Source organism: Marinomonas sp. TI.3.20 (assembly GCF_038155025.1).
GTDB classification, from domain to species: Bacteria; Pseudomonadota; Gammaproteobacteria; order Pseudomonadales; family Marinomonadaceae; genus Marinomonas; species Marinomonas flavescens.
Window position 1 is genome coordinate 1 of the sequence record NZ_JBAKAS010000016.1, and the last position, 111,387, is coordinate 111,387.

Consider the following 111,387-nt stretch of genomic DNA (forward strand, 5'->3'; position numbering starts at 1 on the left):
AGTCGTCGCGTTCATGGCTCTCGTGTTTGGTTGTTTTTGGCGAAATTATTGATCACCAAGGGCCATGAACGTTCCTTTCTTGCGTTAACTAATTGTTATTTTTATCAAATTTGTGGGGATACCTCAGGCTCAGACCCCTTAAACAGTCGCATAGTGCTCAAAACTCTAAACAAATTCAAGTAGCGGTCGTTCACGTCGTGCCTTTTTATGCGGTGAAGATCCATTTACAGGCGTCAGTTACGAGCATCGAATAAGTCGCTTGTTGTTTCTGTCGAGTGTCTTTTCGATAGATATTTGTGCCTATGCGGTGATGAGTAACCGCCTTCATGTGGTGCTTCATGACAGAACTCAACGAGCCGATTGCCCGATGAGCTAATCTAGAAGATGCATGCTCTAGTCATTTCTGGGAAGGGCGTTTCAAGTCTCAGGCTTTGCTCGATGAGGCCGCACTTATAGCTTGTCGATTTAAATCCCGTAAGATCAGGTATCAGCGATACTCCTGAATACTCAGATATTACTAGCATTAAGAAGCGAGTAGTCGCCGTTAAAGGAAAGTATCAAGCCAAAACGCTGTATCCTTTTGTAGGGAGCTCTTTTGTCAGTAACCCGCGAAAAGATACGCCAAATGGTGACAGAAGATAAAAAAGGCTCTGTTGATGCGTCGTTACTTCCTATCTTGCAGAGACTTAATATCTCATCTGAAAATTGGCTGTATATTGTTACTGAACTTGAGATTCGAGCGGGAAGTATTGTCAGGCAAGAGTTATCGGTTGATTATTACTGTGAATTGCACGACCGGCAGTGCAATAGGAAAAGTATTCAACGACTCGCCTGTACCTAATATTCGTTTAATCACCGAATATCAATATTGTTGTTGAGGGGCTTTTACGGCTAAAAAAGATCAAATACTCTCTTTATTGCACATAGTAAATAATTTGATATCGATTGATTTCTATTATCTTGTGTATTTTTATTGATGAGTAAAAATATTTTCGATAGATCCCAATACATTGTTTTGTTTACAGGCTTTTTAAAATGCCTGTCTTGATATGAGGTTTTTTGATTGGCTGTCGGAAAGATGAATTTATGTAGCATGGTGAGGTTGAAGGTTAAAAATGAATTATCACACGAGCGTGATTTACTCACATTATTTCTAGTTTAGAGCTAATGAATTAACGGAGATAGGGAGAAATTTAACTAACAATAGAGTGGTTTACGAGATGAAATTTAGTCTTTCGTTTATGTATTAAGCAGGGTAGCGAAAGCTTGTACGCACCCTGCTTAATTAGCCTATTATTTAGCAGGTATCGCATCAACTAGTCGGCAAATGGCGACCATACCTGGGTCTTCAAGACCGATCGATTTTTCCGCATAAACGCGAGCACGGCCAATTTTGTTTGGTTTGTTAATAAACTCAGCTAATGCTTCTTTTGCTGCATTTGAAGCGGCTTTTTGCATTTCTTCAGGGTCATTAATTCCAGTTGTTGCTTTAATGACTGCATCTAATGAATCAAGTAGGGTTTTATCGCCAAGGCTTGCACCACCACGAGAAATCATAGCATCTTGAGCTAATTGTAATAGTTCAGGCACTTCAGACCATTCTGCAGCCTCACGTCCTTTTGTTGCTTTCCCTGCTGCCATTAGAGCTGTAGCCATAAGTGTTCCAAAGCTCGAGCCAGAAACGGCTGTCATTGCTTTTGCAGCTGAAAATAATGCTTGGCCAAGGTCTTCTGGCATGTCATCAATAATACTTTTCATATTATTGAAGCCATTGATCATTGTAACACCTAGATCGCCATCACCAAGGCGACCATCAAGCTCATTCAGTTCAGCACCAATAGGATCAACTACTTGTTGAATTTCAGAAATAGTGTTTTGGATAGATTTTGTTGTAAAGGACATTCTAGTTCTCCCAGAAAGGACAGACAGCGTCTGCAGTCAAAAGTGTTTCCAGCTCATCATCAAGCTGCATTAATGTAATTGATGCACCAGCCATTTCCATTGAAGTGGCATAGTTACCTACACGTATGTGTTCAAGCTTTACACCAACGTCTTCTAACTGTGCTTTCGCACGACGTAAAATAAGATAGAGCTCTTCAATGGGAGTTCCACCTAAGCCATTCACAAGAATCGCCATACGGTCACCAGCCCTAGCTGGTCTGTCTGCTAATAAATGCGATAGCATTTTATCAACGGTTTCATCAACTGTACCAATTTTGCTACGGCCGACACCAGGTTCACCGTGAATACCCATACCGATTTCTATTTCATCTTCGGCAATCACAAATGTAGGTTTTCCAGCTTGTGGTACTGTGCATGAAGACAAAGCAACGCCAATAGATCTGCAATTATCAGACGCTTTCTGAGCGACATCAGCTACTTGCGACAAAGAGTAGCCTTTAGCAGCAGCGGCTCCCGCTATTTTTGACACATAAACGAATCCTGCAACACCACGACGCTTTTTCGCTTCTTCTTTACTCGCACTGGCAACATCATCAGCAACAATGACTTTAATCGCTTCAATATCATCCATTTCGGCCATTTCACAAGCCATGTCAAAGTTCATTCTATCGCCGCCATAGTTAGCCACGATACATAAAACGCCCTTACCTTTATCAGCGAATTTGATAGACTCTAGCATTGGGTTCATGTCAGGGGATGCAAACACATCACCTACAGCGCATGCATCTAGAAAGCCTTCTCCAATATAACCAGCAAAAACTGGAATATGACCAAATCCACCTCCAGATACAACACCAACTTTGTCTTGAGCTGGTGTTACTCTATGAAGCATACGGCCTGTAGCCCCACCGATAGCATAAATATCGGGGTATGTTAGGGCCATTCCTTCAAGCACTTCATCTACATATTTATCTGGATTATTTATTAGTTTTTTCACTATGTATTGCCTCTTTTACTCTATTCAGAAAATAGTTTTCGCATCACAGAAAATGATCAAATCATGAACTGAAACATATGGACACGCTAAGTCTAATTTTCCTATAGATGTCTAAAATCTATGTTGTAATACTATATTTTTACTAAATATTTCTATGTTTCTTACCGAGTAAGTTAGTCGATATTGGACAACATAAAACTCATCATTTCCGAGCATTTAATTAAATATCATATGTACATTGAAGCAATAGAATATACCGTTGATCAATATAGCGACCTTACGCCAATTTGTACTAAGTAGCGTAAAGCGTATGCAAGTCAACTGAATGGCAAACAGTGAGCTAATAGAATTCTGTTGTTGCTAACTCTTTATGGTTAGCATTTAAGATTAAATGGAGTGCTTAACACTATGTTTTTATTATCTTTAAGAAGTGCTTATCTTGGGTGTTTATCTGAGCCTAGTAATACTCATAAATAATAGCATCAGCCTTCACAATAGCCTGTTCACTGCTGTGATCAAATGTTGCTTGATTACTTTCTAAAGTAATCATTTTTATCGCGCATACGAAACTTAACACCAGACACACGTAAACGCTTTAGCCAATGACTTAACAAAGGTGCCGCTTTCATATCTTTAGGAAATACACGACTAGAAGAGTCAATAAAATTTTCGATACCCTAAGTCATGAGTCTAATCACACAAAACGTTTGAATCGAATCTAGAAATAGCTAAATCAAGAAAATCACCTTTATCATAATAGCGCTGAATAAACTCCGGGTAGGTCTCAGAATGAGTAATACTTATAGCCCTCACATAGGCTAATAAAAATGTACGGCAAGCTGTGTGGCTTAGCGTCATAAACATGTACTGATGACCTGCAGCAAAAATACCCTCCAACGCCATTAAATCTGATGGACCTGCATTAACAATGATTACTGTTTTCTATATTTCCTCGTCTTTCATTAATAAAATCATTTATCGATAGAATAGAAACGCACGACAAAGAATATTACGTCATACACCAGCGACTTCTAATAAACAATTCTCTTGAGATTCTTTTTTTAAATAAAGCAAACAGTAAGGATAAATAAAAATATAGGAACTCATTGCAGAGTCATCAGTCTCATTTTGCCAATTAACCTCTTCAATTAATACTTTTGCAGGAACGCTTGCAATCCTATCCAAGACAACCCTATCCAAGACAGGCATGTATAAAACCAAGTAAAAACAGTCGCTTAAGGCTTTTCGGTTTAGTCTTGAAAATCGCCATTGTCTTTAAGGAGAGCCTTTCGGTACTTTAAAGTGCGATACTAGACCAGCCTCTATGAGACTTTGGTTACTAGGAGTTGCTCAACTCGAATGCCGTCTAGATCTAATACTTCAAACTTGAAGCCTTGGTAGACGAATGCATCGGTTCGTTTGGGAACACGCTTTAACTGGTGAATGACAAATCCTGCTATCGTTTCGTATTGATTGCGGTCTGGGAAAGTTTCGATCTCTAGGCTGCGCATGACGTCACTAACAGGTGTGAGTCCTTCAATGAGCCAAGAGTTGCTGTCACGTTTGACTATTTGCTCTTCAGCTTGCGGAGTGATTAGGTCGCTCATGAAGCTGCTGAGTAAGTCTTTCACTGTTACTAAGCCTACGACTGTGCCGTATTCGTTTACGATCACGGCGAAGGGTTGAGGGGCGACTTTAAAGGCATTCAATGCTTCGGAAAGAGTTAATGTTTCCGGTAAGTAGAAAATGTCTTTATCAATTGATGTGGGCGATATGCTTGCAGGTTCGCCTTTAAGCACCATCCGCAGTATTTCTTTCGATTCAATCACGCCTAAAATTTTATCTAAGTTGCCGTCGCAGACTAAAAAGTCATTATGCGGGTGTTCGATGATTTTTTGACTGATGTCTCGGCTGCTTTCTTGTGCGTCAAAATAAATAATTTGCTCACGAGGCGTCATAGCGCTGCCAATAGTCAGGCTATCTAATTCGAATACGTTACCAATGAGTTGATATTCTTGCTTTTGTAAGCTGCCGTCTTCTGCTCCAGCGTCCATCATGGCGACGATGTCCTCTGTTGTGACTAACTCTTCGCGTTTCGTTGGAAGATTTAGAAGGCGGAGCATTGCATTGGTCAAGCCATTAAATAAAAACACCAGAGGAGTCAGGGTGAGCGTGATCCAGCGCATCGGCGTGACCAGCTTAATAGCAACGGTTTCTGGCATGATGATGGCTAAGCGCTTAGGTAGTAAGTCAGCAAACAAGATAAATAAGGAAGTTAAGCACAAGAAGGACAGCGTGAAACTGATCTGCTCTAATAAGTGCCCTTGATAAACTAGACTGATCAACTGCTTCATATATGGAGTGAGTGCTTGCTCACCGATAATGCCGCCCATTATTGATATGCCATTCAGTGCAATTTGTATCATCGCAAAAAAAGCACCAGGGTTCTGCTGTAACGACAACACCGCATCCGCTTTACTATTGCCGTCTTCCGCCATCATTCGCAGCTTAATTTTTCTAGCGGCTGCCACGCCAATTTCTGCCATAGCAAATAAGGCGCTGATCATAATCAACAGGCCAATTCCCAACAAATCGCTCATAACCACCTCATGTATGAAGAACATCTGAAGCCGTGTTTTGGCACAGTGGAACAGCGCTGTGAGAATATCCATTGACGACATTTTCTAAATAGAAAACACGCGCATTATAGAAGTAAATACACGCTGAGCAAGTACTAAAAAAATATTTAAGACAAGCATAGAGAAAACCCTATAAACAGAGGTTTTCTAGGTTTTTAGATTTGTTTTCTAGCTCTTTTTTAGCGTAAGTTTTGCTTTCTCACGGCAGAGGGTTAGCTGTTTAGGCGAGTGTGTTTAGCGAGCTCGCTTCGTTGAGAATCCATTGTTTGAGTGCTTTGATTGCGGTTTCATTTCTTCTGGATGTTTTGTATGAAAAGAAGAAGTGGTCATTGGTGTAGATGCGATGGCTTGGCAGCCGCACTAAGGCGGAATGAGTGTCTTTGTCGCTAAACATGTAGTCATTTACTAAAGCGATACCGAGGGAGTATTTGGCGGCTTCATAAGCTAATATTAAATGACTGAATTTATGAAACTTAATGTTGTTAGAGAGTGGAATGCCACGCTCTAAAAACCAGCTTCGCCAATCTTCGGTGTATTCGTTATAAATACCGTTAGAGGTAATCAGGGGGAAGTTTTCTAATAATTCTGGCTCGTCCTTAAGTCGTTTGCTAAGTTCATCTGATGTGACGTTGAGAGTGTTTTTTATCTGTTCATAAAAAGCATGGCTGCACACAGGAAATAACGTTTCTTTATATAACAGCTGATATTCAAAGCCTCTTTTTTCAGTATCTGTGGTGATGAAGCAGTCGGCCGTTTTGTCGGACAACTCAGGTGAGCCGTGTGTCATGGTAATGGTGATGTCTAAGTTAGGGTGTTTGTGCTGTAGATCTGACAAGCGCGGCATTAGCCAGCAAACAGCAAAAGAGCTGTAGACGGCGATTCGTATCTTGGTGTCTTCTTCACCTCGTATCTGGTTGCTGGCGCGGGCGATGTGAGACAGCGAGCTGCTGACAACATCGAGATAATTTTTGCCTTCTTGTGTCAGCGCCAAATAGCGACCTTGTCGCTGAAACAAACTTTCGCCAAGGTAATCTTCAAGTACTCTAATTTGGTGGGATATCGCACTTTGGCTGACGTTCAGTTCTGTCGCCGCGCGCGAGAAGCTGTTGAGTCGGGCAACCGCTTCAAAAACAGGCAAAGCTTTTAATGGAGGAAGCATTTTTCATTATCCAAAAAACTAATAGTTAGTTAGGATATATCATTTTATTGATGTGAGTATCAAGACTACACTGCCGCCATCAGTAATTTTGTTTATACGGTGAGTGGTTATGTCAGGACGTACTATTGGAAGTGCTATTCTCATTTTGGTATTAGGGAATTTATTTGCGACCTTTTGTGATGTATTTATCAAGCTTGCAGGAAGCAATGTGCCGATATTTCAATTTACTTTCATGCGACTGCTGATGATTTGTATCGTGCTGGTTCCGCTGGCCGTAAAACACGCTTCATCTGATTATTTTGCCGGTTTTAAGTTGCATTTTATCAGAGGGAATTTGTGGGTTTTAGCGAGTATCTTATTGATAATTTCGTTGTCTGAATTGCCGCTAGCGACGGCGAATGCTGTCTTTTACATTGCGCCAATCTTAATCATTTTATTTGCTGGGCTGTTTTTTAAAGAGAAAATTACCTTAAGTATTGTGTGTGCTGCGCTGTCTGGCTTTATGGGCGTGCTGATTATATTGCGGCCAACGGAAATTAGCTGGGGAATGATTAGTGCTGTTTTGTTTGCGGTGGTATTAGCGACGAACAGTTTGCTGATTCGTAAGTTGCCAAAAGAGCAAAATTTGTTCTTTGGTTTATTTGTTATGCATTTGTGCGCTTTGCCACTTTCAGTTGGCTTGATGTTGTGGGAGGCGGAGCCGTTAAACTTCGATGGTGTTAGTTATGCGATTGGTTCGGCACTGTGTTCTCTTCTATACAGCTTGGCGTGTCTGAAAGGCTATCGTTATGTGGCGTCAAGCCAGGTGAGCAGCGCTGAATATTCAGGCTTAGTGTTTGCTGCGATACTCGGCTGGCTGGTGTTTGGTGAGTCTATTGATGCGTTTCTAGTGATTGGCGCTTTGTTTATTATTATTCCATTGGTTTTCTTGAGTCATAGAGATATGCGAAAACGGAAGGCAGAAGAGCGTTTGTCTGTGGTTCGTGCTCAGCTAGATGCGGGCTGAGTTCGGACGAGCGTTTGGATCATTTGCTCTGTCATGGCTTGAATGTCATTTCTATCTAAATAAATACCATCGATCAATAATCGGCTTAATCCGTGCAAGCTAGCCCAGCTGGCTTGCCCGACTCGTAAAGCGGAATTGTTGTCGGGTAATACCTTATCTTCTTGAAGCTGCTCCACCCAGTCTAACCAGCGTTTAAAGGTCTGCTTCGATGCATCTTTTAACGCGCTTGTTGGTGTTCCTGTTTTCCAGATCAAACGCCCATACATAAGGTCATATACTTCACGTTGGGTGTCGGCAAATTCAATGTACTGGTACACGTACTGATGAAAGCGTTTCTCGGACTCTTCATGGCTCGACAGTAGTGTCTGTAGTCTGGCTTCTTGGGCTTTAAAACCTGCCGCTGCAATGGCGCATAATAGTTCATTTTTATCTTTAAAATGGTGATAGGGCGCGGTTCTTGATACGCCAACTTTGTCCGCTAATTTACGCATTGATAATCCCTCGACGCCTTCTTCTTGAAGGATCTCGGAAGCGGCTTTAATGAGTGAGCTAATGAGGTCGCCGTGATGATAGGTTTTCTTCTGATTTGTCATGCTGAGATTAAAGCGTCTAATCTTGACAGTGTCAAAATAAAAATCTATCTTGACGTTGTCTAGATTTGGTTTTACACCATTTCCAAATGAACAATAACAATATAAAAGCTGGGCAGCCTATATGAGTCATTCACAGTATCCACATCTCTTTACCCCTTTAGATCTGGGGTTCACACAGTTAAAAAATCGCATCATCATGGGGTCAATGCACCTTGGGTTGGAGGAAATGAAAGGCGGTTTTGATCGCATGGCGGCGTTTTACGCTGAGCGGGCAAAAGGCGGAGTCGCACTGATTGTGACTGGGGGGATTGGGCCTAATTCAGAAGGGGCTGTTCATGCTAGTGCCGCCTTGATGGCATCAGAACAAGATGCAGAAAACCATCGGGTGATTACTCAAGCCGTGCATGATGAAGGCGGTAAAATCTGCATGCAGATCTTGCACACAGGTCGCTATGCCTACAATCCTAAACTGGTTGCGCCTTCTGCACTGCAAGCGCCAATTAATCCATTTCCACCGCATGCGTTGAGCGACGAAGAGATTCACAAGCAGATTGACGATTTTGTAAATGCGGCCGTGCTTGCTCAAAAAGCGGGTTATGACGGCGTTGAAGTAATGGGTTCTGAGGGGTATTTACTTAATCAGTTTATTGTCTCAAGAACCAACCATAGAGACGATGATTGGGGTGGCGAGTACGAGCACCGGATTCGTCTTCCAGTGGAAATTGTACGTCGAATTCGTCAAGCCGTTGGTGATGAGTTTATTGTCATTTACCGATTGTCGATGCTCGATTTAGTTGATCAAGGCAGCAACCTTGAGGAGATTATTCAACTTGGTTTGGCGATTGAACAGGCTGGTGCTTCGATTATTAATACGGGCATTGGTTGGCATGAAGCAAGAATCCCGACCATTGCCACTAAGGTGCCTAGAGCGGCGTTTACTTGGGTGACTGCTAAGTTAAAAGCGTCGCTCAACGTGCCTCTTATTACCTCAAATCGAATCAATATGCCGGATGTAGCAGAGGAAGTCTTAGCCCGTGGCGATGCGGATCTAATTTCTATGGCGCGACCTTTTCTTGCAGACCCTGAATTCGTTGAAAAAGCAGAGCAACATCGAGCGGATGAGATCAACACCTGTATCGGTTGTAATCAAGCTTGTCTTGATCATGTGTTCGCGAATAAGTTGACGTCTTGTTTGGTGAACCCAAGAGCCTGTCATGAAACCGAATTAGTGATCACACCGACAGAGGTAAAAAAACACATCGCCGTGGTTGGTGCTGGCCCAGCAGGGTTAGCGTTTGCGACGACGGCCGCGAAGCGCGGGCACAAGGTAACCTTGTTTGATGCGGCCAATGAGATTGGTGGGCAGTTTAACATTGCCAAGCGTATTCCTGGGAAAGGCGAGTTCTATGAAACCTTGCGTTATTACCAGCGCCAGTTAGAGCTCACAGGGGTAAATGTTCATTTAAACACCCGAGTGGATAGCGCCGTACTCAGTCAGTATGACGTTGATGAAGTAGTCTTGGCGACGGGCATTTTGCCACGAGATCTAGAGATTGAAGGGATAGATCATCCTAAAGTATTGAGCTACTTGGATGTGATGAAGGGGCAACCTGTTGGTAAGCGTGTGGCGGTGATTGGCGCTGGTGGTATCGGCTTTGATATTAGTGAGTATTTGATCCACGAAGAGGCCAAACCACAATTAACCATTCCGGCGTTCATGAAACAATGGGGTGTTGACATGACATTCAGCGCGCGCGGTGGCGTCGAGGGTGTAAAACCTCAATTCTCGCCCGCGGTCCGAGAAGTATTTTTGCTACAACGCAAAAAATCCAAAGTAGGCGCCAAGTTAGGCAAAACCACCGGTTGGATTCATCGCGCAGAGTTATTGAAAAAAGGCGTCACCATGATCCCTAGTTGTGAGTATCAAAAAATCGATGACGAAGGATTGCATTTGTTAGTGGCGGGTGAGGCGCAGTGTTTGGCGGTTGATAATGTGGTGATTTGTGCGGGTCAATTGCCCAATCAAGCTTTAGCGAATGAGTTGAATCGACCGGTTCACCTTGTCGGTGGCGCGGACGTTGCCTCTGAGTTAGATGCTAAACGTGCGATCAAACAAGGCACCTTGTTGGCGTGTTCTTTGTAATCGTAGCGCGGATCTGAAGGCGCCTGATCTGAAGACATGAAATCAACATCAATCGCCGCTGTTAAGTAACGTATTTAAGTGCTTTAAGCGACGGTTGATTTTTTCCCTATCCAAGTCGATGAGGCTTTGCTGTTTTAACCCATGTTCGATCATGTGTTTTTGATGACGGACAAAGGTCCAGTGAGACGCCTCATTAGCTTGTTCTGCGATACAAGCTAATCCTTCTAATTGGCGTAAACTCACCGCTAAGCAGTTTTGAGAATATTGGCGTATTTGGTCATACGCAGTATTCGCTAACCCTTCAAAGGACGTTACCTTGTAGTTTAAGCGTTGGTTTCCTTGATTATCAAAAGCGATACCTTGCGGGAACTTGTCTTGTGTCAGGTCGCAGATCATTGCGGTGAGTTTATCAACACAGGCAATGGCGGAATAAGGGTCATTGATGCCAGGAGAGAGTGCTCTTAGGGCGATTTCGACCAATTGATCGACGGCAAATTCGGGGTCTTGTATAGGGGTTCGTTTAGAGCCGAGCGTGAAGCAGTTATGTAGGTTTGTTTCGTCGGTCGTTGAGAGTGTTTTGACATTGCATAGCATGGTGGTTTTACGGCTTACCACAAAATCCCCAGGAGCAACGATCACGTCAATGTGGCCATCTAATTTGCTCATCCATTCGGTTAATTGGTCATAATTTATCGCTTGTATGTATCCACAATATGGGCTTTTTAATGACACAGGTAGCGTGCCTGCTGTCGGTTCGTTGATGTCTTGTGATTCGCAACTTTCCTTTGCTTTTTGTTGATCAAAAATTTTACGGATGCTGCTCTGCAACTCAGAGTAAACATTGTCGATAATGTGATCCGATTGAAGGCTTTGTGCTACGTGATGAATAAAATAGATGAGTAAAAGAATACCGAATAGCGTCATGAGTGCGGCGCCAGCGATGGTTAAGCCGGGTAAAAAAGATTGATTGGCGAAGTGGTCCGTCATTCGCGTCAAAATCAGACAATAAACAAATAATGAGATAAATACGCCCAATACGATTTGAGTACTGACGTCTTCCATGAAGTTTCGGATGAGTCTTGGGCCGAACTGAGATGAGGCGTTAGTAAGGGCGACAATGGTAATGGAGAAGGTAATGCTGACCACTGTCATTACGCTACCAGCGATGGTAGTAAGTAGGGTGCGGATAATGTCAGCATCTGAGTGGTATAAAAAGTGTAGCCAACTAACGCGATAAAAATCGCTGTATAAATCAATGCACAGAAACAGAGCGCAGGCGCATAGCGTGCTCACTAAAATCAAACAAGGGGTAAACCAAAAACTGGTTTTGATAGTGTCATAGATTTTCAGCAGCTGAGTATTTTTAATAATCGACAACAGCAAAGAATACACCCTTAATAGTATTTTAGATGTGAGCCAATTTTTCTGTCACTGTATGTTTAGTGTGACTACTTATCGTTAGGCTCGCCGGTTTTTAATAGCTTCAACAAGTCTTCTCTTTCTAGGCTGCCTTTAAGCGCTAAATCCAACTGATACTGGTATTTACTGTTCCAGTCACGAGTGCCTGAGGTTAGCTTTGTTAGGTCTTCCATCGCTGCTTTCATGACTTTTAGGTAGGCTTGAATATTGTTCTCTTGGTCTATTAAAATGTTTTTCAGCGCCGTAGAGCTGCTATGTCTTAGGTATAGTTTTAATGTGTTGTTCTCAGTTTGTATTTCTTTAATGGTTTTGTCTTGAGCTGCAATAGCCTCTTTCATAGCGATGAGTTGTTTGGCTTGTCCATCATCCTCGTTAGTTACAATTGGTTTGATTTCTTTTGGCATGATGAAGTAAGTGCCACCAATTGAGGCAGCGACACTGATGATAAAGCACAACAAAAAAGCGATAACTATTTTCCAGTTTTTTTTGGATGGAGAAGGAGCCACTACTGATTCAGGTGCCGCCTTTGACGTATCATTTTTAGTTGCCATATGTTTCCCGCTTCTTGCCTTTGTATTTGGATACTATATATCACTTTATTAGCACCTTGCACTGAGATTTAAGTGGCGTCAACTTTCGTCATGGTCTACTCGTTTTATGCAAGATCATTTCGTCAGTTATTGAAATGTTGACAATTCAAGTCATTGTTCGCCTCAATGGTTTAGTTTTTGCCTTACTCCACGTAAAATGACCGCATACAAAATAGAGAGAGCTAATAACCTACTAAAATACTCAGGTAAATACTTGATCAAAACAGTAGGTTTTGTGTATTATTTGTTCTGAATAAATACTCTTAATTGGATAGCTTATGCGCCTGACAACAAAAGGTCGTTATGCCGTAACCGCCATGCTTGATTTGGCGTTACATTCAGATCACGGCCCTGTGTCGTTATCCGATATCTCTAATCGACAAGCAATCTCTTTATCTTACTTAGAGCAACTTTTTGCAAAATTGCGCAAACAGTCATTAGTGACTAGCGTGCGCGGTCCTGGTGGAGGATATCGTTTAAGTCGATCCCGCGATGAGATCTTTGTGGCGCAGATTGTAGATGCGGTTAATGAATCTGTGGACGCCACTGGCTGCAAAGGGAAAAGCGATTGCCAAGGCGGCAACACTTGCCTTACACATCATTTATGGTGTGATTTAAGCGACCAAATACATGATTTCTTAAATCAAATTAGTTTAGAACAATTAGTGCGACGAAATGACGTTCGACAGGTTGCTGAACGGCAGAATTCAGAGGGCCGCCAGATGGCGCGTTCGAATGAAGACAAAATCAGCGCAGCTATTGTTGGCTAGATCGACGTACAAAATTGGTGTGTTTATACCGGCACACCTGTTCCGATAAAAAGTGAGTTTTAATATGACTGAGCAGATAGATAAAGCGCTGGCGCGAGAATATGAAGCCGGTTTTGTGTCTGATGTGGAATCAGAGACGTTTTTGCCAGGACTGGATGAAGATGTCATTCGCCGTATTTCAGGCATGAAGAACGAACCTGAATGGATGCTTGAGTGGCGCCTGAGTGCATTTCGTGAATGGTTAGAAATGGAAGAGCCTGAGTGGGCTCATGTGGATTATCCTAAAATCGACTTCCAAGCCATCTCTTATTATTCCGCACCAAAAAGTATGAAGGACAAACCACAGTCATTAGACGAGGTTGACCCTGAATTACTGCGTACCTACGAGAAATTAGGCATTCCTCTTATTGAGCAGCAAATGCTAGCAGGTATTGCTGTCGATGCGGTCTTTGACTCAGTGTCAGTGGTAACCACTTTTCGCGATAAGCTAGAAGAAGCGGGCGTTATTTTCTGTCCGATTTCAGAAGCCATTAAAAAATACCCAGAGCTAGTGAAAAAATATATTGGCAGTGTGGTACCGAAAAAAGACAACTACTATGCCGCATTAAACTGCGCAGTTTTTACTGATGGCTCTTTTGTCTACATTCCTAAAGGCACTCGCTGCCCAATGGAGCTGTCGACGTATTTCCGCATCAATGAGCAAAACACTGGCCAATTTGAACGCACCTTGATTATCGCCGACGAAGGCAGTCATGTGAGTTATTTGGAAGGTTGTACTGCTCCACAACGTGATGAAAACCAATTGCATGCCGCGGTCGTTGAGTTGGTCGCGTTAGACGATGCTGAAATCAAATACTCGACTGTACAGAACTGGTACCCAGGTGATGAAGAAGGCAAAGGTGGTATTTTTAACTTTGTGACCAAGCGAGGTATTTGCCATACCAATGCAAAAATCTCTTGGACACAAGTTGAAACCGGCTCTTCTGTTACTTGGAAATACCCAAGCTGTATATTGAAAGGTGATAACAGCGTAGGCGAGTTCTACTCTGTTGCCTTGACCCGTGGACGCCAACAGGCGGATACCGGTACTAAGATGATTCACCTTGGCAAAAACACTCGCTCTACCATTATTTCTAAAGGTATTTCTGCCGGTAAAAGTAACAATAGCTACCGCGGCCTAGTTCGTATGAACCCAGGTGCTAAAGGAGCGCGAAACTTTACCCAATGTGACTCCTTATTGATCGGTGATCAGTGTGGTGCTCATACCTTTCCTTATATCGAAAGCCGTAATCCATCAGCCATTATTGAGCACGAAGCGACGACGTCGAAAGTCAGTGATGAGCAGATGTTCTTATGTCGCCAGCGTGGCTTAGACCCAGAAAAAGCGGTCTCCATGATAGTGAATGGCTTCTGTAAGGAAGTGTTCAAAGAATTACCAATGGAATTTGCCGTTGAAGCGGGCAAGTTACTAGAAATAAGCCTTGAAGGCTCAGTAGGTTAAGGAATTATTGAAGATGTCGAACACGAACAGTTTGTTGACGATCAAAGACTTGTACGCCAGCGTTGAAGATAAGCAAATCATCAAAGGGCTTAATCTAGATATTAAACCAGGCGAAGTACATGCGATTATGGGCCCAAATGGTGCCGGTAAAAGTACTATGGGTTATGTGTTATCAGGACGTGAAGGTTATACGGTTGAAAGTGGCAGTGTAACGCTTGGTGGACAAGATTTATTGGACATGGAAACGGAAGATCGCGCTCGAGCGGGCCTTTTCTTAGCGTTCCAGTACCCAGTAGAAATCCCTGGTGTGAGTAACCTTGAGTTTCTTAAAGCCTCTGTCGATGCTCAGCGTGAAGCGCGTGGCGAAGAAGCCATTACGTCTGCGGAGTTCTTGAAAGAAGCTAAAATCGCTTGTAAGCAAGTTGATTTGCCGGTGTCTTTCTTGAAACGTGGGGTCAATGAAGGCTTCTCTGGTGGTGAGAAAAAACGTAACGAATTAATGCAAATGTTACTGCTTAAACCAAAACTGTGCATCCTAGATGAAACTGATTCTGGTTTGGACATTGATGCTTTGCAAGTGGTTGCTGAGGGCGTTAATAGCCAGCGTTCTGCTGATCGCAGCTTTATTGTTGTGACGCATTACCAGCGCCTTTTGGATTACATTAAGCCGGATTTTGTACACGTATTGTCTGGTGGCAAAATTGTCAAAAGTGGCGACGCTTCCTTGGCACTTGAGTTAGAAGCTCAAGGTTACGCTTGGTTGCAGAATGCACCCGCCGAAGACGAACTAGAGGGGTAATGCATGAGTGAATGGTTAGAAAGCGCCATTACTCGAGCGCAAAATCTTAATGATTGGCTTGCCCCTAAACGTGCACATGCTATTGAATTATTAACGCAAACGAAATGGCCAACACGTAAGACAGAAGCGTGGCGTTATACGCCGCTGCGCCCTGTTGAACGAACTAAAGCTGGTGTTGTGTCTGGTGATGTTAACTTGTCTCCAGAGAGTATCACTGGTCTAGAAGCGATTGAATTGGTGTTTGTAAATGGCCGATTTGATGCGACTCAATCAGCTAAAGAGTTACCAACAGGCTTGCTTGTTTCTTTAGGTCAAGATGTGGATTCTGCACAACAAACGGTTGCTCTGAATGCATTCTCGACTATTAAGCCTGAACGTCATTTGTTTGGTTTGGTGAACGATGTACTAGCTGAAGACGTGATACTAGTGTCGGTTGCTGAAGGTGTTGAAATTACTCAACCTATTCGCATTAGCTCTTTATTGAGCCAAGGTGCTGAGTCTCATACTCGCGTTCAAGTGATGCTTGCTAAAGGCGCTCGTTTGACTGTGATAGAAGACATTCAGGCACAAGGTGACACCTTAAGTACGGCGTTTGTTGAATACGATATCGCGGCCAATGCGTACTTGGAGCATTACCGTTTTGCACTGCAAACCGGCACCAATGTGTCCATTGGTGGTAGTCACTTTAATTTGCACGATAAATCAAAAATGCACAGCAGCATTGTTGGTTTTGGCAGCGACTTATCTCGTTTAGACACGGATATTATCCATGCGGGTGAGTTTGCAGACGCAAAATTGAACGCGATTTACCTGCTTGATGGCAAAGAGCTGTTTGACCTTCATGCGACGGTTGAGCACGCTATGCCAAACGGCACCACAGAAGAAAACGTGCGTTGTATCGTTGCCGATCGTGCGCGAGCTGTGTTTAACGGTCGAATCCATATCCACCGTGATGCGCAGAAAACCTTAGCGTCGTTAAATAACCGTAACTTGTTGATGTCAGACAAGGCGGAAATTAACACTAAGCCTGAGCTAGAGATCTACGCAGACGATGTGCGTTGTGCCCATGGCGCGACTGTGGCTGAGATTGATAAGCAAGCGCTGTATTACTTGCAAACACGTGGTGTAAGTCGTTCAAAAGCACAAGTGATGCTCAACTTTGGATTTATTAACGAGTTGATTGATTTAATGCCAAATGCGGCGTTAGCGGAATGGGTTCGTCCTATTATTCGTGAACGTTTTGCGCAAATGGAAGTGAAGTAAGCGAGAAACGAATGAGTCTTGATGTAGCAGCTATCCGTGAACAGTTTCCGATTTTAAAGCGTGAAATTGATGGTAACCCTCTTGTTTATCTCGACAATGCGGCCACGACCCAGAAGCCGCAATGTGTGATTGATGCTTTGGTTAATTACTATACGACCTGTAATTCCAATGTGCATCGTGGGGCCCATCGTCTTGCGGATGAAGCGACGCGTCATTTCGAAGCGGCTCGTGATATCGTCAAAGACTTCATTAATGCGCCGAAACGCGAAGAAGTTATTTGGACATCTGGCACCACAGAAGGCATCAATATTGTGGCCAATGGCTTGGGGCAGTTATTGTCTCCAGGTGATGAAGTTATCGCCACCGGCATGGACCACCATGCCAATTTGGTGACCTGGCAGCAAGCGTGTAAGGCGTCCGGCGCCACATTAAAAACAGTGCCTGTGTTGGATTCTGGTGAGTTAGATCAGGACGCTTATGATGCCCTGCTTAATGAGCGCACTAAGTTCGTTGCTTTCCCGCATGTCTCTAATGCGCTGGGTACCGTGAATCCAATCAAAGAAATGACCGCGAAAGCGAAACAGTTTGGTGCTTGGGTGCTGGTGGACGGCGCTCAAGGCGCGGCTCACGGTCGTGTTGATGTGCAAGATATTGGCTGTGATTTTTATGCTTTTTCTGGGCATAAGATATATGGCCCGATGGGCGTTGGTGCGCTTTGGGGTAAAGAGTCCGTATTGGCTGATTGGCCCGTGTGGCGCACCGGTGGTGAAATGATTTCTACGGTGACCTTACAGGATGCCACGTGGAATGTTTTGCCTTACCGTTTTGAAGCTGGCACACCAAACGTGGGTGATGCGATTGCGATGGGTGAGGCGATTCGCTGGTTTAGCGCTCTTGATCAAGACGCGGTAGCGGCTCATGAAAAAGCCTTGCTTGATCATGCCACCAAGCTGGCAGAAGAATTTGAAGGCTTGACCATTATTGGTCAGGCGAAAGAGAAAATCGGCGTGTTGAGCTTTGTGCTAGATCATGGGCACCCAGCGGACATCGGTTTTCTGCTGGACCGTCAAGGGATCGCCGTGAGAACTGGTGATCACTGCGCTCAGCCGTTAATGGCGCGTTTTAATGTGCCAGGCACAGCGCGAGCGTCCTTCTCGGTTTATAATACATTAGAAGAAGTTGATGCCTTATTTGTTGCGCTGAAAAAAGTGCGCACCATGTTGGCTTAGGAGAATTTGATGACAGCAACAACATTTGATCCTGTCTCTAGCGTGTCGTTAACCGCTTCCGCACAGAAATACTTTGCTTCTAAATTGGCAAAACAACCGAACAAATTAATTCGTCTAAGCACCAAGGAAAGCGGCTGTACTGGCTTTTCTTATGTGTTGGATATTGTCGATGGCGCCTCTGAGCAAGACACAGTGTTGTCGTTTGGGGATGTGACCTTCGCGGTAGATTTCGCCTCCGCAAAAATGCTTAAAGGAACCGAAATTGATTTGGTTCGTGAAGGTGTTAACGAAGTGGTTAAGTTTAATAATCCTAACGTTGTAGCGGAATGCGGCTGTGGCGAAAGCTTTAGTGTGAGCTGATTAATGCAAAAAATGGTAGTAACACAGCGCGCTTGTCCTGCGCGAAGAGTGCCAAGTGGTGAGCCAACCAGCATACCAGAAGGCCAGTTCATTACGATCAATCAAAGTTTGGGTGGTAATTACACCGTTACGTGGCAGGGCAATATGCTGCGCATTGACGGTACCGATGCTGAAGCGATTGGTCAGCAGCCAGAAGTGCTTGATTTCGAAAATCTAGGCTCCGATGAGATTAACGAAGAGCAGGTTTGGCAAGCACTGAATACCATCTATGATCCAGAAATTCCGATCAGCTTGGTGTCGCTTGGTTTGGTTTATAAAGTGGCGTTAAATCAAGCAACGAAAACGGTTCAAATTGATATGACCTTGACCGCACCGGGTTGTGGTATGGGGCCAGTATTGGTTGGCGATGTAAAATATCGTGTCGCCAAGGTGCCTAATGTAGAATCGGTTGCCGTAGAGTTGGTGTTTGATCCACCTTGGTCTCGTGAAATGATGAGCGAAGAAGCGCAATTAGAAGCCGGTCTTTTCTTCTAACGCCTTCGGTCACTGAATGACATCGAATACAATAAGAAACGGCCTTGGCACTTGCTAAGTGCCGTTTTGTTTTTATGGACGTTTGCTCAATTAAACGTCATTTATTATTTTATAGCGCTTAAGTAAAAGAGGGGAGTCATGTCCTTACCAAGCACAGAAGAGATTGTGGACGATCTGTTGTTTTTTGACGATTGGGAAGATAAATACAAGTACATCATTGATCTGGGTAAGTCGTTACCTGTGTTTGATGAGGCTTGGCGCACGCCAGAGCGTTTAGTAAAAGGTTGTCAGAGTAGCGTGTGGATTCAACCGGGCAGTGAGCAAGATGCGGCGAAAGGTGAAGTGCTGACGTTTGCGGTAGACAGTGATGCGATTATTGTTCGAGGTTTATTGGGATTGGTGCTCGCAGCACTTAATCATAAAACACCAGAAGAAATTTTAGCGTTTGACGTGACCGGTTATTTTGAAGAGCTGGATCTTGAGCGTCATCTAAGCCCAACGCGTGGCAATGGTTTGCGCTCTATCGTTGGTCGCATTCAAAATATTGCTAAATCTGCTGCTTAATTAGGTTAAGTCGTGCTGTTTTCTCGGAGAAAGATATGAATACCCCCGTTTATTTAGATTATTCTGCAACCACGCCAGTTGACCCTAGAGTGGCTGAAAAAATGATGGCGTGCCTGACGCCGGATGGCAATTTTGGTAATCCAGCTTCACGTTCCCATTTGTTCGGTTGGCGAGCAGAAGAAGCGGTGGAAGAAGCGAGAATGCAGGTAGCGGCTTTGATTAATGCTGAGTCACGTGAAATTGTCTGGACCTCAGGTGCAACCGAAGCCAATAACTTGGCGCTGAAAGGTGTCGCGCATGCTTACCGTCAAAAAGGCCGTCATATCATCACCTCGATGATAGAGCATAAAGCTGTATTGGACCCTTGTAAGCAGCTTGAAAAAGATGGTTTTGAGGTGACGTACCTAAAGCCAGATAGCCATGGTGTTATCTCAGTGGCTCAGGTTCAAGAAGCGCTTCGCGAAGACACTATTTTGGTTTCTTTGATGCACGGTAATAATGAGTTAGGTGTATTGACCGAGATTGCAGCAATCGGTGAGCTGACGCGAGCGAATGGCGTATTTCTGCATGTGGATGCCGCTCAAACCACGGGCAAAGTAGCGATTGACGTGAATGCTATGAAGGTCGACTTGATGTCACTGACCGCCCATAAAACCTATGGGCCAAAAGGCATAGGTGCGTTATTTGTTCGCCGTACACCAAAAGTGAAGCTGGAAGCGCAGATTCATGGTGGCGGTCATGAGCGTGGCATGCGCTCCGGTACCTTGGCGACACATCAGATCGTTGGTATGGGAGAAGCTTTTCGTTTGGCCGGTGAAGAGATGGCTCAGGACTGCGCTCGTATTGAAGCCTTGCGCGATCGTTTATGGAATAACTTAAATTCCTTGCCTGGCATTCATCTAAACGGCGATGCAAAGGCGCGAGTTGCTGGCGTTCTGAATGTAGGTTTTGCGGATGTAGATGGCGAGATTTTATTAATGTCATTAACGGACATTGCCGTGTCGTCTGGTTCTGCTTGTACTTCTGCAAGCTTGGAGCCTTCTTATGTGTTGCGCGCCATTGGTTTGCCTGATGCCTTGGCTCACAGCTCATTGCGTTTATCAGTTGGGCGTTTTACCACTGAGGAAGATGTAGACTTTGCAGCAACCACGATAAAAAATGCGGTTAGCAAGCTGAGATAAAGCGGAATAAGTCGAAAAGCGTCTTTTAAACACGATATAGCAAAAGAAAACGCGATTCGGCATACAATTTTAATCAAGAGGTGCGTATAATCCACGCGCTGAACTTTTATGTCTTGGGTCATGTAGAGCATCACCCTTTTAAATTTAATTTGGAGTTATATCATGGCGTTGGAACGTACTCTTTCTATCATCAAACCAGATGCTGTTGCAAAAAATGTAATTGGCGAAATCTACACTCGTTTTGAGCGTGCTGGTCTTAAAATTGTTGAAGCTAAAATGGTTCAACTAGACGACGAATTGGCTGGCGGTTTTTACGCTGAGCACAAAGAGCGTCCTTTCTACAAAGACTTGGTTGGCTTCATGACGTCTGGTCCTGTTGTTGTTTCTGTTCTTGAAGGTGAAGGCGCTGTTCTTCGTCACCGTGAACTAATGGGCGCTACTAACCCTAAAGAAGCCGCTGCCGGTACTTTGCGCGCAGATTACGCAACATCTATCGATGCTAACGCTGTACACGGTTCTGATTCTGTTGAATCTGCAACTCGTGAAATTGCTTACTTCTTCGGTAAGTAATTGACAGCTAGGACCTTTATGTCCGAACTGATTTGTAAAAGCGGGCGCTAGTCCGCTTTTTTACAGAGGCTTCTGAAAAGACTTTTCTTTTCAGAGGCTTTTTTCGTTTACACTTAATGCTACACACAGCAAGCGATTTTTATTATGACTGACATCAAAAAAATAAACTTATTGGGTTTATCTCCTGAAAAACTGATTGAGTACTTTGAATCCATCGGTGAGAAAAAATTCCGCGCCACGCAAGTGATTAAATGGATTCATCAAAAGGGCGCTGAAAGTTTCGAAGAAATGACGGATGTCAGTAAGGTGTTGCGCGCGAAACTGGAAAAAACATGCGAAATTCGTGCGCCTGAAGTGGTTTCTCAAAATATATCATCAGATGGAACACGAAAGTGGATCATTCGAACGGAAGGTGGCAAGAATGATTGTGTCGAGACTGTCTTAATTCCTGACGGTGATCGCGCGACCTTGTGTGTGTCTTCTCAGGTTGGTTGTTCTTTGGATTGTAGTTTTTGCTCTACTGGTAAACAGGGTTTTAACCGTAACTTAACGCCGGCTGAGATTATTGGGCAGGTATGGATTGCGATAAAATCCTTTGGCCCTATGGACCCTAACGGTCCGCGTCGTGTGACCAATGTTGTTATGATGGGCATGGGCGAGCCGCTGATGAACTTCGAGCCAGTTGTTGATGCGATGATTTTAATGATGCACGATCATGCATACGGTTTATCTAAGCGTCGCGTTACCTTAAGTACGTCTGGTGTAGTGCCGAAAATTTATGAATTAGTGAAGCGTACTGATGTTTCATTGGCGATTTCTTTGCATGCGCCAAATGATGAGCTACGCAGTCAGCTTGTGCCAATCAACAAAAAATACCCAATTGCAGAATTGATTGAAGCATGTCAGTTTTATTTGGCGAACTTGCCTGACAAGCGTCATATCACCATTGAGTACACATTGATGTCTGGTGTGAACGACAATGAACAGCAGGCTCATGAACTTGCTAAATTGCTTCAGGTGTTAGAATGTAAAATCAATTTGATTCCATTCAATCCTTTTCCTAATTCAGGTTATGAAAAGCCATCTAACAACCGTACTCGCCGTTTTCAGAAAATTTTGGCGGATGCCGGCTATACTGTCACTGTGCGTACTACCCGTGGTGATGATATTGATGCTGCATGTGGACAGTTAGTAGGGGATTTTCAGGATAAAACTCGTCGCAGTCAAAAATACATTGAATTACATGAAGTAAAAAGCGAATAAATTAGTACGGATATTTATTTACTCAAAGACAAGGATGTCTTTATGAAAAAATACAGCGTTATAGTGATATTTATCGCCTCATTGCTAATGTCTGCTTGTGCTTACCAGCCTGTCAGCCAGAACACTCGACATTACTCAAATCAAAAAAGATTATCTCTCGCACAAACTCATCTTCTACTTGGCCAGTTAAACTTAACAAAGTCTCAGCTAGATCAGATTGAAGATAAAGATCGCAATCGAGAGTATTGGCGATTGCTTAGCTTATACTGGTTGAGTGTTGAAAATGAGGATGAAGCGCTAGAGATCCACCTTCAAGCTTTAAAGCGATACCCTAAAGATGATTTTCTACTGAACAATTTAGGGGTTCTTTTAGGGCAAAGAAAACAGTGGGTTGAGGCGTGTGACGTTTTTCAGAAGGCTTCGATGGAGGGTCTCTCAGCAAGGCAATCAGTATGGATTAATCTATCTCGATGTAGGATGCGTCAAGATGACGTAAAAAACGCTTCAAAGGATCTAAATCGAGCAAAAGAAATTGCTGATTTACCTCTTATTGGTTTGATGACAGAGCTTAATCTTGTTTTAATACAGGGTAACCTTAGTAGGGCTCGCCTCATTTTAAATAATATCCAGGCTGAAACTAAAAATACGCAAAATATGTCGTATTTTGATGAATATAACTGTCTGTCGCGGCAGGTTATCGCACGCGAGACTGACCTTACAATATATTCATCCGCGAGCACTTCAATATGTCTGGATAGCTCAAGGTATTGACATGACAACTGAATTTCAAACGGATGTTTCTTTCAACGACAGTGATCCAGAAAAAATTGATATTGGCAAAACGTTACAAGCCGCTCGAATTAAGCGAAACCTAGATGAAAGGCAGGTCGCTAGTGAATTAAAAATACCAATTGATCAAGTTATGGCGCTTGAAGACAATCGTTTTAATTACTTTAGGTCTGCTACATTTGCTAGGGGTTACCTGAAGGGTTATTGCCGTCTGCTTGAAATAAATGCAAACGACGTGTTGAAAAAATTCGATGCATTAGCCGCAACATTGAGTACGGAATCAAACATCAAACCTGTTGATAAAGTGGTCAATAAACAAGCAGGCTTTGGCGATCCGTTCGTGATTCTTATTTCTGTGGTAATTATTGCCGTACTGATATTTTTAGCATTCTGGTGGCCAACGTTTTCAAGTAATAACTCTGCGGTTATCGATAAGCAATCATCAGCGAATCAAGCGAAATCAAATGATGCAGTGTCGACAGATCAAACACCGATTCTGAGCACTGCTCCTGCTCAGCCTAGTGATTCAACTAATACTGTTGTTGCAAATCAGGCCGCCGATACAATCACTCCAGCCGATGCAATCACTCCAGCCGATGCAATCACGTCAGCTGATGATAAGCCAACGAAAGAAGATGGGGTGACCACAGGGCTTTCAGCTGAGACAATCGCCATTTTAGAAAAAGCGGGTGTTAACCCTAAAAAAGTTGAAGAAGCGACAAAAGAAATCCCTGAAGATAGCGCAACGATCACACCCAAAACACCTCTTTATAGCAATGACATCGATGTAACGTTCGATGCGGACTGTTGGACTGAAGTTCGCGACGGCAGCGGTAAAATTCTGTATTCAGGGGTGAAAACAGCGGGTAGTAAACTAGAATTAACTGGCACGGCACCTTACCGTGTTGTTCTTGGTTATGCTCGCGGTGTCTCCTCGTTTAAATTTAAAGGTGAAGTCTACGACTTTTCTTCATATACCCATAAAGATCTGGCTCGCTTCGAGCTCAAGTAGAGAGAATTATGCATTTTGAATCGCCAATAAAACGTCGTCAATCACGTCAAATTATGGTGGGGAATGTGCCTGTTGGTGGCGGCGCTCCCATTAGTGTGCAAAGCATGACGAATACTGAAACGTGTGATGTGGACGCCACTGTCGCCCAAATAAGAGCCATTGCTGATGCTGGTGGCGATATTGTTCGAGTCTCGATTCCTTCCATGGATGCTGCTGAAGCATTTAAGGAGATTCGCAAACAAGTTTCTGTACCACTCGTTGCTGATATCCATTTTGATTATAAAATTGCGCTTAAAGTGGCAGAGTACGGGGTAGATTGCTTACGAATTAACCCGGGTAATATCGGTAATAAAGACCGAGTTCGAGCGGTAGTTGATTGCGCGAGAGATAAAAATATCCCAATTCGAATCGGCGTGAATGCCGGCTCGTTAGAAAAAGATCTACAGAAAAAATACGGTGAACCAACATCAGACGCTTTGGTTGAATCCGCGTTTCGTCAGATTCAGTACTTTGATGAATTGGACTTTCATGAATATAAGTTAAGCCTTAAGGCCTCTGACATTTTTATGACGGTTGAAGCGTATCGAAAAATTGCCAATCAAATTGATAACCCTTTGCATCTAGGTATTACTGAAGCAGGTGGTTTGCGCTCTGGCACTGTTAAGTCTTCTATTGGTCTCGGCCTTTTGTTGATGGATGGTATTGGTGATACATTGCGTGTTTCACTTGCTGCTGATCCTGTGCAGGAAATAAAAGTAGGTTGGGATATGTTACGCAGTCTTAAATTGCGTAATCGAGGCATTAACTTTATTGCTTGCCCAAGCTGCTCTCGTCAAAATTTTGATGTGATCAAAACCATGAATCAACTAGAAGAGCGATTAGAAGATATCGTTGTTCCAATGGATGTTGCTGTGATTGGTTGTGTGGTAAATGGACCGGGTGAAGCGAAAGAAGCGGACATTGGTCTTGCGGGTGGTTCGCCAAATAACCTAGTGTATTTGGATGGCAAACCACACAGCAAATTTAAAAATGAAACATTGGTTGACGGTCTTGAAAAAATGATCCGTCAGAAAGCCGAAATTAAAGATCGTGAGATGGCGAACATCATCGCTAAAATTTAAGGAATTGTAGTGGCTCGTAAAATTCAAGCTATCCGAGGAATGAATGACATTCTTCCAGGCCAGTCTTCTATTTGGCAATATTTAGAAAGTACAGTGGCTGATGTTGTGAAGTCTTATGGCTATCAACAGATTCGCTTTCCGATTGTTGAAAACACCGATCTATTTAAACGTGGTGTGGGTGAAACGACAGACATCGTTGAAAAAGAAATGTACACCTTTGAAGATCGCAATGGCGAATCATTAACCTTGCGTCCAGAAGGGACCGCAAGTTGTGTGCGTGCCGCGGATCAAGCCGGTTTATTGTTTAACCAAGTGCAGCGTTTGTGGTACACAGGTCCAATGTTTCGCTATGAGCGTCCGCAAAAAGGGCGCTACCGTCAGTTTCACCAAATTGGTGTTGAAGCTTTTGGTATGGCGAGTGCCGATGTAGACGCTGAGCTGATTGTTTTAACCGCGCGTTTGTGGAAAAAACTGGGTTTGTTAGAGCATGTTGAGTTACAGCTGAATACGATTGGTTTAGCGTCTGAACGCGAAACGTATAAAGCCGCCTTAGTAGATTATTTAACAGGGTTTAAAGACCAATTAGACGAAGACAGTCAGCGCCGTTTAGGAACTAACCCACTGCGTATTTTGGATTCTAAAGACGAAGCGACACAAACTGTACTAGATAATGCACCAAGCCTAGAAGAATTTATTGGTGAAGAGTCACAAGCACACTTTGATCGCGTGCAAGCAATTTTGACGGCTAATGACGTGCCATTTGTAATTAATCATCGCCTTGTGCGTGGTCTTGATTATTATGGTAAAACCGTCTTTGAATGGGTTACCTCTCATCTTGGTTCTCAAGCTACGATTTGTGCGGGTGGACGTTATGATGGTTTGGTTGAGCAATTAGGTGGTAAGTCCACGCCAGGTGTTGGCTTTGCGATGGGGATCGAGCGTCTTGTATTACTGTTAGAAACGCTTGAACTTATTCCTGAGGAAGCGAAAGCCTCTACCGATGTATTTGTTGTAAGCTTGGGCGATGAAGCTGAACTGGCTTCTACTGTACTGGCTGAAAAACTACGATCTGAAATGAAAGGTGTTACTATTTTACGCCACTGTGGTGGTGGTAATTTCAAAAGTCAGATGAAAAAAGCAAATAACTCTGGCGCTCGCTTGACGTTGATTCTTGGTCAAGAGGAAGTGGATGGCGGTGTTTGTCAGGTGAAAGATATGCAAACGGGTGATCAAGAATCTTGCGAGATTTCTGAAATCGCTAACTGTGTTAGTGCTAAATTACAATTGAATTAAGTGTTGCGCCACTAAAGGCATCTTGAGCGAGGAATAATAAGTGTCTGAATTAAAGACTGAAGAAGAACAAATCGAAGCGTTTAAAGAGTGGTGGAAAAAAAACGGCACTATTCTAGTGATTATTATTGCCATTTCTGTAGGTGGTTATTTTGGTTGGCAAGCATGGCAAAGAAGCCAAGCCAATCATCTTAGTCAAGCGTCTGCCCTTTATCAAAATATGATTGAAGCGGCGGCGGATTTATCAAAAGAAAATAATCAAAAAACCGTTTCTTTTATCGCTAAACAGCTGACAGATGATTACGACGATACTGGATATGCGATGTTTGGTAAGTTGTTTTTAGCTCGTCTTGATGCGCAGAAAGGCAATTACGATACTGCGATAACGGATCTTGATGAGGCGATTAAGCAAACCAAAGATCAGTCATTTATTGCCATTGCAAATTTGCGCATCACAAAGTTATTAATTCAAAAACAAGACTACAAAGCTGCTCTAGCTCGATTAGATAAAGTAAAGTCAGCTGAGTTTCTTGCACAACGTCAAGAGCTTGCTGGAGACATTTATCTTCAACAAGGTAAGCGCGATGAAGCGCGAGTAGCCTATCAAAAGGCCAGTGAAGCGTTGGGCGCTAACGTTAAGCATCCTTTGCTAGATATTAAACTTAAGGACTTGGTTAAAGGTTGATTATGAATAAGTCGCTTCTTACCGGTGTTTTGCTAGCTGTTTTAATGCTCCAAGGGTGCTCTAGTTCTCGTCCCGCACTACCTGATCCATCTCCTATCAAAAGTGAAGTGGATTTAGGGAAGGCATGGCGTACGGGAGTTGATGGTAATTTTGGTGAGACGAGTGAACGTTATAACTTGGTGGCACAAGATGGTTCTTTATTCTTTGTTACTCGAGTTGGTTCGGTTTATCAGTTATCGCAAAAAAATGGTGATGAAGTTATTCATATCGAAACCAAATATAAACCTAGTGCGGGGGTTACTCGTAGTGGTGATAATGTTTATTTTGGCACCTATGACGGACAACTTGTCGCTGTTTCATTAAAGAAAAAGGCAGTGGAATGGACTCAGGCGCTTAGCTCTGAAGTGCTATCTGAACCTGCTTATTTTGATGGAAAGTTAGCCGTGCAAACTGCTGATGGATGGTTGAATGTTTTAGACGCAAAAGACGGTCATATATTGTGGCGAGCAAAAGAGGATTTGCCAGCATTAACTGTGCGTGGTACAAGTGCGCCTATTATTGTTGATGGTAAAGTTCTGGCTGGTTTTGCGGATGGCAAAGTTAATGCTTATAATTTGCAAACCGGAAAACAGATTTGGTCATATGCCGTTGGTAAACCAGAAGGCCGCTATGAGATTGAGCGACTAAGTGATGTCGATGGTCGACTCGTAGTAAAAGATGGTGTGGTTTATGCTGCTGCTTATAATGGCACAGTGGTCGCATTGTCCTTACAAAAAGGCAACCCTATTTGGCAGCGCAGTATCCCAAGTGATGTGGGTGTTGCAATAAGGAATGATTTACTTGTTATTGTTGATTTGAATAGCAATGTTATTGCTTTAAATGCCAAAAATGGCTCAGAAGTATGGGAAAACAAAACACTAGTGAATCGTGATTTGATTACCCCCGAGTTTTTTAGAGATTATGTTGCGGTGATGGATCGTGGTGGTTATGTCCATCTACTTGACCTAAAAACGGGTATAGTAGAAGGCCGTGATATCGCGAACGATGATGTTGCTCCAGGGAGTCGTATGGTAGCGGATGGTAAAAAGCTATTTATATTGACACCGGACTCAGATGTCACCGCATTGAGCTATTGAAATCGAAACGATTTCTCTTTTAGCGATTTTAAAGAGGCTGCCATTCCCGAAAGGGGTGGTGGCCGCTTTGTATTTTTATAGGTAAAAAAATGATCCCAGTTATTGCATTGGTAGGTAGACCCAATGTTGGAAAGTCGACCCTTTTTAATCGTCTTACACGAACACGAGATGCCTTGGTTGCTGATTATCCAGGTTTGACTCGCGACCGTAAATACGGCGATGGTAAAGCAGGTGAACATGAATTTATTGTTATTGATACTGGTGGTATTAGTGGCGATGAAGAAGGCATTGACGAAAAAATGGCGCGCCAGTCTCTTTTAGCAATAGAAGAAGCGGATGCTGTGCTGTTTTTAGTGGATGGTCGACATGGCCTTAACCCTGCCGATGAAATGATTGCGAATCATTTACGTCGTGCGAATAAGCCTATTTATCTTGTTGTAAACAAGACAGATGGTATCAATGAAGATATTGCTTTATCTGATTTTTATTCATTGGGACTTGGAGAGTTACTGCCTATAGCAGCGGCTCATGGTAAAGGTGTACATATCTTAATTGATAAGGTTATGTTGCCTTTCGCGGAACAAGTCGCAGAGGCAAAAAGCCAGATTCAGCTAGGTTCGCGTGGTATTCGTATTGGGGTTGTTGGACGTCCCAATGTGGGCAAGTCGACTCTAGTTAACCGTATGCTTGGTGAAGATCGAGTCGTGGTTTATGACATGCCTGGTACAACGCGTGATAGTGTTTATATTCCTTACATTCGTAATGAAAAAGAATACACCCTGATTGATACTGCCGGTGTACGACGTCGTAAACATGTAAAAGAAGTCGTCGAAAAATTCTCTATTGTTAAAACACTGCAAGCGATTCAAGACGCGAATGTTGTGATTGTTGTGATTGACTCCCATGAGGATTTAGTTGAGCAAGATCTTCATATGATAGGCTATGTGTTAGATGCCGGTCGTGGTGTCGTCATTGCTGTGAATAAGTGGGACGGTTTGGCGAAAGATGAGCGAGAGCACATCAAGAGCGAAATCGAGCGCCGTTTGGGTTTTGTGCCTTATGCTAAAGTTCATTACATTTCAGCGTTGCATGGAACGGATGTTGGTAATCTATACGATACGATAGAAGCAACGTACGAATCTTGCTATGCGAAATGGTCAACGAATCGCTTAACCCGAATTCTTGAAGATGCCGTTAATGAGCATCAGCCGCCGATGGTTAATAGTCGTCGCATTAAACTTCGTTATGCTCACCAAGGTGGTTCAAATCCACCAAGAATAGTGGTGCATGGTAACCAAACAGATTCGATTCCTGGTAGTTATAAAAAGTATCTAGAGAACAAGTTCCGTACGATATTAAATATCACGGGAACACCGATTTCGTTTGAATTTAAGTCCTCTGATAACCCATATGCTCCTAAGAAATAGGCGCAAATAGTTAACAGGGTTAACAAAAAACCTCATCACTCGAGTGGTGGGGTTTTTTTGTCTTGAAAATTCACTATTGTGGAATAAATAGAGTGATTTACTCAGTTGATAATTCTACTTTTGTCTTATATGACAATTGAGATATTGCTTGCGAATAAACCTTAGCGTAATTTTCATAAAGCATATAAAAATAAAAAGGAGAGTTTTGTGGCTAGCCATATTGAATATGAAATCTGTCCATTTGCGGAAAACTATAAGTTAGGCGTTATTCGACTGAATCAACCCTCAGCCTTAAATGCACTCAGTCTTGATATGGTTGAGGCAATGCTTAGTCAGCTTGAAGTCTGGCGAATGGATCAGTCTGTTGTGGCTATTTGGCTGGAGGGAGCGGGAGATAAAGCATTTTGTGCTGGCGGCAATGTCATTGATGTCTATAACAGCTTAGAAGCCCCTATCAATACTGACTTTGCGCAACGTTACTTTGAGGAAGAGTACGCTCTAGACTATGCCTTGCACCGTTTTCCTAAGCCTGTTATTTGCTGGGGGGATGGTTATGTTATGGGGGGTGGTATGGGATTAATGATGGCATCACGCTATCGAATAGTCACGCCATCGAGCAAGCTTGCCATGCCAGAAATTAGTATTGGTCTCTATCCTGATGTGGGCGCAAGCTATTTCTTAAATCAGTTAGAAGATACGGCCATTGCGCGTTTTATTGCGCTGACTGGGTATCAGGTTACGGCGACAGACGCTTGTGAGATTGGGTTGGCGACTCACTATGTTATGGCACAAGATAGAAATAATATTATTGATTTTTTTGCGCGAGCCCATATGCCTGAATTAGACCCTAAAAAGGTTGGGTCTATTATTGAACAAGCCCTGTTTACGTTCTCTCAATCTGATGAATTGCCACTTTTGAAACCAGAGCTTACAGCATTGCAATCAACGGTATCTGCATTAATGTCAGGCAGTATTGATAATATTTATGCCGCGATGTTGTCTTATCTGCCTGAGTGCTCAGCAATGGATAAAGCAAAGAATACCTTCTTAGCAGGAAGTCCTTTGTCTGCACATTTAATTTTGGAGCAGCTGGATTGGGCGAAAGGCAAAACGCTTGAATCTGTTTTTATGCATGAATTACAGTTATCGGTGCAGTGCTGTTTACAGGGGGATTTTAGAGAAGGGGTTCGTGCTTTACTTGTGGATAAAGACAGGTTGCCAAAATGGCAGTACGCGCGTATTTCTGACGTTCCTAAAGATCGAATCACCACTTTTTTTAATACGACAACAAGCTCTGTGTCGCAGGATAGTTAGGTTTTTTCTTGACTCATTTTTGCTTGGAAATCATGTAACGCCAGTGTTAATGCGTCAATTGCGACCTGATTATCAATTTTGTTATCTTCAAGGAGTGCAATTAGATCAATTGCTAGCTTGACGTGCTCTGGAGCGTTTTCTAAAGACATAATTTTTCCGTATAAAAAGTGTCGTATTTAAGGTGTAAAAGTAGAAGCCTAGATCAATGTTATTTGTTAGGTTTAAGCTAACGTATCTGCTAGAACCTATTGTCGAGGATATAATGATTGGCGACAAGTTCTAATATTCGCCTAGGATAGAGAGAAAATGATGCTTAATGAGGTCGGTGTGATTACAAACGAATTTTGGTTAGATCGTTGGAAAACGGGTCGAATAGGTTTTCATAAAGAAGGAATTAATCCTCGCCTTATTGATTATTGGCCAGACTTACCGAAAGGTAGTCATGTGTTAGTTCCTTTGTGTGGCAAATCAAACGATATGATTTGGTTAGCTGAACAAGGTTACCAAGTTACCGGTGTTGAATTATCTTCATTGGCTGTGATTCAGTTTCTTGGTGATAATGATCTTGTTTATAGCACTCATGAGGAAGGTGATCTCAAAATCCATACCGTTGAAGGTTTGTCGTTAAGGATTGTTGAGGGGGATTTCTTTATGTTTTCAAAGAAAGGGTTTGATGCTTGCTATGATCGTGCCGCTATGGTGGCTATGCCATCAGAAAAACGTGAAGAGTATGTGTCTCATACGCTTTCTCTGCTCTCGCCATCGGCTTTTGTATTGTTAGTTTCATTGCGTTATGACGGCGACAAACAAGGTCCACCATTTTCAGTGGCACATGAAGATATTACCGGCTTGTGGGGACCTCGTATTCAAAAAATTGCTTCGGAAGACCTCGTACAAACGAATGCGTATTATAAAGACATGGATTATGTTTTTTTCGAGGAAAGTATTTGGCATATTCCTTCTGTTTAAAGTGACAGCAAAGAGGCTTTACATATTGGCTCTGTATACCTGAGTGATTTTCTGGGATAATGCCGAAAAATTCACCCGATAACCAATGTATCTTCGTAACGCACATTTCGAGATGTCACCGTGGTTACGTCGATACCAAGAGCTGCCAATGACCAAACGACATAAAACCGCCATTAACCTTTTCTCATACCCAGATTATTGGGCTGAGTGTTATGGTGTTTCTCCTTTTTTACCGACTACTCGTGAAGAGATGGATCTACTTGGCTGGGATAGCTGTGATGTTATCATTGTCACAGGAGATGCCTATGTGGATCATCCAAGTTTTGGTATGGCGGTCTTAGGGCGTTTACTGGAAGCAAAAGGTTATCGCGTTGGTATTATTGACCAGCCAGATTGGCGTAATACTGATGATTTCATGCGCTTAGGTCGACCTAATTTATATTTTGGGGTGACAGCAGGGAACATGGATTCCTTGATTAACCGTTACACCGCGGATCTTAAGGTCCGAAACGACGATGCCTACACGCCTTATGGTGTGGGTGGAAAACGACCAGACCGCGCTGTTATTGTGTATTCCCAGCGTTGTAAAGAAGCTTTCCATGATGTGCCTGTGATGATCGGTGGTATTGAAGCGAGCTTGCGTCGTATCGCTCAATATGACTACTGGAGCGATGAAGTTAGACGTTCGGTTCTTATAGATTCTACCGCTGATATCTTGCTTTATGGCAACGCCGAACGTGCCATGTTAGAAGTCACTCATCAGGTGGCAATGGGTAAAAGTATAAAAGAGCTAACTGGCATTCGTGGAACGACTATTGTTCGTGATACACCGCCTGGCGGCTATACAGAAATTGATTCTACGCGGGTTGATTGGCCGGGTAAGGTCGATCAAATCTACAGTCCTTACGAATACATTCCAGAAGGTAAATGCCAGACAAAAGAGAGTCAAGAAGACCCTGATGTGATGCCGATCCGAGTGATTCCTGCGCCGTTACGTCGTGGTGAAAAGCTTGATCCAGAAAAAACCTATGTACGCTTACCTTCTTTTGAAAAGGTATCCAAAGACCCTGTTCTATATGCTCACACATCACGTATTTTGCACCTTGAATCCAACCCGCATAATGCGCGCGCTTTGATTCAAAAGCATGGTAAAAAAGAAATTTGGGTTAACCCACCGCCAATTCCATTGGAAACACCAGAAATGGACGGCGTGTTTGATTTACCTTATGCGCGAGTGCCACACCCAAAATACAAAAAAGCACGAATTCCAGCTTATGACATGATTAAAACCTCGATCAATATTATGCGAGGTTGTTTTGGTGGTTGTACATTTTGTTCGATTACCGAACATGAAGGTCGAGTTATCCAGAGTCGCTCCCATGAATCTATCCTAAACGAGATAGAAGATATTAAAGCGAAAGTACCGGGCTTTACTGGGCATATTTCCGATTTAGGTGGCCCAACATCGAATATGTACACGCTAAACTGCAACGACGATGAGGTTCAAGCTTCTTGCCGTAAGCTCTCTTGTGTATACCCAACGATTTGTTCTAACTTGAACACGGATCACAGTCCTACGACGCAGCTATACCGTAAAACACGAGCAGTAGAAGGTATTCATACCGTTTCTATTGCTTCTGGCCTACGTTATGACTTGGCGGTAGAAGACCCTGAGTATGTCCGTGAGTTGGTCACCCATCATGTTGGTGGATTATTGAAAATTGCTCCTGAGCATTCTGAGAAAGACACTCTTTCTAAGATGATGAAGCCGGGGATGGGAAGCTACGAACGTTTCAAGCGAATGTTTGATAAGTACTCTAAAGAAGCGGGTAAAAAGCAGCATTTGATTCCTTACTTTATTGCCGCTCACCCAGGTAGTTCAGACGAAGATATGATGAATTTGGCGCTTTGGTTAAAAACCAATGACTTCAAACCTGATCAGGTTCAGACTTTCTATCCGTCACCAATGTCTTTAGCAACGGCTATGTATCATTCAGGTAAGAACCCGCTAAAACCAGTCACTTATAAAAGTGAAGATGTTTATACGCCGAAAGACTATAAACAGCGCACGGTTCAAAAAGGTTTCTTGCGTTACCATGATCAAAATAATTGGCAAGATTTACGAAATACGTTAACAAAAATGGGGCGAACGGATCTTATTGGAGAGGGGGAGAACAAGTTAGTGCCATCAGAAGATAAAGATAAGCAGATGCATCGTCGCCCAATAAAACCGAAACCAGGCCAGCAAACAGGCGCTTCGCATACGTCAAACCGTCCAACGTTGGAAAAGAATGTTGCTTTGGATAAAGCTCGTCGTAAATCTAGCAAGCCTTCGAAAAAAAGTGGTAGTGCGCCATCCCGAGCAGGGTCATCACCCACAAATACCACTCCAGCGAAACGTGGTAAATCGAAGGTGAAATCTCGCTAACGAATCTATAAAACAGTGTTTATAAACCCGTAATAGCTAGGTTATTACGGGTTTTTTATTGGGCTCGGGTTTAGCGTGTAAGTGCACTGAAGTGGCACGATAAAGGGCGAACGCTTTTTGATGAAGCAAATAGAGTGATAAATAGTGCGTTTTATGGATAATACGGCCATCAATTTTGGTATGTGTTATGCATACGTTTTGTTTAAACGTTAAGTTATGATCTAGCTTACGTTAAGCGCTTTCATAAGAAGCGAACGATAGATATTCCGTAGTTAATCAAAAGTTAATGCGGCACCGAGGACTTATCATGAACGTAACACACCGTTGGCTTTCTATTATTGAAGGTTGCTTGCTGGTTGCTTTGGGCATCCATATTCTTAATTCTTCAGGGTTACTTATTAGTGGCACTGCTGGAATTGGCATGATTTTAAGGCAATTTACAGATCTCTCTTTTGGGCAATTATTCTTTTTGCTCAATACCCCTTTCTATATTCTTGCTTGGCGTACGTTAGGTCGAGATTTCACCATTAACACATTTATTAGTATTAGCTTATTGTCGATTTTTTCAGAATTAATGAGACATTATGTGTCGATTAATATGAACCCTATTTTATCTGGTACTTTGGGCGGCTTGTTGGTGGGTTTTGGCTTAATTATTCTTTTTCGACACAATGCGTCTTTAGGAGGGCTAAATATCTTATCGGTTTATCTAGAGCGTCATTACGGTATCCATGCAAGCAAGACAACCCTGGTGGCGGATTTGTTGGTTTTTTTAGTGGCGATATTTACTTTAAATGCAGAGAGTATTGGTTATTCATTATTAGCCTTCGCTTTCTTGAGTTCCGTTGTTGGCCGATACCACCGTCCTCCAAAATGGGCACAAGCCAAAGAAATTAAAGTGGCTTAATGTTCTTTAGTTATAAAAGCCAATAAGCGTACAGATGTGCTTATTGGCTTAGCCTAAATTCAGAAGTAACTAAAAGTTTAATGGTTATGCTGGTGAGAGTGCTTGTTACTTAACTTGGCAGTAAGTTGCTTCGTAATTGAAACAACAATTAACAGAGCAAGTAAAACACCGGTAGACAAAGAAACCCAGCTTGGTAAAAGAGTAAGATCAGGGCCTATTTGTGGCACTACAGAGATATGAAATTTGGTAACTAAGAAATCAACCAAGAAACCAAAAAATAACGCTCCGCCTAGCACTCCCGTTAAATAGCCAATTAATGCTTTTTTCCCTAACTCTTTTGCAACCACACCTAAGGTGGCTATGTTGGTAGCAGGGCCTGCCATCATGAAAACAAGTACTGCGCCTGGAGCAACGCCAGCCAGCAGCAAGCCGGCGGCAATTGGAGTAGAGGCAGTAGCACAAATGTACATAGGGATAGAAATAACCACCATAACAAGCATTGCTAGCAAGCCATTTCCCCAAGAGGCAAGAAAGCCATCAGGAATATAGGTTTGCACTAGCGCAGCAAAGGCCAAACCAACTAATAGCCATAAAGCGGTGTCCTCGACTAATTCTGTCCCGGCGTATACTAATCCAGAGCGAATTTTACTCACTACCGATGTTGTCTTTGTTGGTGCTTGGCTGCTTCCACAACAAGATGTTTCTGACGATTTAATTGCTGAGCCACAGCATGAAGTTGCTTCTGGCGCTTTACTCGCTGAGCCACAGCAAGAAGATGTTTCAGGGGCATAAGATGTCGTTGTTTTTATCTCCTTTTCATCTTTACCAACAAGCAGGCCCGCAAAAATAGCGCTGCCTATCGCTGCAATCGGTCGGACAATGGCCATAAAAGGGCCTAGCAGTACATATGAGACAGTAATGGAATCTATGCCGGTTTCTGGTGTGGACACCAAGAACGAGGTGGTCGCTGCTTTTGATGCGCCAGCTCGACGCAGACCAACTGCGGCGGGAATAACGCCACAAGAGCACAAAGGTAGCGGAGCGCCAAAAATAGCGGCTTTTACTACCGACTTAAGGCCGTGACCTCCGAGTTGCTTATTCATCCAGCCCATCGGAACAAAGACTTTAAGCATGCCTGCTAAAATAAAACCCAGTAGTAACCAAGGGGCGGACTCTAAAAACAAGGTGGAAAAATGCTGTAAAAAATCCATTAGAATCGCTCCTTGTTAAGATGATGGTGTTGCTCTGGGTGGATGTTATTAACATCAGATGCCAATGCTTCAAGAATGGTACAGTCCGCGGCACTTTCCGAGCCTCCGCAGCAAGCATTAGATAACCGTTTTAACGATTTCTGGAAGTGATTAAGCTCTGCCATTTTAGTTTCTACTTCTGCTAATTTTGCATCAACAACGACTTTGACGTCTGCACAAGCGCTGTTCGCTTTATCAACTTCAATAGAAAGAAGCTCATGGATATCCGCTAAACTAAAGCCAACGGTTTTGGCGCGTAGAATAAAAGACAATATTTGTTTGTCTTCTTCAGAATACATTCTATAGCCAGAGTCAGAGCGACTTGATGGTGTTAGCAGTCCATGTTTTTCATAGAATCTTAACGTATCATTTTTTACATCGAAGGCTTTAGCGAGTTCCCCAATACGATACATTTTGTGTCCCTCTGTTTTGAATAAGATTTAACGCCAGTATAAACCTTGGATGTTGGTCTAAGGTCAAGATATAACGCTAGTATTGTTTTAATTTGTATATTGAGCCAATAGTAGGATAGAAAGTTGTAGTTAAAGCGAGGTAGACTCTAGAAAGGTGTTTAGAAATTGTTCATTGATGAGCGAGTTACTAGCGAAATAGATTATCTGAATAGATAAAAGGAAGGCATAGCTGAGTATGAAAAAAATACCCACCGTTTTGATTGTCGATGATGTACCAGAGAATCTACGAGTCTTAAATAATGTCATTGCTGCATTAAATTGCACTGTGGTTGTTGCGAACTCCGGAGAGCGCGCATTAGCCTTGCTAGATAGAACCGAACCTTGTTTGGTGCTTTTAGACGTCATGATGGGGGGGATAGATGGTTTTGAAACATGTCAAAAAATCAGAGCGAATCCTAAATTTAAAGACCTTCCTGTTGTTTTTGTCACCGCATTAGTCGATGACATTAGTCGAGGTTTTGAAGTGGGTGGTAATGATTACATTAGTAAGCCTATTCGAGTGGAAGAAGTTCGTTCGCGTGTTGCCCATCAATTGGAACGATTCAACTTGATGAATGAGCTAAAAGACCTAAACCTTGAGTTAGAAGAAAAAGTTCGAGAGCGTACTGCAGATCTTAACCTTGTGAATCGTAACCTGCGCAAAGAGGTGAACGAGCGGCGCTATATGCAAGACCGCTTAAACTATCTTGCTCAGCATGATTTTGTTACTCAACTTTACAATCGTGATGCGTTAGACGAACACATTACTCATATAATCTCTGGCGTTCAAAGCAAATCTAATGCGCACACTCCTTATTTTATTCTGATCGATATTAATGAATTTCGTCTGATCAATGATGCTTGTGGCTGTATTGCAGGGGATGAGCTACTTCATCAGTTCGCGTCATTAATTAATGAACTTTGCTCGCCGCAGCGAGATTTTTGTACGCGATTAAGCGGCGATAAGTTTGCTATTGCTGTCGGACGCGGTGGTGTAGAAGCGGTAGAGTCTTTATTTCGAATTATGACTCAACGTATTGAAGACTTTGCGTTTGTATGGGATGGACGTCAATTTCGCACTTCTGTAACAACGGTCGCTATTCCTATTACGTTAGAAATGGTCTCTTTTGAACAAGTGATTATGCTGGCAGATGAAGTAAGTTATTCCAGTAAAAAATCGGGGGTTCGTTCACGAATTGTTAAAAATGCAAGCGACCTTGGTTATGAGGAACGAAGAGGCAATTTGAACTGGGGACTGCGTATTGTCGATGGTCTTGCAAAGAACTTATTCGAGGTGCATTTTCAGCAAGTACTTCCTTTAACTAAGGTTGAAGACATAGGAAAGAAAATTGAAATTTTAGTTCGCTTAAAAGACGAAAAAAGTGGCGAGCTTATTTACCCTAATGATTTTATTCGAGCTGCAGAGCGCTTTGGTATTATCTCAAAAATAGATCGCTGGGTAATTAGTCACACCATGCGGCAGTTTTCAGAAAGGCCTCATCTATGGGAAGAGGTTAGCCAAGTAGCACTTAACGTCTCTGCGCTATCTGTTCGTGAAACTGACTTTGCCCACTTTATTATCGAACAGTTAGATATTTACCAGTTAGATGGTCGTAAGTTTTGCTTTGAAATCACTGAAACGGAAGCATTAAATAATTTTGTCGATACGCGACGCTTTATGTCCTTATTGCATGAACGAGGGTGCAGTGTTGCTTTGGATGATTTTGGTACGGGCTTTTCTTCGTTCGCCTATTTGATGGATTTACCTTTTGATCTGATCAAAATTGACGGTATTTTTGTAAAAGATATGCATCTAAACGCCATTCATCATGGCATGGTAGATTCGATCGTAAAACTGGCCAAAATGCTGGATAAACCCGTGGTGGCAGAGTTTGTTGAAAACCAAGATATTGTCTTGCAGCTGCAGGAACTAGGGGTGGAATGGGGGCAGGGCTACCACTTCCATAAACCCGAAAAGCTGTAAGGTTTTCATCTGTCCCTTAGTATAGAGCCTGAGGGGCGACGAACAGGAAGAGGCGCGTTGCGTACGACCTCGCTTGACCCTCTAAGGAATCTGCACATGCTGTCTGGAACATCGACCATTTTTAGTCTATTAATATTTTTGTTCATCGCCACAGCCACGGTTCTGATTGTCTTCCAATTGATTTTTCTGATTCGTTTTAAACATCTGCAACGACGTTATTCTAAAGCCATTTTGGCCACCAAAGCGGGCGTCTGGGAATGGTTTCCACAAAGTAAAAAGTTTTATATCTCTTCTGAATTTTTTACCCAGCTTGGCTTTGGGGAAGAAGATACCCCCAATAGTATTCAGGGCTGGTTAGCCTGCCTTAAAAAAGAAGATCGACTGGCTTTTAATGAATGGACCGTGACCATTTTAACGCAGCAAGAGAGTCAAATAACGCCACAGTTTCTGCGTTTTCGTATCGATGATATACACGGAGAAAGTCAGTGGCTTGAAATGCGTGGCAGTGTGACTCGTTGGGATGGTCACCGACGTGTGCAATGTATTGTCGGTACCTTGGAGCAGGTCAATCATCTCGTCGACGCAGAAAACGAGCTGATTTCTGCGCGTGAAACCGCCCGTCGCCGTGAGCTGATTCTATCCTCTTTGCTGAATAATATTCCGGACCCTGTGTGGTCTAAAGATCAACAGGGTCGCTACCTAGATTGCAACGATGCCTTCTCACAGTTTAATAATTTGCCGCGTGATGAAATAAAAGGGAAAACAGACCAAGAGCTGAATCTCGATGACAATGGTCAATATTACCAAGATAGAGACAATCAAGCTTTGCAGGGGGGAGAAACCTTGCACGAACACTGCTGGGGCACGGCGGCAGATGGCAGTGGCCAACGATTGTTTGAAGTGTATCGGGTGCCAATCGAAGAGCCGTCATTGAATTTTAAAGGCGTCTTGGGCATCGCCAAAGACATCACCGAGCGCAACGAACTGATTCGTGAATTAAAATTGTTTAAAAGCTTTGCCGATAACTCCGCTCAAGGGTTTGGTATGGCCACACTTAATGGGGACATGTCTTATCTGAATAAAAAAATGCGAGATTTACTTTGTATTGGCGATGATGTGCCGGTAACAGATTTGAATTATCTTGATTTTCATTCGTCTAATAGTCGACAGTTTCTAGCCAATACCGTGATTCCTTATGTTAAAGAGCATGGCGTTTGGGAAGGTGAATTGCAGGCGAAAAGTATGGATGGGCGAATTTTCGAAACCTATGAAACCTATTTCATTTTGCGCAACGACGAGGGGGCTGCAATATCCTTTGGCGATATCATGAGTGACATTAGCGAGCAAAAAAATGTCTCTGCTCAGCTGGAAAATGCGAAGCAGGTAGCCGAACAGGCAAGCCAAGCCAAAAGTAATTTTTTGGCGAATATGAGTCATGAAATCCGCACTCCGCTGAATGCCATTATTGGTTACGCACAATTGATTCGAGAAGACATGTCACTGAATGGTGTTGCTAAAACACGTTTTCAAGCCATTGAAGGTGCAGGCGGACGCTTGTTGGCATTGATTAATGATATTTTAGACATCGCGCGAATCGAATCGGGCCGTATGATATTACACAGTCAAAAAGTCAGTTTACGAAAAGAAATACAACAGGTTATTAGACTATTGCAGGGGCAGGCGCAAAAGAAAGGGTTACAGCTTATCGCCGACCTCGATATGCCAGCTGAGCTGTGGGTGTGGATTGACCCAGTTAAATTTCATCAAGTGCTGACCAATTTAGTCGGTAACGCGGTGAAGTTTACCACCACAGGATCCGTGACTGTAACCGGGCGGTATCAGGATGATTTACTTGAGTTGGTAGTCTCAGACACCGGACCGGGTATTGATAATACGCAGATGGACAGTCTATTTGCGCCATTTGTCCAAGGAGAGGCAGGGCAGCGAGAAGGTGGTACTGGGCTTGGCTTGGCTTTGTCACACACCTTGGTGAAATTGATGGGCGGGTCATTGTCTATTCAAAGCCTACCTGAGGCAGGGACTCATGTTACCGTGATGATGCCAATCTCAGTGATGACAGAAGACGTTACCCTTGAATCCCCTGTCTTTGAAGCGGGTTCTCACAGTCGATTAAGTCACCCTATTAGCGTGCTGGTGGCGGAAGACGATGACTGGTCTCGGGATATTTTGGTGTCTCTACTGGAGAAGGCGGGTTGTCAAATTATCGAAGCAGAAGATGGTGAAATTGCCATCGAACGCTTTAAAACATATCGTCCTGATATGGTAATGACTGATATCCGAATGCCAAACAAAAGCGGCCAAGATTTGTTGAAAGCGATTCAAACGTTGGACCCTGATGGTAAGGTCCCCGTTATTGCGGTAACTGCTTCTACCATGACCCATGAATTAGCCGAGTTGAAAAAAGACGGCTTTTGGCAGGTGATCGCTAAACCTTATAAAGTGGAAGAGGTCTATGAGGCTCTGGTGTCTCATATGAATGTGCGGTTTGAGCCTATTTTCGATGATAAAAAAGAAGCGGCGTTAGCCTCTTCTAAACCAAGAAAAGTAGCATCGTCAACGAGTGTGATGACGGACTTGGATTGGCAGGCAATTTATTGGGCAGCCAAGAGTGGCGATATCAATAAAGCCAGTGAGCAGCTGGATTTGTTCAGTGAAAAGCTATCCTCTGAGCAACGACACGATATCGCGCAAGCCATCGATGTTTTTGATTTAGAATTGGTCGAGCAATTAATTGTGAGTTTCTATCCGGATGTGCTGTTGACGGGAGACGATCCATCTCGCTTGTAAGCTGTTTTTTATTCATCTTCAGTGCCGAGTTTTGAGTTTGACATAACTTAAGGCCACGGATAAGGTTCAAACGAGACAACACATAGTAAAACCGCCTACAATAGGCGGTTTTCTACTTTCCCTTTGACCCCAACCGATGATAGGTAACACCATGAGCAGCCTAGCCCATTGCAACTTTCCTTTTACCGCAGTAGCAGGGCAAGAGTCTTTAAAGCTGGCGCTTATTTTATCGGCGATTAATCCGAGAATTGGCGGGGTCCTGATTAGCGGACCGCGCGGTTCAGCAAAATCAACGTTAGCTCGTGGTTTGTCCGGTGTGATGCCTGCGTTGCAAGGTGATGATCTTGCGCCTTTTGCGACATTGCCTCTTGGTGCCAGTGAAGATCGATTACTGGGGGCTTTGGATTTGCAGCAGGTACTGCAAGAGAAAGAGGTCGCCTTCAAACCAGGTTTATTAAGCCGTGCCCACGGCGGTGTTTTGTATGTTGATGAGGTGAATTTACTCAGCGATCATTTGGTGGATCAACTGCTTGATGTGTCGGCCAGCGGCGTCAATCGTATTGAACGTGATGGTGTCAGCCACGAACATGAAGCGCGCTTTTTATTAGTCGGCACCATGAACCCAGACGAAGGGGAATTACGGCCACAGTTGCAAGATCGTTTTGGCCTTATGGTCACTCTAGACAACCACTACAGTTTGGAAGAACGAGTGCAAATTGTGCGCTTACGCGATGAGTATGACCAAGACCCTAAAGCCTTTTGTGACGCCTTCAAATACAAGCAACGTAACTTAAAAAACAGCATACAGATAGCGCGTAATAGCTTATCCAAAGTTCGCTGTGCCGACGTTCTGCGCATGGACATTGCCAGCCGTTGCCAAGACGCTCAGGTGGACGGTGTACGAGCGGACATTGTCTGGGTAAGAGCGGCGATGGCGCATGCGGCATGGCGAGGCGCAACCACAGTGTCTATCGATGATATTCAAGTGGTAGAAACCTTGGTGTTAGCGCATCGTCGACATAACAATCCTCCTCAATCACCAAGCGCTAAGCCTTCCTCTCCACCCCCTTCAACACCGCCATCAAGACGGCCACCGCATTCCTTGCCTGATGATGCACAAGGCGCCGCAAAAGAATCCAATTCGCAAGGTGACTGGGGCAGTATGCAACCAGAACAGCAAGCGACGAGTGAGCGAATCAGTGTACCAATAGCGCACACGGCGGAGGCATTGACGACACCATCGGCTAATTTCAGTGAGGTGACGCCGGGAAAGCAACGAGGTAAGACGCAGGGCGGATATCGTCCTGATGCGTCCGTTATGGGAGAAGGGGTTGATTGGTTTAGAAGTATTATTCGTCATCCACAGAGCTGGCCACCGCGTCAGTTATTGCCTAAAAAACGCCATACAGGTTTGCCTGTGTTGCATCTGGTATTGCTCGACACCTCGGCGTCTACGCTAGCGCAAGGGGTGTTTGCAAACGCCAAAGGGGTGATTTTAGACATTGCCCAACGGGCTTATTTAGCGCGCGAACAAATGGCGATCTTAGGCTTTGGCCAAGAGTCGGTGTCAGCGGTATTGCCCAAAGTGCGCGCGCCCAAGGAAATTTTAGCAAGACTGGATGAGTTAGCGGCGGGTGGTGGCACGCCTTTTCGTCTTGCGATTGAAAAAGTCAGTCAATATTTGATGCAACAACATAAGGCGACCACCGGCTTAGTGAGCCAAACCTATATTTTAACGGATGGCCGTACGCAAGCGGATGTGACGGATTTTTCACCTACCAGTAACAAAGCATTATTAGGTCAGTGTGTCTTGATCGACACCGAAAACACACCGGTTAAACGAGGCCGAGGGGCAGAAATCGCGCAACAGCTTGGCGCAGATTACCTATTATTAAATTCGCTTTTAGAGACCACATCATGAGTCAAGAAATCATCTATTGCCCGGCTATTTTTCTTACTGCACCGGCATCGAACCAAGGTAAAACAACCATTACAGCGGCGTTGGCACGGTATTTCACCAAACAAGGTAAAGTGGTTCGAGTGTTTAAAACAGGGCCGGACTATTTAGACCCGCAAATTCTTGCCCAAGCTTCAAAGCAGCCGGTTGAGCAACTCGATATCTGGATGGCAGGTGATGATTACTGCCAAGACCGTTTGTACCAAGCGGCACAAATAGCCGATCTGATCCTTATTGAAGGGGCGATGGGGATGTTCGATGGTGATCCATCTAGTGCTGACCTTGCCGCGCGTTTTGGTATCCCGATGGCGATCGTGATGGACGTAAAAGGCATGGCACAAACCGCGGCGGCATTAGCCACAGGATTGGCCAATTTTCGCGATGACGTCCGCGTTGTAGGTTTGATTGCTAACCGTTGCGGCAGCGAACGACACGCAGAGTTAATTCGCGATGCATTGCCTCCTTCATTACCATTATTGGCCGCGTTAAAACGCGATGAAGAAGTCACTTTGCCTGAGCGTCATTTGGGCTTGGTGCAAGCCGAAGAAGTCGCCGATGAGCTTGAGCTTCGCTTTGAAGCCGCCGTTGATTGGTTACAGGAGTCAAACGATGCAGTGTTATTAACACTGCCAGAGCCAGTGGTATTTTTACCCGCTGAACAAGATTATGCTGAGGCGCCAGCCAAGCGTCATTTGCAAGGTAGAACCATCGCGGTGGCGAGAGATGCCGCTTTTAGTTTTATTTACGATGCCAATTTAAACGCATTAAAAAGCTTGGGCGCGGAGATCGCTTTCTTTTCCCCATTGAATGACGCCACAGTACCCGATGCGGATGCCGTTTGGTTGCCCGGCGGTTACCCAGAGTTGCACACCAAAGCGCTGTCTGAAAACACCAGCATGCATTCATCTCTTCAGGCCTTCTTTGCCAGTGGAAAACCCTTGCTCGCTGAGTGTGGTGGTATGTTGTACAGCCTAGAAGAACTGACGGATTTAGAAGGCCAGTGCTATCCTATGTTGGGTATTTTATCAGGCCAAGGCGCGATGCGCGGTAAGCGAGGTTGCCAAGGAATGCAAACCGCGGTGATACCGCAGGGTGAGATTCGTGGACACGCCCACCATAGGTCACGCAGTGCGAACACGCCAGAACCCGTTGGCCACGGACGTCGCCAGCGACATCCCGCGCCAGGGGAAGCAATCTATCAACAGCAAGGCTTAACCGCCAGCTATCTGCATTTGTTTTTTCCATCGAATTTAGACGCCACAGCGGCACTCTTTTTAGGCGTAAACAGCTTGGCTGAGAGCGCATAATATGTGGCCAGAAAGCGCAGAAAAGCCAGCGCCATTACGCACCGGATTGACCACAGGTACCTGTGCGACCGCGTGTTGTGTGGCGGCGGCTCAGGCGCTTTTTGCTCAACGACAAGACCGCACCGTGAATGTCACCTTGCCAAAAGGTAAGCAGGTTGATCTGACGATTGAAGATTATGCGCTGAGCGAATCCAGTGTGCGTACCTCGACCATAAAAGACGCGGGAGATGATCCAGACGCAACTCACGGTGCGACGATTTTTGTTGAACTGACGTTGTGTGCCGAACAAGGGGTGCATTTTTCTGCGGCAGAAGGGGTTGGAACAGTGACTCGAACCGGTTTGCTGTTAGACGTGGGTGAGCCTGCCATCAACCCAGTTCCGCGAAAAATGATGACCGAGCACCTAGCAGGCTTCGCCGAAACGTATCATTACCAGGGCGGCTTTGTCGTGTCTGTCGGCGTGATTAATGGGGCTCAGATTGCAGAAAAAACCATGAACCCTCGTCTTGGTATTCTTGGCGGAATTTCGATTTTAGGTACCACAGGCATTGTGCGACCGTTTTCTTGCGCGGCTTATATTGCTTCTATCCATCAAGGCGTCGATGTGGCACGGGCAAATGGCATCACTCATATCGCGGCCACCACGGGCAATGCGAGCGAAGACGCGATTAAAGCGCATTATCAGCTTGATGACATGGCGTTGATCGAAATGGGAGATTTCGTCGGTGCTGTGCTCAAGCATGTGCGAAAAGTAGAACAGAACGGTGCGACCAAATTGACCAAACTAAGCCTGTGTGGCGGTTTTGGTAAAATCAGCAAGTTGGCGCAACGGCATATGGATCTAAACAGCCGAGTGTCGAGTATCGACTTACCTGCATTGGCTGACTTAGCGGTAAGTTTAGGAGCGAATGCTGAGCTAGAAAACAGTATGACTCAGGCAAACACCAGTGTGGAAGCCCTCAAATTTGCCCAACAAGCGGGACTGCCTCTTGCGGACGCGATTTGCGCGCAGGCATTGGCTTTTGCTCGCACTTATATACCGTCTCATATCGCATTAGAAGTATGGGCGATTGATCGTCGCGGTCATTTTGTCGGCCATGCAGCGGATGCTCCGGCATTAGGAAACGCACAATGAAAATCTTATTATTAGGTGGTACCGCCGATGGCCGTCGGTTAGCAGATACCCTTCATCAAGCAGGCATTCGTGTGGTGTACAGCTTGGCTGGATTGGTGCGAGTACCCAAAGTGGATTGTGAGCTGGTGGTGGGTGGTTTTACTCAATTTGGTGGTTTAGCCGCTTATATACGAGCCAATCAGATCGGCATGATTTTGGATGTGACGCACCCCTATGCTCAAACCATGAGTCGTAAAGCCGTCTTGGCAGCGCGTGAAGTTGGCATTCCTTGTTGGCGCTTTCATCGCCCAGCTTGGCAACCCAAAGAGGGCGATCGCTGGTGTTATTACCAAGATGATGCCGCACTACTTTCATTGCTCCAAACATTTCGCACTCCCTTACTGAGTGCAGGGCAAATGACTGATGCTTTATTGAGAGCGATTCTCAAAAATGATAGTGTAACGTCTGTTATTTGGCGTACTGCTGTCGCGGCTAAATTTTCTTTGCCAGAGGGTGTTCAGTGGATTAAAGCCATTGGACCTTTTGGCTTAAAAGAAGAGCGACACTTGCTGCTTGATCATCAAATCGATGTCATTGTGAGTAAAAACAGCGGAGGCGATGCCACTTACGCAAAGCTAGTCGCGGCTCGGGAATTAGGCATCACAGTGCTGCTTCAGGAACGTCCTGAATTACCTGCAGCGGACAAAGAATTTAACACGACAGATGCGTGTCTAGAGGCTTGCTTAAAAGCCTGTAGCACCTTTACTCATGATCGAAAAGACAGCCAACAGTGACCAATCCTACAAACGAAGTAACCAGCCATAAGAGCCATTCCATGTTAGAGCCGCCACGCTACGAACAAAACCCTCAAGCGATTGAACAAGACAGCTTTCGTCAAATTCGTGAGCTCACTGAGCTTGCTGGACTGACGCTGGATCAACAGCAAGTTGCCATGCGAATTGTCCACAGTTTGGGACTGCCTGATGTAGCACAAAATGTACGATTTAGTGCCAATGCGACACAAGCAGGTCGAGAGGCATTGGCGAGTAACGGCGCTATTTTATGTGACGTGGAAATGGTTAAGCAAGGGGTGACTAAACGCATGATTGAGCGTGATCCCTTGTGTTTTTTAAATGATCCTACGGTGGCCATGCTGGCGAAAAGTCGTGGTGAAACACGTTCTATGGCGGCGTTAAGTCTCTGGACTGACTCGTTAGCTGGCAGCGTGGTATTGATCGGCAATGCGCCGACGGCGTTGTTTCGTTTGTTGGAAATGATTAAGCAAGGGGCGCCAAAGCCAGCCTTGATTATTGGTATGCCGGTGGGGTTTGTAGGGGCAGCAGAGTCGAAACAAGCGCTTTGGGATGCACACGAAGCGCTAGATGTTGAATGCATTACCTTGCTGGGTCGTATGGGCGGTAGCGCAGTAACATCCGCCAGCTGTAACGCTTTATTACGCTGTAACTTAGGCGAGTATTACTAATGCAGATTCACGTCATTGGGCTGGGGGTTGCGGAGCGCGCCACGCTAGATCGTCAAGCGCAAGTGGTGTTATCCAGTTTGGCAGAGTACGACATTGTGCTGGGTTCGCCTCGACAACACGACACGCTAGTGGATTATCCGCATCAGGCTCAGGTTGAACGGCTGCCAAAACTGTCCCAATTGGCCACTAGCTTTGAGCAATGGCAACAACAAGGCTGCGCGAAAGTGGTCGTGCTGGCTTCAGGAGACCCATTATTTTATGGGATAGGGGCTTGGCTAAAGCGTCATTTTGGTGGCGAAGCTTCTCAGCATGAATTGTTTTTTTACCCGAATGTGTCCAGTATTCAAGTGGTTTGTCATCGTCTAGGGTTATCACTACAAGACGTTGCTGTGGTCAGTTTGCATGGTCGTCCATTGTCGAACTTACGCCGCTTATTGCATGCGAATAAAACCTTAGTGCTACTGACGGATCAGCATAGCCAGCCAGCGCAGATTGCCGCAGAATGCTTAGCAGCAGGGCTTGATCACAGTGACATTATTGTTTGTGAAGCATTAGGTTATCAAAACGAACAAGTGCGCCACTTTTCAGTCGCGGACTTGCTCGCTCAAAAGGTACCGTCTTTTGACTCTTTGAATGTGATTGTCGTGAAAACGAGCGCTTCAAATACCTATCATGGAAGCTTTTATCCTACTTCCCCTGGCATCCCTGATCACGCTTTTGTCACGGACAAAGGGGATGGCAAAGGCATGATTACCAAGCGTGAAGTCAGGTTGATTATCTTGTCTTACTTGAATATTCAAGAGGGCGACACCGTGTGGGATATTGGTGCGGGTTGCGGCGGTGTGAGCGTGGAATTAGCGTACTGGCACCCGCGTAGCAAGGTCGTTGCCATTGAACATCACCCTGAGCGTTTAGCGTGTTTAGAGGCCAACCAAGAGCGTTTTGGCGTAATGCAAAATCTATCTATTGTGGCTGGGCGTGCCCCCGCAGCGCTAGCGGATTTGCCCTTGCCAGATAAAGTGTTTATTGGCGGTAGCGACGGCACCTTAAATGATTTGCTAACACAAGCATGGTCCTGTTTGCCTCTTGGTGGGCATTTAATGGTGAGCGCGGTGACAGAAGACAGCAAGTATCAAGTCATGCAATTTGCTACACAGCGAACGCAGGACGAAGACTGCGAAGAGCAAAGTGTGCAATTGGCCGTGGCAAAACAAGACCGCTTAGCCGGACAGCGGCTTTATCGCCCTAATTTACCAGTGACATTGTCTTTATTTATCAAGACGTCAATGGCGACTACTACACAAAAGGACACTGAGTAATGACCGCGGTCGAGATGACAACAAACGAACAAGTAAAAGGGCGCTTTATTGGTGTCGGTGTGGGTCCAGGGGACCCTGAATTGATTACGTTAAAAGCGTTGCGTTTAATTCAAAATGCCAGCGTGGTGAGCTATCTCGCCAATGGTGAAGGCAATTCACAAGCCAAAAATATTGCTAGCGAAGCCTTTGCAGGAGTGACTCATCCGCAAAATGAAATCGCCATTGGTATGCCAATGTCGACTGATCGTGAAGAAGCGAATAAGGCTTATGACGCAGGTGCTGAAGCGATTGCAGCTGAACTAGAAAGTGGCCGCAACGTGGTGTTCTTGTGTGAGGGTGATCCGCTCTTTTTCGGCTCTTTTGCGTATTTATTAGAGCGCCTAGAAGGTCAATTCTCTTGCCAAGTGGTGCCTGGCGTGTCTTCTATTAATGCCGCTTCATCGGCGTTAAACCATCCGTTAACGGTATTGAAAGAATCGTTTGCCGTGGTAAGTGGTCGTCATTCTGCGTTGCAAATCGATACCGCTTTAGAGCAGCATGACAGTGTCGTTATCATGAAAGCAGGCCGAGCACGCCCGCGAATCCTGACCGCATTACGTAAGACGAATCGCCTGCAAGACGCAAAATATCTAGAGTACATCGGCCGTGACAATGAGCGCATAGTACAAGATGTCTCTACATTGGAAGACAAAGCAGGGCCGTATTTTTCTTTGTTTGTGGTCACTAAGAGTGAGCGAGGCACACGTTGATTCGCATTGTCGCTCTGACGCCTGCGGGTGAACAACTTGGTAGGCGTTTGTTGCGACATTGGCCTGAGGCGGTGTTGGATTATAAGCCAAAGCCGTTTGCAAAGGTGGTGCAAACCGCTTTCCAGCAAGGCGAGCATCTGGTGTTTATTTGTGCCACTGGCATTGTTATGCGCAGCTTGGCACCGGTAATGCAAGACAAGCACCAAGACCCGCCGGTATTGGTGTTGGACGAGCTGGGTAAATTTGTGATTCCTCTGTTATCTGGTCACGAAGGTGGTGCGAATGATTGGGGCGCACAGGTGGCAGATAGCCTTGGCGCTCAGCTGGTGATGACCACTGCTAAGGCGTATTTGAACCCTATTTATACTCTTGGCATGGGGTGTGAGCGAGGCTGTCCACTTGAGTATTTGGAAGAGCTCATGTTGGAAGGCTTGTCCCAAAAAGGATTAACGCCGAGTGATATTCATTCCCTTAACAGTATTGATATCAAGGCTGATGAAGAGAGCTTAATTGCGCTTGCAGAGAAATATGGCTGGCAATTTCAGACTTTTAGCGCAGCACAATTAACCCCAATGGCGGATCTATTAAGCACAAAGTCAGACTATATATTTAATACGGTCGGCGTGTATGGTGTGGCAGAATCAGCGGCATTACTGGCGGCTAAGCTGGCGACTAATTCACAGCCAGAATTGGTGCTAAATAAGATTAAAAATGGTAAAGCAACGGTCTCTATTGCGAGAAGCTTTAAAAGATAATATGTTTAATCCATCGGCTTTTAGTAAATGTATTTTCAGCTTTTTTTAGTCCATAGAATACTCATGAATTCGCTGTTTCAAATACTATTTGCTCATCATCTTAATTCCTAAGAGGCAAGAAAACGGCAACTATGGTGATCTTTTCTCTAGGTAATTGAATTCCCTTCTTTATTCTCCAATACTTTATATATAGGCAGAGAATAAAGACATTGCGGAGGTATTTATGTCATTAAAAGCACTCTCTCAAGAAGAAATTGAATGGTCACTTAAAGAGCTTAATAAGTCTACTGACGGACGTTGGGTTGTTAAGGATGGCAAGCTGTCTCGCAGTTATACTTTTCGAAACTTTCAGCAAGCTTTTGGATTTATGACGCAGTGTGCCTTGGTTTCAGAACGAATGGACCATCACCCAGAATGGTCTAATTCCTATAATGAAGTTCATATTCAGTTGACCACTGAGGATGTGGAAGGCTTGTCTGAAAAAGACTTTCTATTGGCTGAGCAAATGGAGGTTCATGCATCGACGATAGATTAAGGTAAATGCGCCTAATCATGTCGTCTTGTTGTTTCTTAGCTACTTTAGGATGTTAGACCGCATCGAGTTTAAACAGTACCGACTTAGGGTTTACAGAGTTGGTACTGTTTGAAATGTCATGATCAAAATCCCATGATTCATACTTCTACAATGAGTTTATAGACCACCTAAGCTATTTATAGAATAGGATGTGGTTACTTTGTTAGTAATTAGGTTGTTGTTTTTTTGTAATGAATGGAGAACAGGTGATGGAAGATACACTAGCACCGATAAAAAGAGACCAGTCTTTAGGGGAAGAAATAGCCAATAGTATTAGTCACGGTATAGGCTTGCTAGCCGCCGTAATAGGTACACCATTTCTGATTGTGAGCGCCGTCGAAAACGCAGACGCTGGATTTGTTGTTGGTGTCAGTATTTTTTCGGCAACAATGATCTTATTGTATCTGGCATCGACACTTTATCATGCAGCACCTGCTGGCTCAGCTAAGAATTTTTTCCGTATCATTGACCATTCCGCGGTGTACTTTTTGATCGCCGGTACTTATACGCCTTTTATGCTTGGGGTTCTGCGTGGCGCTTGGGGGTGGTCTATCTTAGGTACAGTTTGGGGGCTTGCTGCTATTGGCGTATTGCTAAAAGCATTTGGTAAAGCGAAGCATCCTCTTGTTTCAACCGCTCTGTATGTTTTGCTTGGCTGGCTCATTATTATTGCGATCAAACCTTTGGTTGAATTGATGGCGCCACAAGGGTTATTACTGCTAGTACTTGGTGGCGTATTCTATACTTTAGGTGTGTTGTTTTATGCGTTTGACGAGCGTGTACGCTATGGGCATTTAATTTGGCATTTGTTTGTCTTATCGGGAACCGCGTGCCACTTTTTTTCTATTCTTTGGTATGGCGCTTATGCCGCAGTATAAAATGTTGGGAGGCAAGTATGAAAGCAAGTGCAATTGGATTTAACGCTGAGTATGCAGAATATGCACCCACGTATGAGGATATTTGCCAATTAACTGACGATATTATTCTAGAGTTTGGTGCGCCTTGGTGTGGTCATTGTCAGGCTGCTCGTTCAGGGATTGAAGCGGAATTAGATGGCCGATCCATTACCCATATCAAAGTGTCTGATGGGAAAGGGAAAAAGCTAGGTCGGAAGTTTGGCGTTAAGCTCTGGCCAACGTTAATCTTGCTACGAAATGGGATAGAGGTGCGTCGTATTGTACGACCATTGCTTAAACAAGAAATAAATGACTTTTTAACAAGATAGAAACGCTGTCTATACTCGAATATCAATAAGTGAGCCGATTGTTTTGTCTGTGCTATCTACTACACGGGCATTAGCTTTTGCGCTAAGTGCACTTTCCTTTGCTTGTATTACCCCATCCTGAATTTGCGAGCCATACTGGCTCATCTGACGACTGTATGATGCAGTATTAGAAGCATTTGCCACTTTCTGAGTCGCTTCATCCAATCCGGTTTGGCTATTTTTAAGCCCCGTTTGACCGTAATTGAATGGTGAATTGGTGATCTGCATTATGTCGCCCTTAGTCCAAGATGAAGCTTAACGCGCAATTCAGCGGTGAATTAAGCTTGCTTGATCTTAACCAATCCATAGGCTGTTGTCAGCAACTGAGCACAAAGAAGCTCTATCTAGTTAGTTGGACATGACTTAGGTTGTAGGTGATGTTTCGTCTTAAATGGTTTAATGCCCTTTTTTCTTCTTCTGTTGATTGGAAGTATTGGGACGAACGTTTCTTCAGTAATAATCTGGTAAATAAAGGGATGGCTTCATTTTATTGAATATAGCTAACAATGAAGAGGAAGGAGCGTTGGTAGGTTTACACTCTAATAATGTGTTTTTTGAAGTAATGAAATATTTAGCGCATTCGGCTTGTTTTTATTAAAGAGCCTAGAGTAATATCAAGTTAACTTTGTCATCTTAAACTTGAATTAAAATGATATTTATCATTGCGGAATGGTTTTTATAGCTTCTATAAAAAAGACTGTTTGCATATTCAAGCGTGTTTTGCGCTTGTTTTTAAAGTTTTCATATGTATTTTTTATGCGCCAACAGCGTTGGGAAAATTAGTGTTGTCTGTTAATTTTATAGCGATAATTTAGGTTATAATTAATAGTCAATTTAATACCTTGTGTTTGCTAAAACCTTTTTAGTAATAGTGTCATTCCAATTTATTATAAGAGAGAAATAAATGAAAAAGCTATTTACCGTCGTCTTTATGCTGTTCTATGTAGGGATTGCCTCTGCGTCTGATAATGCCTTGTGGCAGAAATCAACATTAAATGAAATTGTTTCTCGTGGTTCATTACAGATCTGTTTAGATGCTGGTTATATGCCTTTTGAAATGCGTGATAAACAAGGTCGTATTGTAGGTTTTGATGTAGATATCGGTAAATCGATGGCTAATGCCATGGGTGTTAAACTAGATATTCGTAACACCGCTTGGGACGGTATTATTCCAGCATTGTTGACCTCTAAATGTGATGTCATCATGGGTGGCATGACGGTAACAGCAAAGCGTAACCTTAAAGTGAACTTTGCAAACCCTTATATTGTTATTGGTCAATCTATTCTGCTTAATCCAAAGCTAAAAGATAAAGTGAAATCTTATAAAGATCTAAACAACGCTAAGTATACAATCGTAAGTAAGCTGGGCGTTACTGGAGAACTTGCTACCAAAAAATATATGAGTAAAGCTAAGCTGAATTTGTTTGAAACACAATCAGAAGCAGTGCTTGAAGTGGTTAATGGTAAAGCAGATGCGTTTGTTTACGATATGCCATTCAATGCTATTTATGCCTCTCAAAACAAAGGTAAAATAGTTCATCTAAGTAAAGTATTTACTTACGAGCCTCTTGCTTGGGCAATCCGTAAAGGCGACCCAGACTTTATGAATTTTTTGAATAACTACCTTGCTCAAATCAAAGGCGACGGTACGTATCAAAAAATCTACCACAAGTGGTTTGAAACGAATAGCTGGATCAGCTCAGTTCAATAAGACAAAGTTACTACACCTATATGCAGCATAAGGATGTGTTGCGTATAGCTGTAACGTGTACGAGCCACTCTTTTCCTGTATTATCTCGAGCTTTACGCTCGTGTCTTTGTCCTTCAGTTAATTGATTAACTGGTCTCAACTATACAAAAAACCAAAAAATTATAATGCGGGGAATTTCTTACCGATGAAAGAGCAACACAATTTGCTTTTATGGAAAGCTGTCTTTGTCCTAGTCATAATAGGCCTAGGATTCGGCATTTACGCTTCCAGTAAAAGTATTGACTACACATGGCGATGGGAAAGAATCCCACAGTATATTATCAGTGTAGAGCCTAAGGATATCCGCTCTCCATTTGACGGCACAGTGCAAAGTGTTGATATTAAAAATCACAGTATGGTTGTTCTGCCAGATCAAGGTGGGAACCCTTTTGTTATTAAAAAATTCGATAAAGCCAATGTTATGTCCGGTGACATTGTTTTTGAAGGGGACCCATTAGCACAAGTTAATGGCTGGCGAGTCGGGCCCATTTTATGGGGACTGATTACCACCTTAAAACTGTCCTTTGTTGCGCTTATCTTTGCGATGATTATCGGTTTATTTACAGGGCTTGCGCGTATTTCTGACAACCCTGCCTTACGATATTTTGCCATTACCTATGTAGAAATAATTCGCGGCACACCGTTACTGGTGCAAATATTTATTTTCTATTTTTTCATAGGCACCATTTTAAATCTTGACCGATTTACCGCGGGTGTTGCTGCGTTGTCTGTCTTTACCGGTGCTTATATTGCTGAAATTATCCGCTCAGGAATTCAGTCTATTCACCCTGGTCAGATGGAAGCGGCTCGTAGTGTGGGAATGAATTACTTTCAGGCAATGGTTTATGTTATTTTGCCACAAGCCTTTAAAAGAACATTGCCACCATTAGCTGGACAGCTGATCAACTTAATTAAAGACTCCTCATTGGTATCGGTTATATCGATTACCGATTTGACCAAATCAGGACGTGAAGTGGTTAGTTCGACCTTTGCTCCGTTTGAAGTGTGGTTCACCGTTGCGCTTATGTATTTAGTGCTTACCGGGAGTTTGTCTTGGATTATTCAAAAGTTAGAAAAGAGGTTATCTGCCAGTGACTAAAGTATCGAGTAACAGCATTATCGTCGCTGAAAATATAGAAAAAATTTACCCGAATAATTGCCATGCGCTGAAAAATGTCTCGCTTGAAGTTAAGCGAGGAGAGGTCGTTGTGATTATTGGTCCCAGTGGGTCAGGTAAGTCGACTTTTCTGCGAACACTTAATCAGCTAGAAACCATTTCTGACGGAACGATTCATATTGATGATATTGATCTGACTGCAAAAAGTACCAATATCAATAAGATGCGTGAAGAAGTTGGGATGGTTTTTCAATCTTTTAACTTGTTTCCTCATAAAACAGCGCTTGGTAATGTGATGTTGTCGCCATTAAAAGTGCTGAAAAAGTCAAAAGCTGATGCGGAGAAAGAAGCTCATGAGCTACTAATTAAAGTGGGTTTAGCGAATCGCATGAACAGTTATCCTTCGCACTTATCTGGAGGGCAACAGCAGCGTGTCGCCATTGCCAGAGCGTTGGCGATGAAACCTAAGATCATGTTATTCGATGAACCGACGAGTGCGCTTGACCCTGAAATGGTGGGTGAAGTATTAGATGTAATGAAAAGCCTCGCTAGTGATGGCATGACGATGGTTGTGGTGACTCACGAAATGGGGTTTGCGCGGGAAGTGGCCGACCGTGTCGTATTTATGGAAGATGGTGAGTTAGTTTTTGAAGAGCAACCAGATCGCTTTTTTGATTCTCCAAACCCTAGGCTGCAACGCTTTCTAGGCCAAGTTTTATAATTCCCCAAACACCCTTACAATCGATTAGTAAGGGTGTTTTATTCATCGTACTCTCTTTTTCCCATTGCCTATTTAGGCAACGCCAGTCATTTAGTAAGTCTGCTGAACCGAGTTAACATTTTTTTCGCATGTCTTATTTTACTATGCATTCTGATGATTTTTAATTGGATGGCTTAACAATAAGCCGCCAAACATAGCCAAACTACAATGCCTCGTTAGTCATTAGCGTACTTATTAGGTGTTAAAAGTGAAGGATTGTTATGTCTACATCAGGTATTTTTAAAACGAATAAATTAGACAATCTAGATTCAGTAAAAGACGTTGGTTTTTTAATTTCTATGGTGAAATCAGCGATAGTATCGTCGATTGACACAGAGTTAGCGCCATTAGAGTTAACCGCCGCTCAATACCGTGTTGTTATGATTTTGTCATACAATGGGCGAAGTACACTGGCGAATCTATGTGAAGAAATGGACTATGACAGAGGTGCTATGAGTCGCCTGCTTTGTCGACTTGAAAGCAAAGGATTATTAGACAAAAAACCTTGCCCTGAAGATAAGCGTTCAATGTATTTGACGTTGAGTGATAAAGGGGCTGCTTTTATTCCTGATATTCTACCCAAGGTGAATGCGGTATTTCATAAAGGGTTCAATGGCTTTGCTGAACAAGAAAAAGAACAATTAAATTCACTTTTGCTGAGATTTTTGAACAATTTGAAAGAAGTTCGTAACAAAGAGTGAGACTGTCGCCGCTCTCTATTTCGTAATCTAGAGGTTTGCTAAAGTAGTTGTCTAGGCAATTACTTATGCAGATTTTACATTATGAACGAGCAGAAATTGATTTCACAGCTAGCTGAACGTTTCCCGCAAAGAGATTTTCATGTAGATAATTTAAGCGTTCTTCATAAAGGACGTTTCGCTAATGCAATCGTATATCGTTATAAAGACGATCATTTTGATTTCGTTATTAAGGACTTTCAACACAGTCCTTGGTTTGTCCGCAAGACCCTCGCTCGCTTGTTTATTAATCAAGAATACAAAGCGCTAAAACGTCTCAATGGAATGGATGGCGTAAGTGATGAATATCACCGATTGTCTTCTATAGGAATCGCGTACGCTTTTATTGAGGGCGTTCCTTTACGAACGTTAAGCAAGCAAGGTGAAAAAATACCTAAAGCTTTTTTTAATCAACTAGAGCATATGGTGTCTGAAATGCATCGGCGAGGTCTTGTGCACCTAGATTTACGCAACCTAGGGAATGTTATTTTAGGCAAAGACGGTAAACCGTATTTTATTGATTTTCAATCTGCCATGACCTTTGATCGCTTTCCTGTTTGGTTACAACGTTATATGCGTGGCGCGGATCTTTCTGGCGTGTATAAAGGTTGGTCTGCGGTTTGTGAACTGCCTGTTACAGGCTACAAAAAGATATTTTTCACTAACTTTAATCAGTTTAGAAAACGTTGGATCTTTCGTGGCTATCCAATACACAGAGCGAGTTTATGGCTGATTGGGCTTGCTAGCCAATTACCCGGCGCAGGCTTATTGCGTAGTATTACTGATCGGTTTTAAGTTTTTTGAGGACGAGTCATGTTCCGACACTCGTTCTGTCTCCAATCTTTGGCTATTTGACTTTCTTTACGCTCTTTCCTTACTGCAGACTATTTACCAAAACACTTCTTCCGTAGAATTAAAAACGCAATAATAAATTGTTATTCAATCAGAGAAGGGTAATCAATGTATGTATACGGATGAAGACTTAAATTATGCGGTGAAGAAAGGCGTGTTTACCGACACGGCGGTGAATGAATTTCGTTCTTTGCTAGCAACAGAAAAACATACGTCGTCTGTAGATGAAGAAAACTTCCGATTGATAGGTGGTTTTAACGATATTTTTGTCGTTATAGCCTGCATGTTACTTTTATTTTCGTCCATTTGGGTTCTTCGACCCATTAGCGACACGCTTGCCATGTTGGTGTTTGCAATCTTGTCTTGGTGGTTAGCAGAGTTCTTTGTTCTAAAACGTAAAATGGCCTTACCGGCAATCACTTTATTATTGTCCTTTGTTGGTGGCGTGTTCTGGTGTGTGTTTTCTATTACCTCATCAGTGCCGTATTTTTCCCTACAAGCTGCCTCACTCATCGCTGCTGCTGTAGCAACGTTGTCCGCTTACGGTCATTGGCGGCGTTTTAAAGTACCGATCACTGTTGCAGTGGGTATGGGGGCACTTTTTGTATTTTTACTTTCCCTCCTATTGGTTGTTTTTCCTACGGCTAAAGAAAGCTTACTGATTATTCTATTCTTGTGCGGAATTGCGGCATTCTCTTTAGCTATGTATTGGGATGCATCAGACACGCAAAGAATGACTCGTCGTTCAGATGTCGCATTTTGGCTGCATTTATTATCAGCGCCATTGATCATTCATCCTATTTTTTCCAACCTTGGTATTTTAAACGGTAACGACAGCCTGATCAGTATGTTGGTGGTTGTTGTGCTGTACTTATTGATGACCTCAATTTCCATTGCCGTTGATCGTCGAGCGTTTATGGTGTCTTCGTTGATGTATGTTATGTACGCGGTCTCCGCGATTATTGAAAATTATGGTGGTATTGGTTATAGCTTTGCGCTTACGGGTGTGTTGATTGGTGGAGGCTTGCTGTTGTTATCGGCGAAATGGCACTTTATTCGCGCTCAATTATTGAGCGTGTTGCCAATATCAATAAGAAGTTATCTTCCTAAAGTGAAGTGATGTGTGTCGCTTTGTAAAATGCAAAGGAGTTATTTTGGATGAGCCAAACAAGAATCGAAGAGGTTAACTCATTACTTGGATGCAAATACCCCATTATTCAAGCGCCAATGGCTGGCGCCCAAGACAGTAAGATGGCGATTGCTGTGTCTAAAGCGGGTGGGTTGGGCTCTTTGCCCTGTGCGATGCTTAATATTGATGAAATAATCAATGAAATTAAGGCGGTTAAAGCGGAAACGGATAAGCCTTTCAATCTTAACTTTTTTTGCCATAAGCCTGAAGCGTACGACGAAGCACGGCATAGTGCTTGGCAAGAAACGCTTGAGCCTTATTTTTCTGATATTGGCGAAACATGCAAAAGCCTACCAAACAGTAAAAATCGCGCTCCTTTTAGCCATGCTATTGCTGACGCTATTGAACCCTTTTCACCGAAAGTTATTAGTTTTCATTTTGGCCTACCTGAGCCAGATTTGGTGCGGCGAGTTAAGCGTTGGGGGACTAAAATATTGTCTTCCGCGACAACAGTCGAAGAGGCTTTATGGTTAGAATCACAAGGCGTAGATGCGATTATTGCTCAAGGTATTGAAGCTGGTGGACATCGGGGAATGTTCTTATCGGAGGACGTTACGACACAGGTAGGGATGTTCTCTCTTGTGTCAAACATCGTTGCCAAGGTTAAGATACCAGTGATTGCCGCTGGAGGTATCAGTAATCATCGGGAAGTTCAGGCGATATTAGCTCTTGGCGCAACAGCCGTTCAGGTTGGAACCGCTTACTTATTGTGCGACGAAGCGAAAATATCAAAACTGCATCGAACAGCGATTGGTCGTGATTCTTCACCGCATACCGCGCTGACAAATGTATTTACCGGACGGCCCGCACGTTCTGTTGTTAATCGTGTCATGCGAGATTTGCATTACATGTCTCCTTTAGCGCCTGCATTCCCCCATGCATCAATTGAAATAGCGCAGTTAAAAGCGTTTTATGAGCAGCAAGGGGACAGTGATTTTTCTTCACTTTGGTGTGGCCAAAATTCGTCTGGTTGCAGAGAAAACTCCGCGTTTGAACAAACCAAGTTATTGGCGCTTGGAGAAAATAAATAAAGGTCAATTTACTGTTATTCGACATTAAATATGATTTTTTATGGTTATAAGCCATTTAACAAACATTAAATGTGCATAAAAGAAGCCAATAGGTTTCGAGTGCTTTCCCAAATAGGCAGGGTCACTTACACTTTAATAAAATTGACTATTATCAGGAAGAAACCTAATGATTAAGAAACTGATCGCTATAAGCATATTGCTTACAGGGAGCTTTGCCGCTATGGCTGCAACACCACCAAATGCTTTGGTGGTTGCCCAGTCTCTTGATGATGTAACGAGTTTGGACCCTGCCCAAGGGTTTGAATTGACATCAGTACAAACCTTCACGAATATTTATCAGCGCCTTGTGCAATCTGATCCACAGAACCCAACACAATTGAAGCCGACATTGGCGACCAGTTGGAAATCGACAGCACACAGTTTGACGCTAACATTATTAGACAAGGCTCAGTTTGCTAGTGGTAATCCAATTCGTCCAGAAGACGTTATCTTCTCATTAGGTCGCGTTGTAAAATTGAATTTGGCCCCTTCTTTTATTTTGACTCAGCTAGGGTGGAATAAAGACAATGTGGATAGCCATTTGCAGAAAATTGATGCGAACACAATAAAAATCACTTGGGATGTTAATGTTGGGCCTTCATTTGTATTGAGTTTGTTATCGGCTCCAGCGTCCTCTATTGTTGATGAAAAAGTGGTTGAAGCGCATGAAAAAAATGGTGATTTAGGTCATTCTTGGTTAAACAACCATTCTGCAGGCAGCGGCCCATTTAAAATTTTGAAATACACGCCGCATGAAGCGCTGGTACTTGCAGCTAATAAAACGTCTCCTGCAGGCGCACCTAAAATGCAGATGATCTTAATGAAAAATGTACCTGATGCAGCCACTCGCCAGTTATTGATTGAACAAGGCGATGCGGATATTGCTCGCAACTTGGGTTCAGACCAATTTCAATCTTTGCAAGGTAAACCCGGTGTGAAAACACTGGCGTTGCCTTATGCGTCACTCTATTACTTGATGTTCAACACGCAAGCCAAAAATAACCCTGTTTTAGGCAATCCTAAGTTTTGGGAAGCCGCACGTTGGGCGTTTGATTATAAAGGCATTGCTGTCGATCTAATGCGTGGCCAATTTCAAGTTCAACAATCCTTCCTTCCACAAGGTTTTAAAGGCGCGTTGACGGATCAGCCTTATCGTTATAATCCAGAAAAAGCGAAGCAGATTTTAAAAGACGCAGGAATTAAAAACCCTCACTTTAAATTGATTGTGTCAAACCAACCACCATACTTAGATGTCGCACAGGCACTTCAAGCCAGTTTTGCAAAAGCGGGTATTACGGTTGAATTGATTCCAGGCATTAGTAGCCAAGTGTCTAACGAAGTGAAAGAGCATGACTATGAAGCGACTGTTTCTGCTTGGGGGCCTGACTATTTTGATCCGAACACCAACGCATCAACGTTTGCTTACAATCCTGGAAATGGCTCTAAAACGTTAGCATGGCGCGCAAATTGGCAGATTCCAGCATTAAGTAAAATGACCATTGCAGCACGAGCTGAAACCAATGAGGCAAAACGAACTGAAATGTACCAAGTGCTGCAACGCCGAGTACGTGAAAGCTCTCCTTTTGTGATCGGTTTGCAGAACAAAAAATTAGTTGCCATTCGAGATAACCTAAAAGGTTATGTCCAAGGTATTACGCCAGATATGGTTTACTATCAAAACGTTTCTAAATAATGAATGATCAACATAAATCAGTCGGCGCGATGCGCCGACTTTGGATAGGCCGCAGTCGAAACTTGATAAGCGGCCTTATTTCATTGGCTCTAACGTTATTTGGTTTATTGATTTTTACCTTTGTTTTGTCTCGGGCGGCACCAATCGATCCGGCATTACAATTGGTCGGAGATCACGCAAGTGAAGCAACCTATCAACAGGCACGACATGAACTAGGGCTAGACGAATCGTTACCGATGCAGTTTGCGCACTATTTAGGTCGTCTGAGTCACGGTGATTTAGGTGTTTCTCAGTTAAGTCAGCAACCTGTTGCGAGTGATTTATTACGTACGTTTCCTGCCACCATTGAGCTGGCAACTTGTGCTATGTTTTTTGGTGCTTTTTTCGGTATTTTACTGGCCACACTGGCGGTGTATAAACCGGGTAGTTGGTTAGATCATCTCGCACGCTTTATTTCTTTGTTAGGATATTCTGTGCCTGTCTTTTGGCTAGGTTTACTTGGCTTGCTGCTGTTCTATGCCACACTTCATTGGTCTGCAGGTCCAGGTCGTCTCGATGATATCTACACCTATACCATGACGCAAAATAGTGGCTTTGTACTGATAGATGCATTTCGCAGTGGCGATATGGCTATTGTAAAAAATGCCATTGCTCATCTATGGTTGCCAGTTTCAGTATTGGCTTTATTGTCGATGGCATCGATCACGCGCTTATTGCGAGCGGTCATGCTAGAAGAAAGTAATAAAGAATACGTTGTGTTAGCTCAAGCCAAAGGCGCCAGCCGTTTACGAATATTGCTTGTGCATGTCTTTCCGAATGTTTTGGGAACACTCATTACAATATTGGCATTGTCTTATACCAGTTTGTTGGAAGGGGCTGTGTTAACGGAAACTGTGTTTGCTTGGCCGGGTCTTGGACGTTACTTAACCAGTGCTTTATTTGCATCGGATACGGCCGCGGTTTTAGGATCAACGCTACTTATTGGCACATGTTTTGTCCTTTTAAATGCCTTAGCGGACACATTGACTAAATGGGTGGATCCAAGAACACGATGATTATTTCAAAGAAGGGCGTTTCTTTTCGATGGTTACGCCCGTTTAATACATTGAATATTGGTTTGATTTTGGTGGTTATTCTTGTGGGGCTGGCGTTATTAGCACCCTTGCTTTCCCCTTTCGATCCTAATGTTCAGAATATTCAAGAGCGCTTGCTCGCGCCAGACTCACAACATTGGTTTGGCACCGATCGCTTTGGTCGAGATCTTTTTTCTCGTGTGCTTTATGGCGCACGACCAACGCTGATTTTAGTCAGTTTGGTTATTCTGCTAACCGTTCCTATTGGTTTGGCGATTGGGATTTTTGCCGGTTATTTTGGTGGTTGGGTTGAGCGTATTTTAATGCGCTTAACCGATATTGTTATGTCCTTACCCAGTTTGGTCATTGCTTTGGCCTTGGTGTCTATTTTAGGTCCGGGTTTAATGAATGGAGCCTTGGCATTGGCTTTTACCAGTTGGCCATCTTTTGCGCGTCAAGCGAGAACAGAGACGCTTGCTATCCGTAATAGTGATTACCTTTCTGCTGCAAAAATGCAGGGCATTACGGGCTTTCGATTGATCTTCGGTCATATTCTTCCGTTGATTCTGCCTAGTGCGATTGTCCGAGCGGCGTTAAATTTAGGCGGTATTATCTTAGCAGCGGCCGGATTAGGGTTCTTAGGAATGGGGATTCAACCTCCAGCAGCTGAATGGGGATCAATGGTGGCCAGTGGTAGTCGCGTAATTTTCGATCAGTGGTGGGTAGCAGCAGTGCCCGGTGTGGCTATTTTATTAGCCAGCCTTGCTTTTAATCTGCTCGGAGATGGGCTGAGAGATAAAATGGACCCTCGTCATGACAAATAAATCTTCATTGGTAGATGTTCGAGGCCTGCAGATTGGGCTTGCCGACGGCACCGAATTGGTTAAAGGCATTGATTTTTCAATGGGCCGCGAGCGTGTTGCTCTAGTTGGAGAGTCTGGTTCTGGTAAGTCACTCACGGCACGCTCTTTAATGGGCTTGCTACCGGATTCTTTGTACGTCGAAGCCGATCATTTTCAGCTACTTGATCACCCTGTGTTAACGTATGGCCAACGGCAATGGAATACACTACGGGGGCATCAAGTTTCCATGGTGCTACAAGATCCTAAATACGCACTAAATCCGACGCAAAATATCGGCCGACAAGTTGCCGAGCCGCTGGTATTGCATCAGTCTATGTCGAGTAAGGCAAGGGTAGAAAAAGTCGAGTATATGCTGGATGCAGTAGGGCTTCCTAATCCTGCCAAATTGAGGAAAATGTACCCTCATCAACTGTCAGGCGGTATGGGGCAGCGAGTGATGTTAGCCATGGCACTGATTAATGATCCACAGTTATTAATTGCCGATGAGCCTACCTCAGCCTTAGATCATGCGGTCCGAGATCAAGTGCTCGCTTTAATTCATTCTTTAGTAGAAGAACGTAATATGGGGCTATTGTTGATCAGTCATGATTTACAACAAGTAGCCGATTATTGCGAGCGGGTGATGGTTATGTATCAAGGTAAATTGATCGACCATTTGGCCGCAGAAGCCTTGCCAAATGCGACTCATCCTTACACGCAAACTTTGTGGTCGTGTCGCCCTAATATCGCTAAGCGAGGTCAGCCCTTGCCCACGTTAGACCGAGAGCATTTGGAGACCTTAAATTGAATCAGCTTGAGCTTAAAAAAGTCAGTGTAAGTCATGTTCAGGGCTTACAGAGTAATACCGTGGTGCACGATATAGACTTAACGGTCAAAGCTGGTGAATGCTTTGGCTTAGTAGGTCCTTCTGGTTGTGGTAAATCGTCTCTTTTATGGGTCTTAGCAGGCCTAAATCCACATTGGGAAGGTGATATTACGCTATTTGGACAACCGTTAGAGTCGGGCAAAATATTTACTGGCGATCGTCGCCGTCGAGTCCAAATGGTGTTTCAAGACCCTTATGCTTCCTTACATCCGAAGCATAGATTGCGCCGCACACTAGCAGAACCATTAAAGCTACTGGGGCTGAGTGATATTAACGATCGTATTAGCGAAGGCTTTAAACAAGTTGGCCTAACGGAAAATATGATTGATCGTTATCCTCATCAATTGTCCGGTGGGCAACGCCAACGGGTAGCGATTATCCGAGCCTTATTGCTTGAGCCAAAATTATTACTGCTTGATGAACCAACTTCCGCTTTAGATATGTCGGTTCAGGCTGAAATATTAAATCTATTAAACGAGTTAAAAGCCAATCATGACTTGACCATGATTATGGTGAGTCACGACCCTGATGTCATAGATTATATGTGTGATCATGCGGTCACCATGAAGGCAGGGCGGATTGATCAGGAAAAGCGTTACGTCTAAGGTATCGGGCTTTGTTTAGTATTAGCTAGTCGATGTCATTTGTCTAAAGGAGAGAAGTTATGAAGTTTTTGATCTTCCTTGGGTCGGTAAGAACCAGTACACCGCCACGTCCTGCTCGACTAGGAGAAAGAGTCAGTAAAGCATGTCAGTCTTTTTTTGAGCTATCTTATCCTGACCATGAAATCGAACTCATTGACCCTTTAGAGTATGAATTAGGGGCGGTTTTCAAGCCTCATTTTGCCTATCCAAAAAGTACTGTGCCACAGGATTTAGAATTGCTTGCGGATAAGATTCGAACCGCAGATGGCTATATTATGCAAAGTCCAGAATATAACCATAGTATCAGTCCAGCGTTAGCCAATTTATTGAATCATTTTGGCAGTTCATTATTTTCTTACAAACCCAGTGCTATTGTGACTTATTCTTCTGGCCAATGGGGCGGCATGCGAGCCGCTGTTGGTATGCGTGTATTTTTAAGTGAACTTGGCTGTTTACCTGTTTCTGCTATGGTTCATATTCCTCATGCTCAAGATGTTTTTGAGGAAAATGGACATACAAGCTTAACGCAAGACACTAACCATTGGGAAAGCTACTTTCATCGAACCTTTAGTCAATTAATTTGGTGGGCTGAGGCGTGTAAAGCACAGACTGAGAAAACAGACCCTCATAGTTTGATAGCGTCTTTTACTCGTACGCCAATTGAACGCGATGCCCCTTAGCGCTGAACAGGGAATAGGTAAAATATGAATCATCTTGTTTTTGTTTTTGGCACTCTAAAAGAAGGTTTTCCTAATTTCGAACGCAACAAAGGAAAACGCGTCCTAGGTACCTTTAGAACCGTGCATGCTTATCCATTATTATTAGTTGGCAAGCGCTATTCACCTTGGTTGGTATTAAAGCAAGGCGAGGGGAGTCCTGTTGTCGGACAAGTATTTAGCCTTGATGATGCTGGTTTAGCTGAAATGGATGAGCTAGAGCGTATAACACAAAGTGATGGTTATCAGCGCCTTGAGATGAATGTTGTGAATCTCGAGAACGGCTTGGAGAAAACGGTCTTTGCATACGGTAAGCCTGTTGAAAGCACTAGCAATGCCGATATTCAAATGACGTTAAACGGTGAGTATTTGCTAGAGCACGCGGCGCTTTATGCTCGCCGCCGCTGATCTCTTCTGTTATTTCTAAAACCTTAACCCTATTAAGGTTTTTTTATCTCTTTTAGAACTTCTTCAAAACGTAATAGTCGGCCAGTATTGACTAATACCAGCAAAGTACTGAGATTATGCAATACCGCCGCGATTAACGCCCCAGCGACACCCAGTGCGCCAAAGGCTGCCGCTGCCATAATGGCGATAGTCCAGCTTAGTCCAATAATTACATTCATGTGCAACGTACGACGACAGCGACGACTGAGTCGAACACAGGTTCCTAAACGTCTTAAATCGCTGCCGATTAAAACAATATCAGCGGATGCCAACGCGATATCAGCCCCCCCCGCGCCCATAGCAACGCCCACCACCCCAGCTTTTAAAGCCAAAGAATCGTTAATACCATCACCTACCACTAAGGGTTTAAAGCCGGACTCAATTTCATGACTCACCCAGCGCAATTTATCTTCAGGTAGGGCTTGGGCTACGACGTCGGTAATACCTACTTCTTTTGCGAGTTTATCAGCGACGGATTGTCGATCTCCCGTAAGAAGTAATTGTCGACCTATGCCTAATTCTCTCAAATCCGCGAGAGCTTGAGCGGTTTCTGGGCGGACTTTATCAGCCAATAAAAACCAACTTAAAAATACGCCATTTAAAGACAATCCCGCGATAGGGCCATCGTGCTCGGGTATATTAGGAAACGGGATAGCCAATTGAGTGAATAGTTCAGGTCGACCTAGAGCGGCTTCCCCCTTTGTTGTCTCAGCGACGACTCCCAACCCTTGGTGTTCTTTAACACTTTGTAACGGCTGATAGTTTTCATGAGCAATAAGGCTACTTAAAGCTCGACTCACGGGGTGGCTACTAGAAGCGCCTAAGCTCGCCGCTAATGTTAGTAACTCAGATTCAGGAATCGGAGAATCGGGAATGGGCTGCAATGATTGCAGACTTAAAGAGCCAAAGGTCAGAGTGCCTGTTTTGTCGACTACTAAGGAGCTCAGTTCGGTGAACTCTTCTAAGAAGGCTGAGCTGCGAATCAAAATACCATGACGGGCTGCGACAGCAATCCCAGCAATGGCCGCGGCGGGAGCAGACAACACGAGCGCGCATGGGCATGCGGCGACCAACACAGCGAGCATCGCTTGAGCATCGTAAGTGACAAACCAAGTAATGGCCGCCACCATTAACACTAGCACCATGTATTGGCCAGCATAGCGCTCTAATAGACGAGTAATTGGGGGCTTGGCTTGTTCCGCCTTTTGCATGAGGGCAATAACTTTCCCAAGCGTCGATTCTTCACCAGTCCGCGTGACTTGGACGCGTAATAAGCCATCTAGGTTGATGGCGCCACCAAAGACTTCATCGCCAGTTTTAGCGTCTTGAGGCACGGATTCACCGGTAATGGGAGCGGTGTCTAAGCTCGCCATACCTTCTATAACAAGGCCATCTGCAGGGATGCGATCACCAGCGCGCACTTCGATCAAATCACCCGTTTGTAGGCGTTGGTTATTTACCTCACTAATGCTGCCATCTTGGTTGATTTTACGAGCATTACTTTGTGTTAGTTGGCCTAATGCTTCAATGGCTTCTTGAGAGCCTATGACACTTCGTTCTTCTAAAATGTGGCCAAAGATCATAATAATGGGCAATAACGCAGCGGTCATTAAATCGCCCGTTGCCCATGCGCCTAACATGGCGAGTGCAATTAATTGATCCGTAATGCCATGTAGACTTGGGTGTTTGAGGCTATGCCAGCCAGAACGTAAGACAGGAAAAGCCACCAGTACAGAAGCTAAGCCAAGCAATAATTGGCTGACGCTTTGCTGAGAAGGGAACAGCCAATGCCAGATAAGGCCTAGCGTTAATAAACCGAGGGCGATCATGGCTAGCGTCAGCTGCTTGGCTGCGGCTTTTTGCTCGCTGCGACTTAATGAACCGCTGCCAAAATGAATATGTCCGTGATCATGTCCGTGATCATGTTCGTGGTGTGAATGGGACGACTGGGTCATGGTTGTTTGCCTTGTAGAATGAGTTTGCCATCGTCACTTGGATCAATTGTGGTGACGGAGCCTGCTTGTGATAGCAAGGTGTTAACGCGTTGACGATACAGTCGCCACAGCAAACCTGGGTCAGTATTATTTTGCTGTAGTTGGGCGAGGCGACTTATGGTGGCGGTATTCGTTTGTGCTTTTGCTACACGCTCATTGGCATTCGCATTGGCCTGCTGAATAATGCGATCAGCTTCTTGGTTGGCTTTTTGTAATGTGGCGGCCGCTTTGTTATTGGCTTCGGCGACGGTTTGCTTTGCCAACTGGCTAGCAGTCAGCACAGCATTAAAGGCATCAACGGTTTCAACGGGTAAGCTTGGTTGTAAGTCTACTCGGGCCACTTTAATGCCAAGGCTGGCGCCAGATTTCGTTAATGCCGCTAAACTTTTATTAATACTTTGAACGAGGTCGGCTCGTAATTTTTCTCGTTTAATCGCCGCTTCGGTGCTTGACCCTACTAACTCAGGTCGTGCTACCAATATGGTGTCTAGGTCGCGAGAGGCCGACACGATTACAGCGCTGCGTTCGACTAATCTATCCAATGCGTAGGTGACGTGTTTACCCTGGAGCACATAAGCGAAAGGGTCTGTCACTCTGTAATACAAGTGAACCCCTAGCTGCACGACACCCGCATCCCCAGTTAATAGGTAGCCGACTCCAGCGGTGGCATCATTGGCCATCCCTGAATTTAGCCCGGCATAGTTGGCTGTCTCAGGGCGAATTAATGCTTTTATAGTGCGGTCAATAACGCGATCCGCAGATGGTAAAAGAATTACTTTTTCAAAGGGTTGTGGCCAAGCCAGTAATAAACCTGAGTTTTGCACTCTATCAATGGCACCAAAGCGCAGTACAACCGCTCGATAATCTGGTCCAATTTCACGGACATTGGCAACTAACCAAGTAACAGCCGTTACCAATGTGAGTAAGTAGAGTGCGATAAAAGCCAATCGGCCAGCCTGAAACCAGTGACTATTTGGCTTGTTTGTCGACGTATTTTGCTCGACTTTTTTTCCAAATATCATGGTTTTTTCGCCTCTTCATTTTTATCTAACGTCGGCGAGCTAAATATTTTAGGTCCATCAATAAGCGCTTTGAATGGCGCCGCATCGGTTCTGAGAACTAGATGCGTATTTTTATTAATAATGCTGCTTAACGTGTCTAGTGAGCGAAGCATATCGTAGAGTTGAGGGGCTTGTGCGTGGGCCTTACCGTAAATATTAGCGGCGTCGACTAAAGATTTAGCCTCAATGTTCGCAGCTTTTACTGTCGCATCGGCGGTAATAATGCGTGACTCTTTTTGTGCGGTCGACGTGATCTGTGCCGCTTGTCGTTTACCTTCAGCCGTGCGTTGTGTCGCAATCGTTTCTCGTTCAGCTCGCATACGGTCTACCGTGGCCGACAAGGTTACTACCGGTAGAGTTAAGCGTTCGATGCCCACTTGAACTACGCGAACACCATATGTGTCTAACAGCGATTGATTAATCTGCTGGCGTAACCTTTCTTCAAAGTGGTTGATTTGTACTTTGCTTGCATCGGTATTGACTAAACTGGAGAGGTTATAGCTGCTGGCGGTCGCTTCTAAAGCGGAACCGACAAAAGTGCGTAGTTGGCGCGCCGCCTCATCCGGTTTATTTTGGACTGCCCGCATGAAGCGTTGCACATCGTCTTTGTCTGATTTTACCTGCCAAACCACATAAGCTTGAACAATAATACGTAAGCCGTCTTTGGTCCCAACATCTTGTAAACCACTAGACGTCGTGCGTAATCGTAAATCCACGGGAGTGGAAAGCTCGAAAGGCGCTGGCAGATGCCATGCTAAGCCGGGCTTTAATAGCACCCTGACTGGATTGCCAAAGCGAGTAATGACTTCGGCTTCACCCGAGCGAACCTGAACTAAACACGCTGCGGCAATAGCAAAAGCAACCAGCAGCAGAGCGAAGCTAATACGGCGCCATGTACCTTTAGGCGAATTAGACGGCGCAGGGCTGTGGCTATCATTCTGTGTATTCTCATGGCTATGAGAGGCGTGATTGGATTCGTCATGCGCATGATGGGGGTGGTTATGCTGCGTGCTCATTGGCGCTTTCCTAGTGAGTTGTGTTGGTGTTGTTAGAAGAAGGATCTACGGGTGGCACAAAACTTCTAAAATCCAAAGTAGGTGATTTTTCACCATGGATTCGACTATCAATAATAAGGCTATTTGCGTGGCTCATACCCTGAATTAGTTGCTGGTAATATTGTTCACGCAGGAAGGTTTTACCCGCGATGTTTGAGGCGGCATGATCGGCGTCAAAAATAATACCATCGGCTTTGGCTTTACTTAAATTTTGGTGAGCATTTGCGTCCGCGCCGTCCTCTATTAAACTGGCTTGTTGACGTGCTTTATCGATTTCTGCTGCTGCCTTTCCTTTCTCTCTGGCAATCAAAGCTTGTACTTCAATTTGGGCCGATTGCACTTTATGGTAAGCATTAGCGGCCTTTGCGGGTGGATGTATTGCTTCTATTGCCGTGGCTAATAATTCGACACCGCTATTGAGCTGATCTAGATCTTTTTGGACCGCATTACCAACATCTTTTGATAATTCGTTACGCTGTTCACTTAATAGATCATCAAGCGTTCTACCTGCGAAGTCGTGGACGAGAATACGACTAGCAGTACGGCGAATCAGCGTCGGTAAATTAGCCGTATTGTAGGTGGCATCCAATGCATCTTGATCAGTTAAGCCAATGCGATAGATAAAGCGGACATCCATATCGACAATTTGAAAGTTCTGTTTGCCATTGTTGCGACTGGCAATAATTTGCGATTTTTCACTGCGATGAGTGGCATCCCATAAACGGTTAGCGGTTTCGGGTGCAGGACCTTCTGCTGGTGTCAGAGGCGCTAGGCTGTTTTCATCGCTGCTTGCTGTTAGTTCGTGTACGACACCATTCTCTACATTGATAACGCGGCCAAAAGGCCATGGTAATGTCGTGTGTAAACCGGGCTTGAAAATGACGACAGGCTTGCCAAACTTCTCATAAATCCCTCGGCCATTAATGGGGATTTCATGAACGCCAGACAATAACCAACCACAAAAAATCATGAGTGTAACAACCGGAAGAAAGGCGCGCTTGATGAAACCAAAGGCCCATACTTGACGTAAATCTACCCCAAAGCGTTGAAACAAGCCATCTTGCATCAGTTGCATGGGTTTTGGTGGCCAACGTAATAGTTCTGCCATAAAGCTTGTTGCGAAAAGCTTAGGTTCAAGGCTGACTCGTTGCGGCGTGAAAGCAGAAAGAATGGCTCGAATGGCCAATTCTAACGCAACAATAGTAGGTAAAAGTCCTGATAAAACCACAATACGAAGAGGCCAAGTTCGCTCAGAAGACGCATAGCTTAAGCAAATTGCCGACACCACAAGAGTGACAATGGCAACGCGTACTAACATGGCTAAGCTAATGGCTTCAGGCCATTCGTTTTGGTTTGTTGCCAAGTAGCGTTCGAGGACCAGTAAGGCAAATGCCGCTAATAGCGCGAGTCCTGCAAATAAATAGGCTGAATCGGCTACGGCACGGCTTGGCAGGGTTAAATTCCAGCCAGTTGCTACCAACATGAGAGCCAACAAGGTTAAGGCAATAATCCAGATAGCATCAATACTAATTGCTGTGGTTATTGGCTTTAGCCATCGTTCAAAGAATTCTTGAAATAGTGTTTGAAGCGCATTGGACTGTTTGGTGTCAGCTTGTTGCTCTACCTCCTTGTGCTCCTCCGTTGTCTCTTCTTGTTGTTGCTCAGTTAATGTCTGTTCTCTCCAGCGAGAAATACGCCATGCTGATTGAAATGAAGCAATAAGGACAATCATCATAGCGGTAATATTAAGTTGCAGTGGGACCCAAATGGATTGCGGGGCAAAAATGGCAACCACTAACCAGATGAAGATAAGCAGAGAGGCTAATAAGGTAAAACCGATATTACAGAACTGCAGTTGGCGTTTATGTGCAGAAGCTAATTGAAACCGAGGGGTGGCTTCTAATTCTGCATGGTTCGTCTCAAGATCAACTCTCATTAATGCTCCAAATAGCGCTTGGATAATGCTGGCATTATAAATACTGGCTTATTCGTTATTGTGGGTGTTTTCCGAGAAAAGTAATTGAAAATATCATCGAAAAATCGTCCGAGATTGTACTACAAACGATTGTTTTTAGGTTGTTTACCGTTATTTTAGAAGGCTCAAAAGCATTGATAAAAACGTAAATACTTATTATATCCTTTTGATTTACAATGAAAATAACTAAGATATGAGCGTTAAAAATAATATTTAGGTATCAATATTTTATGTTCGACAATGACGCTCTTGCTAGAAAAACACTAGATCCTATTTTCATCTTGCTTACGGGATTATTAATAGGGTTTGTTGTGATAGCCGTATTTGTTAACCACTCCGGGGTTCCTTATATCGATACAAGGTTGTTATTAATGCTGCGGGACGCTTCAGACTCTACAAAAGAATGGGGGCCTTCTTGGGTAGGAGAAACCATGAGAGACATTACTGCGCTTGGCAGTAACTGGATCGTTGCTTTTTTTAGTGTCATGTTTGCTTGGTATCTTCATTTAACCAATAAAACCCATTTAGCGTTATGGTTTTTAGCAACGGTTGTTTCTGGTGCTGCTTTTGGTTTTATGCTGAAGTTAGGTTTTTCTCGACCTCGTCCCGAGCTAGTGCCTCATGCCACACAGGTGTATACGAGTAGCTTTCCGTCAGGGCACGCTATGTCGTCGGCGTTATTCTTTCTATCACTTGCCTTAGTCGTTAGTTGGCGTAATGCTTACCGTTCAGCTAAGTGCTTGATGCTGACAATAGCGGTAGTGATTCCGATTTTTGTTGCTGTTAGTCGAGTATATTTAGGGGTTCATTGGCCAACAGATGTTACCGCAGGAATGTTTGTTGGCTTCTTTTGGGTTTTGTTTTGCTTTGTTATCGCTCGACCTTATTTAATTCGCTTGGATAAAAATTAGCGTGTTAGCCGCTTATTTTTTACTCTTATTTCGTGCAATATTCGCCATGAAATTTTTACAATGAAGTATGTAGTAAATGTCTTATCTTGCTAACGCTTTCTACCTAATATATTTAATTTATATATAAATCAATGGCTTATAAGTTGGCATGATGTTGGCAATGTAATACATACATTCAAACGTTATGGAGATTTATCATGGCAACAACTAAAAGTACAACTCAAGCTAAAGCGCATGAAAAAGTGGATCAAGCAGCAGAAAATGCCCATAACGGCGTAGATGGTGTTTCCGATATGGCCGCGAAAAGTGAAGAACGTATTGAAGAGGTTGCCCATCAAATTAGCGAACAAGCTCATAAAATGGCAGATACGGCTAAACAGCAGTCAGAGAAAGTGTCTAACGTGGTTGGCGAGTATGCCAAAGAGCATCCAATAAAAACGGTTGGTATTGCCTTTTTAGCTGGTGCGGTTGCCGCAGGTCTATTATGTAAACGGAAATAGATGGTCGCAAAGATAGCGAATTATTAAAGCAAAATAGCAGGCGAATCTATCATGGAACAGTCGCAATCAACTGAGCAGAAAAAAGAGCATCTTGATGTTTCCGATGTCGTTTTAACGCATAAACAATGGCTAAAAAGCGTACTAGGATTGGGGGCTCTTGAAGCCAAAATGTGGGTGACGTCAAGTGCTCAGTTGCTAGCGCTCGTTGGTGGTGTTGTCTTTTTATTAATAACTTCTTGGCTTTTAATGATAGCAAGTGCTGCGGCACTAGCATGGAGTTATGGTTTTTCATTGGTTGGCATATTGCTGATTGCGACACTGGTTACTTTATTAAGCGCAGCGGGTTTGTCTTATATTGCTTTTGTTACTTTAAAAAGTATGAATTTCACCCGAACCCTAGATGCATTAATTCCAGATAGTCAGGATGAAAAATCGTCTTAATAGGATGAGCTAGAAGAGCGGAGGCAAGATGTTTGGCCTTAAAAAAATGCGTAAACAGCGCGAGCGACTATATGCAAAAACGGTGTTATTAGAGTCTAGAGCTGAATGTTCAAGAAAGCGTTTTGCTCAAGACGTACTTGATGTAGCGATAAGTCCTGAAGGGTTAGCGGCGAGTTTTATTTTAGGCTTAACCACTCAGAGTGACTTAGCGAATAAAAACCGCAGCATGCTTTTAAAAGGAATAAGACCTGAATTCATTCGTTTTCTAAAGGAAGGCTTCTTGTCTTTACGAGAGGAAAAAAGCACACCGTCATCAGATGGAAATAGTACAGGCCTATAGTGAAGTTAGTGAAAAGCAATTTTAACTAACCTCTAACGATTGATAAAATTTAGTTAAGAAATATTAAATATGAATCTTGGGTAGGAGCAGTACTATGAGTTACTTAATAAATAAATTCAGCAGCAACCGATTGGTTAAACGTTTTGTTATTAATGCCGCTGAAAGCGATGAATATGAGTGGAAAGGATGGGACGCTTGGGTTGATGTGAAAGAGTGATTGTCCTTCAACGAACTCATTGTGATGAAATAAGGTACATTAAATAGAGTTGTCGATGATTAAGAGCTTACTCTTTACTATCGATAACTCTATTGCGTTTCGGGCGTTAAAACAGCGCGAGAATGATGGTGCTGTATGTGTGCGCTTAATACAGGCCTTTCCTTTAAAGGTTGTAAATGCTGACTATGGCTCTATTTTCAGACGCTATTACTTTTCTAGTAAAATAATCCATCTAAACCTCGACTTTAGCCCTATAAATCTCTATATTCGCCGCCTTTGTGCTTATCTTTTGTACGACGTTCAAATTGTCAAAAGTAAGCGAATTCTTCTCCTTCACTCTCAAGGTATTTTTTTTGATTTCCACAGCTAATATCACCATGCAATTTGGCGCAACGCCATTGTTTGAAAACATCTCTGCAAAATTTGGCAACGGTAACCGTTATGGTTTGATCGGTGCGAATGGCTGCGGTAAATCCACTTTTATGAAAATTTTAAGTGGGGAGCTGACACCTACTTCTGGAAATGTATCCATCACTCCGGGCGAAAAGGTCGGTACTTTAAGCCAGAACCAATTTGCTTTTGAAGAGTATTCAGTTGTTGATGCTGTGATTATGGGTGATACCGCGCTTTGGAAAGTGAAACAAGAGCGTGATGCAATCTACTCTAAGTTAGAAATGAGTGAAGAAGATGGCATGCGTGCTGGTGAACTTGAATCAGAGTTTGCTGAAATGGATGGTTATAGCGCTGAAAGTCGTGCCGGTGACATTCTGTTAGAAGCAGGTATTGATGAATCATATCACTTTGGTTTGATGAGCCAAGTTGCTCCTGGTTGGAAGCTTCGTGTATTGCTTGCACAAGCATTGTTCGCAAACCCAGATATTTTGCTTTTGGATGAGCCAACAAACAACTTGGATATTTACACCATTAATTGGTTGGCTGGTGTATTGAATCAGCGTAAATGCACCATGATTATCATCTCCCATGATCGACATTTCTTGAATTCAGTCTGTACTCACATGGCGGATATCGATTTTGGTGAATTACGAATTTATCCTGGCAACTATGAGTACTTCATGGAAGCCTCTGCATTGATACGTGAACAACTATTGACGGAAAATGCAAAGAAAAGTGCTGAAATGGATGATTTACAAGCCTTTGTAAATCGCTTCTCTGCAAATGCGTCAAAAGCCAAACAAGCCAGTTCACGTGCGAAAAAATTAGACAAAATCGAATTGTCAGAAGTTAAGCAATCTAGTCGTATGACACCGTCTATTTCTTTGATGCAAGATAAGAAACTTCATCGCCAAGCGTTGATCTTAGAAGATCTTGCTCATGGCTATGAAGACACTATGCTTTTCAGTGAAGGCAACCTGATTCTAGACGCTGGCTCTAAATTGGCTATCATTGGTGAGAACGGTGCTGGCAAAACGACTTTTTTACGTTGTTTGATGCGTGAGTTAGAAGCTAAAAAAGGTGACATTAAGTGGGCTGAAAATGCTGTGATAGGTTATTGCCCACAAGACAGTACTGAGGACTTCAATTGTGATTTAACCTTGTTTGATTGGATGTCTAAGTGGCGAACAATAAAGCATGATGATTTAAAAGTGCGAGCGATGTTAGGACGCTTGTTATTTACCGCAGACGACTTCAATAAAAAAGTAAGAGTGTGCTCAGGTGGTGAGAAAAACCGTCTTCTCTTTGGCAAGTTAATGATGATGGACTTGAATGTTCTAGTAATGGATGAGCCAACCAACCACATGGACATGGAAGCCATCGAAGCGCTAAACAATGCTTTGGTTGATTTTGACGGAACCCTTATTTTTGTCAGTCATGACCGAGCGTTTGTTTCGTCTTTAGCAAATCGAGTGATTGAGTTTAAAGATAATCAAGTCATAGACTTCCAAGGCACTTACGATGAATATTTAGCGAATCAGCAGCACATTCAACGTGTCGCAAATGGCTAAATTGTAACGCAAACGAAAAAGCCCGAGTAACGATATCGTTACTCGGGCTTTTTTATGGCGCTTAGAGCCTCTTAATAAATTATAGAGACGCTAGTGTTTTGTTGAACGTAGCGCTTGGGCGCATGATCTTAGCGACTTCAGCAAGGTCCATATGGTAATAACCAGATAAGCCAGCAGGCTTGCCTTGAACGTCAGCAAGTTCTGCAACAATGGCTGCTTCGTTGTCTGCTAGTTGCTTAGCAAGTGGTGCAAATTTCGCCGCCAATGTCGCGTCGTCTGTTTGCGCTGCCAATTCTTGAGACCAGTATAGAGCCAGATAGAAGTGACTACCGCGGTTATCAATTTCACCCGCTTTACGAGAAGGGGATTTGTTGGTGTCTAGAAGTTTGCCTGTTGCTTTGTCTAGCGTTGCTGCCAAGATTTTAGCTTTTTCGTTGTTGTGCTTGATGCCCAACTCTTCAAAAGAGACAGCCACTGCCAAGAACTCACCAAGAGAATCCCAACGAAGGTGGTTTTCTTCCATTAACTGTTGAACATGCTTAGGAGCAGAACCGCCAGCGCCTGTTTCATACATGCCGCCGCCTTGAAGCATTGGCACGATAGACAGCATTTTCGCAGAAGTACCCAATTCTAAGATTGGGAACAGGTCAGTTAGGTAATCACGAAGGATGTTACCTGTTACTGAAATAGTGTCTTGGCCACGAATGATGCGCTCCATAGAGAAACGGATCGCTTCGTTGTAGTTCATGATGCGAATGTCTAAACCGTCAGTGTCGTGTTCTTTTAGGTAGTTTTCGACTTTTTTGCGAAGTTCGTTATCGTGTGGACGAGCTTCTTCTAACCAGAACACAGCAGGAGTATCAGATTGACGAGCACGAGTAACGCCCAGTTTCACCCAATCGCGGATTGGAGCGTCTTTGGTTTGACAAGCGCGCCAGATATCGCCTTTCTCTACAGCATGTTGCATTAGGACATTACCTTGTGCATCAACAACACGCATAGTGCCGGCTTCAGTGATTTCGAAAGTCTTATCATGAGAACCGTATTCTTCTGCTTTTTGTGCCATCAAACCAACGTTTGGCACTGTGCCCATTGTTACTGGATCGAATGCGCCATTGGTTTTACAGAAGTTGATTGTTTCTTGGTAAATGCGTGCGTAAGTGCTGTCAGGAATAACCGCTTTAGCATCATGTGCTTTACCATCACGGCCCCACATTTTACCAGAACCACGGATCATAGCAGGCATAGATGCATCAACAATGACATCACTTGGTACGTGTAGGTTAGTGATGCCTTTATCTGAATCAACCATCGCTAGTTCAGGGCGAGTTTTGTAAACGTCTTGAATCGCTTGTTTGATTTCTTCTTGTTTCGCTTCAGGCAATGTTTTGATTTTGTCGTAAACGCTGCCTAAACCGTTATTTGGATTAACGCCGATTTCTTGAAACAATTCGCTGTATTTTTCGAAAACGTCTTTGTAGAAAACCGTTACCGCATGACCAAATACGATAGGGTGAGAGACTTTCATCATGGTTGCTTTAAGGTGCACAGACCACATGATGTTATCTTCTTTTGCTTCTTGTAGCGTTGCTTCGAAGAAGTTGCGAAGTTTAGCGCAGCTGATATTCATGCTATCAACGATTTCGTCAGCTAGAAGAGGCAGTGATTTCTTAAGCTCAACAGAGCCGTCTTTTTTGACGAATTCAATTTTAACCGTTTGAGCGGAATCCATAGTAACGGACTGCTCAGAAGAGTAAAAATCACCATCGCGCATGTAATCTGCATGAGATGTGGACGTTTTTTTCCACTTACCCATTGAGTGAGGGTTTTTACGGGCAAAGTTCTTAACCGCTGCTGGTGCGCGACGGTCAGAGTTACCTTGACGTAATACTGGGTTTACCGCACTGCCTAGTACTTTTGAGTAACGTGCTAGTGCGTCTTTTTCTTCATCAGTCTGAGCATTTTCTGGGTAGTCAGGAATGTCATAACCTTGAGCTTTAAGTTCTTTGATTACTGCATTCAGTTGCGGTAAAGAAGCACTGATATTAGGCAGTTTAACAATGTTCGCTTCAGGGTTCGCAGTCAGATCACCAAGAAATTTAAGGCCATCTTCTGCTTGTTTGTCTGCAGGTAGCTTATCAGCAAAGGCAGCAATTACACGACTTGCCAAAGAAATGTCAGTCAATTTCAATTCGATGTCCGCTTCTTTTGCAAAGGCGCCAAAAATAGGCAGCAAAGAAGCCGTCGCCAGAGCAGGCGCTTCATCAGTGAAGGTATAATAAATAGTTTGTTTTGTAGACATGTAATTCCCCTAACATTTAAGGCTATATGGCAAATTAAAAAGAAGGTGACTTTTGGTCTCCATTCTAAAATCTTTATCGATGTACTAATGATTATTTTGGCCAATATACTACCTAAAAATAAATGGTAGAGATATTGGATAAAAATATACTCATAATAGATGTGAGTTATTCTCATTAAGAATATTTCTCGTTATGCTCATTATTTGATGTTTCATAACGAGAAAAAAAAGACCTAACGGTCTTTTTTATTTACTTAACGTGTTGCTTCTAAAGCATTTAGTAATGATTTTCTTTTGAAAATCAAATGCCAGCGTTTACCGCCAAGTTGACGCCAAAGCATGGCGGCACGAATGCCCGTTAACAAGGTTGCGCGAACTTGATTAGAAATAGAGGGCTGCTGTAAGAAACGGCTATCGCCATGTACTTGGATTCGAAATGGTAATTTGCTCAAAGTATCTTGATAAATACCCGAAATTGCCGCGATCATATTTTCATGAAGCGGATCTTCGTAATGTGTTTTTTGACGATCTAGCTGGCTTATGCCATTACCCAGTGCTGACAAAATACCATCTGATTTTAATAACTTACTTTCTAAATGAATTAAGCTTAATGCATAGCGTAAGGTATCTGGATTAACACTACTACGCTCTTTGCCGAGGGCTTGGCGAGTGATGCGACGACCTAATGCTAAATTGCTTTTGCAATCCCATTGGCCTCCATAAATATCCTCAGTTGTCTCAGCATTGACTAACAAAATGCTGTTTACCAAGGGTTTTAAGTAATCGTTATCCATCTTGCCTGTTTTCGCTAAGGTAGCAACAAGTTCAGCGGCCTGGAAAATTGCGGATAGGGCAATGGTTTGCTCTTTCTCTTGTTGGCTCACAATAAATAATCTCTCATATTGCTTGGTGTAATTTACTTGTTGAATGCGACATTGATGATGCCGCCACCTAAACATAAGTCATCAACATAAAAAACGACGGATTGACCTGGTGTGATCGCACGTTGTGGTTCTTTAAAAGAAACTTCCACACGGCCATCGGCTAATTCTGTGATAGTACAATCTTGATCAGGCTGACGATAACGGCATTTAGCTTTGCATGTTAATGGCAAGTTAGGTTTTGTACGCGCCACCCAATCAAAGTTATCGGCAATCAAATGTGTTTTAAAGAGTGATTCATGTTGCCCACCTTGCGTTACTTTAAGGACATTTTTTTCTAAGTCTTTTTCAACCACATACCAAGGCTCATCCGGGTAGTTAGATAAACCGCCTATGCCTAGACCTTGGCGCTGGCCTATAGTGTGATACATCAATCCTAGATGGCGACCAATTTTGTCTCCATCTAATGTTTCAATATCGCCAGGTTGCGCTGGTAAGTATTGTTCTAGAAAATCTTTAAAGCGGCGTTCACCAATAAAACAGATACCAGTGCTGTCTTTTTTATTGTGGGTGATTAAACCAAACTCTTCAGCAAGACGACGAACTTCAGGTTTTTCTAACTCGCCAACAGGAAAGAGTGTTTTGGCAATTTCATCTTTACCCACGGCATACAAAAAGTAGCTTTGATCCTTGTTGCCATCTAAGCCTTTCAGTAATACTGGCTCGCCATCGCGTTCACCACGTCGAACATAATGACCCGTTGCAATGTAATCGGCCCCTAGTTCTAACGCGTACTCAAGGAAGGCTTTAAACTTGATTTCTTTATTGCATAAAATGTCAGGGTTTGGTGTGCGACCTGCTTTGTACTCTTCTAGGAAGTGCTCAAAAACATTGTCCCAATATTCTGCAGCAAAATTGGCGGTGTGCAGCGTAATGCCTAGCGTATCAGAAACCGCTTGGGCGTCTGCGAGATCATCTTTTGCGGTGCAATATTCGGTGCCATCATCTTCATCCCAGTTTTTCATAAACAGGCCTTCAACTTGGTACCCCTGCTGCATCAGAATAAGGGCTGATACGGATGAATCTACGCCGCCAGACATACCGACGATAACTTTTTTATCTTGGTTAGCTTGCGAATCTGTGGGGTTTAGTTGTTCAGTCATGACCTGTAATTACTCTACTGTGAAGAGGCTGAGCCTCAATGAAATGGAATCGCGCCATTGTACTTTATTTTTCCAATGTCGGCACAGCTGGCAAGTGCTGATTCGATAGGAAGGATAAGGATATAATGGGGTTGTTTAATGAATCTTCAATGCAGGTTTTTATTAAAGGGCTGCGATGCGGTTTAGCCATTACTTCTTCATAAGTCATCCAGTGACAAGAAACAATATCTGGATCAAGTTGTGTATTGGTTGGTGATAGGGCATCGCATAAGACACAAACTCGATGATAGGTATCGGCGCCTTCAAATGGCGTGAAAGCGTAAAAGCCAATTAAACCAATGGGTTTTACCAGCCAACCGGCTTCTTCAGTTGTTTCTCTGATAACCGCATCGAGTATGCTTTCGTTATTTTCGACGTGCCCAGCTGGTTGATTTAGGACGAGAATCCCGTCCTGCCACTCTTTCACCATGAGATATTGGTTGTCCTTTTTGACTAGAGCGGCGACGGTCAGATGTGGCAGCCTTTCTCTTTTTTTGTCGTTCAAAATTATCTACCTCATTTAGTAATTCTGTGGTTGGCTCAGCATATAGCCATTGCCCTGTAGGTAAACTTTCCAATGTATAAGGACCAATGGCATAGCGGATAAGCCGAAGTGTAGGAAAACCTACCGCTGCGGTCATTCGTCGAACTTGGCGATTTTTCCCTTCTTTGATTTGCAATGCAATCCAGCTAGTAGGAATGGACTCCCGGTGGCGTACAGGAGGGGTTCTTGACCAAATATCAGGTGGGCTCATGCGTTCTGCTTGAGCAGGTTTTGTTAGGCCGTCTTTAAGCTCTACTCCTTGTTTGAGTTGTTGCAGAGCCTCTTCGGTGATGTCACCTTCCACTTGTACCCAATAAGTCTTTGGCCATTTGAATTCAGGCGATGCAATAATATGCTGAATGGCGCCCTGATTGGTTAATAGCATCAAGCCTTCTGAGTCGTAGTCCAGTCTTCCCGCGGCATAAAACTCAGGGATGTTGATGTATTTGGCTAGAGTGACTTTGTCGCCATCAGCGGAGAACTGACTAAGGACTTGAAAAGGTTTGTTGAGTAAAATTAAGTTTGAAGGCATGAATCGATAAGTCTAAATAAATTTTAAAGGCTTGAATCGTATAGAAACAAAAAAACCTCTCACGATTCAATAGGAATCATAAGATAGCAAAATCAGTACGCGATAGCGATATTGCGGTAGCGTTAAGCTAACCGGGCATTTGCATCATCATCTTTAGTCTCACTATTCTCATCGTTTTCTACTGCTGCTTCAGGCGAAATATCTATCGCGTGTAGGCCTCGTTGTCCGGGCTCTACGTTGAACGTGACGGATTGGCCTGCTTTAAGGGTTTTATAACCTTCCACATTAATGGCAGAGTAATGAATAAATAAGTCTTCATCAAAATCTTCGCAAACGATAAAACCATAGCCTTTAGCGTTGTTAAACCACTTTACGGATCCATTATGCATGAGCCACTCCTTATCCACTCAAGGTGTTGTTAATTATCAATAATTTTCAGCTAAACCACTTAGGTCTTGACTGTTATTCGAGTTTTATTGCAACGTAGTTGAAACTTTTATTAAATGAGGTTGCTAAATAGGTTCAAAGTATTCTTGATAGTACAATGCTAAAATCTAAGAGATAAACATTGGTTACACATTTGACCCACTTACAATGAGAGTAGAAGCTCTTTTGGTATTTGTAAAATTTAAGTGGCGATATGTGAACTTATTAAGTAGGAATGAACCAAATTTGGTGAATTGTGTGGAAAAGTGTAGCCTCAGAGGCATAGGATGATTGTAAATCAACAAATTAGACTAATATCAGAAGAAGATGAAGCTGGGCATTCAAATATAGCGATTGCCCCAGAAGAAACGGAATTAAAGCCACCTTCAATGTATCAGGTGGTGTTATTTAATGATGATTTTACGCCAATGGATTTTGTCGTATTTGTTCTTCAACGTTTTTTTTCAATGGATGGAGAGAAGGCTAACCAGGTAATGTTAGAAGTGCATCAAAAAGGGAAAGGCGTTTGTGGTATTTACCCTTTTGATATTGCTGAAACTAAAGTAGCAATGGTACAACAGTTCGTAGAGCAAAATGAGCACCCCTTAATGTGTGACTTACAAAAAGTCGACTGATTCAGAGTGAGGGAATAGCAATGTTAGATAAAGAACTTGAACAGACCCTGAATAATGCCTTTAAAGCGGCGCGTGATAAGCGCCATGAATTCATGACAGTAGAACACTTGTTGCTAGCGTTAATTGAAAATAGTGCCGCTTCCGGTGTGTTAACAGCTTGTGGTGTAAGCCTTGAAACATTAAGTAAAGAGCTTGAAGAGTTTGTAGATAGTACAACACCGTTTATCCCTGAAGATGACATGGAACGTGAAGTTCAGCCAACACTTGGTTTCCAGCGAGTGCTTCAGCGAGCTGTTTTTCATGTGCAATCGTCTGGTAAGCGTGAAGTTACAGGCGCCAATGTGCTCGTTGCTATTTTTAGTGAGCAGGAAAGCCAAGCCGTTTATTTGTTAAAACGACATGGTGTAGCACGAATTGATGTCGTTAATTTCGTTGCTCACGGTATTTCAAAGTTGGGTGACGCATCTTCCCAAGGCATGGAGCAAGAAGAAGAGGAGGCAGAAGACAGCGCCGCTGCACCTCTTCAAAAATACGCAACCAATCTTAATGAAGAAGCTAAAGCCGGTAAAATCGATAAGCTTATCGGTCGTGAATACGAAGTTGAGCGAGTCATACAAACCCTTTCTCGTCGTCGCAAAAACAACCCGTTATTAGTGGGTGAGTCAGGTGTTGGTAAAACAGCAATAGCAGAAGGTTTAGCGAAACGTATTGTCGATGGTCTAGTGCCTGATGTGATTGCAGATGGCGTTGTTTACTCTTTAGATTTAGGCGCGTTATTGGCTGGTACCAAATATCGTGGTGATTTTGAAAAGCGGCTCAAGCAATTGCTGGGTGAGTTGAAAAAATTACCCAATGCCATTTTGTTTATTGATGAAATCCATACCATTATTGGTGCGGGTGCTGCGTCTGGTGGGGTTATGGATGCGTCCAATTTACTCAAGCCTGTATTGAGTTCAGGTGGCTTGCGTTGTATTGGTTCCACTACTTTTCAAGAGTTTCGTGGTGTGTTTGAAAAAGATCATGCCTTGGCGCGTCGTTTCCAAAAGATTGATGTAAACGAGCCAAGTGTCGATGATACTTACCAAATTTTAAAAGGCATCATAGGTGCTTTTGAAGAACATCATAAAATAAAATACGAAGATGCTGCTTTGTTAGCGGCATCGGAATTGGCTCAGCGCTATGTGACGGATCGACATATGCCTGATAAAGCCATCGATGTGATTGATGAAGCGGGTGCTTATCAACGATTGCAGCCTGAAGGCAAGCGCAAAGAAGTCATTACCGTTGCTGATATTGAAGATATCGTCTCTAAAATTGCCCGAGTTCCTGTTAGAGCGGTTAACTCAGATGACCGTCAGGTGCTTTCTAATATAGAGCGCAACCTTAAAATGGTGGTGTTTGGTCAAGACAAAGCAATCGACGCTTTATCATCAGCGATTAAGTTATCAAGAGCGGGTCTAAAAGCTGAGCAGAAGCCGATAGGTTCTTTTCTGATGGCGGGCCCAACAGGTGTCGGTAAAACAGAAGTCACTAAGCAATTGGCTAAGCAGCTAGGGCTTGAATTAATACGTTTTGATATGTCCGAGTATATGGAGCGTCATGCGGTTTCTCGCTTGATTGGTGCGCCACCGGGTTATGTTGGTTTTGATCAAGGCGGTCTTTTAACAGAAGCTGTAACGAAAAACCCACATAGCGTTGTCTTATTAGATGAAATTGAAAAAGCCCATCCAGAAGTCTTTAATTTGCTATTGCAGGTAATGGATCATGGGACATTGACAGATAATAATGGTCGCAAAGCGGATTTCCGTAATGTGATTCTTGTTATGACCTCTAATGCGGGTGCTGAAGAGTTAGCAAGACGTTCGATTGGTTTCTCAAGTCAGGATAATTCAACAGATGGTTTGGAAATTATCAACCGTATGTTTACGCCAGAGTTTAGAAACCGTTTAGATGCCGTCATTCAATTTCAACAATTGGATGAGCGTATTATCTTTAACGTCGTGGATAAATTCTTGGTTGAGTTGCAGGCTCAGTTAGATCCAAAAGGTGTTTTGTTGGAAGTATCCGATACGGCACGAGGCTGGTTAGCGAGTAAAGGTTATGATCGCCAAATGGGCGCTCGACCAATGGCTCGTGTTATCCAAGAACATCTTAAAAAGCCGTTAGCTGATCAGATCTTGTTTGGCGGTTTAAATGAAGGTGGTCATGTTAAAGTGACGTTGGATGAAAAGTCAGATGAGTTGAAATTTGATGTTGTAAAAGAAGCGGTTGTACATTGAAGTAAGTGCTTTACTGTTATAAATCGCTAGATATAAAAAAACCGGACATAGTCCGGTTTTTTTATATTTTTATTCAACTCAATTAAGAGCAAATAAATTAGCGAGAACGGTAAACGATACGGCCTTTAGTTAGGTCGTAAGGTGTTAGTTCTACTTTTACTTTATCGCCAGTCAAAATACGAATATAGTTTTTACGCATTTTTCCAGAAATATGTGCAATTACTACGTGTCCGTTTTCTAATTCGACACGGAACATGGTGTTAGGCAACGTATCAATGATAGTGCCCTCCATTTCTAAGCTCTCTTCTTTTGCCACAATATGTGTCCTATGGTGTTAACTTTAAATTAGTAGACGCCGACCATGCCTATTTGACGGTCTGCAGACAAGGAGAGGAGTGGTCTCTACTTCGGCCGATTAATCGCTAAAAAACTATATTTCGCTGTTTAGCGACGTCTGAATTTGATCGAGGCATATTTTGCCTAAAAACACGACGTAAGGCAAACCCAGAAGGGAAATGCGTTGTGCTTATTTTAAGCAATTCGTCTTTTTTACTCAAATGTCGCTAAATTAAGCAGTGCCAGATTCTTATTTGGCTCGATAATGAGTTTATTGAGCGACTTTACAAATGTGTCTCTTGGCATAAGTTGAGCGCCAAGTGATAACAAGTGTTCGGACTCTACTTGACAATCAATTAGCTCAATATGACATTGGGCCGCTATTTTACTAAAACCACGTAATGCCATTTTTGAAGCATTAGGGTGAAGTGAAAACATGGATTCGCCAAAAAACACTTTTCCCAATGCCACGCCATAGAATCCACCAACTAAACGACTATCTACTCTAGCCTCTATTGAGTGGGCATAACCCAGCTGATGTAATGTTTGATACGCCTGTTTTATATCGTTGGATATCCAGGTTCCTTCATCAGATCTCAGGTTGGCGCAATGCTCAATGACGGTGTGGAAATCTTGATTGATAGTAAATGACCAGTTTTCTTTTTTTTGAGCTTTTTTAAGCGATCGAGATTCATGAAAATGTGACGGTACTAGCACGCATCTTTCTCTTGGGTGCCACCATAAAATAGGATCGGGGTCGCTATACCAAGGAAAAAAACCTTTGCTATACAAATGAATAAGGCGTTCCGAAGAAAGGTCGCCGCCAACAGCCGAAAGTCCTTCAGGGTCGTCCAATGCTTTACTTGGGGTGGGTGTTTCGTAAATGGACTCAGTTAATAAAATGAGCTCGTTTTCGTTGTTTGCATGATCTTGCATAAGATACTTGAGCCTTGAAAGTGGGAAACACACTATTATAGAACGATTTACATAGTGAATTAAAATGGCAATAAAACGGCTTTAAAAACCATTATCCTCACAAAGATGTCAGTTCTTTCTGTGAAGTGTTTATTATCTGTGTAAAAGCAAGTCTGAATTATTTTGGATAGGGCTTTTTATGATAAGCTATGCGCACTTGTCGCTCATGATTGGGCGTGTATTAATCTCTGGTTTAGTATTCATAGGATGGACGTGTTTTGGCAGAAGAAGTGAGTGAGTCTGGACGATCACCAATATGGGATATGTTTGCCAAACAGGCTGCGTTTATTACTGCATTGCTGTTTTTGTTTTTCTTCGCATTGGCAACCTACACTTACAGTCCTGATGATCCCGGTTGGTTTTATTCTGGGCGGGATGGCTCTATTCATAACTCCATGGGGCCAATCGGTGCGGTTATCGCTGATTTATTCTCTGGTTTTTTTGGTTCCTTATTTTACTCTTTGCCGCCTTTGTTTTTTTGGGTCGCTATTATTTTATGGCGCAATCCGCATAAACTGCTTCCTCTCAACAATACTTTGTTGTGTACCGTTGGCGGTATTTTATACTTTTCATTCGGTTCGACCCTTTGCTACTTGCACACGGTTGGCTCGGCCTCATTGCAATATGGTGCTGGTGGCATACTAGGTCGTGGACTTGGAAATCTACTTTATCGTTTTATTGGTTACGATGGCGCTACTCTTGTTGGTCTTGCGTTAGTTATTTTGGCGTTTACTCTTTTGTCTCAAGTGCACTGGTTAAACTTGATTGATAAGTTAGGCGAAAAAACATTTAACCTTGTTATGCGCATGAGAGACAAATGGCAATCTAAAAAAGAGCGTAAGCGTGAGCGGTTAACATCAGAGATAGACACCGCCATGGAGATACCTGAGGAACAGGAAGAGCCTGCTATAGTTCGTAAACGTAGGAAAAATCGTCAAGATCCTATTGCTGATGTGAAACATGACAAAGAAGAAGTAACTGACAAGGTGAAGGCATCTAAAAAGCCATTTGCTTTATTTGGTCTGCTCTCAAAGAGTAATAAAGCGAACGCGGCTGAAGAAGATAGCGCGATTGAGACTACTCATGCCGATCCGGTTTTCTCAGGTCTTGATGATATTTCAGTTGAAGACATAGAAATGTCTTTCGGCGATACGCTTTATATTGAAGAGGAAGCGCCAAGCCACGAGCAACCCAAAGCAGCACCTAGCGTTCCTCGTACTGAACAAAAAACGAATACTTTTACGGATGAGCCGTTAGCGGAAGTGCCTGTCGTTACCGCTGAGGCAGAGCGGCCTGTCGCTAGACCAGAGCCTATTGCGGCGATCCCAAGTCATAAGCCAGCATTTCGCACGTTATCAGAAGCCAAGCAACTAGATTCATTAGGTGGGCCAAACTCAAGTTCAGAAGAAAGCTCACGATCTGAACCGACTTACTTGCTTCCAGATCGCTCGGTATTAACAAAACCTAAGCCAAAGCAGGGTGGTTATACCGAAGAAGAGTTGCTCGCTTTATCTGAATTATTAGAACGACGACTACAAGATTTTGGTGTAAAAGCCGAAGTGGTTGAAGTGAATCCCGGGCCCGTTATTACGCGCTTTGAAATTCAGCCCGCGCCGGGAGTAAAAGTATCGAGAATCACTAACTTGGCGAAAGATTTGGCTCGTTCATTAAGTGTTATGAGTGTTCGAGTGGTTGAGGTTATTGCTGGTAAGTCGACGATAGGCATCGAAATTCCTAATCAGGTACGAGATACCGTGTATTTCTCTGAAGTGATTAACTGTGAAATGTACGATAAAGCCACGTCGCCATTGACGTTATCGCTCGGTCATGATATTTCCGGTGAGCCTGTCGTCGTGGATTTAGCGAAGATGCCACACGTACTTGTAGCGGGTACCACAGGGTCGGGTAAATCAGTTGGTGTTAATGCCATGATTTTGAGCATGCTGCTTAAATCCACACCGGATGAAGTGCGCATGATCATGGTCGATCCTAAAATGCTTGAGCTTTCGATTTATGAAGGCATACCGCATTTGTTGACCCCCGTTATTACCGATATGAAAGACGCGGCTAATGGCTTGCGCTGGTCGGTTGATGAAATGGAGCGGCGTTATAAATTAATGTCTAAATTAGGCGTGCGTAATATCGCCGGCTATAACAAAAAAGTACGCGATGCTATTAACGCAGGAAAGCCAATAGAAGACCCGTTGTGGCAACCTGAAATGGCGATGTTCTCTGAAGATGGTGTCGCTCGTACTGTGCCACATTTAGAACCTTTACCTTACATCGTGATCATCGTAGATGAATTTGCTGACATGATTATGATTGTTGGTAAAAAAGTGGAAGAGTTAATCGCTCGTATTGCGCAAAAAGCTCGAGCGGCAGGAATTCATTTGATTTTGGCCACACAAAGGCCTTCTGTCGATGTTATTACTGGGCTTATTAAGGCGAATATACCGACTCGAATGGCGTTCCAAGTTTCTTCAAAAATAGACTCAAGAACCATTTTGGATCAAGGCGGTGCCGATCAGTTATTGGGTATGGGTGACATGCTCTATTTACCGGCAGGTTTACCAACGCCGATTCGTGTGCACGGTGCGTTCGTTTCCGATGAGGAAGTGCATGCTGTGGTAGAAGAATGGAAGTTGAGAGGGGAGCCTGACTACATTAACGATGTAGTGACGAATCCAGAAGACTTAATGACCAACGATAATGCTGAAGATAAAGATGTGTTATACGATGACGCGGTTCGAATTGTAATAGAAACGCGTAAAGCCTCAATATCCTCTATTCAGCGTCGACTAAAAATAGGCTATAACCGAGCTGCAAACTTGGTTGAAGCGATGGAAGCAGCTGGCTTAGTGGGACCTATGGGGACCAATGGCCAGCGAGACGTATTGATCCCTGAATAATACATGATTGGAACGCGGTTCTAGGAGAATGACTTTGATATATAAAATGATGTTGGTGTTGCTAGTATTGGTAGCAGGTGTTGCCAATGCGGCAGACAATGCTACGAACAGTTCAGCCGATCAATTAACCCACTTGTTAGATCAGAATCGTAATGTCAAAGGCGATTTTCGCCAAGTGACGTATGATGAAAAAGGCAAACAAGTACAAGTGAGTAGTGGTGTGTTTTTGCTGGCTAAACCCAACCAATTTGTTTGGGACAGTATATCGCCATATGCTCAACGCATTATTTCAGATGGTAAATTCATCTTGGTGTGGGATGTTGATTTACAGCAAGCCACAAAAAAACCTATTAATAACTCATCCAGCGATTCTCCAGCGGCGCTACTTGGCCAGCCAGCGGCGAGTGTATTACCGCATTATATTGTTACTAAATTAGGTGAAGAGAAATTCCGTCTTGAGCCAAAAAATAAAGAAGAAATGTTTAAAACGCTTACTTTGTCGTTTAAAGATAATAAAATTAATGCCATGAGTATTCTTGATGGTCTTGGTCAAACGACTGTGATTGAATTTACAAAAGTGAAAACGCACGGCGGTGTTGCTAAAGAGAATTTTTCTCTTAAAGTGCCGGCTGATGTGGATGTCATAGTAGATGGTCAGTAATGGACGACTTGTTCGCTGATCAGCAAGTAGGAGGCTATCAACCGCTTGCAGCGAGGATGCGTCCAGTTAATTTAGACGAATACAGCGGTCAATCTCATTTAGTGGGAGAGGGGCGTCCGCTTCGCCGTATGGTCGAAACTGGGCATTGTCACTCCTTTATTTTGTGGGGGCCGCCAGGTGTTGGCAAAACGACCTTCGCTCAGTTGCTTTCTCATGCATTAGACGCCCAATTTATTGAAATGTCAGCGGTAATGTCTGGAGTAAAAGAGATTCGTGCAGCGGTCGAACAGGCCCAGCAGTTACGCATGATGAAGGGCGGGCAAACGGTTCTTTTTGTAGACGAAGTACACCGTTTTAATAAATCTCAGCAAGATGCCTTTTTGCCTTACATTGAAGATGGCACCTTTTTGTTTATTGGTGCCACGACTGAGAACCCAGCATTTGAGCTTAATTCAGCATTATTGTCTCGGGCGCGAGTATATCGTTTAAAAACACCGACGCCAGATGATATTAAGCAGGTCTTGCAGCGTGCTTTATCGGATGCGAGTAAGGGGCTTGCAGACACTGGGTTGACGCTCAGTGATAATGATCTTTCCATTTTGTCTCAAGCAGCGGATGGTGATATTCGTCGTGGATTGAATTTTTTAGAAATTTTATCCGATTTGGTTGAGCCCGGTGCCACGGTAACGCATGATCATTTAGAAGATGTGCTGGGCGGTAGTGTGCGTCGCTATGATCGCGGCGGTGACATTTTTTATGATCAAATTTCAGCATTTCATAAGTCTGTTCGTGGTTCATCGCCTGATGGTGCCTTGTATTGGATGGCGCGAATGCTTGATGGTGGTTGTGACCCCTTATATATTGCGCGTCGCTTACTAGCCATTGCATCAGAAGATATTGGTAATGCAGACCCAAGAGCGCTACAGGTTGGTCTTAATGCCTGGGATGTTTTTGAGCGAGTTGGGCCAGGAGAAGGAAATAGGGCCATAGCCCAAGCCGCTGTTTATATGGCTTGTGCGCCAAAAAGCAATGCTGTGTATATGGCTTTTAATCAAGCCATGGCAGATGTGGCCTCTCAACCAAGTTATGAGGTACCTGTTCATCTACGTAATGCTCCAACGTCTTTAGCTAAAAGCATGGGGCATGGTGATGAGTACCGATACGCACACAATGAAGAAAATGCTTACGCGGCAGGTGAAAACTATCTCCCTGAATTGATTTCTAGTGTTCGGTATTATCGCCCTACAGAGCGTGGCCTAGAAAAGAAAATTGGAGACAAGCTGTCATGGTTGTCTGAATTGGATGCTCAGAGTTTAATAAAACGTTATTTAGATACATAATAAGAGGGTTTATGATGTTCTACTTTATGATTGCCTTGGGTGGTGCCACGGGTGCTTTAGGGCGCTACGGTGCAACACGATGGATAAATAACCATTGGCATCATCACTTTCCGCTAGCAACCATGTTAATTAATATTCTTGGTTGTTTTCTGATGGGTGTGGCTTTTGTTGTCGTGAGTGAAAAAATGCCGAACTGGGAGCAGCATTACAGACCCTTTATTCAGGTCGGTTTATTAGGTGCTTTTACGACATTTTCTACTTTTTCGTTAGAAATCGTTTCACTTATTAATATGCAGGCTTGGCTAAGTGCCGCAGGCTATCTATTATTAAGCTGTACGTTAGGTATTGTTGGTGTTGCTGCAGGAATTGCCTTAGCTCGTTATTTTTAGGCTTTTCACAACACGTTTTATTTGTGTTTTTTATATTGATTACTTTTAGAGGAATTTGTTGCACCGATGTTAGATATTAAAGCGCTACGCGCTGACCCAGAAGCCATTGCGGCACAGCTTAAGAAAAAAGGGTACGAACTAGATGTTGCTCGTTTTTCTTCCCTAGAAGAGCGCCGTAAAGCCATTCAAGTGGAAACGGAGCAATTGCAGCAATCGCGAAATGCGGTTTCTAAAGAAATTGGTCAAGCGATGAAGTCTGGCGACAAAGACAAGGCGGCTGAGTTGAAAGCTCAAACATCGACACTAGGTGACGATCTTGAAGCGGCAAAGTCGCAGCTGGCTCAGGTCCAAGAAGAGTTTGAAAGCTTATTAGAAGGGATTCCGAATATTCCTCATCCTTCTGTGCCAGATGGCAAAACAGAAGATGATAATATTGAAATTCGTCGCTGGGGTGAGCCAAAAGAATTCGATTTTGAGCCGAAAGACCATGTTGATCTTGGTGAAAATCTTGAACTGTTAGATTTTGAAGCAGCGGTTAAAATCACCGGGTCTCGCTTTGCGGTTATGCATCGTGATTTAGCTCGTCTTCACCGCGCTCTAACTCAGTTTATGATCAATACTCATGTCGATGAGCATGGTTATTCTGAGGTATATGTTCCCTATTTAGTGAATGCGACGTCTTTGAAAGGAACGGGTCAATTACCGAAGTTCGAAGAAGACTTATTCAAAGTACCTGTTGATAAAGAAAGTGGTAATAATGATCTTTATCTTATACCAACAGCAGAAGTCCCTGTTACAAACTTAGTGCGTAATGAAATTCTAAATGACGCAGAGTTACACAAAAAGTTTGTGGCTCATACGCCTTGTTTTCGTAGTGAAGCAGGAAGTTATGGCCGTGATACTCGCGGCATGATTCGTCAGCATCAATTCGAAAAAGTAGAGTTGGTACACGTCTGCCGCCCGGATCGTTCTGAAGCGATACTTGAAGAGCTTGTTGGTCATGCAGAAACGATTCTACAAAAACTAAAGCTTCCTTACCGTACTGTTATTTTGTGTGGTGGAGACTTAGGTTTCTCAGCACATAAAACGTATGACATTGAAGTTTGGTTGCCGGGGCAAGGAAAATACCGTGAAATTTCTTCTTGTTCTAATATGTGTGATTTTCAAGCGCGTCGTATGCAGGCTCGCTGGCGTAATCCAGAAACAGGTCGTCCTGAGTTAGCACATACTTTAAATGGATCAGGTTTAGCTGTAGGTCGTACGCTTGTCGCTGTTTTGGAAAATTACCAAAATGCAGATGGTAGTGTGCGTGTTCCTGATGTTTTGTTGCCTTACATGGGCGGCAAGCGAGTATTGGAAAAAGCATAAGCTTTCTTTATTTTAAAAAAGCCTCAGAAGAGGCTTTTTTTTGTAAAACTAGAGATATTCTATGACAGGTAAAGTGTATTTAGTTGGCGCTGGTCCAGGTGATCCAGAGTTATTAACGATCAAAGCGCATCGTTTGATTACAACTGCAGATGTGGTGCTTTATGACCGTTTAGTGGGTGCTGATATTATTGCTTTGATTCCTACTACGGCTGAAAAAATGTATGTTGGTAAAGCTAAATCCATGCACAGCTTGCCGCAGAATGAGATTAATGGATTATTAGCGCAAAAAGCCAAAGAGGGCAAAATGGTCGTTCGTCTTAAAGGCGGAGACCCTTTTATTTTCGGGCGTGGCGGTGAAGAGCTTGAAGAGCTTGTGCAAGAAAGTGTTCCTTTTGAAGTTGTACCAGGTATAACAGCGGCCGCTGGTTGCGCTGCGTATGCAGGGATTCCTCTTACGCATCGAGACTACGCACAATCCGTTCGCTTTCTTACCGGTCATCTTAAAGATGGCACTACAGATTTACCGTGGGATGAATTGGTTCACCCAGCTCAAACCCTAGTGATTTACATGGGGCTGACGGGATTAGAAGAAATAAGCCAGTCTCTTATACGTTTTGGTATGAAGCCGTCGATGCCAGTTGCAGTGGTGGAAAAAGGAACTACGCTAGAGCAGAGGGTATTTACTTCTACAATTAGTGACATTTTGGCAGTGATTAAACAGAATGATGTGAAATCGCCAGCATTACTTATTATTGGTGATGTTGTTACCTTGCAAAATAAGCTGGAATGGCACGGTAAGTACTAACGATAATAGTGCTAATAGATATAAGAAAAGGCGCTTCAATAGCGCCTTTTTTTTGTGGTTTTTTTATGTGTCTCTGATAAATAGCTGGCTGTAATGTTACCTAGCTTGGCTTATATGCAATTGGCTGGTTTAGGGAGTCCTGCAATTTTTGCCGCTAATTTTGGTGGGCTACCGGGAAACAGCTTCATTAGATAGATGCTCCGTCCTTTTTCTGCTCCTAGTTCTTTGGAGACCGCTTTAACAAGAGGGCGCATAGCTGGGGAAACTTCGAATTTTTGGTAGAAGTCTCTAAGTAAAAAAATAATCTCCCAATGCATTTCTGTCAAAATTAGAGATTCTTGTGCCGCTAGTGTGTTTGCAAGTTCTGGTGTCCAGTCTGCTAGATTGAGAAGGTAGCCTTCTTCATCTACACCAATGTGATCCATACTATTACTCATTGTTTACCAGCTTATGTTTGTGTCTGAGGTTAGTGTCATATGAACCCACTCATCATCGCTTAGCGCTGTTCCTAATGTTGGGTTGACGCCATAAGCCAAAGTGTCACTTTTTAAATAAAAGAGTGAAATGTCTTTTTGTTCTATCAGCGCTTTGAGGGTGTCATGCTGAGTTTGGCAGCGCAGAATAGCTTCTTCGATTAAGCACAAAGTGTCGCCTATTTTAAGGCTGTTAATCCAAGTTTGTTCAATGTCGTTTGGATAAGCTAACTGATTTAATTGGTGTAGTTGCATCATTAAAACCGAAAAACATGTTGGTATTGAGAAAAGAGGGCGTACCAGTCTTTTTGATCGAGCGCCTTAGTGCCCGGCCAAATGTCGACCTCTTTCGTTAATTCGTTGTCTCTTTCTATATAGATATTATCAATGTCATAGAATTCTAATCCATCAAGTAATTTATATAAGTGCTTACCATCTTCTTTTGTCGTTTGTTGATGGTTATACAAAAGCGATAAAGCGGCGCCTGAAAAACAGAGGTCAACGGGTTGCTCAAACGTGGCCAGAACCAAGGCTAGGTCTAAGCCTTCTTTACAGGCAAGGCTAGAGTAAGGAGAGCTGCTTAGGTGAATTAACGTGTTGGTCATGGAGGATTACCTAAACTGTATTATTTTAGTTGTTGAGTTCATTAGCTCGACAAATGTTCCTAACCCTTCTAACTGAAAGCCTTCAGATAAGCTGTGTTGAGGCAATTCATAGCGCTGGCTTTCTGTTTCGTTAATAATGCCACGGCGTACTGACGCAGCAATACACAGGTACAGTGGAATCTTGTGCTCATTGGTTAATTCAACCCAAGCTTTTCTGACATCAAACTCGTCTCTTGGTGGCTGAGTGAGTGCATTGCCAATAAGGACCGCATCTTCATAAAAGAACACGCCTTCAAGAGTGTTTTCTTTGTTGAGTAGGGCGGCTTTAAGAAATTTTAAAGCGCTATGGCAGGCTTTTGTTTGGTAGGGTGAGCCAGTGACTAAAAGAGCGTAGTGCATTGGATTCTGTGCCTTGTTGCAATTAAGCAATAAGTTTACCAATAAAAAAGGCCGCATGCAGCGGCCTTTTTTGTTTAGTGATTCTTAATGTTTATTAATCGTCGTTTGCCATGCCCAAAAGAGACAGAACACTCAAGAACATGTTGTATAGAGACACGTAGAGGTTCACGGTTGCGATGATGTAATTTGTTTCGCCGCCGTTAATAATTTGACTCGTTTGTAGCAGAATAATGGCTGCTGAAAACAGAGCAAAACCAGCAGAGATAAAAATCTGCAACGCGGGCATTTGTACGAAGATGCCTGCAATTACTGCAAACAACAACACAAAGAAACCGACAGTAATAAAGCCATTTAAAAAGCTAAAATCTTTTTTAGATATTAAAGCGTAAGCAGAAAGACCTAAGAACGATAAGCCGGTGATGCCTAATGCACTCATTATCATGCTAGCGCCATTTGCCATGCTTAGATAAGCATTTAGAATGGGCCCTAGAGTGATTCCCATGAAGCCAGTTAGGGCAAAAACACAAAGAATACCGACTGAGCTGTTTTTAAATTTATAAGTTAAGTAAAGTAAGCCATAAAAGCCAACCAATGTAATTATGATACCTGGGTGAGGCAGGTTAAAAGCCAAACTCATGCTCGCAGTAAAAGCACTGAACAATAATGTTAGTGATAGCAACGCATAAGTGTTGCGGAGCGTTTTGTTGGCCGATTTTGACGTATGTGTCGCAAAGGCTTCGGTATAACGCATGAGAGTTACTCCTTGAAAGTTTATGTCTATCTTATGACTTAATATGAGGGCGTTAGTTCAAAAACTCAAGGTGTGTTTTGAATAGTTACAAGTTGATACAAAAACACCGAGTTTAGCTCGGTGTTTTTGATGAGTTGCCTTGCTTTTGGCATTGTCGGCTTGTCATGAAACGGTAGCCGCCTTATAAGCTCCTGGATTCTGTTTGGTTTTATGTTTTGCTATTTGTCTTGTTAACTTATCTATCATCGCGTCTATCGCATGAAATAGCCTGTTTTCAGAGGAGGCGGCGGCAAAAAGCTCTTTGCCCGGAAGGTGGACAGTGACTTCTGCTTTTTGGTTTTTATTGTCCTGCAATAGGATTATATTAACAGTGGTGATTTTGTCGGTTAGCTTGGACACTTTATGAAACTTTTCATTGATGTGGTCTTTAATCGCTTGCGTAACATCAATGTGGTGTCCGGTAATATTGATTGTATGCATACAACTTTTCTCCTCAGTAAAGTTGGCTTTAGATGGGGCTTTTTATTTCCCACCATTCGAGCATAGGAGCCACTTTCGCATGTGTCAATGAGGGTTTATGTAACTGTTATGTTGTCGTCACAACTATTTGTTAAGTGAAAAATTGTTATTTTCAGGTTATTGCTTTTGCGGGTTATCGTGCTTATGGCGCAAGCTTTTGTTAGACTGAAGCGCTAAAAGTGTAAAGCGAGGATTATGTTGAACAACGATTTTTTATTGCCTATTTCTTTTTCTATGGCAGCCCAAATTGGCCTAGAAGAGACGGTACTTTTAACCTTTTTAAAGCAGCAGTCTTATGTGATGAATTCTGCTGTTTTAAAAATGGATATTGCTCAACTCAGCGCGCAACTTCCTTTCTGGACTGTGCCTATGGTGATGCGATTATTGGCCAATTTACAAATTAGCCAATTATTAAGTTTTCAGCGTCATGATCAGTCTTTGGAAATACAGGTTGTGCCTATGTCGGGGAGCGTACAGGCAGAAGCGCAGCCGATGCCTCAAGCAGAATCAGAGGATTCTCTGATGGGTAAGATGAACCGTTTGCAACAAGAAGTGCGAGAAAAAACGACGCAGACAACAAGGGCAGCACCTGCTCAAACGTCGCAACATTCGCATTTTACTCCAAAGCAATCGCAGTCGACCCCGCCGAAGGCAAATTATGCTCCTAGGCAAGCGGCTCGCCAAAATGTTCAGCCTTCGCAACCGCCTGTGGTTAATGACCGTCGAGGCATAACGGATTTTGATTTATATTTAGAGCAAAAAGAACTTGCTCGACAGCCGGGACAATGGCAACCCGAAGAAACCACACTAGAGCAAATTGCTCAAGCGGGTATTACGAGAGAATTTGCATTATCGCTGCAAGCTGAGTTTCTGTTACGAATAAAAGAGCAGCGAAAAAATGTAAGAACGTGGAACAGTGAATTTTTCAAATACGTAAAACGTCAGTGGCAATACAAACAATCGGATCGGTCTTCATATGAAGGAACCTCAGGCAGTTCAAAATTTAATAAAACCTCTCGCGAGCAAGTTAGCGACGCTCTCACAAACATCCACGACACAGACTGGTAATACCCAGCAGGATACTCAGCGCGAAGAGGCACAGCAGCAAACTCGGGTACTAGTGAATATGCTATTCGCCCGGTTTAAGGCGATTTATACTCATAAGTTTGCTTCCGCATACAGTAATCCAGATGAGGTGAAACTGGCTAAGCGTGAATGGGCTGTTGTACTTAAAGGCTATCAAGAGCCTTTATTGGCGTATGCAGTAGAGCGAACCAAAGAAGTTTACGCATGGCCGCCGACTATTTCCGAGTTCTTGAAACTGATTAATACCGCCTATAAAGCCTATGGTTTACTTGATCCTCGTAGTGCGTATTTAGAAGCGTGTGCTTGTCGCTCTGATCCCTTGTCATACCGCTGGTCTCATCCTGCTATTTACTTTGCTGGAACTCAAACAGGCTGGTACAAGCTTAAGTCAGAAGAAGAGCGTGTAACATGGCCGCTTTTTGAAGAAAATTACGTAAAAGTAGTCGATCGTGTGATTTCTGGAGAACGTCTTGTTATTCCCAGAGTTATTATGATCGAGAATAAGGCGTCGGTTGGTGTAGATGATCTGATTAGTCGTATAGCTAAGCAGCTCAAATTATCAGAAGAAGAGATTGCTCCAATACTGTATTACACTCAAAAAACCCAAGGTACAGGGATTCGCCAACGCTATCGCTTAATAGCAGAAGAAAAGCTGAAGTTAATGGGATATAACGGAACACTTCCAGAATAATTCTTGTTGATTTAGTCATCTTTGCTATGAGTCAAAATAAAACACACTCAATGCTATGAGCTTAGTGCCATTCTAGTTAACATAGAGAGAGTAGTAAGTTAACTGTTTGATAAGGTGGTTTCTTTGTTGAAAATCCTGATTGTCGATGATCACGATATGGTGAGTCAGGGAATTAGCCGTGTTTTACAGGATGTAAAAGGTGTAGAGGTTGTTGGTATTGTTCACAATGGTGAAGATGCGATTATACAAACGCGAATACTGCTTCCTGACATTGTTCTGATGGATGTTCATATGCCTGGTATTGGAGGCTTAGGGGCAACAAAAGAAATCAAACGCCTAATGCCTAGAGTGAAAATTATTGCGTTATCCGCACTGGATGACAGCTTGTATCCCATTAAGTTGTTAGAGGCCGGTGCTTCAGGTTATTTGACGAAAGGGACGAATACATCGGAGTTGCTAGATGCATTGGATGCTGTCCACAAGGGTGACCGCTATGTTTCACAATGCATCGCACAAAAAATGGCATTAACAAAATACACTATCGACAGCAAAGGTTCCCCGCTTGAAGCGTTATCAGACCGTGAATTGCAAGTTGCTCAAATGATTGTAGATTGTAAAAAATCAACGGAAATAGCCATACATCTAAATGTAAGCCCTAAAACAGTCAGTACCTATCGAACTCGCATTTTTTCTAAATTGAGTATTGAGAGTGATGTGGAGCTGATTCGGTTAGCGGTACGTTATAGCGTCCTTGGAATGGGATCGTAATGAGGTTTGTTTGACTCACTTAGAATTTGATCCAAAGCATTTTGTTAGCCACTTAACGACTCGACCCGGCGTCTACCGTATGTATGGCAAGGGCGATTTGTTGTATGTGGGGAAAGCTAAAAACTTAAAGAATCGAGTATCGAGTTATTTTCGAGCCGCAGGTCTGACGACTAAGACAATGGCGCTAGTAAGTCGAATCGACGCAATAGAAATCACCGTAACAAAGAGTGAAACTGAAGCTCTGTTGCTCGAACAGACGCTGATTAAACAGCATCGCCCACCTTATAATATTCTGCTTCGTGACGACAAGTCCTACCCCTATATTTTGTTATCTGACCATCACCATCCTGCATTGTTATTTCGACGAGGCAATAAAGTAAGTTCAGGGAAACTGTATGGGCCTTTTCCTAGTGGCAGCGCCGTACGCGAAAGCCTAAGTACCATGCAAAAGGTTTTCAAGGTTCGCCAGTGTGAAGATGGCACCTATTCAAATCGTTCCAGACCTTGCCTTCAGTATCAAATAAAACGTTGTTCAGGGCCGTGTGTCGGCTTGATTGGAGATGCCCAATACGATGACGATGTTCGTCATGCTAGGATGTTTTTACAAGGTAAAAGCCAAGAGTTAACGAGCGAAATTTCAGATAAAATGAAAGCCGCCGCCTTAGACATGGAATTTGAGCGTGCGGCAGAATTGCGCGACCAAATGATTCAGCTTAAGCACATCCAAGAGCAGCAGGATGTTTACGGACAAACGGGAGATGCTGACGTTATTGCCGCCATCATTCAGCCCGGTGGTTTGTGTGTTCATGTCATGATGGTTCGCCACGGAAAAGTAGTTGGTAGTAAAAGTTATTACCCTAAAATGCCGATCGAAATATCCGAAGGTGAATTGTTGTCATCGTTTATTGCTCAGTTTTATTTAGGGGGCATCCAAGAACTTCCTAAAGTATTAATTACCAGCCATGAATTAGACGATGGTGAAGCATTAGTAGAAGGTGTGTTTGAAACGACACAAAAACGCATCGAAGTGTTGCATAATGTACGAGGCCAACGAGCTCGTTGGCTAGACTTAGCAAAACTTAATGCTGAACAAGGGTTGCAAGCGCGCTTATCTGACAAACGAAATCATTTTAGTCGTGTCACCGCGCTACAAAAAGTATTAGGCTTTAAAGAGCCGCCTAGTCATATGGAATGTTTCGACATAAGCCACTCAAGTGGTGAAGCAACCGTAGCGTCCTGTGTTGTTTTTGGACCAGATGGGCCGGATAAAAAACGCTATCGTTCTTTTAACATCGAAGGTGTGGAGCCGGGCGATGATTATGGAGCGATGAAGCAAGCTTTAATGCGCCGATATAAGCGGGTTAAAAGTGGCGAACTAGACGCGCCAGACGTATTACTGATAGACGGTGGTAAAGGGCAACTAACACAAGCAGAAGCCGTCTTAAAGGAACTTGGTCTGGTGGATATATTCTTACTCGGTGTCGCAAAAGGCGACACTCGAAAACCAGGTTTAGAAACCTTGTACATAGGCTCTAAAGAAGACGAAGTGGTGTTGCCGCCAGACTCTGCTGCACTTCACTTGATTCAGCATATTCGCGATGAGGCTCATCGATTTGCAATAACAAGCCACCGTCGTCGCCGAGATAAGAAAAGACGGCATTCTGTATTAGAAGATATTCCGGGTATTGGACCAAGTCGACGTAAAGAATTATTGTCTACTTTCGGCGGTTACCAAGAACTATTAGCGGCGAGCCAAACAGACATTAGCAAGGTAAAAGGAATCGGTGTGAAAAAAGCCGAAGAGATTTATCTGTATCTCCATAAGAACTGATTTTCTTGTACATTTTATAGGCTTTAAATAGGAAAACGATGAACATACCAAATATATTAACCTCCCTGCGGATTTTTATGATCCCGATTTTGGTGGCTATTTATTATTTACCATGGGAAGGGCGCTACTATACCTGTGCGGCCGTGTTTGCTCTGGCAGCTTGGACAGACTGGCTTGATGGCTATTTAGCGAGAAAGCTAAACCAGACAACACCGTTTGGGGCTTTCTTTGATCCGGTAGCGGATAAACTGATGGTATCGGTTGCCTTGGTTATGCTGGTGGCAAGTTATGCTGATCCACTGATGACATTAGCCAGCGCTGTTATTGTTGGTCGAGAAATTGTTATTTCAGCATTGCGCGAATGGATGGCCGAAATGGGTAAGCGTGCTAGCGTCGCTGTTTCTTATATTGGCAAACTAAAAACAGCCATGCAGATGCTCGCTATTTTTATTCTGCTAGGCAGTCCGCCAGGAACCATGTGGTCTTTTTTTGGCGAGTCAGTACTCGTTGTCGCCGCGTTGCTCACTCTTTGGTCTATGTATATTTATTTGAAAGCAGCATGGCCAGAGTTAGTTCCAAAACATTCGGACAAAAAATAATCAAATATAAAAAAAGTGCCTAAGTTAGCTATTTATTTGAATTTTTCCCTTGACGTGAAAGTTCAAATACATAGAATAGGCCACGTCTTTTGAGACGCGGGAATAGCTCAGTGGTAGAGCACAACCTTGCCAAGGTTGGGGTCGCGAGTTCGAGCCTCGTTTCCCGCTCCAGCTTAAAAGACATCTGATATATTGAAGGCCGGATGGCAGAGTGGTCATGCAGCGGACTGCAACTCCGTTAACGCCGGTTCGATTCCGACTCCGGCCTCCATATCAGAAAATGCCCGGGTGGTGAAATTGGTAGACACACAAGACTTAAAATCTTGCGCTGAATAAGCGTACCGGTTCGATTCCGGTCCCGGGCACCATTTATGGTGCCTTTTTTTTCGCCTAAATTTTGTTATCCCTCTCAATTCTAAATCCCTATCTCTTCTCTCTTTTTTAATTCTTCTTGTGTTTCCTTGTTACTCTTTAAAGCATCCTACTGATTATTTACTACCTTAAGATTCATACCAACCTAAGTCGTAAATGACTCAGAGAGCGCATACAAGCAATTTTATTGAATTGGCAGCCTCTTATATCTTCGAATACGTCCAGCTCCCCGTGGAGCGCGTCTAGCAGCGAACCAAACTACATCCTCCTTATGCTTTTAAAAAAGGACTGGCTAGGGTGTGGGTGTGCCATTCAAGACTGGCAACCGCAAATAAGTAGAAGCGGCTGCCATCGCCTTGTGAAGAGCCGAGCTACGCCGTGATTGGCTCCCAAGTATCGGCAGATTGGAAGCACACCAGCTTTGGGCGTAAGATACAAAAAGTGATAGAGCTAAGAGAAAGCGGGCATCCGCTTATTATCCTAACGGAACAAGTGTGGGCTAGGTTTATTTAGTCTATTGTTGATAGTTAATACGTGATGCTTTGACTAGTCGATTGAAATATAATTAAAAGGTTGGATTAATATGGATCTTAAGGTCAATCAGGCTTGTGTTTTTTATAATTATGCACTTGGCTTTGATATCTCAGAGATTGATCTTCTTAAAACCGGTGAGGCAATTATTTCTTCCGGATTGGCTTTGTCTGTGTTTTTCTCTGATTATAAATATATTTACTTTAATGAAAATAAAAAAATAGATATAGGGTTATTAGAGATTAAAAGAAATTCACAAAATAGAGAGTGGGATATTGTTTTTGAAAAAAATACCCCTGATGATATTGTAGGTGATCTTTCAAATTCTTTAAGCTTGGCATTTCATGAGGAGAATATTCAAAGTCAAAACTTAAATTATTTAAGATGTAATTTACCTCCATTGATTTTAGACGACGAAGATTATAATTATCCTTTAAATTCATCTGTAAAAATATATAGTAATGGATTAGCTATATTAAGCTTTCAATTAGATGCTACTTGGGATGGTTTGGAAGAACCTGATTTCTTGTCCGGAGTGGTGAATCTTATAAGCCGCAACTTTTCATTTATATGGCTAGATTCTAGGCTTCAAACTATAGATGCTGAAATAGTAATGAAAAATGCATTTGAGGATATGTTTTCTATAGCAGGGGTCGGTTTTAAGAGTAAATCTGTTAAAAGGCTAATTAAAAAAATGAAGTTAGACTCTTCTAAAGTGATTGAAGATTCGCTTAATGGAGGAGGGCAGGAATTTAATGTCGGGGGGAGGAGCTGGTTATTATATAAAATTTTTGGTACGGAAACCCAGGAGTCGGCACAGTCAAATTTAGAAATGTGTCGTTCAATTTATTGCTCAGTTATTTCTAGCATTGTTATTCAGGCTAATAAAAAAAATCAACATAACCCTATTGATTTTATTTGGCAGGGTAGGCCATCAGTATCTTTATTACGTTTTGATGACCAGCCAAGCACTAAAGGTTGTTTATATGATGATTTTTCAAATTCACTTTCGAGAATTCTCATTAGATTTTATAAATTAGATAATATTCCAGAGTTACCACCAGACTTGAGGATGAGTGACGAGTCATGCCTACATGCCAATAGATCTGTAATTTTAAGAACTTGCTTAAGACGCGATGGTGAAGGGGACAATATATGGCATGATAGGCAGGCTATTTCAAATATTTATGAGAATCAGGCTAGGTCTGAACAACTTGAATACTACAATATGTTGATATATAGAGCATGTGATTGGGTGCATACTCCTTTGAATGATAAGAATCTACTGCATGCATATAAAACATTGTCAAAATTCGATCGCTCTGTTCATATTAGTAGTTATTCGGGGGAAATTGTTAGTACTATTATTTATTTTATAAAATCTTCAGGTTCTTATGATTTGATAGATTCAAGTAAAGAATCAGCAAAGTTTTATTTGGACGAAATAAAATATAAAGCAGATATAAGAAAAGGTAAAAATGACCAAATGCTAACTTTTATATTTGGTTTGATTGGTGCTACTGGATTGTCTGATTTTTTGGTGAGGCCATTTGTAAAAGAGATGTTTCCATTTCTGAAAGCGCTATTTGTTCCACTCGTTTCTTTTTCTGTAGTAGGGATTATTATATTTTTAGTTTACTTAATAATTAGGTTAGTTAAAAAAATATAATTCATCGAAGATTTTTATTTTTAATAAATATCTAAATATTAATAATGTTTAGATTTACTTCATAAAAAACCGCTCTTAGGCGGTTTTTTTGAGTCTGTAATTTGGTTCAGTGTTTGGTGATAATACTTTGGGCGAGTGCTTATGACATGGCTTCGCTGGTGACCCATGCCAGTTAGTGCGTTTTCTGACTACACAACACGTTGCCTAGTGTTAGGAGGGGACGCTTGTACATGCTGTGCCTCTTTTGAATCAAGTCCGCAGGTCGCTTTTCTCAAGTCTTTTGATTGGGGTCGTGTTGTTCTTTGTCTATCCTGTATTTATGTAAGTTTTGGTGCACAGGGTTTCCATAATTCACTGTCTTCATAGTACAATTATTTAAATAGCTGAATTAATGATCAGATTTTATTCTTTGATCAAAATTTAAAAGAAGCATGATTTAGTAGAGTAAATTTATAGTGAAGACTGTTCCGTTACGCTGGTTGATTGTTACTCCGTTTGTTGTGCTTGCCCTGATTTCTGGGGTGACCATGTACATACTGTCCTCTGTCACGATCGCCAATATTGCGAACAAGGTGGGTGTGCAATACATCAAAGAGGTGGAGGGTCGTATTTACGATCGTGTGCAAGACTTTGTTGCGCCTTTGACCAACATAATGGAATTGAACATCAATGCTTTTTCCAACCGACCAGAACTGCTTGATAATTTAACCTCTGTCGCAGGACGGTTTTATGAGCAGGCAATCCCTTATTCACAAATGACGTTTATCTCTGTCGCCACAACCGATGGACGTTATGTTAGCTCTTCACAAAATCCTATCAAAAAAGGGCTGCATAATATCGCTGCCAATTTTGTCCATAAACCACTAACGATGGAAGGGTTTAAGTACGATCCACGAATCATTATTGGCGACAAAATCAAATCTGATCCGACCTTTGCTTACGACCCTAGAGTGCGGCCATTTTATAAACTTGCGGTTAAAAACAAGCAAGTAACTTGGGGACATATTGAGCCTTATTACGGTTTTCCTGCACTGGGTATTGATTTGTCGGCGCCAATATATGACAAAGAGGGCAAGTTGCTTGGCGTCACAGCAACCAGTGTTGCTTTGATTGAGTTGGATAAATATCTGGCGTCTTTAGATTTAGTAAAAGGGGCTTACATCTTTTTGGCGGAAGAAAATGGTGATTTAATCGCCACTTCGGAAAAGGGAAAGCTGTACCAAACTAAAGATGGTGTTACCACGCGCTCAAACCTTAATAGTCACTCTAATCAAGCCTTTCGACTTGCTAGCCAGCACCTAGAAACCGGCATGAAAACGCTGGATGTTGAAGGGCAAAAGTACCTATATTATCTGCGTCCTATTGCGCTTAAATATGGCAAAAAATGGCAAGTAGGCGTGCTTATCCCCAGCTCTTATCATGAGAGTGTTTTGGCCAGTTATACCCAAAGTACGGTGTTTATTACATTAATGCTTTTCCTCTGCATTGGCGGTGTTGGTTCTTTGATTGCTTGGTACATAGGTAAGCCGATTCAGCGTCTTAATCAGGTTGCCAATGAAAAAGATCTAAAGGCTGTCCAAATGCTGCCAAACCCTTTAAGTGGGGTCAGTGAAATTAACTCCCTTAGTCGAGGGTTGAGTTCGATGGCCGATAATCTTGCCGACATAATGCAGAATCTGGAGGAAAAAGTAGCGGAGAGAACATCTTATCTACAAGGGGAAAATGAGCATTTACTCGAGAACTCTTTAACCGATGAATTAACCTCTTTATATAATAGGCGTGGGTTTAACCAAGTATTCGAGCAAGCCTTGGCTCGCGCCCAGCAACAAGAGCAACAGTTGACCTTTGTGTTATGTGATATTGATCATTTCAAGCGTATTAATGATAAATTCGGGCATACGGTTGGTGACTTGGCGTTGGTTTCTGTAGCGATGAACCTTAAAAAGCATGTGCGGTCTTCGCTTGATATCGTTGCGCGCTACGGCGGTGAAGAATTTACCCTAGTCTTTCTTAATGCTGATATTGTTCAAGTAATGGCAAGGCTGAACAGCATTAGGCAAAGCTTTGTAGATCATCCTGTGGTTAATGATCAACATATCACTATGAGTTTCGGCGTCGTTCATGTGGATGAAGGTGGCGATATTTCTGCAGAAGAATTAGTAGAGCAAGCCGATAAGAAGTTGTATCAAGCTAAAAATACGGGTAGAGATAAAATCATTATCTGATTTTTATGGTGTTATGTTCTTCAAGGGAAACCTATGGAACAAGAAATACACAGCTGGACTGATTCAAAGCAAAAATAGGCGATTTTAGTCTTGTATTGCTTTAAGAGAGTGGTGTTTTTACCGTTGTGTCTTTGTTGGTATTTTGGGTTCTATTTTTCTTGGCAGGGTCGGTACAAGTCTATACTATGTTTGGAAGGTTAAGGAAGTAGTAGAAAATCTGTTCCAAGTGGTTGATTTTATTGACTGATTTTAAAGAAATAATGTTTTTTGATGGTGCTTTTATCTATTACTAAACTCCCTTCTTTTTTACATTGTCTATTACTTTATCTTTGTTAATTTAGCTAAATGATTGTCATTTTAAATTTCACGTATTTGTGACGGTTTTTTGCTCAATCCTAACGTGCTTTCCCTGTATAAATAAAACCTTCAGAAAAGTGTTTACATAACGTCTAGTCTTAAGGGGTTATGCTGGGAGAAGGGGTTATATTAATGGTCTATCAAGTTAAACGCAGTGATTTAAAAGGTATTTATAACTGGGATGTCGAGCATTCGAATGCAGAAAATACTGAAATTGATAAAAATAATGGATTTGAAGTCTTGGCATTTATTCAATCTTTTTATAATGAAAGAGGGTGGATAACGGACTCTAATATTCGTGCTGTCGAAGCTTATCTTAAATTGTCGTTTCTTCAGGATGTTCGCTCTTCTCAAAAATTAACCAATTATTTGCGAAGTGAGTTTTCTTAAATATTCGACGTATTTTGTGTGAATACTTAACCCTGCTGATTTTGTGTCGTTTGTGGGTGTTTTAATTTTTTAGTTTATATGCTTTTAGTGAGTAGTTTTCAGAGCGACGATTAGGCTCTGAGAGAAAAGTGAGTCTAAAAGTATCGTGTAATTTTATCTGTAATGAATATTTGAAAGGGACAGTCTATGTCAGCAACTGAAGAAAAAGTAAAAGGGCGTTTAACGACTCGTACTGTTGCAATGCCTAGTGACACAAATCCCGCAGGTGATATTTTTGGTGGTTGGGTTGTTTCTCAAATGGATATCGCGGCCGGTATTTGTGCAGGCCAAAGAGCTCAGTCGAGAGTGGTGACCGTCGCCCTTGATGGGATGAGTTTTATTCGGCCTGTGAAGGTGGGTGATATTTTAGGTATTTATACTCATGTTGAATCTCATGGTCGTACGTCTATGAATATTCGTGTTGAAGCGTGGGTAAGACGAGGACGCATTGGTAAACGTGAAAAAGTGACAGAAGGAACATTTAAGTTTGTTGCTATTGATGAAGAGGGTCTTCCAATGCCAATTCCTAATGAAGCAGATTTACCTGATTATGTATTAGAGCATTTGTCTGAAGAGCATCTCTAAGAGCATCTCTAAGAGCATCTCTAAGAGCAATGTGAGGCAGCCGATTGTCTTACTGTTAGTTGTGGTTGCTATTTAAATGTCATCTCTTGTTAGATTCAGTAACTGACCTTAGGCAATGGGTTAGTTACTGGTTCTTCTGTAAAAATTTATCCTATTATTCCCCGAAAGCGTTTTAATTTTCGTTTGACGACTCGTCACTCATCGCGTTAATCAGCTCAGCTAGCTTTTTAATACCGGGTTCGATTCGATCGGTTGATATGGAAGAGAATCCTAAGCGAATAAAATTACGAGGTGCGTTGTCGTCATAATAGAAATGTATGTGCCCTGGTTCGATAATAATACCTTCCGCCATCGCGCGTTGTTTTAATTCGGAAGTATCTAATCCTTCGGGACATTTCACCCAATAGCAAGAACCACCAAAAGTCGGTGCGTCATGGCTGCCAGGCAGGTACTTGTTGAGAGCTTGGTCCATTGCGAGCCAACGGGTTTGATAATTACGACTAATATTCATGACTAGCGCATCATAATAACCTCTCTCTAGAAACATGGCCGCAGCTCTTTGATTGTTGGATGCTGGGTGGCGAATCATTAAGCGTCGTAAGGCGCGAGCTTCTTTTATTAATTCTTTTGATGCAACGACATAACCCAGACGCAGACCTGGGGCCAATGTTTTCGATAAACTCCCGATATAAATGACACGGTCGCTCTTATCTAGGCTTTTTAGTGCTGGATTCGGTTTGCTACTAAAGTTGGTTTCGCTTTCGTAATCGTCTTCAATAATCAAAAAATCATCAAGATGCGCTCGGTTTAATAGCTCGTAACGTCGTTCTAGTGGCATTGTTACAGCGGTAGGGCACTGATGACTAGGTGTTGTATAAATGAGATCACAGTGACGGAGTTGTTCGCCAATGATTAGTCCGTCTTTATCGATGGGCAATGGCTCAATTTGGCATTCATGTAGTTTGGCGATATTCCTGATATCGACATACCCAGGGTCTTCTATGCCAAGGGTAGATCGTCTATCCAGTAGTAATTGCGCCAATATATAGAGAGACAACTGAGCGCCGACCGTAACGAGTATTTGGTCTGGTGAGGCCCAAATGCCACGACGAGGAAGTAAGCGAGTACGAATTTGTTCAATTAACCTAGGGTCGTCGTGGTCTAAGCTGTCTGAGGCCCAGCCACTAACCGCTGCATCACTGACTGCATCACGACAGCATTCTCGCCAGTTAACGGTCGGAAATATTTTCTCGTCAAATTGGCCATAAATAAAAGGATATTGATAGCTTTGCCAATCCGGAGCTTTATTAATATTGATTTGCTCGCTGGGGTGGATTTTGAATCGGCGCTGCCAATCTGGAAGGTTGCCCTCGGTAGTCTGTTGATTAGATTGGCTCGCAACTTGGCCATTTAGAATGTCAGGGTTAACGAAATATCCACGACGTTCACGAGCAACAAGGTAACCATCATCTAAAAGGTGTTCATAAGCCAAGACCACTGTGTTTCGAGCAATGTTCAGGTCTTTTGCTAGCTTTCTACTAGAGGGGAGAGGCGTGTCTAGCGGCATATTTCCATTCATAATTGCGCTTGCAATCTGCTCTCTTAATTGCTTTTGCAGGCTAATATTTTTATCTTGGATTAGGTGAAAAAGCTGGAGCATATACAAAATTCTCATGTTCAGAGCAAGCGCTTCGATGTTATGGATAGCCTGCGAAATATTGATGAAAAATGGGTACTCATACAAAACGAAAGAGGAGAGCAGCCCTCGAATACAATCATTAATTCAGTTGGTTTTTGAACGATATCATAGTTGATGGTTTAAGCTGAGAAAATAGAATTTATTTATTTTTGAATACGAAGTAGGTTGCTAGCATTCTGCTTATTTTTTGTTGTTAGCCTGCAAAGAAAGGGGCTTCTTTATTTTTAGTTATTATTTTGATAGATGGAGTATTAGTAAATTTGAATTGCTTATATTTCCAGAAATATTAGTTTATTTAACCAAGTGGTTATAAATATTCTCTTATCATATTGGTGGATTTATAATCAATATTTTACTCTTTAATCAATTAATTCCTTGTTAATCTCGCCGTTTTTCAATTTTCAGTTTTTACTCTTCGTTTTCTAGGTGATTTAGTCAAGGGGTTTTTGTGATTTAATATTTTCATAAGTTGTTGTTTTTATTGGATTTAATTTTGTTATGATGTTTTATTTTTATGCCAGTTTAGTTCTAGCACTATATCTAAGTGTATTTTTCTTGGTCTTATTCTATTTTTATTTTGGGCCTATAAGATAGGCGGATATTACGGTTTTATTCAATGGCTTTGCAAAGGTAATGCACTTGTTGCTCTAGAAACTTATAAGTGTCGTTATTGCATTATTGTAAAGCATGGAACTCAGAAATTGAGATAAATTCTATGGTGCCAGATTTGTTTTTCCTTTTGGTCCAGAAGGATGGAATATAAACTTTTTATTTGATCATGGGCACTGATTCATCTAAAAGTAGGTTCCAGAAAATGACTACGCTGCATACGGCATAGGCTAACTTAAGTGGCTTGTGCAAAATTGTGCTTTACTTAGAAAGTATCAATATTGTGCAAAAGGTATAAAAAATATATTTTTTGCTCGTTGATGTTTGGTTGTTTTGCCGAGGTTGTGTGTAGGTATGGGTTACATAATGACTAGGAATCACTGAGTAAGAGGAAAAGGATAAGCAAGTCTTCGTCATGTGATGTTATGAAAAATTATAATCTGATTAATAAAACGTCAGTTTAGAAATACTAAAATAGTAATTTTATAAAAATTAAAAACAATAAATATTATCGTCGTTACCAAAATTCCAAATGAGAGGCAGGATATGAAAATGATTAAATCTAAAGCTCCATCGTTAGTTATTGGTTGTGTATTGGCTTGTACTATGTCGATGACAGCAGTTGCAGAACAATTCAAAATAGCACTAGGTGGCAGTGAAGGTAGTGGCCAGTATGCTGTGGCAACTAAGTTTGTTCAGGAATTGGAAGCGCACACAGATGATACGGCGCGTTTGTTCTTGAACAGTCAATTAGGCTCTGAACAGAATACCGTTAATGACGCTGCAATCGGTGTA

General features: G+C 42.9%; 107 protein-coding genes, 3 tRNA genes and 1 pseudogene. 80 read left to right on the forward strand and 31 right to left on the reverse strand.

Features of this window, described 5'->3' with window-relative positions; genetic code table 11:
- A partial coding sequence (locus V6259_RS14940; protein ID WP_341585182.1) for a hypothetical protein occupies nucleotides 1–183 on the forward strand: 183 nt, incomplete at its 5' end.
- Nucleotides 184–595: 412 nt separating this feature from the next.
- Nucleotides 596–841 (forward strand): hypothetical protein, encoded by a 246-nt coding sequence (locus V6259_RS14945; protein ID WP_341585183.1) that lies wholly within the window; start codon nucleotides 596–598, stop codon nucleotides 839–841.
- 452 nt (nucleotides 842–1,293) lie between these two features.
- On the opposite strand, the gene V6259_RS14950 is transcribed toward V6259_RS14945, so the two are convergent.
- From V6259_RS14950 to V6259_RS14970, 5 genes are all read right to left on the reverse strand, one after another.
- Complete coding sequence (locus V6259_RS14950; protein WP_133012812.1) at nucleotides 1,294–1,902, reverse strand: dihydroxyacetone kinase subunit L; 609 nt, start codon at nucleotides 1,900–1,902, stop codon at nucleotides 1,294–1,296.
- 1 nt (nucleotide 1,903) lies between these two features.
- Nucleotides 1,904–2,899, reverse strand: coding sequence for a dihydroxyacetone kinase subunit DhaK (locus V6259_RS14955; RefSeq protein ID WP_341585186.1), 996 nt, complete (start codon nucleotides 2,897–2,899; stop codon nucleotides 1,904–1,906).
- Between the two features lie 1,014 nt (nucleotides 2,900–3,913).
- On the reverse strand, nucleotides 3,914–4,108 hold the full coding sequence (locus tag V6259_RS14960; RefSeq protein ID WP_341585187.1) for a hypothetical protein: 195 nt from the start codon (nucleotides 4,106–4,108) through the stop codon (nucleotides 3,914–3,916).
- A gap of 113 nt (nucleotides 4,109–4,221) precedes the next feature.
- On the reverse strand, nucleotides 4,222–5,499 hold the full coding sequence (locus V6259_RS14965; RefSeq protein WP_341585189.1) for a hemolysin family protein: 1,278 nt from the start codon (nucleotides 5,497–5,499) through the stop codon (nucleotides 4,222–4,224).
- 259 nt (nucleotides 5,500–5,758) lie between these two features.
- Nucleotides 5,759–6,697 carry a LysR family transcriptional regulator gene (locus tag V6259_RS14970; protein WP_341585191.1) on the reverse strand — a complete coding sequence of 313 codons (939 nt, stop codon included), beginning with the start codon at nucleotides 6,695–6,697 and terminating at the stop codon, nucleotides 5,759–5,761.
- A 109-nt stretch (nucleotides 6,698–6,806) separates the two neighbouring features.
- On the opposite strand from V6259_RS14970, the gene V6259_RS14975 reads away from it, so the two are divergent.
- Nucleotides 6,807–7,703: a DMT family transporter gene (locus V6259_RS14975; RefSeq protein ID WP_133012807.1), complete on the forward strand. Its 897-nt coding sequence runs from the start codon at nucleotides 6,807–6,809 to the stop codon at nucleotides 7,701–7,703.
- Here V6259_RS14975 and V6259_RS14980 read toward each other — a convergent pair.
- On the reverse strand, nucleotides 7,685–8,296 hold the full coding sequence (locus V6259_RS14980; RefSeq protein ID WP_341585193.1) for a TetR/AcrR family transcriptional regulator: 612 nt from the start codon (nucleotides 8,294–8,296) through the stop codon (nucleotides 7,685–7,687). The genes V6259_RS14975 and V6259_RS14980 overlap by 19 nt on opposite strands.
- 121 nt (nucleotides 8,297–8,417) lie before the next feature.
- Here V6259_RS14980 and V6259_RS14985 point away from each other — a divergent pair, with 121 nt between their 5' ends.
- Complete coding sequence (locus V6259_RS14985) at nucleotides 8,418–10,439, forward strand: NADPH-dependent 2,4-dienoyl-CoA reductase (protein WP_341585195.1); 2,022 nt, start codon at nucleotides 8,418–8,420, stop codon at nucleotides 10,437–10,439.
- A gap of 48 nt (nucleotides 10,440–10,487) precedes the next feature.
- Here the strand turns inward: V6259_RS14985 and V6259_RS14990 are convergent, their stop codons facing one another.
- Together V6259_RS14990 and V6259_RS14995 are read right to left on the reverse strand one after the other, a co-directional pair.
- Nucleotides 10,488–11,822 (reverse strand): DUF2254 domain-containing protein, encoded by a 1,335-nt coding sequence (locus V6259_RS14990; RefSeq protein ID WP_341585196.1) that lies wholly within the window; start codon nucleotides 11,820–11,822, stop codon nucleotides 10,488–10,490.
- 65 nt (nucleotides 11,823–11,887) lie between these two features.
- The gene (locus tag V6259_RS14995) at nucleotides 11,888–12,409 is read right to left on the reverse strand and encodes a hypothetical protein (RefSeq protein ID WP_341585198.1); all 522 of its coding nucleotides are present in this window, start codon (nucleotides 12,407–12,409) and stop codon (nucleotides 11,888–11,890) included.
- Between the two features lie 317 nt (nucleotides 12,410–12,726).
- On the opposite strand from V6259_RS14995, the gene iscR reads away from it, so the two are divergent.
- The 19 genes from iscR (at nucleotide 12,727) to V6259_RS15090 (ending at nucleotide 31,256) form a co-directional block, all read left to right on the forward strand.
- Entirely contained in the window at nucleotides 12,727–13,218 is a 492-nt protein-coding gene (iscR, locus tag V6259_RS15000; RefSeq protein ID WP_133012802.1) for a Fe-S cluster assembly transcriptional regulator IscR, read from the forward strand.
- A gap of 64 nt (nucleotides 13,219–13,282) precedes the next feature.
- Complete coding sequence (gene sufB / locus V6259_RS15005; RefSeq protein ID WP_341585200.1) at nucleotides 13,283–14,719, forward strand: Fe-S cluster assembly protein SufB; 1,437 nt, start codon at nucleotides 13,283–13,285, stop codon at nucleotides 14,717–14,719.
- Nucleotides 14,720–14,732: 13 nt separating this feature from the next.
- Complete coding sequence (sufC, locus tag V6259_RS15010) at nucleotides 14,733–15,518, forward strand: Fe-S cluster assembly ATPase SufC (protein ID WP_341585201.1); 786 nt, start codon at nucleotides 14,733–14,735, stop codon at nucleotides 15,516–15,518.
- A 3-nt stretch (nucleotides 15,519–15,521) separates the two neighbouring features.
- Nucleotides 15,522–16,781: a Fe-S cluster assembly protein SufD gene (gene sufD / locus V6259_RS15015; protein WP_341585202.1), complete on the forward strand. Its 1,260-nt coding sequence runs from the start codon at nucleotides 15,522–15,524 to the stop codon at nucleotides 16,779–16,781.
- A gap of 11 nt (nucleotides 16,782–16,792) precedes the next feature.
- A complete protein-coding gene (locus V6259_RS15020; RefSeq protein ID WP_341585204.1) occupies nucleotides 16,793–18,010 on the forward strand; it encodes an aminotransferase class V-fold PLP-dependent enzyme in 1,218 nt (405 codons plus the stop codon).
- A 9-nt stretch (nucleotides 18,011–18,019) separates the two neighbouring features.
- Complete coding sequence (locus V6259_RS15025; protein ID WP_341585205.1) at nucleotides 18,020–18,370, forward strand: HesB/IscA family protein; 351 nt, start codon at nucleotides 18,020–18,022, stop codon at nucleotides 18,368–18,370.
- A gap of 3 nt (nucleotides 18,371–18,373) precedes the next feature.
- Nucleotides 18,374–18,904, forward strand: coding sequence for a putative Fe-S cluster assembly protein SufT (gene sufT, locus V6259_RS15030; RefSeq protein ID WP_341585207.1), 531 nt, complete (start codon nucleotides 18,374–18,376; stop codon nucleotides 18,902–18,904).
- 138 nt (nucleotides 18,905–19,042) lie between these two features.
- Complete coding sequence (locus V6259_RS15035; RefSeq protein ID WP_341585208.1) at nucleotides 19,043–19,468, forward strand: SufE family protein; 426 nt, start codon at nucleotides 19,043–19,045, stop codon at nucleotides 19,466–19,468.
- Nucleotides 19,469–19,503: 35 nt separating this feature from the next.
- Nucleotides 19,504–20,649 carry an IscS subfamily cysteine desulfurase gene (locus V6259_RS15040; RefSeq protein WP_341585209.1) on the forward strand — a complete coding sequence of 382 codons (1,146 nt, stop codon included), beginning with the start codon at nucleotides 19,504–19,506 and terminating at the stop codon, nucleotides 20,647–20,649.
- Between the two features lie 162 nt (nucleotides 20,650–20,811).
- On the forward strand, nucleotides 20,812–21,219 hold the full coding sequence (gene ndk, locus V6259_RS15045; RefSeq protein WP_133012793.1) for a nucleoside-diphosphate kinase: 408 nt from the start codon (nucleotides 20,812–20,814) through the stop codon (nucleotides 21,217–21,219).
- A 144-nt stretch (nucleotides 21,220–21,363) separates the two neighbouring features.
- Nucleotides 21,364–22,482, forward strand: a complete 1,119-nt coding sequence (gene rlmN / locus V6259_RS15050) for a 23S rRNA (adenine(2503)-C(2))-methyltransferase RlmN (protein ID WP_133012792.1) — start codon at nucleotides 21,364–21,366, stop codon at nucleotides 22,480–22,482.
- Between the two features lie 42 nt (nucleotides 22,483–22,524).
- Nucleotides 22,525–23,253, forward strand: coding sequence for a tetratricopeptide repeat protein (locus V6259_RS15055; protein WP_341585211.1), 729 nt, complete (start codon nucleotides 22,525–22,527; stop codon nucleotides 23,251–23,253).
- 1 nt (nucleotide 23,254) lies between these two features.
- The gene (locus V6259_RS15060) at nucleotides 23,255–24,283 is read left to right on the forward strand and encodes a RodZ domain-containing protein (protein ID WP_341585213.1); all 1,029 of its coding nucleotides are present in this window, start codon (nucleotides 23,255–23,257) and stop codon (nucleotides 24,281–24,283) included.
- Between the two features lie 8 nt (nucleotides 24,284–24,291).
- The gene (ispG, locus tag V6259_RS15065; protein ID WP_341585214.1) at nucleotides 24,292–25,404 is read left to right on the forward strand and encodes a flavodoxin-dependent (E)-4-hydroxy-3-methylbut-2-enyl-diphosphate synthase; all 1,113 of its coding nucleotides are present in this window, start codon (nucleotides 24,292–24,294) and stop codon (nucleotides 25,402–25,404) included.
- Nucleotides 25,405–25,413: 9 nt separating this feature from the next.
- The gene (gene hisS / locus V6259_RS15070) at nucleotides 25,414–26,697 is read left to right on the forward strand and encodes a histidine--tRNA ligase (protein ID WP_341585216.1); all 1,284 of its coding nucleotides are present in this window, start codon (nucleotides 25,414–25,416) and stop codon (nucleotides 26,695–26,697) included.
- Between the two features lie 40 nt (nucleotides 26,698–26,737).
- Complete coding sequence (locus V6259_RS15075; RefSeq protein ID WP_133012788.1) at nucleotides 26,738–27,379, forward strand: YfgM family protein; 642 nt, start codon at nucleotides 26,738–26,740, stop codon at nucleotides 27,377–27,379.
- 2 nt (nucleotides 27,380–27,381) lie between these two features.
- Nucleotides 27,382–28,515, forward strand: coding sequence for an outer membrane protein assembly factor BamB (gene bamB, locus V6259_RS15080; RefSeq protein ID WP_341585217.1), 1,134 nt, complete (start codon nucleotides 27,382–27,384; stop codon nucleotides 28,513–28,515).
- Nucleotides 28,516–28,604: 89 nt separating this feature from the next.
- Complete coding sequence (der, locus tag V6259_RS15085; RefSeq protein ID WP_133012786.1) at nucleotides 28,605–29,942, forward strand: ribosome biogenesis GTPase Der; 1,338 nt, start codon at nucleotides 28,605–28,607, stop codon at nucleotides 29,940–29,942.
- Nucleotides 29,943–30,149: 207 nt separating this feature from the next.
- Entirely contained in the window at nucleotides 30,150–31,256 is a 1,107-nt protein-coding gene (locus V6259_RS15090; RefSeq protein ID WP_341585219.1) for an enoyl-CoA hydratase/isomerase family protein, read from the forward strand.
- Here V6259_RS15090 and V6259_RS15095 read toward each other — a convergent pair.
- Nucleotides 31,253–31,405 carry a DUF2496 domain-containing protein gene (locus V6259_RS15095; RefSeq protein WP_341585221.1) on the reverse strand — a complete coding sequence of 51 codons (153 nt, stop codon included), beginning with the start codon at nucleotides 31,403–31,405 and terminating at the stop codon, nucleotides 31,253–31,255. The two genes, V6259_RS15090 and V6259_RS15095, sit on opposite strands and share 4 nt — an antisense overlap.
- 157 nt (nucleotides 31,406–31,562) lie before the next feature.
- Between V6259_RS15095 and V6259_RS15100 the strand changes: the two genes are divergently transcribed.
- From V6259_RS15100 to V6259_RS15110, 3 genes are all read left to right on the forward strand, one after another.
- On the forward strand, nucleotides 31,563–32,225 hold the full coding sequence (locus V6259_RS15100) for a thiopurine S-methyltransferase (RefSeq protein ID WP_240537136.1): 663 nt from the start codon (nucleotides 31,563–31,565) through the stop codon (nucleotides 32,223–32,225).
- A 148-nt stretch (nucleotides 32,226–32,373) separates the two neighbouring features.
- Nucleotides 32,374–34,653, forward strand: a complete 2,280-nt coding sequence (locus V6259_RS15105; RefSeq protein ID WP_341585223.1) for a YgiQ family radical SAM protein — start codon at nucleotides 32,374–32,376, stop codon at nucleotides 34,651–34,653.
- 307 nt (nucleotides 34,654–34,960) lie between these two features.
- Nucleotides 34,961–35,560, forward strand: a complete 600-nt coding sequence (locus V6259_RS15110) for a YitT family protein (RefSeq protein ID WP_133012782.1) — start codon at nucleotides 34,961–34,963, stop codon at nucleotides 35,558–35,560.
- A gap of 77 nt (nucleotides 35,561–35,637) precedes the next feature.
- Here the strand turns inward: V6259_RS15110 and V6259_RS15115 are convergent, their stop codons facing one another.
- The gene (locus tag V6259_RS15115; RefSeq protein WP_341585225.1) at nucleotides 35,638–36,771 is read right to left on the reverse strand and encodes an SO_0444 family Cu/Zn efflux transporter; all 1,134 of its coding nucleotides are present in this window, start codon (nucleotides 36,769–36,771) and stop codon (nucleotides 35,638–35,640) included.
- Nucleotides 36,771–37,223: a Zn(2+)-responsive transcriptional regulator gene (gene zntR / locus V6259_RS15120; protein ID WP_133012780.1), complete on the reverse strand. Its 453-nt coding sequence runs from the start codon at nucleotides 37,221–37,223 to the stop codon at nucleotides 36,771–36,773. The genes V6259_RS15115 and zntR overlap by 1 nt, the downstream gene beginning before the upstream one ends.
- Before the next feature lie 235 nt (nucleotides 37,224–37,458).
- Here zntR and V6259_RS15125 point away from each other — a divergent pair, with 235 nt between their 5' ends.
- The 13 genes from V6259_RS15125 (at nucleotide 37,459) to V6259_RS15185 (ending at nucleotide 52,537) form a co-directional block, all read left to right on the forward strand.
- A complete protein-coding gene (locus V6259_RS15125) occupies nucleotides 37,459–39,246 on the forward strand; it encodes a two-component system response regulator (protein WP_341585227.1) in 1,788 nt (595 codons plus the stop codon).
- A 96-nt stretch (nucleotides 39,247–39,342) separates the two neighbouring features.
- Nucleotides 39,343–42,054 carry a PAS domain-containing hybrid sensor histidine kinase/response regulator gene (locus V6259_RS15130; RefSeq protein ID WP_341585229.1) on the forward strand — a complete coding sequence of 904 codons (2,712 nt, stop codon included), beginning with the start codon at nucleotides 39,343–39,345 and terminating at the stop codon, nucleotides 42,052–42,054.
- Nucleotides 42,055–42,205: 151 nt separating this feature from the next.
- On the forward strand, nucleotides 42,206–43,975 hold the full coding sequence (locus V6259_RS15135) for an ATP-binding protein (protein WP_341585230.1): 1,770 nt from the start codon (nucleotides 42,206–42,208) through the stop codon (nucleotides 43,973–43,975).
- A complete protein-coding gene (locus V6259_RS15140; protein ID WP_341585231.1) occupies nucleotides 43,972–45,318 on the forward strand; it encodes a cobyrinate a,c-diamide synthase in 1,347 nt (448 codons plus the stop codon). The genes V6259_RS15135 and V6259_RS15140 overlap by 4 nt, the downstream gene beginning before the upstream one ends.
- A gap of 1 nt (nucleotide 45,319) precedes the next feature.
- Nucleotides 45,320–46,453 carry a cobalt-precorrin-5B (C(1))-methyltransferase gene (locus V6259_RS15145; RefSeq protein ID WP_133012775.1) on the forward strand — a complete coding sequence of 378 codons (1,134 nt, stop codon included), beginning with the start codon at nucleotides 45,320–45,322 and terminating at the stop codon, nucleotides 46,451–46,453.
- Nucleotides 46,450–47,226, forward strand: a complete 777-nt coding sequence (locus V6259_RS15150; RefSeq protein WP_341585233.1) for a precorrin-6A/cobalt-precorrin-6A reductase — start codon at nucleotides 46,450–46,452, stop codon at nucleotides 47,224–47,226. Before V6259_RS15145 ends, V6259_RS15150 begins: the two co-directional genes overlap by 4 nt.
- Before the next feature lie 41 nt (nucleotides 47,227–47,267).
- Complete coding sequence (locus V6259_RS15155) at nucleotides 47,268–47,915, forward strand: precorrin-8X methylmutase (protein WP_341585312.1); 648 nt, start codon at nucleotides 47,268–47,270, stop codon at nucleotides 47,913–47,915.
- Entirely contained in the window at nucleotides 47,915–49,234 is a 1,320-nt protein-coding gene (cbiE, locus tag V6259_RS15160; protein ID WP_341585234.1) for a precorrin-6y C5,15-methyltransferase (decarboxylating) subunit CbiE, read from the forward strand. Before V6259_RS15155 ends, cbiE begins: the two co-directional genes overlap by 1 nt.
- Nucleotides 49,234–49,983, forward strand: coding sequence for a precorrin-2 C(20)-methyltransferase (gene cobI, locus V6259_RS15165; RefSeq protein ID WP_341585236.1), 750 nt, complete (start codon nucleotides 49,234–49,236; stop codon nucleotides 49,981–49,983). Before cbiE ends, cobI begins: the two co-directional genes overlap by 1 nt.
- Nucleotides 49,980–50,738, forward strand: coding sequence for a cobalamin biosynthesis protein (locus V6259_RS15170; protein WP_341585238.1), 759 nt, complete (start codon nucleotides 49,980–49,982; stop codon nucleotides 50,736–50,738). Before cobI ends, V6259_RS15170 begins: the two co-directional genes overlap by 4 nt.
- Before the next feature lie 223 nt (nucleotides 50,739–50,961).
- Entirely contained in the window at nucleotides 50,962–51,273 is a 312-nt protein-coding gene (locus tag V6259_RS15175; protein ID WP_133012771.1) for a 4a-hydroxytetrahydrobiopterin dehydratase, read from the forward strand.
- Nucleotides 51,274–51,521: 248 nt separating this feature from the next.
- Nucleotides 51,522–52,190 (forward strand): PAQR family membrane homeostasis protein TrhA, encoded by a 669-nt coding sequence (gene trhA / locus V6259_RS15180; RefSeq protein WP_341585240.1) that lies wholly within the window; start codon nucleotides 51,522–51,524, stop codon nucleotides 52,188–52,190.
- A gap of 17 nt (nucleotides 52,191–52,207) precedes the next feature.
- Nucleotides 52,208–52,537, forward strand: a complete 330-nt coding sequence (locus V6259_RS15185; protein ID WP_341585241.1) for a thioredoxin family protein — start codon at nucleotides 52,208–52,210, stop codon at nucleotides 52,535–52,537.
- Between the two features lie 9 nt (nucleotides 52,538–52,546).
- Here V6259_RS15185 and V6259_RS15190 read toward each other — a convergent pair whose 3' ends face one another.
- Nucleotides 52,547–52,804, reverse strand: a complete 258-nt coding sequence (locus V6259_RS15190; RefSeq protein WP_133012768.1) for a hypothetical protein — start codon at nucleotides 52,802–52,804, stop codon at nucleotides 52,547–52,549.
- A gap of 676 nt (nucleotides 52,805–53,480) precedes the next feature.
- On the opposite strand from V6259_RS15190, the gene V6259_RS15195 reads away from it, so the two are divergent.
- From V6259_RS15195 to V6259_RS15260, 14 genes are all read left to right on the forward strand, one after another.
- Nucleotides 53,481–54,287 carry a transporter substrate-binding domain-containing protein gene (locus V6259_RS15195; RefSeq protein WP_341585243.1) on the forward strand — a complete coding sequence of 269 codons (807 nt, stop codon included), beginning with the start codon at nucleotides 53,481–53,483 and terminating at the stop codon, nucleotides 54,285–54,287.
- Between the two features lie 184 nt (nucleotides 54,288–54,471).
- Nucleotides 54,472–55,425 (forward strand): amino acid ABC transporter permease, encoded by a 954-nt coding sequence (locus V6259_RS15200; RefSeq protein WP_341585245.1) that lies wholly within the window; start codon nucleotides 54,472–54,474, stop codon nucleotides 55,423–55,425.
- On the forward strand, nucleotides 55,418–56,164 hold the full coding sequence (locus tag V6259_RS15205) for an amino acid ABC transporter ATP-binding protein (RefSeq protein ID WP_341585246.1): 747 nt from the start codon (nucleotides 55,418–55,420) through the stop codon (nucleotides 56,162–56,164). Before V6259_RS15200 ends, V6259_RS15205 begins: the two co-directional genes overlap by 8 nt.
- 260 nt (nucleotides 56,165–56,424) lie before the next feature.
- The gene (locus V6259_RS15210) at nucleotides 56,425–56,904 is read left to right on the forward strand and encodes a MarR family winged helix-turn-helix transcriptional regulator (RefSeq protein ID WP_133012765.1); all 480 of its coding nucleotides are present in this window, start codon (nucleotides 56,425–56,427) and stop codon (nucleotides 56,902–56,904) included.
- 81 nt (nucleotides 56,905–56,985) lie between these two features.
- Nucleotides 56,986–57,735, forward strand: a complete 750-nt coding sequence (locus V6259_RS15215; protein ID WP_341585247.1) for an RIO1 family regulatory kinase/ATPase domain-containing protein — start codon at nucleotides 56,986–56,988, stop codon at nucleotides 57,733–57,735.
- 169 nt (nucleotides 57,736–57,904) lie between these two features.
- Nucleotides 57,905–58,912 carry a hypothetical protein gene (locus V6259_RS15220; RefSeq protein ID WP_341585248.1) on the forward strand — a complete coding sequence of 336 codons (1,008 nt, stop codon included), beginning with the start codon at nucleotides 57,905–57,907 and terminating at the stop codon, nucleotides 58,910–58,912.
- A 38-nt stretch (nucleotides 58,913–58,950) separates the two neighbouring features.
- Nucleotides 58,951–60,012 (forward strand): NAD(P)H-dependent flavin oxidoreductase, encoded by a 1,062-nt coding sequence (locus V6259_RS15225; RefSeq protein WP_341585250.1) that lies wholly within the window; start codon nucleotides 58,951–58,953, stop codon nucleotides 60,010–60,012.
- Between the two features lie 166 nt (nucleotides 60,013–60,178).
- Complete coding sequence (locus V6259_RS15230; protein WP_341585252.1) at nucleotides 60,179–61,744, forward strand: ABC transporter substrate-binding protein; 1,566 nt, start codon at nucleotides 60,179–60,181, stop codon at nucleotides 61,742–61,744.
- Entirely contained in the window at nucleotides 61,744–62,799 is a 1,056-nt protein-coding gene (locus tag V6259_RS15235) for an ABC transporter permease (protein ID WP_133012760.1), read from the forward strand. Before V6259_RS15230 ends, V6259_RS15235 begins: the two co-directional genes overlap by 1 nt.
- Nucleotides 62,796–63,641 (forward strand): ABC transporter permease, encoded by an 846-nt coding sequence (locus tag V6259_RS15240; RefSeq protein WP_341585253.1) that lies wholly within the window; start codon nucleotides 62,796–62,798, stop codon nucleotides 63,639–63,641. The genes V6259_RS15235 and V6259_RS15240 overlap by 4 nt, the downstream gene beginning before the upstream one ends.
- On the forward strand, nucleotides 63,631–64,467 hold the full coding sequence (locus tag V6259_RS15245; RefSeq protein ID WP_133012758.1) for an ABC transporter ATP-binding protein: 837 nt from the start codon (nucleotides 63,631–63,633) through the stop codon (nucleotides 64,465–64,467). Before V6259_RS15240 ends, V6259_RS15245 begins: the two co-directional genes overlap by 11 nt.
- A complete protein-coding gene (locus tag V6259_RS15250; protein ID WP_341585255.1) occupies nucleotides 64,464–65,150 on the forward strand; it encodes an ABC transporter ATP-binding protein in 687 nt (228 codons plus the stop codon). The genes V6259_RS15245 and V6259_RS15250 overlap by 4 nt, the downstream gene beginning before the upstream one ends.
- Nucleotides 65,151–65,209: 59 nt before the next feature.
- Nucleotides 65,210–65,869, forward strand: coding sequence for an NADPH-dependent FMN reductase (locus tag V6259_RS15255; RefSeq protein ID WP_341585257.1), 660 nt, complete (start codon nucleotides 65,210–65,212; stop codon nucleotides 65,867–65,869).
- Nucleotides 65,870–65,893: 24 nt separating this feature from the next.
- A complete protein-coding gene (locus tag V6259_RS15260) occupies nucleotides 65,894–66,313 on the forward strand; it encodes a gamma-glutamylcyclotransferase family protein (protein WP_133012755.1) in 420 nt (139 codons plus the stop codon).
- Nucleotides 66,314–66,345: 32 nt separating this feature from the next.
- On the opposite strand, the gene V6259_RS15265 is transcribed toward V6259_RS15260, so the two are convergent.
- The 4 genes from V6259_RS15265 to hflK (V6259_RS15280) are packed head-to-tail and all read right to left on the reverse strand — an operon-like array spanning nucleotide 66,346 to nucleotide 72,398.
- Nucleotides 66,346–68,307, reverse strand: coding sequence for a cation-translocating P-type ATPase (locus V6259_RS15265; RefSeq protein ID WP_341585259.1), 1,962 nt, complete (start codon nucleotides 68,305–68,307; stop codon nucleotides 66,346–66,348).
- Entirely contained in the window at nucleotides 68,304–69,368 is a 1,065-nt protein-coding gene (gene hflK / locus V6259_RS15270; RefSeq protein WP_133012753.1) for a protease modulator HflK, read from the reverse strand. Before hflK (V6259_RS15270) ends, V6259_RS15265 begins: the two co-directional genes overlap by 4 nt.
- The gene (gene hflC, locus V6259_RS15275) at nucleotides 69,365–70,423 is read right to left on the reverse strand and encodes a protease modulator HflC (protein WP_341585260.1); all 1,059 of its coding nucleotides are present in this window, start codon (nucleotides 70,421–70,423) and stop codon (nucleotides 69,365–69,367) included. The genes hflK (V6259_RS15270) and hflC overlap by 4 nt, the downstream gene beginning before the upstream one ends.
- Nucleotides 70,424–70,433: 10 nt before the next feature.
- A complete protein-coding gene (hflK, locus tag V6259_RS15280) occupies nucleotides 70,434–72,398 on the reverse strand; it encodes a protease modulator HflK (RefSeq protein ID WP_341585262.1) in 1,965 nt (654 codons plus the stop codon).
- A gap of 269 nt (nucleotides 72,399–72,667) precedes the next feature.
- On the opposite strand from hflK (V6259_RS15280), the gene V6259_RS15285 reads away from it, so the two are divergent.
- The 6 genes from V6259_RS15285 to V6259_RS15310 all read left to right on the forward strand — a co-directional run bounded on the left by V6259_RS15285 (nucleotide 72,668) and on the right by V6259_RS15310 (nucleotide 76,810).
- Complete coding sequence (locus V6259_RS15285) at nucleotides 72,668–73,348, forward strand: phosphatase PAP2 family protein (RefSeq protein WP_341585264.1); 681 nt, start codon at nucleotides 72,668–72,670, stop codon at nucleotides 73,346–73,348.
- Between the two features lie 197 nt (nucleotides 73,349–73,545).
- The gene (locus tag V6259_RS15290; RefSeq protein ID WP_133012749.1) at nucleotides 73,546–73,848 is read left to right on the forward strand and encodes a DUF883 family protein; all 303 of its coding nucleotides are present in this window, start codon (nucleotides 73,546–73,548) and stop codon (nucleotides 73,846–73,848) included.
- Between the two features lie 51 nt (nucleotides 73,849–73,899).
- Nucleotides 73,900–74,289 carry a hypothetical protein gene (locus V6259_RS15295; protein WP_341585267.1) on the forward strand — a complete coding sequence of 130 codons (390 nt, stop codon included), beginning with the start codon at nucleotides 73,900–73,902 and terminating at the stop codon, nucleotides 74,287–74,289.
- A 28-nt stretch (nucleotides 74,290–74,317) separates the two neighbouring features.
- A complete protein-coding gene (locus V6259_RS15300) occupies nucleotides 74,318–74,629 on the forward strand; it encodes a hypothetical protein (RefSeq protein WP_341585268.1) in 312 nt (103 codons plus the stop codon).
- Between the two features lie 94 nt (nucleotides 74,630–74,723).
- Nucleotides 74,724–74,846: a hypothetical protein gene (locus V6259_RS15305; protein ID WP_276312854.1), complete on the forward strand. Its 123-nt coding sequence runs from the start codon at nucleotides 74,724–74,726 to the stop codon at nucleotides 74,844–74,846.
- Between the two features lie 353 nt (nucleotides 74,847–75,199).
- The gene (locus tag V6259_RS15310; protein WP_341585270.1) at nucleotides 75,200–76,810 is read left to right on the forward strand and encodes an ABC-F family ATPase; all 1,611 of its coding nucleotides are present in this window, start codon (nucleotides 75,200–75,202) and stop codon (nucleotides 76,808–76,810) included.
- A gap of 79 nt (nucleotides 76,811–76,889) precedes the next feature.
- Here V6259_RS15310 and V6259_RS15315 read toward each other — a convergent pair whose 3' ends face one another.
- The 6 genes from V6259_RS15315 to V6259_RS15340 form a co-directional block, all read right to left on the reverse strand.
- Nucleotides 76,890–79,112: an NADP-dependent isocitrate dehydrogenase gene (locus V6259_RS15315; protein ID WP_341585272.1), complete on the reverse strand. Its 2,223-nt coding sequence runs from the start codon at nucleotides 79,110–79,112 to the stop codon at nucleotides 76,890–76,892.
- Between the two features lie 254 nt (nucleotides 79,113–79,366).
- Nucleotides 79,367–79,996, reverse strand: a complete 630-nt coding sequence (gene hflD / locus V6259_RS15320; protein WP_133012744.1) for a high frequency lysogenization protein HflD — start codon at nucleotides 79,994–79,996, stop codon at nucleotides 79,367–79,369.
- 32 nt (nucleotides 79,997–80,028) lie between these two features.
- Complete coding sequence (gene mnmA / locus V6259_RS15325; protein ID WP_133012743.1) at nucleotides 80,029–81,156, reverse strand: tRNA 2-thiouridine(34) synthase MnmA; 1,128 nt, start codon at nucleotides 81,154–81,156, stop codon at nucleotides 80,029–80,031.
- A 64-nt stretch (nucleotides 81,157–81,220) separates the two neighbouring features.
- Nucleotides 81,221–81,625 carry an NUDIX domain-containing protein gene (locus V6259_RS15330; protein ID WP_341585275.1) on the reverse strand — a complete coding sequence of 135 codons (405 nt, stop codon included), beginning with the start codon at nucleotides 81,623–81,625 and terminating at the stop codon, nucleotides 81,221–81,223.
- Nucleotides 81,561–82,271, reverse strand: coding sequence for a pseudouridine synthase (locus V6259_RS15335; protein WP_133012741.1), 711 nt, complete (start codon nucleotides 82,269–82,271; stop codon nucleotides 81,561–81,563). Before V6259_RS15335 ends, V6259_RS15330 begins: the two co-directional genes overlap by 65 nt.
- Before the next feature lie 122 nt (nucleotides 82,272–82,393).
- Nucleotides 82,394–82,660, reverse strand: a complete 267-nt coding sequence (locus tag V6259_RS15340) for a cold shock domain-containing protein (RefSeq protein ID WP_341585277.1) — start codon at nucleotides 82,658–82,660, stop codon at nucleotides 82,394–82,396.
- 324 nt (nucleotides 82,661–82,984) lie between these two features.
- Here V6259_RS15340 and clpS point away from each other — a divergent pair, with 324 nt between their 5' ends.
- Nucleotides 82,985–83,332 (forward strand): ATP-dependent Clp protease adapter ClpS, encoded by a 348-nt coding sequence (gene clpS, locus V6259_RS15345; RefSeq protein WP_207923266.1) that lies wholly within the window; start codon nucleotides 82,985–82,987, stop codon nucleotides 83,330–83,332.
- 20 nt (nucleotides 83,333–83,352) lie between these two features.
- Complete coding sequence (gene clpA / locus V6259_RS15350) at nucleotides 83,353–85,611, forward strand: ATP-dependent Clp protease ATP-binding subunit ClpA (protein ID WP_341585279.1); 2,259 nt, start codon at nucleotides 83,353–83,355, stop codon at nucleotides 85,609–85,611.
- Between the two features lie 97 nt (nucleotides 85,612–85,708).
- Here clpA and infA read toward each other — a convergent pair whose 3' ends face one another.
- A complete protein-coding gene (gene infA / locus V6259_RS15355; protein WP_133012738.1) occupies nucleotides 85,709–85,927 on the reverse strand; it encodes a translation initiation factor IF-1 in 219 nt (72 codons plus the stop codon).
- 233 nt (nucleotides 85,928–86,160) lie between these two features.
- A complete protein-coding gene (gene aat / locus V6259_RS15360) occupies nucleotides 86,161–86,883 on the reverse strand; it encodes a leucyl/phenylalanyl-tRNA--protein transferase (RefSeq protein WP_341585280.1) in 723 nt (240 codons plus the stop codon).
- A 257-nt stretch (nucleotides 86,884–87,140) separates the two neighbouring features.
- Between aat and V6259_RS15365 the strand changes: the two genes are divergently transcribed.
- The 6 genes from V6259_RS15365 to cobA all read left to right on the forward strand — a co-directional run bounded on the left by V6259_RS15365 (nucleotide 87,141) and on the right by cobA (nucleotide 94,394).
- Nucleotides 87,141–89,831, forward strand: a complete 2,691-nt coding sequence (locus V6259_RS15365; protein ID WP_341585282.1) for a DNA translocase FtsK — start codon at nucleotides 87,141–87,143, stop codon at nucleotides 89,829–89,831.
- 34 nt (nucleotides 89,832–89,865) lie between these two features.
- Nucleotides 89,866–90,492 carry an outer membrane lipoprotein chaperone LolA gene (gene lolA / locus V6259_RS15370; protein ID WP_341585284.1) on the forward strand — a complete coding sequence of 209 codons (627 nt, stop codon included), beginning with the start codon at nucleotides 89,866–89,868 and terminating at the stop codon, nucleotides 90,490–90,492.
- The gene (locus V6259_RS15375) at nucleotides 90,492–91,832 is read left to right on the forward strand and encodes a replication-associated recombination protein A (RefSeq protein WP_341585286.1); all 1,341 of its coding nucleotides are present in this window, start codon (nucleotides 90,492–90,494) and stop codon (nucleotides 91,830–91,832) included. Before lolA ends, V6259_RS15375 begins: the two co-directional genes overlap by 1 nt.
- 11 nt (nucleotides 91,833–91,843) lie before the next feature.
- Entirely contained in the window at nucleotides 91,844–92,221 is a 378-nt protein-coding gene (gene crcB / locus V6259_RS15380; RefSeq protein WP_341585287.1) for a fluoride efflux transporter CrcB, read from the forward strand.
- Between the two features lie 66 nt (nucleotides 92,222–92,287).
- Nucleotides 92,288–93,589: a serine--tRNA ligase gene (gene serS / locus V6259_RS15385; protein WP_341585289.1), complete on the forward strand. Its 1,302-nt coding sequence runs from the start codon at nucleotides 92,288–92,290 to the stop codon at nucleotides 93,587–93,589.
- Nucleotides 93,590–93,650: 61 nt separating this feature from the next.
- Nucleotides 93,651–94,394, forward strand: a complete 744-nt coding sequence (gene cobA, locus V6259_RS15390; RefSeq protein WP_133012734.1) for a uroporphyrinogen-III C-methyltransferase — start codon at nucleotides 93,651–93,653, stop codon at nucleotides 94,392–94,394.
- Between the two features lie 110 nt (nucleotides 94,395–94,504).
- Here the strand turns inward: cobA and V6259_RS15395 are convergent, their stop codons facing one another.
- The 6 genes from V6259_RS15395 to hpf all read right to left on the reverse strand — a co-directional run bounded on the left by V6259_RS15395 (nucleotide 94,505) and on the right by hpf (nucleotide 97,102).
- A complete protein-coding gene (locus tag V6259_RS15395) occupies nucleotides 94,505–94,831 on the reverse strand; it encodes a TusE/DsrC/DsvC family sulfur relay protein (protein WP_133012733.1) in 327 nt (108 codons plus the stop codon).
- A gap of 3 nt (nucleotides 94,832–94,834) precedes the next feature.
- Nucleotides 94,835–95,125: a DsrH/TusB family sulfur metabolism protein gene (locus V6259_RS15400; RefSeq protein WP_240537130.1), complete on the reverse strand. Its 291-nt coding sequence runs from the start codon at nucleotides 95,123–95,125 to the stop codon at nucleotides 94,835–94,837.
- A complete protein-coding gene (locus V6259_RS15405; protein WP_133012732.1) occupies nucleotides 95,125–95,472 on the reverse strand; it encodes a DsrE family protein in 348 nt (115 codons plus the stop codon). Before V6259_RS15405 ends, V6259_RS15400 begins: the two co-directional genes overlap by 1 nt.
- A gap of 6 nt (nucleotides 95,473–95,478) precedes the next feature.
- Complete coding sequence (gene tusD, locus V6259_RS15410) at nucleotides 95,479–95,928, reverse strand: sulfurtransferase complex subunit TusD (RefSeq protein ID WP_240537129.1); 450 nt, start codon at nucleotides 95,926–95,928, stop codon at nucleotides 95,479–95,481.
- A 37-nt stretch (nucleotides 95,929–95,965) separates the two neighbouring features.
- The gene (locus V6259_RS15415) at nucleotides 95,966–96,622 is read right to left on the reverse strand and encodes a Bax inhibitor-1/YccA family protein (RefSeq protein ID WP_133012731.1); all 657 of its coding nucleotides are present in this window, start codon (nucleotides 96,620–96,622) and stop codon (nucleotides 95,966–95,968) included.
- Nucleotides 96,623–96,784: 162 nt separating this feature from the next.
- Nucleotides 96,785–97,102 (reverse strand): ribosome hibernation-promoting factor, HPF/YfiA family, encoded by a 318-nt coding sequence (gene hpf / locus V6259_RS15420; RefSeq protein WP_341585294.1) that lies wholly within the window; start codon nucleotides 97,100–97,102, stop codon nucleotides 96,785–96,787.
- Between the two features lie 234 nt (nucleotides 97,103–97,336).
- Here hpf and V6259_RS15425 point away from each other — a divergent pair, with 234 nt between their 5' ends.
- From V6259_RS15425 to V6259_RS15480, 12 genes are all read left to right on the forward strand, one after another.
- Nucleotides 97,337–98,209 carry a DnaT-like ssDNA-binding domain-containing protein gene (locus V6259_RS15425; protein ID WP_341585296.1) on the forward strand — a complete coding sequence of 291 codons (873 nt, stop codon included), beginning with the start codon at nucleotides 97,337–97,339 and terminating at the stop codon, nucleotides 98,207–98,209.
- A 58-nt stretch (nucleotides 98,210–98,267) separates the two neighbouring features.
- Complete coding sequence (locus tag V6259_RS15430) at nucleotides 98,268–98,918, forward strand: hypothetical protein (RefSeq protein WP_341585298.1); 651 nt, start codon at nucleotides 98,268–98,270, stop codon at nucleotides 98,916–98,918.
- Nucleotides 98,919–99,041: 123 nt separating this feature from the next.
- The gene (locus V6259_RS15435) at nucleotides 99,042–99,686 is read left to right on the forward strand and encodes a response regulator (protein WP_133012728.1); all 645 of its coding nucleotides are present in this window, start codon (nucleotides 99,042–99,044) and stop codon (nucleotides 99,684–99,686) included.
- Nucleotides 99,687–99,696: 10 nt separating this feature from the next.
- Nucleotides 99,697–101,517 carry an excinuclease ABC subunit UvrC gene (gene uvrC / locus V6259_RS15440; protein ID WP_133012727.1) on the forward strand — a complete coding sequence of 607 codons (1,821 nt, stop codon included), beginning with the start codon at nucleotides 99,697–99,699 and terminating at the stop codon, nucleotides 101,515–101,517.
- A gap of 38 nt (nucleotides 101,518–101,555) precedes the next feature.
- Nucleotides 101,556–102,116, forward strand: coding sequence for a CDP-diacylglycerol--glycerol-3-phosphate 3-phosphatidyltransferase (gene pgsA / locus V6259_RS15445; RefSeq protein WP_341585301.1), 561 nt, complete (start codon nucleotides 101,556–101,558; stop codon nucleotides 102,114–102,116).
- A 96-nt stretch (nucleotides 102,117–102,212) separates the two neighbouring features.
- A tRNA-Gly gene (locus tag V6259_RS15450) sits at nucleotides 102,213–102,287 on the forward strand.
- A 26-nt stretch (nucleotides 102,288–102,313) separates the two neighbouring features.
- Nucleotides 102,314–102,387: transfer RNA gene (locus V6259_RS15455), tRNA-Cys, on the forward strand.
- Between the two features lie 11 nt (nucleotides 102,388–102,398).
- A tRNA-Leu gene (locus tag V6259_RS15460) sits at nucleotides 102,399–102,484 on the forward strand.
- A 587-nt stretch (nucleotides 102,485–103,071) separates the two neighbouring features.
- On the forward strand, nucleotides 103,072–104,688 hold the full coding sequence (locus V6259_RS15465) for a hypothetical protein (RefSeq protein ID WP_341585303.1): 1,617 nt from the start codon (nucleotides 103,072–103,074) through the stop codon (nucleotides 104,686–104,688).
- A 455-nt stretch (nucleotides 104,689–105,143) separates the two neighbouring features.
- Nucleotides 105,144–106,913 carry a diguanylate cyclase gene (locus V6259_RS15470; protein WP_341585305.1) on the forward strand — a complete coding sequence of 590 codons (1,770 nt, stop codon included), beginning with the start codon at nucleotides 105,144–105,146 and terminating at the stop codon, nucleotides 106,911–106,913.
- Between the two features lie 489 nt (nucleotides 106,914–107,402).
- Nucleotides 107,403–107,660: a hypothetical protein gene (locus V6259_RS15475; RefSeq protein WP_341585307.1), complete on the forward strand. Its 258-nt coding sequence runs from the start codon at nucleotides 107,403–107,405 to the stop codon at nucleotides 107,658–107,660.
- Between the two features lie 186 nt (nucleotides 107,661–107,846).
- Complete coding sequence (locus V6259_RS15480; protein WP_341585308.1) at nucleotides 107,847–108,284, forward strand: acyl-CoA thioesterase; 438 nt, start codon at nucleotides 107,847–107,849, stop codon at nucleotides 108,282–108,284.
- Between the two features lie 172 nt (nucleotides 108,285–108,456).
- On the opposite strand, the gene pdxR is transcribed toward V6259_RS15480, so the two are convergent.
- Nucleotides 108,457–109,944: a MocR-like pyridoxine biosynthesis transcription factor PdxR gene (gene pdxR / locus V6259_RS15485; RefSeq protein WP_341585310.1), complete on the reverse strand. Its 1,488-nt coding sequence runs from the start codon at nucleotides 109,942–109,944 to the stop codon at nucleotides 108,457–108,459.
- 1,200 nt (nucleotides 109,945–111,144) lie between these two features.
- Between pdxR and V6259_RS15490 the strand changes: the two are divergent.
- Nucleotides 111,145–111,387, forward strand: a pseudogene (locus tag V6259_RS15490) (hypothetical protein); the annotation flags it as partial.

Coding starts and splice junctions, on each gene's coding strand:
- ispG (WP_341585214.1), top strand. CDS start 24,292: ATGCATTTTGAATCGCCAATAAAACGTCGTCAATCACGTCAAATTATG.
- V6259_RS15265 (WP_341585259.1), bottom strand. CDS start 68,307: ATGACCCAGTCGTCCCATTCACACCACGAACATGATCACGGACATGAT.
- V6259_RS15335 (WP_133012741.1), bottom strand. CDS start 82,271: ATGCCTTCAAACTTAATTTTACTCAACAAACCTTTTCAAGTCCTTAGT.
- V6259_RS15260 (WP_133012755.1), top strand. CDS start 65,894: ATGAATCATCTTGTTTTTGTTTTTGGCACTCTAAAAGAAGGTTTTCCT.
- V6259_RS15290 (WP_133012749.1), top strand. CDS start 73,546: ATGGCAACAACTAAAAGTACAACTCAAGCTAAAGCGCATGAAAAAGTG.
- V6259_RS15055 (WP_341585211.1), top strand. CDS start 22,525: ATGAAAAAATACAGCGTTATAGTGATATTTATCGCCTCATTGCTAATG.
- V6259_RS15415 (WP_133012731.1), bottom strand. CDS start 96,622: ATGCGTTATACCGAAGCCTTTGCGACACATACGTCAAAATCGGCCAAC.
- trhA (WP_341585240.1), top strand. CDS start 51,522: ATGGAAGATACACTAGCACCGATAAAAAGAGACCAGTCTTTAGGGGAA.
- V6259_RS15330 (WP_341585275.1), bottom strand. CDS start 81,625: ATGGTGAAAGAGTGGCAGGACGGGATTCTCGTCCTAAATCAACCAGCT.
- der (WP_133012786.1), top strand. CDS start 28,605: ATGATCCCAGTTATTGCATTGGTAGGTAGACCCAATGTTGGAAAGTCG.
- V6259_RS15295 (WP_341585267.1), top strand. CDS start 73,900: ATGGAACAGTCGCAATCAACTGAGCAGAAAAAAGAGCATCTTGATGTT.
- tusD (WP_240537129.1), bottom strand. CDS start 95,928: ATGCGGCCTTTTTTATTGGTAAACTTATTGCTTAATTGCAACAAGGCA.
- V6259_RS15195 (WP_341585243.1), top strand. CDS start 53,481: ATGAAAAAGCTATTTACCGTCGTCTTTATGCTGTTCTATGTAGGGATT.
- V6259_RS15255 (WP_341585257.1), top strand. CDS start 65,210: ATGAAGTTTTTGATCTTCCTTGGGTCGGTAAGAACCAGTACACCGCCA.
- V6259_RS14950 (WP_133012812.1), bottom strand. CDS start 1,902: ATGTCCTTTACAACAAAATCTATCCAAAACACTATTTCTGAAATTCAA.
- clpS (WP_207923266.1), top strand. CDS start 82,985: ATGATTGTAAATCAACAAATTAGACTAATATCAGAAGAAGATGAAGCT.
- V6259_RS15155 (WP_341585312.1), top strand. CDS start 47,268: ATGTTAGAGCCGCCACGCTACGAACAAAACCCTCAAGCGATTGAACAA.
- V6259_RS15405 (WP_133012732.1), bottom strand. CDS start 95,472: ATGACCAACACGTTAATTCACCTAAGCAGCTCTCCTTACTCTAGCCTT.
- V6259_RS15110 (WP_133012782.1), top strand. CDS start 34,961: ATGAACGTAACACACCGTTGGCTTTCTATTATTGAAGGTTGCTTGCTG.
- serS (WP_341585289.1), top strand. CDS start 92,288: ATGTTAGATATTAAAGCGCTACGCGCTGACCCAGAAGCCATTGCGGCA.
- V6259_RS15225 (WP_341585250.1), top strand. CDS start 58,951: ATGAGCCAAACAAGAATCGAAGAGGTTAACTCATTACTTGGATGCAAA.
- V6259_RS15135 (WP_341585230.1), top strand. CDS start 42,206: ATGAGCAGCCTAGCCCATTGCAACTTTCCTTTTACCGCAGTAGCAGGG.
- V6259_RS15115 (WP_341585225.1), bottom strand. CDS start 36,771: ATGGATTTTTTACAGCATTTTTCCACCTTGTTTTTAGAGTCCGCCCCT.
- V6259_RS15220 (WP_341585248.1), top strand. CDS start 57,905: ATGTATACGGATGAAGACTTAAATTATGCGGTGAAGAAAGGCGTGTTT.
- V6259_RS15400 (WP_240537130.1), bottom strand. CDS start 95,125: ATGATGCAACTACACCAATTAAATCAGTTAGCTTATCCAAACGACATT.
- V6259_RS15105 (WP_341585223.1), top strand. CDS start 32,374: ATGACCAAACGACATAAAACCGCCATTAACCTTTTCTCATACCCAGAT.
- V6259_RS15145 (WP_133012775.1), top strand. CDS start 45,320: ATGTGGCCAGAAAGCGCAGAAAAGCCAGCGCCATTACGCACCGGATTG.
- zntR (WP_133012780.1), bottom strand. CDS start 37,223: ATGTATCGTATTGGGGAACTCGCTAAAGCCTTCGATGTAAAAAATGAT.
- V6259_RS15245 (WP_133012758.1), top strand. CDS start 63,631: ATGACAAATAAATCTTCATTGGTAGATGTTCGAGGCCTGCAGATTGGG.
- V6259_RS15230 (WP_341585252.1), top strand. CDS start 60,179: ATGATTAAGAAACTGATCGCTATAAGCATATTGCTTACAGGGAGCTTT.
- V6259_RS15185 (WP_341585241.1), top strand. CDS start 52,208: ATGAAAGCAAGTGCAATTGGATTTAACGCTGAGTATGCAGAATATGCA.
- mnmA (WP_133012743.1), bottom strand. CDS start 81,156: ATGACTGAACAACTAAACCCCACAGATTCGCAAGCTAACCAAGATAAA.
- hflK (WP_133012753.1), bottom strand. CDS start 69,368: ATGATATTTGGAAAAAAAGTCGAGCAAAATACGTCGACAAACAAGCCA.
- V6259_RS15025 (WP_341585205.1), top strand. CDS start 18,020: ATGACAGCAACAACATTTGATCCTGTCTCTAGCGTGTCGTTAACCGCT.
- V6259_RS15475 (WP_341585307.1), top strand. CDS start 107,403: ATGGTCTATCAAGTTAAACGCAGTGATTTAAAAGGTATTTATAACTGG.
- V6259_RS15300 (WP_341585268.1), top strand. CDS start 74,318: ATGTTTGGCCTTAAAAAAATGCGTAAACAGCGCGAGCGACTATATGCA.
- V6259_RS15430 (WP_341585298.1), top strand. CDS start 98,268: ATGCTATTCGCCCGGTTTAAGGCGATTTATACTCATAAGTTTGCTTCC.
- sufT (WP_341585207.1), top strand. CDS start 18,374: ATGCAAAAAATGGTAGTAACACAGCGCGCTTGTCCTGCGCGAAGAGTG.
- aat (WP_341585280.1), bottom strand. CDS start 86,883: ATGCAAGATCATGCAAACAACGAAAACGAGCTCATTTTATTAACTGAG.
- V6259_RS14970 (WP_341585191.1), bottom strand. CDS start 6,697: ATGCTTCCTCCATTAAAAGCTTTGCCTGTTTTTGAAGCGGTTGCCCGA.
- V6259_RS15285 (WP_341585264.1), top strand. CDS start 72,668: ATGTTCGACAATGACGCTCTTGCTAGAAAAACACTAGATCCTATTTTC.
- V6259_RS15125 (WP_341585227.1), top strand. CDS start 37,459: ATGAAAAAAATACCCACCGTTTTGATTGTCGATGATGTACCAGAGAAT.
- V6259_RS15480 (WP_341585308.1), top strand. CDS start 107,847: ATGTCAGCAACTGAAGAAAAAGTAAAAGGGCGTTTAACGACTCGTACT.
- V6259_RS15375 (WP_341585286.1), top strand. CDS start 90,492: ATGGACGACTTGTTCGCTGATCAGCAAGTAGGAGGCTATCAACCGCTT.
- clpA (WP_341585279.1), top strand. CDS start 83,353: ATGTTAGATAAAGAACTTGAACAGACCCTGAATAATGCCTTTAAAGCG.
- V6259_RS14980 (WP_341585193.1), bottom strand. CDS start 8,296: ATGACAAATCAGAAGAAAACCTATCATCACGGCGACCTCATTAGCTCA.
- V6259_RS15130 (WP_341585229.1), top strand. CDS start 39,343: ATGCTGTCTGGAACATCGACCATTTTTAGTCTATTAATATTTTTGTTC.
- V6259_RS15215 (WP_341585247.1), top strand. CDS start 56,986: ATGAACGAGCAGAAATTGATTTCACAGCTAGCTGAACGTTTCCCGCAA.
- V6259_RS15210 (WP_133012765.1), top strand. CDS start 56,425: ATGTCTACATCAGGTATTTTTAAAACGAATAAATTAGACAATCTAGAT.
- V6259_RS15175 (WP_133012771.1), top strand. CDS start 50,962: ATGTCATTAAAAGCACTCTCTCAAGAAGAAATTGAATGGTCACTTAAA.
- V6259_RS14960 (WP_341585187.1), bottom strand. CDS start 4,108: ATGCCTGTCTTGGATAGGGTTGTCTTGGATAGGATTGCAAGCGTTCCT.
- V6259_RS15340 (WP_341585277.1), bottom strand. CDS start 82,660: ATGCATAATGGATCCGTAAAGTGGTTTAACAACGCTAAAGGCTATGGT.
- iscR (WP_133012802.1), top strand. CDS start 12,727: ATGCGCCTGACAACAAAAGGTCGTTATGCCGTAACCGCCATGCTTGAT.
- cobA (WP_133012734.1), top strand. CDS start 93,651: ATGACAGGTAAAGTGTATTTAGTTGGCGCTGGTCCAGGTGATCCAGAG.
- sufB (WP_341585200.1), top strand. CDS start 13,283: ATGACTGAGCAGATAGATAAAGCGCTGGCGCGAGAATATGAAGCCGGT.
- pgsA (WP_341585301.1), top strand. CDS start 101,556: ATGAACATACCAAATATATTAACCTCCCTGCGGATTTTTATGATCCCG.
- ndk (WP_133012793.1), top strand. CDS start 20,812: ATGGCGTTGGAACGTACTCTTTCTATCATCAAACCAGATGCTGTTGCA.
- V6259_RS15425 (WP_341585296.1), top strand. CDS start 97,337: ATGTTGAACAACGATTTTTTATTGCCTATTTCTTTTTCTATGGCAGCC.
- bamB (WP_341585217.1), top strand. CDS start 27,382: ATGAATAAGTCGCTTCTTACCGGTGTTTTGCTAGCTGTTTTAATGCTC.
- V6259_RS15100 (WP_240537136.1), top strand. CDS start 31,563: ATGATGCTTAATGAGGTCGGTGTGATTACAAACGAATTTTGGTTAGAT.
- V6259_RS15190 (WP_133012768.1), bottom strand. CDS start 52,804: ATGCAGATCACCAATTCACCATTCAATTACGGTCAAACGGGGCTTAAA.
- hflK (WP_341585262.1), bottom strand. CDS start 72,398: ATGAGAGTTGATCTTGAGACGAACCATGCAGAATTAGAAGCCACCCCT.
- V6259_RS15240 (WP_341585253.1), top strand. CDS start 62,796: ATGATTATTTCAAAGAAGGGCGTTTCTTTTCGATGGTTACGCCCGTTT.
- V6259_RS14975 (WP_133012807.1), top strand. CDS start 6,807: ATGTCAGGACGTACTATTGGAAGTGCTATTCTCATTTTGGTATTAGGG.
- V6259_RS15200 (WP_341585245.1), top strand. CDS start 54,472: ATGAAAGAGCAACACAATTTGCTTTTATGGAAAGCTGTCTTTGTCCTA.
- crcB (WP_341585287.1), top strand. CDS start 91,844: ATGATGTTCTACTTTATGATTGCCTTGGGTGGTGCCACGGGTGCTTTA.
- sufC (WP_341585201.1), top strand. CDS start 14,733: ATGTCGAACACGAACAGTTTGTTGACGATCAAAGACTTGTACGCCAGC.
- sufD (WP_341585202.1), top strand. CDS start 15,522: ATGAGTGAATGGTTAGAAAGCGCCATTACTCGAGCGCAAAATCTTAAT.
- V6259_RS15465 (WP_341585303.1), top strand. CDS start 103,072: ATGGATCTTAAGGTCAATCAGGCTTGTGTTTTTTATAATTATGCACTT.
- V6259_RS14995 (WP_341585198.1), bottom strand. CDS start 12,409: ATGGCAACTAAAAATGATACGTCAAAGGCGGCACCTGAATCAGTAGTG.
- V6259_RS15305 (WP_276312854.1), top strand. CDS start 74,724: ATGAGTTACTTAATAAATAAATTCAGCAGCAACCGATTGGTTAAACGT.
- V6259_RS15095 (WP_341585221.1), bottom strand. CDS start 31,405: ATGTCTTTAGAAAACGCTCCAGAGCACGTCAAGCTAGCAATTGATCTA.
- V6259_RS14985 (WP_341585195.1), top strand. CDS start 8,418: ATGAGTCATTCACAGTATCCACATCTCTTTACCCCTTTAGATCTGGGG.
- cobI (WP_341585236.1), top strand. CDS start 49,234: ATGACCGCGGTCGAGATGACAACAAACGAACAAGTAAAAGGGCGCTTT.
- rlmN (WP_133012792.1), top strand. CDS start 21,364: ATGACTGACATCAAAAAAATAAACTTATTGGGTTTATCTCCTGAAAAA.
- V6259_RS15150 (WP_341585233.1), top strand. CDS start 46,450: ATGAAAATCTTATTATTAGGTGGTACCGCCGATGGCCGTCGGTTAGCA.
- V6259_RS14965 (WP_341585189.1), bottom strand. CDS start 5,499: ATGAGCGATTTGTTGGGAATTGGCCTGTTGATTATGATCAGCGCCTTA.
- V6259_RS15020 (WP_341585204.1), top strand. CDS start 16,793: ATGAGTCTTGATGTAGCAGCTATCCGTGAACAGTTTCCGATTTTAAAG.
- V6259_RS15035 (WP_341585208.1), top strand. CDS start 19,043: ATGTCCTTACCAAGCACAGAAGAGATTGTGGACGATCTGTTGTTTTTT.
- V6259_RS15395 (WP_133012733.1), bottom strand. CDS start 94,831: ATGAGTAATAGTATGGATCACATTGGTGTAGATGAAGAAGGCTACCTT.
- V6259_RS15060 (WP_341585213.1), top strand. CDS start 23,255: ATGACAACTGAATTTCAAACGGATGTTTCTTTCAACGACAGTGATCCA.
- cbiE (WP_341585234.1), top strand. CDS start 47,915: ATGCAGATTCACGTCATTGGGCTGGGGGTTGCGGAGCGCGCCACGCTA.
- V6259_RS15140 (WP_341585231.1), top strand. CDS start 43,972: ATGAGTCAAGAAATCATCTATTGCCCGGCTATTTTTCTTACTGCACCG.
- hpf (WP_341585294.1), bottom strand. CDS start 97,102: ATGCATACAATCAATATTACCGGACACCACATTGATGTTACGCAAGCG.
- V6259_RS15315 (WP_341585272.1), bottom strand. CDS start 79,112: ATGTCTACAAAACAAACTATTTATTATACCTTCACTGATGAAGCGCCT.
- hflC (WP_341585260.1), bottom strand. CDS start 70,423: ATGAGCACGCAGCATAACCACCCCCATCATGCGCATGACGAATCCAAT.
- V6259_RS15235 (WP_133012760.1), top strand. CDS start 61,744: ATGAATGATCAACATAAATCAGTCGGCGCGATGCGCCGACTTTGGATA.
- V6259_RS15040 (WP_341585209.1), top strand. CDS start 19,504: ATGAATACCCCCGTTTATTTAGATTATTCTGCAACCACGCCAGTTGAC.
- pdxR (WP_341585310.1), bottom strand. CDS start 109,944: ATGCTCCAGCTTTTTCACCTAATCCAAGATAAAAATATTAGCCTGCAA.